The following is an 80,966-nucleotide window of genomic DNA, read 5'->3' on the forward strand; positions in this document are numbered from 1 at the left end:
ATCAAGATCAAGATCAAGATCCACAGCAACAGCGGTGACGACGATGACAACTATGTTGGAAGTAGTTTGTAAGCGTGTCCATATCGAATAACTAAGAATTGAATATCGCCCCTAGGTACCCTTATCCCCCATGTGGGAGCGGTTTCGTGCCGCGATGGGCCGCACAGCGGCCCCTGGCGTTATCGGATCGATCTCAGAAAAGACCAATTTGCAGCGACCCCCCTGAGAAGACGCTCCCACCCCCACGCCCACTCAGCCAGCAAACACCATGCTCGCTTGAACTTCCCTCTCCCATCCCACCTCGAAATATTCAGACATAACTACAGCGAGGCGGCCATGTCGCTCATCCACCCTCAAGCGCGATACAAGCCCTATAAAGATGCAGCAGGCGGTTGGGGGTCGGCGCGCTCTGTCATGACCATACTCTGGCGGGAACAGGCCATTACAACAGCACCCATGGCGCTGGTCAGGCAAAACAAACCCAAAGGCTTCGCCTGCGTCAGCTGTGCTTGGGCCAAGCCAGGCAACCCACACGCGCTGGAGTTCTGCGAGAACGGCGCCAAGGCCACCGCCTGGGAACTTACCCGCCACCGCACCGGCCCGGATTTTTTTGCCACCCATACCCTCTCAGCGCTGCGCACATGGACCGATTACGCCTTGGAGCAGCAAGGCCGGCTGACCCACCCCATGCGCTACGACCCGGCTAGCGACCGTTACCAAGTTACCACCTGGGCAGAGGCGTACCAGCAGATCGGCCAACAGTTGCAAGCCCTGAGCCCGGACGAAACGGTGTTCTATGCCTCGGGCAGGGCATCGCTGGAAGCCTCGTTCATGTACCAGCTGTTCGCCCGCGCCTACGGCACGAACAACCTCCCGGACAGCTCGAACATGTGTCATGAGAGCACGTCGGTCGGACTGCAGGAGAGTATTGGTGTACCCGTCGGCACCGTCACGCTGGAAGATTTTGAACACACCGACTGCATTTTCTTCTTCGGCCAGAACGTAGGCAGCAACAGCCCGCGAATGCTTCACCCGCTGCAGGAAGCGCGCAAGCGCAATGTGCCCATCATCACCTTCAATCCACTGCGCGAGCGAGGGCTTGAGCGCTTCGTCAACCCTCAATCCCCCAGTGAAATGCTGGGGCCTGAATCGACTGTGATCAGTACCCAGTATCATCAGGTCAAGGTAGGGGGCGACCTGGCAGCAGTGATGGGGATCATCAAGGCCCTGCTTGCGATGGAACAACAGGCAAGTGACGAGGGCAAGCCGGCTGTGCTCGACCATGCGTTCATCCAGGCACACACCGATGGGTTGAACGCGCTGCGAGAAGAAGTTCAGCGCCATGAGTGGGCGACCCTGGAGCGTCAGTCCGGCCTCGGGCGTGCTGCGATGGAAGCTGCAGCTACCGTCTATGCCCGTAGCAGCAAGGTCATGATCATCTACGGGATGGGCATGACCCAGCACCGACGCGGTGTCGACAACGTGCAGATGCTGGTCAACCTGCTGCTATTGCGCGGCAACATCGGCAAGCCCGGCGCAGGCATCTGTCCCGTGCGCGGGCACTCCAATGTGCAAGGCCAGCGCACGGTCGGTATCACGGAGGACCCGGCCAAGGTTCCGGGTGAAAAACTGCAAGCACTGTTTGGCGTGCAGGTTCCACCGAACAAGGGCATGGCCACGGTGGACTGCTGCCAAGCGCTCGTCGAGGGCAAGGTCAAGGCTTTCATCGGCCTGGGTGGCAACTTCCTGCGGGCGATTCCCGACACCCAGTGCATGGAGGCGGCCTGGCAGACGCTTACGCTGAACGTCCAGGTGGCGACCAAGCTTAATCGCACGCATCTGTTCCCGGGGCGACATGGCTGGTTGTTGCCCTGTCTTGGGCACATAGAAGCTGATCGTCAGGAGGGTGTAGAGCAGGTTTATACCACCGAGGACAGTACCGGCTGCATCCGCGCCTGGCAGGGCCGCAATGAGCCAGCCAGTGAACACCTGCGCTCCGAAGTGGCGATTATTGCCGGGTTGGCCGAAGCGACCCTGGATCAGCGAACGACTGTCGACTGGGATGCTTGGCGCCACGACTATGCATTGATCCGCGAAGCGATCAGCCAGGTCTACCCCGAGATATTTCACAACATGGAAACACGCATGTGGGAGCACGGCGGTTTCCATAGGCCCCTGCCGGCGGCTAAACGGGAGTGGCAGACCCCGTCTGGCAAAGCCCAGTTCGTGGCGCCCCAGCGGCTTGATGAGGACGACGACTTGCAGCCCGCTGTCTCGGCGCATGATGTGCTGCATTTGATGACGCTGCGCAGCAATGACCAGTTCAACACCACTGTCTATGGCTACGACGACCGTTTTCGTGGGGTAAAAGGCACCCGTAGCGTCGTGTTCCTCAATCGCAGCGATGTGGTTCGGTTGGGTTTGGCTGCAGGCGACTGGGTGCTGCTACGCACTGCTGTCGAGCCCCAGGTCGTGCGAGAAGTCGGTCCTTTGCAGATCATCGCCTATGACATTCCCGAAGGCTGTGCGGGCGCCTATTACCCTGAGTGCAATCCGCTAATCCCGCTGTGGCACCACGCTGAACGCAGCAAGGTGCCTGCCGCCAAGTGCGTGCCGGTGACGCTGCACAAGGTCGATCCCCGTGCAAGCGACCTCAGCAAGGCAGTGCCTGCGCACGATCAGATCAATTGAGCGTGAGGGGTGCTGGACCATGCAGAATCGTGAAGGCTGTGTGCTGGTAACCATCCCATTGTTCGTCTCGAGACGACAGGAGCGTAGTAATGAATAAGCTGCCCGATGCCCCCGCCTTGGTAGTGCCATTACCTTTTGAGCCTGGGTTTGAACAGATTCCCGAAGATGAAGCACAGACCAGCCAGGCGTTGCAGGATACGCTGCGCGAAATCATGGAGACCACCTTCAGGGACAATGGCCATGCCAACCGCAGCGTTCATGCAAAAGCACATGGATTGTTGCGCGGCACACTGAAAGTGGCGCCAGGGTTGCCGGCGCAGCTCGCTCAGGGGGCGTTCGCCACACCGGGTGAGTTCGATGCTTACCTGCGGTTTTCCACCAACCCGGGTGACATCCTCGATGACAAGGTTTCCACCCCACGGGGGCTGGCGCTCAAGATCGTTGGCGTACAAGGCCCGCGGTTGCCAGGCAGTGAGGGGCAAGTCACGCAGGACTTTGTCATGCAAAATGCCAAAGCCTTCACCGCGCCAGACCCCAAGGCGTTTCTCAAGACGTTGAAGTTGCTTGCCAAAACCACTGACAAAGCGCCGGGTACGAAAAAGGTAGTGTCGGCCGTGCTGCGCGGTGCAGAAAAAGTGGTCGAAGCGCTTGGCGGTGAGAGCGGCACGCTCAAAAGCCTTGGTGGGCACCCTCAAACCCACATTCTTGGCGAAAGCTTCAGCACCGTCGTACCTGTACTCTATGGCCCTTACTACGCAAAGCTTGCGGTAGTGCCCGTGTCGGCGGCCTTGACTGCGCTGACCGATCAGGTTGTTGACCTCAAAGACGATCCAGACGGGCTACGTCACGCCATGGAAGCGTTTTTTGCAAGCGAGGGCGGCGTCTGGGAGCTTCAGGTCCAGTTGGCCACCGACCTTGATCAAATGCCGATCGAAGATGCATCCAGTCAGTGGCCCGAGACGCTCAGCCCCTATGTGACCGTGGCCACGTTGGAGGTCAAGCCTCAAGCGGCATGGAGTGAAGAGAATGTGCGCCGTATCGACGACGGCATGGCGTTCAGCCCCTGGCACGGTCTGGCGGCGCACAGGCCCTTGGGTGGCGTGATGCGGGTGCGCAAGCCGGCCTATGAAATGTCGGCCAATTTTCGTGGGCAGCACAATGGGTGCCCAATCCATGAGCCCGGTCCTAAAGGGCCGAGCCTGTAAGTCGAGGAGAGTACGCCATGCAACCAGAAACCGCGGGCACTGAAGAGAAAGGCCCAAGCGATGTGCCTTATATCAACGATCCGTTAAAACCGACTTCCCCTGCGCTCAATGACGCGGATGCCACGGAGGCGGCGGAGGCTGAGATGGACATCGAGGACGACGGCGAATCGCTCTAGGTTCGCTGGCGCCGTCGCCCGAGCAGCGGCGGCGCCAGGTATGAAGTCTGAGGCTACCGGTCGTTTGAATAAACCTTCGACGTGGAAAAGCCATCACCGCCTGATTTTTAGTGTTGTGGTTTGACTTGGCGCCGGCTTCGCCGGCTCCATGGCACGCTTGTGAGCCATGGACGCCAACCGAGCGCCAAGCGGATTCTACTTGGCAGCCAGCGTTCCTGCGGCCTGCGCCTGTTCAAGCTGGCGCTTGCGGCCAATGACCAGCACCATGACCCCAGCCAGCGTGCACAACGCCGCCAGTGGCATCAGTGCCAGTGCGTAGCTGCCGGTGGCGTCATGGATGGCGCCGTACACGTTGACCATCAAGCCACCCCCGATCAGGTTGGCCATGGCGCCAACCGCAGCCAGCCCAGCTGCTGCAGTGGAGGAGGACAACCAGCCCGACACCAATGCCCAGAACGGGCCTTTCATGGAGTAGGCCCCCACCAGCACCATGGTCAGCATCACTACCGTGGCCGGCAGTGACGAGGTGAACAGGGTCATCAGCAGGCCGGCCGCAATCAGCAACATGGTCATTGCGGTGTGCCAGCGACGTTCACCGGTGCGGTCGGAACTGCGGCCCCAGATGACCATCAGGATCGAGGCAACGCCATAAGGAATCGCGTTCACCAGCCCGATCTCCATGGAGCTCAGGCCGAAGGTCTTGAGCAGTTGTGGCGCCCAGACGCTCATGGTGCTGCCAGCCGCCGAGGCGCCCGAGTAAATCAGCGCGAGCACCCAGATGTCCTTGTGGCGCAGCAGTTTCCACAGCGAGATATGACCGATGGTGGTTTTCTGTGCTCGTTCCTCGGCCAACCGCCCGGTGAGCCAGCCGCGTTGATCGTCATTCAGCCATTTGGCCTGCTCAGGCCGATCGGTCAGTACGAACAGACAGGCGATCCCCAGCAGCACCGCCGGGATGCCTTCGAGGATGAACAGCCAATGCCACCCACGCATGCCCAACCAGCCGTCCAGGCTCAACAGCAGCCCTGAAATCGGCGAGCCGATGAAGTTGGCGGCGGGAATGGCGACCATGAATAGCGCCACCATGCGCGCGCGATACGCCGACGGCAGCCAGTAGGTGAGGTACAGCAACACCCCTGGGAAGAACCCGGCCTCGGCAGCGCCCAGCAGAAAGCGCATTACATACAGTGAGTTGGCCCCTTGCACGAAGGCGGTACCGGCGGAGATCAGCCCCCAGGTGATCATGATGCGCGCGATCCAGATGCGCGCACCGTAACGCTGCATGGCGAGGTTGCTGGGGACTTCCACCAGGAAGTAGGCGAAGAAGAACAAGCTGCTGGCGAAACCGAAGACCTTGGCTGACAACTCCAGGTCCTGGTTCATCTGCAACGATGCCATGCCGATGTTGCCGCGATCGATGATCGCGATCAGGTAGCAGATGATCAGAAAGGGCAGTAGACGCCAGGCAACACGGCGCATGGTGGCGCGTTCGAGCTCGCTGGGCGGGGTTGAGGCTGCTTTCATGGTGCTCTCCAATTGTTTTTTTTCTGGAGTTACGCAGGGGTCTGTGCGGCCGGACAAGCCGGCGCAAGGGCAATCAGTTATCGATCAGGTGACGGTTCACCACACAGCGCGGGTCCAGCGCCTTGCCGTCCCAGGCATCGAGGATTTGCTGCAGGGCAACCAGGCCTACGCGGTCCCGGGCTTCGCTGGTGTTGGCCCCGATGTGAGGTGTGGCGACCAGGGTTGGCAGGCCCCACAGCGGGCTGTCGGCCGGAGGCGGTTCGGGGTGGAAAGTGTCCAGGCCGGCACCCCCGATGCGCCGCTCGCTCAACGCAAGCACCAAGGCATCGGTATCGACCAGCTCGCCACGTGCGGTGTTGATCAAGATGGCACCTGAACGCATGCGCTCAAGCTGCTGGGCGCCGATGAGGTTGCGATTGGTGTCTGTGAGGGGGCAATGCAGGCTGATGATATCGCTATCGGCCAGCAAGCGATCGAAATCCTCTTCGCGCTCGAGGTGATCACGCACGGGTAACTGCTGCAAGTAAGGGTCGTAAACCTTGACCTTCATGCGCAGCGGTGCCACCAGGTCCATCAGGATCGCGCCGATCGAGCCAAGGCCGACCAGGCCCAGTGTCTTGCCCGCCAACTCCATGCCGTTGGCAGTGGCCTTGTCCCAGTGGCCTTCGCGCATGCGCGCATCGAGCAAGGCGGTTTGGCGCGCAACGCTGAACATCAACGCAAAGGCGTGCTCGGCCACTGACTGGGCGTTGGCCCCAACGGCGACGGAGACAGGAATACCCCGGTCGGCGGCGGCCTGGATGTCGATGGTGTTGTAGCCGACCCCATGCTTGGCGACCACCTTCAACGCGTTGGATGCATCGATCATGGCGCGGGTCAGGCTGCCTTGTCGCACGATGATGGCATCGGGTTGCTCTGCGCGGATGATCGCTTCGAGCTCATGCTCGGGCAGATAGGGCGTGGTGGGGATGACGCGGATGGCGTGTTGATCGGCCAGGCGCATCGCGTCGTCGGCCAGCGCCGGACCTGTCAGCAGAAGGGTACGGGACATCGTCGATACCTTGTTTTTGTTGAAGACGGTAGGACTGCACTGAGTGCTTTCACCAATAACCTAGCATAATGAAATGGCGTTGCAACAATAGATTTTAAGTCAGCCACATTGCCGAATAACTGAGATTTCAAACCCTTGAAATCTGTTTAATGAAATGCCATTCTGAAATGGCGTTCTGCTTCGACGTTGAGCGCGCCCAATAAATCCAAGAAGAGGTAGGTCACATGAGCATTGGTTTCCAGGTGCTTGAGCGCACGCGAAAAATCGGTGATGAGTGGGTATCGCGCTACCGCGAGGTGCCGGTCGCCAACGTCAGCGACTCGATGAATCGCATGACGGCGGGTGGTGCGCGTTTGCGCCCCATGCACCGGGAAGGTGTGCTGTGCGGCGCGGCTCTGACGGTCAAGGCCCGTCCTGGTGACAACCTGATGCTGCACTACGCCATCGACAGCGCCGAGCCAGGTGATGTGATCGTGGTCGATGCCGGCGGCGACCTGACCAATGCTCTGATCGGCGAGATGATGGTGGCGTACGCCGTGAAGCGCGGTGTAGCGGGCATCGTCATCCATGGTGCAATCCGCGATGCTGGCAGCATCAAGGCCGGTGACTTCCCCCTGTTCGCTGCCGGTGTTTCCCATCGCGGCCCTTACAAGGACGGGCCGGGCGAGATCAACGTGCCCATCGCCATCGATGGCATGGTGATCGAACCCGGGGACCTGATCATCGGTGACGATGACGGCTTGCTGTGCGTACCCTATGCCCATGTCGCAGAGGTCTACCAACGCGCCACGGCCAAGCACGCTGCCGAAACGGCGCAAATGCAACATATCGCTCAAGGTACCAATGACCGCACCTGGGTCCTGGAGTCCTTGAAAAAGAAAGGCTGCCTGCTGCCTGACTGAGGATCGACCCGCACGTGGTCCGAGCAAGATCCTTCAATGGCGGCTGCTTCTCACCTGAGGACTCGCTCACTTGTCTGACCTGACGCCGCCCCCTCGTACCCGTTGGCCTTCTGCTGTACGCGCATTGGGCCACCATCATTTCCAGGTTTATTTTGCCGGCCAAGGCGTTTCGACCTTGGGCAAGTGGGTTCAGCAAGTCGCGCTGTCCTGGTTGGCCTATCACCTGACCGGGTCAGCTGTATTGCTGGGCCTGATCACCTTTCTTTCTCTCGCCCCGCAGTTGATCGTCGGTCCGTTCGCAGGCGCCTGGATCGATCGCCACGACAAGCGTCGACTGCTGATCGTGGTCCAGTCGATGCTGGTGGCGCAATCGGCCGCGCTTGCGCTAGTGACCTGGGCTGGTTGGGTAGATGGCCCCTTCATTGCCGCAATGGCACTGCTGCTGGGCTTGCTCAATGCCGTCGAAACACCCCTGCGTCAGGCCCTGATCGGCTCTTTCGTGGAAGATCCAGCTGACCTGCCCAACGCGCTGGTCCTCAACGCGATGCTTATCAACGCCGCCCGCTTCGTGGGCCCGCCACTGGCCGGCGGGCTGATAGCCGTGGCGGGGGAGGCGGCTTGCTTCGCCTTGACCGCCGTCGCCTTCACCGCGCTGCTGGCAGGGTTGCTGAAGGTGCAAGCCACAGCCAGCCCTCGGGCGACAGGTTCCACTGCCCAGGTATTTCGTGAGGGCCTCGCTTATCTATGGCGGGAACAGGGCGTCAGGCAACTGCTGTTCAATGTCATCATGGTCAACCTCCTGGCGTCCTGCTATGCAGCGCTTCTGCCGATCCTGGCCAAGCGCGTGTACGCCGGTGACGCACGGGTGCTGGGCTGGCTCTGGGGCGCGGCAGGCGCTGGCGCGTTCGTGGCCACGTTAGTGCTGGCGGTGGGCGGAGCCTTGCCTCGCCTTCGGCAGTTCATCGAAGTGGGCGCAGGACTTTGCGCCCTGGCACTGCTGGGTGTGTGCTGGGCAGGGCAGTGGCAGCTGGCATTGCTGGCGCTTCTGGTGCTGGGGTTCGGCATCACGCTGAGCAACGTGAGCACCAACATGCAGTTGCAGAGCCAAGCGCCGGGCCATCTGCGCGGACGTGTCATTGCGTTCTACATCGCCATGCGCTTCGGTTTCGAGGCGTTGGGTGGCATGGCCGCCGGGCTGCTGGCTGCTCGTGTGGGCGCCCCGGCCACCTTGGGTGCAGCCGGGGCAGTGTTGCTGTTGGGTGTCGCGGGGACTTGTGCATGGCGCAACCGTCGGGCTGCATGAGCGCGCCGGTCCGGCCTGCTGGTGGCAGGCCAGCCCGGATGGGAAGACAGTCATAACCCGAGCATGTTGTAGTGCACGTAGTACATGATCCACAGCGACAACCCCACCAACAGCGTGATGATCACCACCGTGAACACCAGCGCGATCAAGTTCCAACGCTGCTCTCGCGCTGTGGTCAGGTGCAGGAAAAACACCATGTGCACCACGATCTGGACCAGGGCGCACACCAGCACGGTCATGAAGGTCAGGTGACGCGGCAGGCTGGGGTACATGGCCAGCCCGAAGGGCAGCAGGGTGAGCAGGGCTGCCAGCACGAACCCTGTGTTATACGAACGGTGGCTGCTCTGGCTAGCGCCGGCACTGCTAGGTACATGGCTTTGACGACTCATCAGATCACCCCGAACAGATAAACGACGGTAAACACACAGACCCACACGATGTCCAGGAAATGCCAGAACAGGCTCAGGCAGCTCAAGCGCGTAGCATTGACACAGGTCAGGCCGCGCTGGTGAACCTGCATCATCAACAGGGCCATCCAGATCAGCCCCACCAGCACGTGCAGGCCGTGAGTGCCCACCAACGTGAAGAACGCCGTCAGAAACGCACTGCGTTGGGGGCCTGCGCCCTCGCTGATCAGATGATGGAATTCATTGATCTCCATGGCGATGAAGCCCAGGCCGAGCAGGAACGTGACGCCCAGCCAGCGCAGCACCCAGCGCTTGTCCTGGCGGTGGTTGGCGAGCATCGCATAGCCGTAGGTGATGCTGCTCAAGAGCAACAGGAACGTCTCCACCAGCACATAAGGCAGTTCGAAGATGTCCGCCGCGCTGGGCCCACCTGCCACAGACTGTCCCAGCACCGCATAGGTAGCAAACAGGGTGGCGAACAGAATGCAGTCGGTCATCAGGTAGACCCAGAAGCCGAACAGGCTCAGGGAGCCTGCGTCTTCGTGGCCATGCTCTTGCTCGCGGGCCGTTTCGTTGTGCACGACATGGGACATGATTCAGGCCTCCGCCAACCGTTGGCGACGCTCGGTTTCCATCCGTTCGACCGCTTCGGCCGGGATGCAGTAGTCGGTATTGGGGTCGTAACTGCGCACGATCAGGGTGGCGATGACTGCCAGTGAACTGGCGATGACCAACCACCAGATGTGCCAGATCAACGCAAAGCCCAGCACCGTGGACAGAACGCCTAGCACCAGGCCCAGGCTGGTGTTGTGAGGCATGTGGATCTTGCGGAAATCCATCTCGGCCAGGGTTTTCACGCCTTTCTCCTTCATGCCCCAGTACGCGTCGATGCCGCCCACGACAGGTTGCTCGGCGAAGTTGTAGAACGGGGGCGGCGAAGCGGTCGCCCATTCCAGCGTGCGCCCGTCCCAGGGGTCGCCCGTCGTGTCGCGGTTCTCATGACGTTTGCGGATACTCACCACCAGTTGCATGACCTGACAGGCCACGCCACACAGGATGATCAATACACCGACCATTTCCAGCAGCAGGAAGGGCCGCCACTCGGGTACGTCGAAGTGATTCAGGCGCCGGGTCATGCCCATGAACCCCAGGAAATAGGACGGCATGAAGGCAAAGTAAAATCCAGCCAACCAGCACCAGAAGGCAGCACGCCCCAGTGGGTCATGGAGTTTGAAGCCGAAGGCCTTGGGGAACCAGTACGTCAGGCCGCAGAGGTAGCCGAAGACCGCGCCGCCGATGATCACGTTGTGGAAATGGGCAATCAGGAACAGGCTGTTATGCAACAGGAAGTCCGCACCGGGCACCGCCAGCAGGACCCCGGTCATGCCCCCGATGCTGAAGGTGACGATGAAGCCAACCGTCCACAGCATCGGCGTCTCGAAACGCACCCGACCCCGGTACATGGTGAACAGCCAGGTGAAGATCTTCACCCCGGTGGGGACGGCGATGATCATGGTCATGATGCCGAAGAACGCGTTCACGTTGGGTCCTGCGCCCATGGTGAAGAAATGGTGCACCCAGACGATGAAGGACAGCACCGTAATGACGATGGTCGCCCACACCAGGGAGTAGTAGCCGAACAGCTTCTTGCGCGAGAACGTCGAGGCCACCTCCGAGAAGATACCGAACGCTGGGAGTATGAGGATGTACACCTCGGGGTGGCCCCAAGCCCAGATGAGGTTCACGTACATCATGGGGTTGCCGCCCAGTTCATTGGTGAAGAAGTGCATGCCCAAATAGCGGTCCAGCGTGAGCATGAACAAGGTGGCGGTGAGGATGGGAAAGGCAGCCAGGATCAGGATCGAGGTGCACAACACTGTCCAGGTGAACACCGGCATGCGAAACAGCGTCATGCCGGTGGTACGCATCTTCAGAATGGTGACGAAGAAGTTCAGCCCGGTGAGCAGGGTGCCTACCCCGGAAATCTGCAACGCCCAGATGTAGTAGTCCACTCCCACCCCGGGGCTGTATCCGATACCGGACAACGGGGGGTAGGCCACCCAGCCGGTGCGTGCGAACTCGCCAATGCCCAGGGAAAGGTTCACCAGCACGGCGCCGGAAACAAACAGCCAGAAGCTGACGGCATTCAAAAATGGATAGGCCACGTCGCGGGCGCCGATCTGCAAAGGTACCACCACGTTCATCAGCCCGACCACGAACGGCATGGCCATGAAGAAGATCATGATCACCCCATGGGCGGTGAAGATCTGGTCGTAGTGCTCAGGCGGCAGGTAGCCAGGCGAGCCGTCCGAGGCCATGGCCTGCTGGGTGCGCATCATCAACGCGTCGGCGAACCCGCGCAGCAGCATCACCAGGGCGACGACGATGTACATCACGCCGATGCGCTTGTGGTCCACGCTAGTGAACCACTCCTGCCACAGGTATTTCCATTTGCCCATGTAGGTGATGGCCCCTACGACCGCCAGGCCCAGCAGCCCGACGACGGCCAGCGTGTACATGATGATCGGCTCGTGGAGGGGGATGGCGTCCCAGGTCAGTTTTCCGAACATGCGCTTACTCCTTGCTGCCTTGGGGGCTCTGGCCCTGGGAATCGCTGAGGCGGCGTTCGACCTCCCGGGAGCGGTTGACGCCCTGGTACTTGTCGATCAACGACTGGAACAGGTGCGGGTCGACCTTGCCGTAATGTTCTACCGGGTGGGCAATACTGGGCTTGGCCAGCTGCGTGTAGGCAGCCCCATCGAGCTGGCGCCCGGCGGCGCGGGTGCGTTCGACCCAGTCATCGAAGCCCGGCGGGTCGAGGGCCAGCGCCTTGAAGTGCATGTCGGAGAACCCCGGGCCGTTGTAGTTGGCGGCGATCCCGGTGTAGTCGCCTGCGTGGTTGGCGATCAGGTGCAGCCGTGTCTGCATCCCGGCCATGGCGTAGATCTGGCCGCCCAGGGCCGGAATGAAGAACGAAGTGATGGCGCCGTCGGAAGTCACCCTAAAGTCAACGGGCGTGTCTACAGGCATCGCCATTTCGTTGACCGAAGCAATGCCGAGTTCGGGATAGACGAACAGCCACTTCCAGTCCATGGCGATGACCTGGACCTTGAGCGCAGGGGTGTCGGATGCCAGCGGCCGGTACGGGTCCAGCGCATGGGTCGAACGCCAGGTGACAACCCCTAGCACGATGATGATGGCCAGCGGCACGCCCCATACCACCGCTTCGATCAGCCGCGAGTGGCTCCAGTCGGGGGTATAGCGGGCCTTTTCGTTCGAGGCCCGATAGCGCACCGAAAACACCAGCGCCATGATCATCACCGGTACCACTACGATCAGCATGAGCAAGGTGGCGAGGATGATCAGGTTGCGCTGCTCGAGCCCCACCTGCCCCTTGGGGTTGAATAACACCATATCGCAGCCCGAGAGCTGGAGTGCTACGGTGCCCAGCGCCATCATCCAGAGCAGTCGCCTTGCCGTTTTCGGTTCCCTGGCCATGTGAGCATCCCGTATGTGTTGTCAGATGTTTCGGCTATCACATCTGAGAGGAACCCAATGCTCCCAAGGTTGTTTGCAATGCGCGATTGGTCGACGAATGGCAGCCCAGGTCAGGGAACTTATGCCCATGGGTGGCTGGCAGTTGGCGCGCCACCTGGGCAGGGCACTGAACCTTGCGCGCAGGGGGGCAGTCACAGCGCCATTGACCAGACGATTGGAGCGCCATAATGGCCAGCGACGCAACCGCCTCACTCAAACGCGTGATCACCCTGCCGTTGTTGGTGTTCTTCATCCTCGGGGACGTATTGGGCGCCGGGGTATACGCACTGGCAGGCGCCATCGCCGACCGGGCCGGTGGCGCCATCTGGGCGCCTCTGGCCCTGGCACTGTTCTTCGCCCTGTTGACTGCGGCGTCCTACGCCGAGCTTGTCAGCAAATACCCCCGGGCTGGCGGTGCGGCGGTGTTCGCACGGCGGGCGTTCGGCTCGCCGTTGCTGGCTTTTTTGGTGGGGTTCGCCATGTTGGCGGCAGGCATCACCAGTGCCGCAGGGTTGGCGCTGGCGTTTGCTGGGGAATATCTGCGCGTGTTTATCGACTGGCCTTCGGCGGTGCTGGCGCCCCTGTTTCTAGTATTGATGGCAATGCTCAACGCCCGGGGTATCAAGGAGTCGCTCAGTGCCAACCTGGTCATGACCCTGATCGAACTCAGCGGCTTGGTGCTGGTGATCGTCGCTGTGGCGGTATTGAGCGGCCAAGGGCAGGCCGAGCCTACCCGTTTGCTGGATTTCGGCGAACAGGGCCCGGCTAGTGCGGTACTGGGCGGCGCTTTGCTGGCATTTTATTCGTACGTGGGGTTCGAGACGTCCGCCAACCTGGCCGAGGAAATCAAGGACGTACGCCGGACGTACCCACGCGCGCTGTTCGGGGCCTTGCTGGTGGCCGGCCTGGTTTACCTGGCAGTCGGCGCCGGCGCCGCGTTGGTCATGCCAGTGCAGGCACTGATCGACGCCAAGACGCCCTTGATGGACATTGTGCACAACGCTGACCTGGGGCTGCCCCACGGTGTATTCGCCATCATCGCTTTGGTGGCGGTGGCCAACGGCGCCATGTTGACCATGATCATGGCCAGCCGCCTTGCCTGGGGCATGGCCCGCGATGGCATGCTGCCGCGCGTTCTGGGCCAAGTGCTACCCAACCGCGGCACACCCGGTTATGCGATAGCCGCGACCACGCTGCTGGCCATCCTGCTGACCTTTACTGGCTCGCTGGAAGTGCTGGCCGAAACCGTCGTGCTGTTGCTGTTGTTCGTATTTTTGAGCACGAACGTAGCGGTGTTGGTGCTCAAGAAGGAAAAGGTCGATGCCGAGCATTTCTCGGTTCATCCGGTGGTCCCTGTGTTGGGTATCCTGTCGTGCCTGCTGGTGCTGAGTCAGCAACCTTTCGAGAATTGGCTGAGGGCAGGGGCATTGCTGGGCTTGGGGGCGGTGTTGCACTGGCTGGCGGGCAAGGGCATTGGTCGGACCATTAGCGAGGGTGATGCGGGATAGTGACGGGGGCAAGCGATCATGTGCGAGCTTTGAATGTCCCATACTTCGCTAGCCAACCGCGCCCCTGCGCAGACTTGCGCTGCTACTCATCAGGAACCGTTCAATGGCCAAAGAGATTGAAAACCCTTGCGTGTCGAGCTGCAAGCTCAAGCATGAAGTGTGCACCGGCTGCGGGCGCAGCAAGGAGGAGATACGCGGCTGGCGAAACATGAAGCGTTCCGAGAAGAAGGCGACGGTCGAGAAAGCGGCTGCGCGCTTGAAGAAGATCAAAAAGAAGGGCAAGGGGTGAGTGGTGTGCAGGGTTTGTTGACAGCCCGGAACGGTTGGTAGGCGCAATTTATCGGCGTGCGGCCTAAGCATGGGCATCAATCACCTTTTCCTTGCCGCATGGCTCCAGGATTCCCAGCTGGCGTTTTACTAGCTGGCGTTCTAACTGACACGAGCGGCCAGCATCCCCTCGACCTGGGGAGCGACATCGAGGTCGAACATGGAAATGAAGCTGTCCATCAACGGTGATTCGTTGTGGGTGCTCCAGCTCATGTACAGGCCGATGGCCGGGTTGGGGGAGGCGGTCACGGGGTGGATACGGCGGAACACGACCCTGTCGCGCATGATCGAGTTGGCAATCGACTCAGGCACCAAAGCAACGCCGAAACCGCAGGCCACCAAGCCTATCAAGGTATGGATCTGCGCGCCCTCCTGCACCACCTTGGGGTAAAAACCGGCGGCTTCACACAAGGCGGTCAGCTGGCTGTGATAGCCGGTGCCCAGCGCTTCGGGGGTGAAGACGAAGTCTTCCCCGGCGAAGTCCCTCAAGTCGATCTGACCTTCCTTTGCCTTCGGGTGATGGGCGGGCAGGGCCATCACGATCTCTTCGTCCAGTAACAGGCGTGACTCGACGTTTTCCGCCGAGATCGGCAATGCCGTTACTGTGAGTTTGCCAGCAATGCCCTCGGACACCTGGCGTGCGTGTTCGATGCCCAGCTCAAGCGCCTTCAACGTGCTGTAGGCCGCACTCAGGAATGCACTGCCGGCGGGGGTCAGTTTGACCCCGCGCTTATTGCGCGTGAACAGACTGAACCCCGTTTGTCTTGCAGCCGATGGATGGCTTGGCTCAACGGGGGCTGGGCCCTGTGCAGGCGAATAGCGGCCTTGTGAAAGTGCAGCTCTTCAGCCACGGCGATGAATTGGCGCAGCAGGCGGGTTTCGATCATTTCTTCTGTTCCTTCATCTGAATTGATCTGAGGACGGGGGTGCGGCAAGGTTACCGGTTAACAGGCCCCCGACTAAATACTAAACAAAAAGTAGAGCTAAGTTAATCATTGGATCCAATACCCGCAAGCGGTCTCGAACAGGTCCGAGTTCGGTGGCGTGGCTTACGAAAGGGCCTCAGAAGAGTAATCATCAAGAAATTATTCGGATTTATCAGCAACTTGATAGGCACCAGGTATCAACCTGCGCTGCCGTTAGTATTAAACAACGTGAACATTCATTGTTAAGGTAGGGCGGTACTCAAGCGGAAACAGACCATGAACTTTACAGGAAAGACCGCCCTTGTAACGGGTGCTGGCCGAGGACTCGGTTTCAGTTATGCGCACGCTTTGGCGACACTGGGCGCCAATGTGGTAATTAGTGATATCGGCGCAGATAAGCTGGGCGCCGGGGGCGATGGCTCCATTGCCATGGAGGCTGCGAAAGCGCTCCGGGGCAAAGGTTTCAACGTGTTGGGGCATCATGGGGACTTGTCCGGTGAGCAGGGTTGCGAGCAACTGGTGGCAATGGCCATCGAGGCATTTGGTCAACTCGATATCGTGATTCATAACGCCGGTTGGGTCGGTTATCAAGCGATTGAAGACGCTGATGCGACATTCATTGGCCGCGCCGTGGATATCAATATCTATACTCCCGTGTGGTTATGCAAACATGCATGGAAACACCTCAAACAGTCTGCTGCCGCACGGGTCGTGCTGACCTCATCCGACCGCGCGATGTACCAGCAATATGCCCAACCGGGCCTGGTGGCGTATGCCGCCGGCAAGATGGCACAACTGGGCATCATGAATGCGCTAAGCATGGAAGGCACCGAAGCCGGCATTCTCGTCAATGCTGTATCTCCAGTGGCCAAGACCCGTATGTGGGGCGTGACGGGTGAACCGGAGAATCTCAAGCCTGAATGGGTGACGCCCGGCGTGGTGTTCCTGGCGGCGCCGAAGTGCCAGGACACAGGTTATGTCCTGCGTGCCAGCAATGGCCAATTTACGGCCATGCGGTTTGTGGAAAACCCAAATGTCGATTACCCGGTCGATCTGGCCCGCGTGAAGGCCACTAGCGCCGAACAAGTTGCCCAGCGGTGGGACCACATTAAGGAGCGATGAATAGGCCTCCTCAGGAAAACCTCAAACGCTTCTTACCGTGCCAGGCCGATCTGGAGGAAAGCCCGGTCTGGGATGAAGCTCATCAGTGCCTGCGCTTCGTCGACATCAGTGGCGGCCAGATCAATGCGCTGGACCTGCATGGGCAACTGACGCGACTGTATGAATCGCCTGCGCGCATTGGCGCCCTGGCTTTGACTGAAAAGGGCAACCTGATTGTCTCCCAGCATGCTGGCGTTGCCATCCTAGGCTTTGTGTGAAAAGTCTTGAGACAAAGGTCAGGCAAAGCGAAAACAGCCGAAGGACGGCCGAAGTCGCGCTCGACTTTACGGGTTGCAAATGAGCCTTCCGACCGTGCGGCCGCTCCAGACTGTTTTCAACGTAGCCTCACCGAGTATCAAGGCGCTTGATACAAAGCCTAGTGTCCACAATCAGAGCCACCGCCGGTGTCGGGTTGAGCAGATGGGCCGCCTATGTGCGTCGCCATTCAGGTTAGGCGTAATCAAATACTACCTGAACGTACCCATTATTGGATTTCTGCTCAAAGATGTCGAAGTACTCGATACGTGCGAAGTACCTGTACGTTCCTTTGTAATCGTTCTCCCTGAGCAGCAGGTCATTGGTGATAGCCTTGCGGCCACTGGGTCCGTTGATTTCATGGAGATAGACGTCCTGTCCGTATACTTCATCACGTGAAATGGAGAGCAAGGTCCTGATGGGAGGAGGCGAACTGTCTTTGATGGTCCACGCCCATTCAATTGTTTGCGCACGCACATGGTAGGTCACGGTGAATGACTCAATGATCGGCGGCGTGATGGTGGTGGGCCGGTTTTGCTGCGCTGGCCTCAATGTGATTTCTTGATCTCGTTCGGGCGTTTGCCCAACTTGGACTTTGACGTCTTGTCCGGAGTGACCATTGACCAAGGAGGCTCGCCATGGTGCTTTGCCGGCCCCGACGGTGTATTTGTGGGGTGACTGCCACTCGCCACCCTCGACCATGATGAAGTAGTTGCCAAAATGCCCGTAGTAGTGCTGTGCATTGCCTCCATAGCGCTCTACGAAGCCAGCGGGATTACCCTCAAGCATCAGCGCGCGCCCTGCAATCCGTGCAGACATCCAATGCGTCCATGTCTTGGCCGTGAACGAATACATGAACATCGACGTGTAGGTGTACTTGTCATCACCTTTGCGTGTCCAGCGGCGTATGACCATGGCATAGCGCTCACCGGGTTTCCATGCATTCTGATTACTGGTGTGCAAACCAGTTCCTTCATTGCCGAAGTGATCCCAGTATATACCAGGTCTACCGCTGATAAGTGTTGCCTCGGGTAAGGTGTCCTCGGGCAAATCATCGGAATCCCAGATGGAGCAGATGTTGTTTCCGTAAACATCGTTACCCGGCACTAGGCTCATCTGTATTCCAGCATAACTGGGGTTCTTTCCATAGTTTGGATTCATCAGGCTCCAGTAGATATAGCGCTGGGCCCCGGCCTGCGGCACATGTATCTCGGCATAGAACAGTTCAACCCCTTTGCGCGGGTTGAAGTGGGCGGTGATGTAAGGTCCCCACGCTGGTACGTCGTTGGCAGGCTCAGGCAGGTCAGCGTGTTCATCTCGCAATATTGCGGTCATGGACTGTGCTTGACGGGTATCCATTGAGTGTTCCTCGTTATGTAAACGTCGCGATAGTGCGATGAAAGTCATGCTATTCGGATCCCTTGTGCCCACAACTGGCAGTTTTGACAGGTCTTCATCTTGCAACACGGTACAACCGCGACCTCCTGAGCTAGGTCGACCGGGGCCAGCAGGGCAGTAAGCAGAAGCCGCTGTTATGAGGGGCGCGACGTCTGTGCTGCATAACCTAATGCATCAGGGAAGTCTCCGGTCTATTGGTGGTACTCAATGCCGGTTGGTGCCCAGTCCTTAGGCCCTATGTGAAAAGCCTTGATACTCGGTGATGCTGCGTCGAAAACAGCCTAGTGCGCCAGCCCGGTCGGATTGCTCATTTACAACCCGTTAAGTCGAGCCCGACTCCAACCGTTCCTCGGCTGTTTCGCCTTGCCTGAGCTTCGTCTCAAGACTGTTCACACGGAGCCTAGGCTCTCTGCGAAATCACGAAAAACCTAATCGTTGCCCCTTCAGCGCTGAGATTTTGTAGAGTCACACGCCATCAACGGAAGGGAACCCTGTGCTGGCAAGGCGCTACGAACTCGCGGACGAGGCCTGGGATGTGGTCTCCGATCTCTTCATCGAAACCCATGGCCGGGGCCGGCCGCGATTGAGCGACCCACTGATGCTCGATGGCGTCCTCTGGGTACTCTGCTCTGGGGCTGCATGGCGAGATATGCCTGAGCGCTTCGGTCCATGGTCAATGGTGTATCAACGGTTTCGGGACTGGCGAAACCAAGGGACTTTCGAGCAGATGCTCAAACGTCTGCACCTGGGATTGAATGAGCTGGGCTTGATCGATCTGCAAACCTGGAGGATCGAGTCAACCGCAGTACGCGCAACCGAGCCTCATCTGGCGCCGGGAAATAAGGGGGCTGACGAACCTGCCGATCACGCTCTAGGCCGCAGTCGTGGCGGCCTGACAACCACAATCCACATGCTATGCGACGCCAACCGGATACCGTTGCGCCTCCTTCTCTCTGGTGGTCAAGCCAGTGACTTCAGCTCCGCACAACCACTGTTGGACAAGGTCAGCATTCCGTCGAGCAAACGTGGCCGCCCGCGCAAGCGCTGCAAATGTCTGCTTACCGAAAAAGGTCACGACGCCCAAGCGCTATGCCGCTACTGCGACCCGCAGGGTCGCTTCATTACCGGTTTGATGGATGGAGGTCACAGCGGCAATACGGCCAGGCGCTGTCGATACGACGCCGGCCTGACGCCTCGGCGATACTGGACAGCATCAGCCTACTAACGGGCTCGCGTGGGCAAGTGCGGGCGACGAGTTGTTCTTCGTCGGCTCGGTGGCCCGCACGCTTCATCGCGCGCCGTATCCGGCGGATGGCAACCATCTGCAACAGGTGTCGGTGTTCGCCCGGTTACCGGAGCAACTGGGCCGACCGGACGGCCTGGCGTTGGATATCGAGCAGCGGGGCGGATTTGTATCGTATTTTTTTCAACAGGCGTGTAAGACGCCTACCGTATTAATCGCGTGCAGGGCAGCGTGTATTTCAGACCGATCAAGGAGGGTCAAGAGTGGGCTATAACTGCAAATGGCCGTGTGCATTCTTGCGGGTCCTAGTGGGGTACGACTTTTTGGGCGTTGGTTTGTCACCCGAGCTCCCACCCAGCCTTAAGGCCGAGTACTTAGAGCGTAAGGGCGCCGGCGCGAACTACCAGCTATCTAGCCACAGCGTGACGCTCGCCATCGAACTGAAGTACGAAAATATCTTTGAAGGCAAAACAGCAATCCTGAGAGGCCTTTACGTGTACTACGGTCAGGTCAGGACCATTGGGACGCGAATTCAATAGTTACAGCCTGTCCAGGATGACCGGCTTGGGGGTGAAATGGACGGTAATACGCATAAGCCCCATCGTACACCAATTGAATCGTCGGCAGGGCGGCAGTGTTGGATCGTTGGTCAGGGATCCCCCGTTTTGAGTTCAATCCAGAATCAGATAAGCGTTGCCCAACCCAGGCTGAGCGAACATCAGCGCATGTATGCTGAACAGGTAATCCTATAATGACTGCGTCTTGCGCGGCCCGCCGACTAGAAACCCTAGGGCGGTCACATTACCGAAAGCGCTGAGCATCTTCGGTTGGGGCATCCTTTGCAAACCATCCAAACCATGCCCTCAAATATGCCCCAGATGTAGCGATTAGCTGGAAGTACATTGCCCTTCGAGGCTATGACAAGGCAAAAATAATAAGCTAGCAAGCATGCGTGAAGTCCCTAGAGACTATGAGGGTTGCCAAAAAACATTTGGACATTCATTCAAATCAAATTGTTATGAATGGGAAATCGAATTTGTATCCGCAGATGTACCGCTTTCAGCTGCAGCTAACGAGTGGATTCCAGTGGAGACAACGAGGAGGGGGCGGTTCCAAATGTGCAATCTCTCGCTCATTTGCGCAACTTATGCTTTGGGCTCGTCACAGTCGCTACGCGTCGCAGCAGTCAGTGGGAGGGATGCACACGTTTTCCACTGAGGCCTGAACCAGGAAGTCGACATTTCCTGAGAAAGCCGGCTTTCTGGTTTCAGGGAACAACCTGAATGGTCAGACGATGAAGTTCACCAATCGGTTGGGCACCACGATCATCCTTCCTACGCTTTCCAGATATTTGCTCAACACAGGATCGGACAGCGCCTGGTCACGGATTGTGTCATGGTCGGCATCGGCCTGGACCAGAATCTCCCCCCGTAGCTTGCCATTGACCTGTACCATCAACTTCACTTCGTCCTGCCTTAAGGCGTCGCTGTCTGGGGTCGGCCAGACACTGTCGTAGATCGCGCCGGGGAATCCTAATGCCTCCCAGAGAACCTGGGAGATATGTGGCGTCACAGGGTGCAGCACCTGCAAGAGAATGGACATGGTTTCCCGGCAGACCTGGTGACCAGCGCTGCGGGCACTCTCCAGTACCTTGAGCATCTTCATTGCACCCGATACGACGGTATTGTATTGCAGACGCTCATAATCGTTATTGATTTGCTTCAACAAGCCATGGGTCATGAAGCGCACACGGCTGGCTTCTGAGGCGTCTGCCGCCTGGCCGTCACTTTCGCTCCAGCGAGCCTGCTCATCAACGGCAAAGCCCCAGAGACGGCGCAGGAAGCGATAAGCCCCTTCGACACCGGTGTCGCTCCAGATCGTGCTTTGATCAGGAGGGCCGGCGAAGATGGTGAACAACCGGGCGGTGTCCGCACCAAACCGGTCGATGATGTCCTTGGGCTCGACCACGTTGTTCTTCGACTTAGACATTTTCTCCACGCCACCCAGGGTGACAGGCAAACCATCTTCGATCGCTGTCGCGCTGACCGGACGGCCTTTTCCATCGTATTGAACCGATACTTCGCCGGGGTAGAACCATCGTCGGCTACCGTCCTGCGCCTTGCGGTAATAACTTTCCCGCAGCAGCATGCCCTGAGTGAAAAGATTCTTGAATGGTTCACTGAACTCCACCAATCTCTCGTCGCGCATCGCCCTTGACCAGAACCTGGCGTAGAGTAAGTGCAGCACCGCATGCTCGATGCCGCCGATGTACTGGTCGATGGGCATCCAGTATCGGTTGCCAGACCCTACCATCGAAGTGTGGCAGTCCGGATCGCAGTAGCGCATGAAATACCAGCTCGAGTCGACGAAGGTGTCCATTGTGTCCGTTTCCCGTTGCGCGGGTGCTGCACAACGAGGGCACGCGACGAGGCGGAACGATTCATGCTGCAGCAACGGATTGCCGCTTCCGTCGGGAATGCAATCGGTCGGCAATATTACCGGCAGGTCTGCGTAAGGTACTGGTACCTCACCACAGTGTTCGCAATGAATGATCGGAATCGGAGTTCCCCAGTATCGTTGCCGGGAGATTCCCCAGTCACGCAGGCGCCACGTGGTGGCTTGCTCGCCACGCCCACGCTCGGCAAGGGCGTCGACGATTGCCAGGGCAGCTTGCTCCACCGTGAGACCATCATAGGCGCCAGAGTTGATCAGGCGACCTTCCTGGCTGCCGTAGCGATCCGACCAAGCTGCAGGGTCATAAGGAGCCCCGTCGAGCGCGATGACGGGGTGTACGGGCAAGCCATACTGACGGGCAAAATCGAAATCGCGCTCATCATGGGCCGGCACCCCCATCAAGGCGCCCTCCCCATACTCACCAACCACATAATTGGTGATCCACACGGCGACCGATTCGCCGGTTAATGGATGCTCGACGTGCAAGCCGCTCGGGATACCGAGCTTCACCTGCGCGCCGGCGGCGGAACTGGTCTGTGCCGCCTGTCGACATGCCCGCACCTGCGGCTCGAGCCCTGGATCGAGCGCCGTGGCACGCTTGGCCAGCGGATGATCAGGGGAAACGGCACAAAACGTCACACCCATCAGCGTATCGACGCGCGTCGTGAACACCCACAGCTTGCCTGCGTCGATCAACTGCCCGTTTGCGTCTTCGACAGTGTGGACAAAGGCCAGGCGGACTCCACTGGCCTTGCAAATCCAGTTGCGCTGCATGCTGCGGACCATGTCCGGCCAACCCTCCAGGGTATCGATGGCCGACAGCAGTTCCTCTCCATACTGCGTTATGCGCAGGTAGTAGCCGGGAATCTCGCGTTTCTCGACGAACGCTCCGGATCGCCAACCCCGGCCATCCACCACTTGCTCGTTGGCCAGCACGGTTTGGTCGACGGGGTCCCAGTTGACGATTTGGGTCTTCTTATAGGCCACGCCCTTTTCCAACAACTTCAAGAAAAACCACTGGTTCCATTTGTAGTACTCTGGATCGCAGGTGGCGATTTCTCGTGACCAGTCGAAAGCCAGTCCTAGCGGCTGCATCTGCGACTTCATGTCGGCGATGTTCATCCGTGTCCATTGAGCGGGTGATACGCCCGACTGCATCGCGGCGTTTTCTGCCGGTAGGCCGAACGCATCCCATCCCATCGGCATCAGGACGTTGTAGCCCTTCATCCGCATGTGACGGGCCAACATGTCATTGATCGTGTAGTTCCGCACATGCCCCATGTGCAACTTTCCGGAGGGGTAGGGCAGCATGGAACAGGCATAGAACTTTGGCCGGCTTTCGTCCTGGACAGCCTTGAATACTTCATCGCGAAGCCATTTGGCCTGAGCCGTGCTTTCAACCCAGGCAGGATCATACTGCTGTCGCATAGGGGGCCTCGATATTGTTGGAGCTGGAAGACGATAAATCGCCCGGCTGGTATGTTCTTGTAAGATATCGCTCGGCCTGTTGAGCATCGCTTGCCGCAAGTGTAAGCGCTTACAGTAGGTCAGTGGCCGGCGCCCAGTGCGATAAAATATCGCTAAAACCCATTTTTGATGTCAAGCATTTATTTCGGGCAAGTAAGTCGAGCTGACAATAGTCGCGTCAAAGGCAACTATTTTTGAATTATCTAATCCTGGGGCGATGCTGGCGGCTTCAGCGTCTAAGCGTCTCGCCTCGAACCGACATCCGGTTCATAGTTTCGCTCGTTGGAGGCGGTGATCGATCTGTTTAAATTTGGCGAATAATTTGTAGGAAAAATCGTCGGAGTGCATTGGGCTTCGTTACAAAATGTTCCTCAAGTATCCTTTTGCACCGCACCCTTGTATCGCACATTTTCAAGATGTCAAAAGTAGAGGACTCATTATTCCGAGTAGCCATGAAAAAAACTGCCGTCAGCTTCTGCTTATGGCGCAGTAATAGGTGTCATTGGCATGTACCCTAGTCGGAGATGACAAGCCTTGCTGTTGCCGTTATTGCCTTCCGAGCTTCAATCTGGAGCGGCCACCTACGCCGTAATGTTGTCCAGGCGTGTCGCTGGGCATGATTTGTACTGTGTCCCACGACACCGTCACGGCAATGGCTGACAATATGGTGGGAGGGTTGTGGGGAAAGCATGGGCAGAGATGGACATCAGTCCAACCAAGAAGATCCCACTCCATGTGCTGTGGTAGGGCGTGGTGCTGAGTCACGCCCGTTCGCTGTGTTCGCTGTCTCGGCTTATTGCGTCGGCGAGTGCCATGGCAGTTGTCCGGCCGGACTATCGCCTTCATGGCGTTCTGATCAAAGGCTGTCCGGATCCCCAAAAAACATCTGAATCCTAGACCTTAACCACCGCTCCGCCGGGTCATTGTCCTGCGCCCCACGCCAGGCCATGTGCAATTCAAAGCTGCGCACGTCCAGTGGCAGCTCTTCAGCCCGCAACCCACCGGCCGCCGTCAGGGCATCGGCCGTGTAGTCGGGAACGGTGGCGACAATGTCGGTGCCGGCCAGCAGGCTGCCCAGGCCATTGAACTGCGGCACGGCGAGGACCACGTGGCGCTTGCGCCCGAGCGCCTGCAAGGCTTCGTCGATAAACCCCGACAGGTCCCCGGCGAAAGACACCAGGGCATGGGGCCGTGCGCAGAAATCATCGAGGCTGATGCTGCCCGGTACGCTGTCGGCACGCAGCAGCTTTGGCCGGCTGCGGCGCAGCACTTTGCGCTTGGCATTGGCCGGGAGTTCGCTGGTGTAGCTGACGCCAACCGAGATTTCGCCGGAGGCCAGCAGGGTGGGCATCAACAGGTAATTGACGCGTCGTATCACCAGCACGATGCCTGGCGCCTCGGCGCGTACGCGCTTGAGCAACTGCGGCAGCAGGCCGAATTCGGCATCGTCCGACAAGCCGATGCGAAACACGGCGTTGCTGGTGGCCGGGTCGAACTCGGCCGCTCGGCTGACGGCCGTGGAAATCGAATCCAGCGCGGGCGAAAGCAGGGCGAAGATTTCGTTGGCGCGGGCGGACGGCTCCATGCTGCGCCCAGTGCGCACGAAAAGCGGATCATCGAACAGGTTGCGCAGGCGCGAGAGGGCGGCGCTGATGGCGGGCTGGCCGAGGAACAGCTTCTCCGCTGCACGGGTCACGCTTCGCTCATGCATGAGTGTTTCGAACACGATCAGCAGGTTGAGGTCTACGCGACGCAGGTCGTTTCGATTCATCGGGGCGCTTCGCCAGAAAAGGAGCAGGGGTGAATATTAAGGCCAAAGGCTGGTAATCTGCACCCATCCAGGGGGCCAATAGCAGGGAAAATGCGGGGCCCAATCGATGACAGGCATGTCGACTATTAATGACCGCGGCTGGTCTGATGCGTAAAGCCCGGATAGAGTCAGTGGTAATTGATGTTTCACTAGGCGAGGTAGGCGATGTCCCGCATGATTCGGTTCCACAAGTTCGGCGCTGCGGATGTGCTCCGTTGCGAGGAGCAGGCCGAGCCGATGCCTGCCGCCGGTGAGGTACAGATCCGCGTCGAGGCGATCGGTGTCAGCTGGTACGACGTGCTCTGGCGCCAGAACCTGGCGTCCTCCCGTGCCCGGCTGCCAGCCGGTATAGGTCATGAAATGGCCGGCGTGGTGACGGCGGTGGGCGATGCGGTCGACGACATCGTGGTCGGAGACAGGGTCGCGAGCTTCCCAGCCACCAGTGCCAACGATCACCCCGTGTACGGTGACGTTATCGTCTTGCCCCGTTCAGCCATCACCCGCTATCCGGAGGTGCTGACACCGATTGAAGCGAGCGTGCATTACACGCCATTGCTGATCGCCTATTTCGCGTACGTCGATCTGGCCCGTGCAAAAAGTGGGCAGACGGCATTGGTTACCGATGCCAGTCATTGCGCGGGACCGGCGTTCGTGCAGTTGGGCAAGGCGCTTGGCCTGACGGTGTTTGCTGCGACCAAGGATGGCGAGCAACGTGATTATCTGCTCGGCCTGGGCGCTGACAGGGTGATCGTCACCGAGGAGCAAGACCTGGTGATGCAGGTAGGCAAGTACACCGAGGGTCGCGGTGTGGACATGGTGCTCGATGGCCTGGGTGGGCCGCAGATGTCGTTGCTCGGTGATGTGTTGGCCCCGCGTGGCAGCCTTGTGCTGTATGGCCTGCAAGGCGGCAACCAGACCCCATTTCCGGCCTGTGCTGCGTTTCAGAAGAACATTCAGTTCTATGTACATTGCATTGGCAATTTTACGGGCAAGCCTGAACTGGGCATCAGCCAGGACCAAGTGGCTTTGCACAGGGCGTTGCGCGATATCAACCAGTTCACGGCCGACAAGCTGCTCACCCCGCAGATCATCAAGGTGTACCCGTTCGAGCAAGTGGTCGACGCCCATCGCTACATGGATCAGTGCCCTTGCGGTGGGCGCGTGGTGCTGGACCTGATGCCTGCCTGACAGGCTGTGCGCGCAATGATGGCTCGCTTCATTAGGCGGGCGTCCACAGATCGTCGCCGACCGCATCGGGCTTGACCCGCCGATATCTATCCCAACGTTCAGCTGTCGTCGGCGTCCTGGCCGGCGGCGACTGACTGTTCCTGGCCGTTCACTCGGTTCGGCAAGTGGCCGGCGATCCTGTGCATGAATTTTATAAAAGGATAATTCCTACAACGCACCAAGACTGATACTACATAAAGTTTCAGTGTTATGGAGTTTGGGAAATATCTCGCCTCTTATCTTTGATTGAAGTCTTCAAGTTTCAAGGTCAAGCTGTCGTTTCAACAGCTCTGACTACTTTTTTTCCCCTGATCTGTATCTTCAATTCTTCTGTTGCATATCGATAATGGCGCAATGACAGTTTACGCAAGGAGCGTGATATGAGCAGGGCTGAGCTGGCTGGGCAATGGCGTGAAAAGCCGGTGTGCCATGGGTATGCGGTGAGGGCTTCCGGCGTGTGTCGACAGTGAAGATGAACTTCGTTGTGCGTGGACTGTAACGACCATTCGGAATATCCCGGCCAGGGTTGATGCCGAGTGCTTGTGCATCGACTGGCCGCATGAACTGGACGAGGTAATATCGTGACGGCTATTCACGATCAGGCAATGCATCATATTTATCGGCAAGTGCTGGAGCGCTTGTTGAATCATATGTCCCAATCACAACGTGCTTCCTTGCAGTTGTTGATTCAGCGATTGCTGATAGCTGCCGGAGGCGCTGAATATATCGGGACGTTTCGTGTATTGGCTCTGCATGGCAACGACCGCCGTAGTGCCAGATTGCTGGCCATGCTCCGGGCTGCGCAATTGAGCATCGCCACACGCGGGCCGGTCACCTTCCAGTTGCGTGTGTTGGTGATCAGTCAACCCGCTCCTGGTTCTCACACCCTGGTATGTCACGAGCGTGCGTTCAATGCCTTGTTCCTCCAGGATGATCCACGCGTTGAGCTGCTCATGGTCCAGGGTCGGGCGGTCAGACCCTTTTCGCGAGACTGGGTGCCCAGCAGGGACGACGTCCCTATGGCCAGCACTGCCATGCTGCTGTTGGGGCATCTGGCAGGGGCCAGGCCCGAGGGATTGTTGGGCGCTTGGCTTTATCTGGACCTGGCAAACACATTCGGCGAGGCCGTGCAGTTCCAAACACCTGTCGACGTGATGATCACGGCAATACCGGCTCAAGAGCGGCATCGTTTTCTGGCCTGGTTCCGGCGCATCTTGCACCTTGCCGGTGAAAGCGGCTTGCCCGAGGCGCAGCATTGCCTGGCTGCGTTGGCTGACGGGCTCGCTCAACTGGGCCAGCGGCTGGAGGGTGTTGGTGGCCAGGAAATCAGGCCGGCAGGGCGGCAGGAGCAGGTACGTACGCCACTGCGGGTCATGGCGATCGATGAGCTTCTGGCAGACTTGCTTGAAGGACAGAAACTTGAATCGATGCTCGGCAATCCGTGCGCAGTGCCGCAGGATGCCTATCCATTGGGGGCTTTCGTGGATCCTGAGGCGTTGGCGCAGGTGCACCAACTGCAGGCCCGCGCTCAGCAAGCCCAGGGGTGCAGGCCCGCATTGTCGCTCAAGCATCAGGTGGACAAACCGGGCCGGGGCCGCACTGGGCAGGTGGGCGGCGTGTTGGGGTTGAGCCACGATCAGCTGATGTGCTTGCTGTTCACACCCTTTGCTCGCAGGGGTAAGCATTTGGAGCGCTTCCTCAAGTGCCGGCATACCGACATGCTGGTGGCATTGCCCTACCTGCATCACGCCTTGCGCGGCGAGCCATGTCCACAAGCCGTGAAGGCTTGGCTCGTCAATGTCAGTGGCTTGCCTGTTGCACAGCTGCGGGCCCTGTATGAAACCAACTTGCCTGCCTCGGCCATGCGCGTGTTGAGGCACCTGGCCCGGCGTGACATCAACTTGCGTCTGCTGTGCCAGGCGCCCTTGCCGGCGCAAGGCTGCGACGTGGAGCGGCCGTGATGCCGCAGGCCCCGCATCGCGAGTTTGCCTATCGCAAGGTCTACCGGTACATCGAAGCACTCATTGATCAATCGCCGCCCGGGCAACGGCAGCGTTTGCCCTCGCTGCGAGGCCTTGCTTCGAGGCTACGGGTGTCGCTGGGCACTGTCCAGCATGCCTATAACCTGCTGGAGGAGGCCGGTCGTGTTGAGCGTCTGCCCAGGTCGGGCTACTTCGTGCACAGTGCATCAAGCAGCGAGGTGGCCCTCACGCCCCGGCAACCGCCGGTATTCGAGCCATCGCTGTTCGAGCTGAACTTGCACAATCATGAACGCCGGCTGGCGCGTCAGCGGCTGCGAGCCATGGGCTGGGGTCAGGACCCGGGCAGCGTGAGATTGCGTCAGACGCTTGCCGAGCGCTACACCCATTCCAGCAGCCGCTACTGGTGCGCCAAGGATGTGCACGTGGCGCCGGACCTCACTGCGTTGCTCGATACCGTGTGGGCAGCGCTTGAGCTCAAGCATGCGGCAGTGGTGGTTCATTCACCTTGCTGCTGGCAGCTATTGCAGGCGCTCGCTCGCACCGGGGTGCCCGTGCTTGAGGTGCCAGTGGATACTCGGGGTGATCTAAATCTGTATGCGCTGACCTGTCTGTTGGAAAGCGAGCCAGTGGGGCTTGTGGTGCTGCCCTCCTGTCTGAGCACGCCACAAGGCCGGCTGGTGACCTCGGCGGGCCAGCAGCAGTTGGGCCATCTGCTCTCGCGGTATCGGGTATGGGTGCTGGAAAGCGACCTGGACAGCGAGCTCTGTCACGCAGGCCCGCCTGTCATCCGCCAGCGAGACTGGGTGGATGTCAGGCAACTGCTGGTGGTGGGTGGGTTCGAGGCAGTGCTTGGGCCCGAGGCCCCGTATGCCTACGTGTTAGGACCGACCGGTGCCCTGACCAGAGGCTTCTGCGAACGGGCTTTCCGCTTGCCACCCTTACGCATGCAAGCGTTGGCCTGCATGTTGGACAAGGGGGAGGTGGATGCACAATGGGCCCGGCTTCGCCAGGCCCTGCAACGCCGTACCCGAACATTGGCACGCGTGCTCGCGTTACGCTTTGGGCCACAGCTGCAACTGCGCTTGCCCGACGGTGGCGGCTTGCTCTGGGCAAGGTTGCGCCAGCCTGTCCATTGGGATTCCATCAGTAAGGCCCTGGCCGGTACGCCGCTGCATGCCATGCCTGGCAAGCACTTCAGCTTGCACGGCCGCTTTCAGCATCATCTGGCCTTGGGCTGGACGGGTGATGACCCGGTAGAGCTACAGATTGCCGTCGATCGACTGGCTCAGGTCGCCGGGCACCCTTGATGACCGCCCCAGGCCTGCATCGGCCATGCTGCCAGGGCGCGAAGATGCACGGCCCGACCCGCGGCACTTGTCACACGCGCTAGTCTGTATGTATAACCAGTACCCCGTAAAGCTGCCGTCCGACCGATTTCCGTGATTGCCCATTCTGTCGAAGATCCGTTGTATTACCTGCATAACTTCCGCCAGGTCCTGTGCTGGGTGGGTCAGCGCTATGCAGACCTGCTCGATCTGAGCGAGCAGGCGTTCATCGCTACGTTCGCCGAGCTCGACGCACCTGCACAGGCGATCATGGTGCGCATGGTCATGCGCAAGGGTGAGCTGTTTCGCGATGATCGCCTGCAGTATGCCGAGGTTGGTGATATCGGGCAGGCGCTGGCACCTTTGATGGGGCTTGGCTGGGTGTGCGAGCCCGAGCACTTGACCCTGGAGCAGTTGTTCACGCTCTTGCGCAAGGATGAACTGGCGCAGTGTTTCGCAACGCAGCTCAGCCGGCCGCGTGCGGCCAAGCATGAGTTGCTGGCCGAGCTGCAAGCATTGGAGCTGGCGCCCCGTTCTTTGCGCCAATGGTTCGCCCACAGCGAACTGCGTATCGTGCAGTGGTGCCGACAGCCGGTCTGTGACCGGATCCGGCTGCTGTTTTTCGGCAATCTCTATCAAGACTGGTCGGACTTCGTGCTGGCCGACCTGGGTGTATTGCGCTTCGAGCAGGTAGCGTTCAGTGCTGACTCGCGGGCCTTGCACCAGCGCTCGGAGGTTGACCTGGCGCTAGCGCTGCACCAGTGCGCCGAGCGTCTTGAGGAGGGGGCCGATACCGCTTCGGTCCTGGCGACACTGCAAGGCTTGCACAGTGGCAATGCATGGCTGGCCAGGCGCCGGGCGCGGTTACTGTTCGCGCTGGGCCAGCAGTGTGAACGCAGGGGCGAATGGGATCAGGCCATGGCAGTGTACGCCCAGTGCGCCCACCCCCAGGCGCGCATTCGTCAAGTGCGCGTACTGGAACGCACCCAGTCCTGGGAGCAGGCCCATGCCCTGGCCTTGCAACTGGCAGCAGCGCCGGCCAATGCGCTCGAGGTACAGGCGCTGGAGCGCATGTTGCCGCGCTTGGCGCGCAAGCTTGGCGGGCCACCTCAGCGTCGCCAGCGCCTCAAGCCAGTCGAGTTGATCGAGCTGGAACTGCCCAGGGCCCACGCCGAGCTTGGCGTTGAGGAAGCGGTGCGACAGCACCTGGCTGCGTCGGGTGGCGAAGTGCACTATGTGGAAAACACCTTGTTCAACAGCTTGTTCGGCCTGTTGTGCTGGGAGGCTGTGTTCGCCCCGGTTCCAGGGGCCTTCTTCAACCCGTTCCAGTCGGCGCCCCAAGACCTGCACGACAGCGACTTCCAGCATCGGCGCAGCGACGTGTTCGAGCGTTGCCTGAGCCGGCTGGACGACGGTACGCATCGGCAAATCATTCGGGACTGCTATGCCACCAAGCGCGGTCTGCAATCGCCGTTCGTGTTCTGGGGCATGCTTAGTGAAACCCTGCTGGACCAAGCCTTGGGCTGTTTGCCGGGCGCTCATTTGAAACAATGCTTTTTGAGGCTGCTGCAGGACATCCGCAATAACCGCACCGGCATGCCGGACTTGATTCAGTTCTGGCCGGAGCAGGGCAGCTACCGCATGGTGGAGGTCAAGGGGCCGGGTGATCGCCTGCAGGATAACCAGCTGCGTTGGCTGGAATTCTGCCGCCTGCACGGCCTGCCGGTTGCGGTGTGCCATGTGCGCTGGAGCGAGGCGGCGTGAGCTACAGTGTGGCCGTACGGGCGTTGTGTGAGTTCAGCGCCAAGGTGGGTGACCTGGACCTGCGCTTCACGCCGTCGCCCACAGCCCAGGAAGGCATCGAAGGCCATCGGCGCGTGGTCGCACGGCGGGGCGCGGGCTATGAATCGGAAATCGCCTTGGAAGGTCAGTTCGAAACCTTGCGCGTGCGCGGACGCGCCGACGGCTATGACCCGGCCTGCAACCGCCTCGAAGAAATCAAGACCCACCGTGGTGACCTGGCTCGTCAGCCTGACAATCATCGCCAATTGCATTGGGCTCAAGCCAAGGTCTATGGCTGGTTGCTGTGCCAGGCGCGTGGCCTGGCAGCCCTTGATGTCGCCCTTGTATACCTGGACGTCGACAGTGATCGGCAGACGCTGATCACCCAGCACTGCACAGCGACGGATCTGCAGGCCTTCTTCGACGACCAGTGCCAGCGGTTTCTGGCCTGGGCTCACGGTCAGCAACGGCGCCTTGCGCAGCGCGACCAAGGGCTACTGGCGCTGCGTTTTCCCTATCCGCAGTTTCGTCAAGGGCAGCGACAGCTGTCTGAGACCCTGTACAAGGCCGTGAGCACTGGCCGCTGCCTCATGGCCCAGGCCAGCACTGGCATCGGCAAGACCCTGGGGACGCTGTTTCCCCTGCTCAAGGCCATGGTGCCGCAGCAACTGGACAAGCTGTTCTTTCTGACAGCCAAGACACCGGGACGCGCGCTGGCCCTTGATGCACTTCGTCAACTGACCGACACCCAGGCCCAGCCCGGCCTGCGCACGCTGGAGTTGATCGCCCGCGACAAGGCCTGCGAACACCCGGACAAAGCCTGCCATGGGGAGTCATGCCCGTTGGCGGCGGGCTTCTACGACAGGCTCCCCGCTGCACGCGAAGCCGCCGCTGCCCAGCCCTTGCTCGACCGCAGCAGCCTGCGCGCAGTGGCATTGGCCCACCAGGTATGCCCGTATTACCTGGGGCAGGAAATGGCGCGCTGGGTCGATGTGCTCATTGCCGACTACAACTACTATTTCGATGCCCACGCCTTGCTCTTCGGCCTGGCCCAGGCCAACCAGTGGCGTACCGCCGTATTGGTGGACGAGGCTCATAACCTGGTCGATCGAGGCCGCAGCATGTACAGCGCCAGCCTCGATCAGGGCCAGCTGCAGGCGTTACGCCAGCGCAAGCCGGCCGGGCTGACCACGGCGCTGGACCGTTTGAACCGGCAGTGGAATGCGCTGCACAAAGAGCAGCGCGCACCGTACCAGGCCAGTGACGTGTTGCCCCAAGCGCTGCTGCGCGCACTGCAGCAATGCATAAGCCTGATCCAGGAGCAGATGAATCAATCCCCGGCGCATACCGATCCGCAACTGCTGCAGTTTTTTTTCAGTGCGTTGCAGTTCAACCGGGTGGCTGAACTGTTCGACGAGCATTTCATGTTCGACATCAGTGTGCGCAACGGCCCACGCAACAAGCGCTATTCCACACTGTGCCTGCGTAACGTCAACCCGGCGCGGCTGCTCTCGCCCCGCATGCAGGCGGCCCGCAGCGTGACCCTGTTTTCAGCCACCCTGAGCCCCCGACGCTTCTACCACGACCTGCTGGGCATGCCGGCGGACACCGCCTGGCTCGAGGTGGCCGCACCGTTTCGCGCCGAGCAGCTGCAAGTGCGCATCGCAAGCCAGGTTTCCACGCGTTATCAGCAGCGCAGCGCCTCGTTAGCGCCAATCGTCGAGCTGATTGCGCAGCAGTACCAGCGCCTTCCCGGTAACTACCTTGCCTTCTTCAGCAGCTTCGAATATCTGCAGCAGGTGGCCGAGTTGCTGGCGCGCCAGCACGGGCAGATCCCCCTTTGGTCGCAAGCGCCAGGCATGGACGAGGGTGAGCGTCAGGCGTTCCTGGACCGGTTCGTCGAAGGCGGGCGCGGCATAGGGTTTGCGGTATTGGGCGGGGCCTTCGGTGAAGGTGTCGATCTGCCGGGAACGCGCTTGATCGGCGCATTCGTGGCCACCTTGGGCCTGCCCCAGGTCAACCCGATCAACGAGCAATTCAAGCAGCGACTTGGGCGCCAGTTCGGCGCCGGGTTTGACTATGCCTACCTGTATCCAGGTGTGCGCAAGGTCATCCAGGCCGCAGGCAGGGTCATCCGGGGCGACCAGGACCGCGGAGTGCTGGTGCTCATCGACGAGCGCTTTGCCGAACCCCGCGTCCAGCAGATGTTCCCAGGCTGGTGGCCGCCAGCGATTGCCTGACCCTACTGCTTGGGCCCGATTCCTCAACTGATGAAAAGGCGGCTTTGAGGCCCTGCGTTCGTTCTGGTCGAGCCTTTGCGGTAAGATCAGCGACCACACCGATCCGCAATCCGTTGTATTGGAGGGCGGTTGAGCGTGTCAGGTTCGCAGTGGCCTGGCCCGTGCGCTGTCTCAAAAGCCTGAGAATGGGTAGCCTGCACTCATCGCCCGCCTGCGCTGCAACACTGCTACAGGATTTATGTTTTGTCCGAACTTCCGAAAAACCCGCTCTTGCAGTACATGGACCGGCTGGCGCCCTCCAGTCAGCAGACCATGCGCTATATCCTCCAGGACGCTGCCGACCGGCTAGGGTTCGTGGACTGCAACCTGGTCGATGTGCCGTGGCACCAGCTTGAGCCTGGCCATGTGATAGGGCTGGTCGCCGCGCTGCGCAGTGATGGTTTTGCGCCCAACAGCTCGTCACTGTATGTCAATGCCATTCGCGGCGTCATGAACGAGGCCTGGCGACAGGGCCTGATCGACCACGAGCACCTGCTGCGCATGCGCGAAGTCAAACCTGCCACTGGCTCGCGACTACCGCCTGGTCGCAACCTGCGGCGCAGCCTGATTCGTGAACTGATGGATGTGTGCGCCGCTGACCCGCGCCCGCAGGGGGTTCGTGACGCCGCCATCATTGCCTTGTTGTACGGCACTGGCATGCGTAAGTCGGAATCGGTGGACATCGATCTGAACCAGGTGGATTTCGAGGCCCGCAGTTTGCAGGTGGTGGGCAAGGGCAATCACCAGCTGATCAAGTACGCCCCGCCCTGGGCCTTCGAGAAACTGCAGGCCTGGCTTGACCTGCGGCGCGCTGACTTGCCTGCCGGCGCCGAGGACGATCCGTTTCTGTTCAACCGTATCCGGCGGGGCAACCACATCACCCGGGCCCGGATCACCAAGCATGCGATCTACTACATTGCCCGCCAACGCGGCACGCAGGTAGGCGTGAAGATCATGCCGCACGATTTTCGTCGGGCCTTCATCACGCGGGTCATCGAAGAGCACGACCTGTCCATCGCTCAGAAGCTGGCGCACCACGCCAACATCCAGACCACTGCCATCTATGACCGGCGCGATGACAATGAACGTCGGCGTGCTGTGGACCGCTTCGACTACTGAACACGCCCATCCTTTGTCCTGAGGATGGCAGACCCTACGCCCATGGCCACGAGCACCTCAATAGCGCTCGTGGTTGCCCCTGCCTAGTGCACGCGATATCGGGCTGCCCGATGCGGGCGCAGCTGTCTGATATCAGCGTCTGTGACTGATCCACTGAATTGGCCCATTCCCTGCTAAGTCCACTTCGAGAATTTTGATCGAGTGGTCAGGCAGGGGCGGGCAGCCGTTCCCGCCCAATGCCCTCCCAACGGCTACCAGGCCACGCATTACAAGGGCTGCAGGATGATGCTCGCAGAGCCGCTGAATACATTGGATGACCCGAGCGGGTGGAGCGCTCATCTGCAATTGCGTTTCGTCCTACGTGAGGGTGTGACCCGCCTTGGTGCGCGCCGGCATTTCGGACCTCTTTTGGTGCAACGGCCATTCTATCCAGAAGGTGCGCCATGCCATGTCTATGTCCTGCATCCGCCAGGCGGCATCGTTGCCGGTGACCGGTTGGAGTTGGACATCAGCCTGGAACCCGGTAGCCATGCACTGCTCACCATGCCGGGGGCGAGCAAGTTCTACCGCAGCGTGGGGCCGACGGCGCGCCTGACCCAGCGCTTTCGCCTGGCAGCGGACAGCACACTGGAGTGGCTGCCGCAGGACAGCATTTTTTTCAATGGTGCCAAGGCAACGCTCGAGAGCCGCTTCACCCTCGAAGCAGGTGCTCGACTGCTGGCCTGGGAAACCCTGTGCCTGGGCAGGCCGGTCATGCAGGAGCGCTTCGAGCAAGGCGCGCTCGACAGCCTGCTGAGCATTGAGCAGGCAGACGAAATCGGCTTGCACGAACGCTTGCGGGTGCGCGGTGGACGCCTGGAGAAGCTTGGCGGTCATCCGTTGCTGGCAACCTTCTGCGCTGCGCCCGCCAATCAAGACACCCTCGACGCCGTACGCCCGCATCTGGATGGGCTAGGTATCCCGGCAGGCGCGACGTTGCTCGGCTCGCTGCTGGTGATTCGCCTGCTCGATCACGATAACCAACGCCTGCAACACACCCTGCAACGCCTGTGGCAAGTGCTGCGTCCGGCCGTCCTGGGGCTGTCCGCCTGCCCGCCACGCATCTGGGCCACCTGAAGAGAGTACCGATGGAGCTGACCCCTAGAGAGAAAGACAAACTGCTGCTGTTCACCGCCGCATTGCTGGCCGAACGGCGCCTGGCCCGTGGCCTTAAGCTCAATTACCCGGAGGCGGTGGCGCTGATCAGCGCGGCGGTGCTCGAAGGGGCACGCGACGGGCGAACGGTCGCCGAGCTGATGAGCCTCGGCCGTGAGGTGCTGACCCGCGAGCAGGTCATGCCCGGCATCGCCGAGATGCTGCACGACGTGCAGGTAGAAGCAACGTTTCCCGATGGCACCAAGCTTGTGACGGTGCATGACCCCATTGTCTGAAACCCCACCGGAGCCCCTGATGATTCCAGGTGAAATCCAGGTCGCCCTCGGCGACATCGAGCTCAACAGCGGCCGTGCCACCGTCAGCGTTAGCGTTGCCAACCACGGCGACCGCCCCGTGCAGGTCGGGTCGCATTACCATTTCTACGAGGTCAACGCGGCCCTGGTTTTCGAGCGTGGCCCTACCCGCGGGTTTCGCTTGGACATTCCGGCAGGTACCGCCGTGCGTTTCGAACCCGGCCAGGCTCGTACCGTGCAATTGGTCGCCTACGCCGGCAAGCGTGAGGTGTACGGGTTCCAGGGCAAGGTCATGGGGCCTCTGGAGCGTGAAACATGAGCCGACTGTCTCGCCAGGCTTATGCCGACATGTTCGGGCCCACGGTGGGGGACCGGGTACGCCTGGCTGACACCGAGCTGTGGGTGGCCGTCGAAAAGGATTACACCCTGTACGGTGAAGAAGTGAAGTTCGGCGGCGGCAAGGTCATCCGCGACGGCATGGGCCAAGGGCAGATGCTCGCCGCCGAGGCCATGGATCTGGTCCTTACCAATGCGCTGATCATCGACCACTGGGGCATCGTCAAAGCTGACATTGGCATCAAGCAGGGCCGCATTGCAGGCATTGGCAAGGCCGGCAACCCTGACGTGCAGCCAGGCGTCACCTTGCCCATCGGTCCCGGCACCGAGGTGATTGCGGCCGAAGGCAAGATCGTCACCGCCGGCGGCATCGATTCGCACATCCATTTCATCTGCCCACAGCAGGTGGATGAAGCCTTGAACAGCGGCGTCACGACCTTCATTGGCGGCGGTACCGGACCTGCCACCGGCACCAATGCCACCACCTGCACACCAGGCCCCTGGTACCTGGCGCGTATGCTCCAGGCAGCTGACAGCCTGCCCATCAACATCGGGTTGCTGGGCAAAGGCAATGCTTCGCGGCCAGAGGCGCTGCGCGAGCAGATCGCCGCCGGGGCTGTGGGGCTCAAGCTGCACGAGGATTGGGGGTCGACCCCCGCGGCCATCGACTGTTGCCTGGGGGTGGCCGAGGAGATGGACATCCAGGTGGCTATCCATACCGACACCCTCAACGAGTCCGGCTGCATCGAAGACACCCTGGCCGCCATTGGCGAGCGCACCATCCACACCTTTCATACCGAAGGGGCTGGCGGGGGGCATGCGCCCGACATCATCCGGGCAGCGGGGCAGCCCAATGTACTGCCGTCCTCGACCAACCCGACCTTGCCCTACACGGTCAATACCGTGGATGAGCACCTGGACATGCTGATGGTCTGCCACCACTTGGACCCGAGCATTGCCGAAGACGTCGCCTTCGCCGAGTCGCGTATCCGGCGCGAGACCATTGCGGCCGAGGATATCCTGCATGACATGGGCGCCTTCGCCATGACGTCTTCCGATTCCCAGGCCATGGGCCGGGTCGGGGAAGTCGTGCTACGCACCTGGCAGGTGGCACACCAGATGAAAAAGCGTCGCGGACCCCTGGCGCCCGATACGGCCTACAGCGATAACTTCCGGGTCAAGCGCTATATCGCCAAGTACACCATCAACCCTGCAGTCACCCACGGGATCGCCCATGAGGTCGGCTCGGTCGAGGCGGGCAAACTGGCAGACCTGGTGTTGTGGTCACCGGCGTTTTTCGCGATCAAGCCCGCGTTGGTGATCAAGGGCGGCATGATCGTCACTGCGCCCATGGGCGACGTCAACGGCTCGATTCCAACGCCGCAACCGGTGCACTACCGGCCGATGTTCGGCGCCCTGGGCGCGGCCCGCCATGCCACACGCATGACCTTCCTGCCACAGGCCGCAATGGACGACGGCCTGCACCAGGCATTGAACCTGCGCAGCCTGATCGGGGTGGCCCACGGCTGCCGACGGGTGCGCAAGGCCGACATGATCCACAACACCCTGCAACCGGTGATCGAAGTCGACGCCCAGACCTATCAGGTCAGGGCCGACGGTGAACTGCTGGTATGCGAACCGGCCACCGAGCTGCCGCTGGCGCAGCGCTATTTCCTGTTCTGAAGGAGTTCCGATGCTAGTCCTTACCCGTCGTATCACCGACCCCGGTACTCATGCCCAAACCGGCACTGTCACCCTGGATGTGGACAGCCGCATCAAAAGCCGTTTGCGGGTAACCCTGGACGATGGCCGCGAAGCGGGCTTGATGCTGGAACGGGGTCACCTGCTGCGCGGCGGAGAACTGCTGGCAGATGCCACCGGTAGCCAGTTGATCCGAGTACAAGCCGCGCCCGAAGCAGTCTCGACCGTGCGCTGTGCGGACCCGCACCTGCTTGCACGCGCCGCCTATCACCTGGGGAATCGACACGTACCCCTGCAAATCGAGCCTGGCCTGCTGCGCTTTCAGCATGACCATGTGCTCGATGACATGCTGCGTGGCCTGGGCCTGACAGTGAAGGCCGAACAGGCGCCTTTCGAACCGGAGGCCGGCGCCTACCAGAGTGCGCCACATGCCCATGCCCATGCCCATGGCCATCCCTTCGTACGCCTGCCTGCTCATTCCTGACCCTGTTGGAGCTACCTATGAAAAAGATGTTCGCGTTGTTGCTGCTGATGCTGGCATTGCCGGCTTTCGCCCACCCGGGTCACGATACCCACCCGCTACAGGACGGGCTGTTGCACCCACTGACCGGGCTGGATCACCTGTTGATGCTGCTGGGTACAGGCGTGTTAGCGGCGCTCACCGGCCGCACGTTGCTGCTCCCCCTGGCCACATTGGCGGCGATGTTCGCCGGTGCTGTAGGGGGGCACGTGTTCGGCAATGTGCTGGGCATGGAAACCCTGATTGCTGGCTCGCTGGTGGTGGCTGGTGCAGCAATGCTGCTGCCAGCAAGGCAACTGCTGCTGGCCCTGGCCATGCCGGTGTTCGCGCTGTTCCATGGCTGGGCGCATGGGGTGGAGGCGACGCCTAGCGCGTTCTGGCAGTTCAGCGCAGGTTTCGTTGCAGTGAGCGGCCTGTTACTGGCCTGTGGCTACGCCGCAGGCCTGCTGCTGCGTCGTCATGCGCGGCTGCAGAAAGCGTTCGGCGGTGGGCTGTTGGCCGGTGCAGCCCTGGTGCTGGCCGGTTGATGAGCACCGATCTGGCGTTGCTGCGATTGTTGCAGCTGGCAAGCCCCGGCTTGCCAGTCGGGGGCTTCACTTACTCGCAAGGCCTGGAATGGGCAGTTGAAGCAGGGTGGGTCAAGGACACGGCTGGCTTTGCAGCCTGGCAACGCGAACAGGTCCAGGACACCCTCGCGTGCCTGGACTGGCCCGTGCTCGTCCGCCTATACGACGCCTGCCTGGCCAGCGATGCCCAGGCTTACGCCCGCTGGTGCCGGTTCTTGCTGGCCAATCGCGAAACCGCAGAGCTGCGCCTGGAAGAGGGACAGCGCGGGGCCGCGCTGGCGCGCCTGCTCGACGGTTGGCAACTGGCACAGGTCCCGGCCTGGCGTGACAGCCTAGGGCTCACCCAGCTCGGTGCCATGGCCTGGCTGGCTGTGCATTGGGCGATTCCCTTGCGCCAACTGGCCATGGGCTACGGCTTCGCCTGGCTCGAAGGGGCGGTGATGGCCGGCGTCAAGCTGGTGCCGTTCGGCCAACAGGCTGCCCAGACCCTGCTGCATGCGCTCAGCAACGACCTGCCCGACGCATTCGATCATGCACTGACCCTTGGCGACGACCAGCTTGGCGGCGGCTTGCCGCTGCTGGCCATCGCATCGTCGCGTCACGAAACCCAATACACCCGTTTGTTCCGCTCTTGAGGACTGCCTGAATGCAAAGCTATCAACAACCCCTGCGTGTCGGTGTGGGTGGCCCTGTGGGCTCCGGCAAGACCGCATTGCTCGAGGCGCTGTGCAAGGCCATGCGCGATCATTACCAGATCGCGGTGGTGACCAACGACATCTATACCAAGGAAGACCAGCGTATTCTGACCGAAGCCGGCGCACTTGAGCCTGAGCGCATCGTGGGCGTGGAAACCGGCGGCTGCCCGCACACGGCCATTCGTGAAGATGCGTCGATGAACCTCGCAGCCGTCGAGGAGCTGGCGCGCAAGTTTGGCAACCTCGAAGTCATCTTTGTCGAAAGTGGCGGCGATAACCTGAGCGCCACGTTCAGCCCCGAGCTCGCGGACCTGACCATCTACGTGATCGACGTCGCCGAAGGGGAGAAGATTCCGCGCAAGGGCGGACCCGGCATCACCAAGTCGGACTTCCTGGTCATCAACAAGACCGACCTGGCACCGTACGTTGGGGCTTCACTCGAAGTAATGGAGCGTGACACCCAACGGATGCGGCCCGAGCGGCCCTGGACGTTCAGCAACCTGAAAAAAGGGGAGGGGTTGCAGGCGGTGATCGACTTCATCATCGAGCGAGGCATGCTGGGCGTGCGGACCTGACTCCGCTTGATGTGCAACCCCCAGCCTGGGCCGTACGCCAGGCTGGGTAGACAAGACCAGGCAGCGCATCAGCCTGAGTGCGCAACGTGCTCCGGCGTCAGTTCATCCTGAAAATCCGCCTCGCCAGGCAATGCAGTGATGACGCTGAAGTCACTCACCTCGACCTGCCCACCCCCATAACCCAGAAGGTGGAACGAGAAGGCCTTGCGTTCCACTGGGTTGTCGAACCCGAACTCCATCTCCAACGGTTCGTCGGCGGTGACCCTGACTTCCTCCGGCAAGCCTAGCGGCACATCCTGCTCCAGTTGCTTGGCCTTGAGCTGGATGTAAGCGGCGTGCCGGGCGTCCAGCGCACGCACCTTGACCCTGACACGCGTGCGCGAGCCTTCGGGCATCTCCAGGTACTGCGCGCCGATCAGGTTATCGGCCCAGTCGTCATGGATGCGCTTGCTGAGCTGGATGGGTGAGGGCCCGCCAAATTGATAGCGCAGATTGAGGGGGCTTTGCATCAGCGATTGGTCCAGTACGCCGGCCAATGCACCTATTTGCTGCCCCAGCGCATTGTCGCCCTGGTCCAGGTAGCGGGCCCGATCGGCAATGAACCCTTCACTGGCGTAACGGCGACAGCGCTGCTGGAAATCGCACTCGGTAAACACGCCCTTGCCGTCGTGGTAGCGGAGCATGCCATTGGTGAACGAGATCATTTCGCGGCCGGTGTCGTAGTCTCGATACATCGACCGCCCGCCAAGGGCCAGCGGGATGGGCAGCGCGAAATAGTCGAGCAGCGAAGTGGCCAGGTCGACGTGCCCGTAGGTACCGCCCTTGAGGTGAGGCAACTGGGCCTGATCGGGTGCGAGGGTCAGGTTGAAGCCCCAGGAAGAAGCCAAGCGCACCCCATCGATGCCGTGGGATTCATCCGAGGTGACCACCACCAAGGTATCCTTGAGCACGCCCTGGCGCTCCAGGTTGTCCAAGAAAGCGCCCAAGGCGTCGTCCAGATAGGCCACGGCGGCCTGCTTGGGGGTGTCGAAGCGCGCCAGGTAATCGGCAGGGGCGGAGTAGGGCTGATGGGTGCCGACGGTAAGCAGGGTGAGCATCCACGGTTGGTCTTGCTTGCGCAGTTGCCCGACGTAATCCAGCGCGCCTTCGAAAAAGGCTCGGTCATCCTTGCCCCATGGGAAGTCCAGGTAATTGCGGTTGTCGAACCACTCCACGCCATGTACCGAATCAAAACCTACGTGGGGCATGATGCGGTCCTTGGCCATGAAACGCAGCCCAGCGCCTTGCAGGTAATGGGTGGTAAAACCAGCCTGGCGCAACTGCGCCGGCAGGCAGGCCTGGTTGCGCTCGGCCTGGGTCAACAACTCCACGCCTTTGGGCGTGCCGTTGGCCAGTTTGTCGTAGTCGCCGCAGAGCATTGCATACAGCCCGCGTATGGTCTGGTGGCTGTGTAGGACATAGTCCGGGGTATTCATGCCCCGCGTAGCCCACTGGCTCAAGCGCGGCATCAAGTCTTCGTCGAAGCGGCTGTGCAGCGCCTCGCGATTGGGACGCAGGTAGGCACCGGGGATGCCCTCGACCGTGATGACCAGCAGGTTGCGCGCACTGCCTGGGCCATCGAGCAAGCGTTGGCCGTTGAGGTCTGATTGGGTAAGGCCGGCGCTGGGCAGGGGGGTGAACGGCGTCACCTGGCCGCTCCAGCGTTGCACTTGGCGCTGCACATCGCCCACCGCCGCAGAGGCGAGCTGATGGCCCAGGTTGTATTGGCGCCATTGCTCGGCATCGGAGGGTGCCAGGTGTTGACTGGCCCAATGCACGCCGAACAAGGCCAGTACCGCTACCCACGCCTTGCGTGGTAACGGCCGGCCAGGCTGGCGACGGGTCTTCCATGCCCAGGCCAACCAGGCCAGCAGCCCGGCACCCATGGACCAAGCCAGCCAGGCGTGGGCCAGGCCGCCCCCGGTGGAGTTTTCCATAAACTGCGGGTCGACCAGGTAGGCGAGGTCTGCGCTGGTGGGCAACCGTCCCACCGCGCTCACCAGTTCGGCCGAGGCGACCCAAAGCAGGGCCCACGCCAGCAGCACCGGCAGCGCCAGCCACCAGGGCCGACGATGCAAAAGCAGCAACAGCGCGCCGCCCAGGGCCAGGTCGGAGAGATAGCCAAGCGGGTTGGACCAGCCCAACGCGGCACGTGCGCCCAAGGGTAGCACCAGCACCAACACGGCCAAGGCGGCGAGCCGCTTGTGTGAGGGGTCTGAGAGGCTTTTCACAAAAACGTTCCTTTGCCATTAAATCGTCATCAATCTGTGGCTGATGATAACAGGCCAAGGGCGGGCAAAGCGGGCGTGCAAAGCGCTGGCACACAAAAGCCAGGCCCGCGTAAGCGGGCCCGGTGCGTCGATCATCAGAAGTAGTAGGGGAATTTCAGACTGAACGAGAAGTCGGGCGCATCATCGGTCAGCCCGATGGACAGATTGGGCACGATCGTAAGGTTGTTGGTCGCCGCAAACGTCATGCCGACGTTGAAGTTGGCCGCGTTGTAGTCGCTGTTGGAGACCGATTGCCAGTCACCACCGTCGGGCTTGATCTTGCTCTTGCGTCCGAACTGGTCGGAGACCGAGAACGACATGCTCATCTTCTCGTTCAGCGCGAAGGCAATGCCCGCACCGATTTGCCACGAGTCGCCCAGCTTCACGTCACCGGGTACCTTGCTGTTGACCTGCGGGCTGATGTCGCTGAAGGAGTCTTCCAGGTTGTACGTGTAGGACAAGCTGCCGAACAGCACGGCCGGGTCGAACGTCTTGACCAGGGAGATACCCGGCGTGATGGACCAGACCCCGTTGCCGGTCGGCAGGCTCTCAGGCACCGAAAGGTTGTCGTTGCCCGCCACTTCGCGCAGCTTGATCCCGTAGGGGTCCTTGCCGGTCGGCGCCTTGACCCGCAAGGTGGCTACGGCATCTGGCCAGGTCTCGGATTCGTCCAGGAACTTGTAGGCGACACCTACGTTGATATCGCCGATTTCCGGGTCGCGCGTGACCGTGGCGTCCGAGGTGCTCGGCCCGGCCCCTCCAGCGCCGCCAGACGAATAGGTGGACTCGCGGTAGATGACCGGGACGTTGATGTCAAACTGCCAACGCTGGTCCAGGTTGTAGCGTGCCGTCAGGTCCAGGGTCCAGTTGTCGGCCTTGATACGGTCCAGGTTGATATTGCCCAGGAAGATCGAATCCAGCGCCAGGAAGCCGTTGAGGGTCAGGGCGCGGGTGTCGTAGTGGGTATAGGTCAAGCCGGTTTCGAGGCTGAACTTGCCACCCCCGAAGAACCCGCTGGCCTCGTCGTACAAGTTGGAGACGCTCTGCGCAGGCTCGGAGTCCGCGGCCAGCGCCTGCCCATACGAGGCGCCGGTGGTCCCAGGCGCCCCGGCAGCGACGGTCTGGCCCCCCTTGACCCGTTCGCTGGGCGATCGCACCAGGCGTTTGGGCGGGGGGGCTGCCGGGGTTTCTTCGACCTGGCGAACCCGCTGCTCCAGCACCATCAGCGCCTGCTGCTGGGCTTCGTAGCGGCGCTTGAGTTCGGTCAGTTCCTGTTTGAGTGCTTCGACTTGCGGATCTACAGCGGCGTATAGCGATGTGGCGGGTGCCAAGGTTGTCAAACACACAACCGCTTTGAGTGCTAACGATCGTTGCATGAAGATGCCGTCCCTTCCGACTGCTGTGATGAGACTGAGCGTAGATCAGTATCCGACAGAGCGAAGCCCTTTGAGCTGGTCCAGGCTGCCATTTAGCGAAGCGGCGGTTGGCAGGTTCTGGCGCATGACCACGTTCAGAGAGGTGACGTTGTTCACCAGGTTGCCATTGCCGAGCACGGTGGTGTTCTGCATCAACCCGCCTTGGGCCAGACGCTGCACGCTGTTGCCCTGATTGCCATGGGCATCTATGTTCATTTGCACGCCTACGCCTGTGGACGACACGCTCAGCGCGCCGGCGCCGTTCTCGGCCATCAGCGTCTGTCCGGCGGCCAATACCTGCCCATGGGGCTGCACCGTGGGAGCCTGGTCGGCTTTGGTCACATTGACGTTCACATTGTTGTAGGCACTGTTGTCGTCGCCGGCCGCGCGGACCACTTGGGTCACCCCCTGCGTAGTACCAAGCCCGGCACCGCCGCTCACCGCACCGCTGCCCTGGGCAACCGGCTGGGCACTTCCCTGGGCCGTCGGCGCGCCGCGCTCATCGATCAACGAGACGTAGAATTGCGGCTTGATCGTGGCCTGCTGCACCTGCAAGGTGCTGCTGGCGCCTATCACTTCACCGCGCGCGTTCTGCCAGGTGCTGCTCATGACGATGCCGAAACTCACGATTCGACCCGGCATCACGTAGCGTCCGCGCAAGCTCGCCAGTTCCTGGTCCTTGAGCTCGATAGGGTGCAGCACTTCGGCGTGGATAGGCAGGCTGGCCGTCATGCAGGCCAGAACCAACCAGATAGGGGTCTTCATGCAATGCTCCCCGGCGCATCGTGCACCTTGTTCTTGGAAGAGGCGTTAGAAGAAATCGCTTCGAATGAAGCCGTAGTCCAGCAGATCGGCATCCTTGACCGGCGTGAAGCCGTTCAGGCGGCCTTTGGCCGTCAGCGGCAGCGGAGGGTCGAGCAGGGCGTTTTGCTTGTCGTAGCCCTGGCCGATCACCGCGAAGATGATGCCGTTCCAGCCCTTTAGGAAGTCCTCGGTTCTGTAGCGCTTGTGCCCCAGCACCGGATCGCCGATGTAGACCCAGCCCCGGTCGACCTTCTGCATGACCACAAAGTGCTTGTAGCCGCGGATGTCCATCAGCACCACCACTGGGATTCGAACGCTGTTCAGTGTCTCGGGCGCCACTCGGTAACCCCGGGCGCGCATGCCCAGGCTTTCCACATAGCGCTTCATGTCGAGCATCGAAAACCCCTGGGTGCGGACCAGGTTCTGGTCGGCATGGGTGAGCATGCCCTCGATGATCTGGTGTTCGTCCACGTCCAGCCAGTAGGCCTGACGCAGGATGGTTGCCAGCGCGGCGGCGCCGCAGCTGAAATCGGTCTTCTGTTGCACCAAGTCGGCGAACTTGCGTTCGCGCATGCTCTGGATGGGCTTGAACACCACCGCGCCGCCAGGCAGGACGGACAGCGGCATCTGGGCTGCTTGACCCATGCTGGCCAGGCACAGCAGGAACGCCAGGGCGAATACGCGCATGATCGACGCCTTTGGGTGCGTTGGAGATAGGCCCCCAAAAAGGGGGCCTTGGGGTCTGGCATCAGAACGAGGTGTTGGAGATGGCCAGCGAGTTGCTCTGCTGGTTGCCCACACCGGCCGCCACGTTCACGCCCAGGTTGCCGCTGCCGCCATTGACCGAACCGCTAAGGGTTGCAGTGTTGGTCACAGGGTTGGCCCAGCCGGTCGGGGTCAGCACTTGGAAGGACACGGTATTGCTCAAGTCGTAAGCGCTGCTTTCGCTGTAGCTCTTGGCGACGTCGTTGGAGGACTGACTGGAGGTTTCGCCAGACTTTTCATACGCCGAAGCCGAAGCGTTCTCGTAGGAAGAGTCATGCGACTTGGTGTACGACGAGTCCCGCGAATGGTTATAGGACGACTCGCGCGACTTGTCGTAGTTGGAGTCGAAGGCTTTTTCGAACGAAGAGTCGTATGCACTTTGCTGCGAGGTATTCACCGAAGCATCCAGGGATGCATTGAGCGAACCGTCTACGCTGCTGGTGCGGGTGCGCTCGCGATCGCCGTTGGTCAGGGTCAGGGTACGCGTGGCATCGGCAGCCGCTGCCAGGCTGGCACTCAGGCTGGCGCTGCTCGAGGCGCTGGCGCTGCCGCTTGCCGAACCGTTCATCCCCCAGCTGTTGGAACCACTGGCACTGGCACTGTTGGAGCCGCTGGCGTTATTGGCACTCGAACCACTTGAATTCCAACCGCTGGAGCCGCTGGAGCTGGCACTTTGCGAACCCGCCAGGTTGAAGCTGGACGAGGCACTGCGGTCATCGGTGGAGTTCAGCGTACCTTCACGCGAGCTGGAACCGGTGGCCGAGGTGGTGAAGGTCAGGGTATCGACGCGGTACGTGCGATCGGCCCCGTTGTTGACCACAAGCCCTGGGCCGTTCTGATCGGCCTTGGCCGTAGCCGTGGCATTGCCGATACCGGCGTTGGTATTGGCGATGGCCATGCTGTTTTTCTGCTGGTTCAGGTCGCCGCCGGCAATGTTGATGCCCACGTTACCCGAGCTGCCTTCGCCAGAGCCGCTCATCACTGCCGAAGACTGGGTCGACCAGTTGTCGACACGGTTGTTGTTGCTGTACTGGCTGACGTCAGCGTTGGCTTCGGCGGTGCCGAAGACGAAACTGTTGTCCAGGGTAGAGTCGGCAGCGGCATTGGCGATGGCCGACGCGTTGCCCTGCTGGTTGCCGTTACCAGACGCCACGTTGACACCCACGTTGCCACTGGCACCGGTTGCCGAGCTGCTCATTTCAGCTTCGTTGACGGTGCCCTGGTTGGTGATGGTGTTGCCGGTGCTACGCTGGGTGTCCAGCGCATCGGCCTTGGCCGAGATGGGCAGCCAGGTGGTGCTGTTGCCGTTGTAGCTGCGACGGTTCTGATCGGCTTGTACAGCAACGGCCATGACCGCAGCAATTGCGAAAACCAGAGGCTTGAGTGCCATCGAAGGTTTCATGGTGATTCTCCGTACTCTAAAGGTTAAGTGTCGTTCATGACTCAAACGGTCAGTCGGCGACCCGTATGCTCAAGGTGTTGGCCATGCGGTTTCCCACCCCGGCACTCTGATTCAGCTGAACCACGCCACGGCCACCGGTGAACGCTTGGTCACTGGTGGTGACCTGGCGATGACCCGTCGAGGTAGCAGCTGAGTCAAAGGTGTTGAGCAGCGTCACGTTCTGTTGCAGGAGGACGCTGTCGTCGATGCTTTGCGGTTGTATACCCACGCTGATGCGCAGGGCGTTGGCCTGCTGGGTGCCTGCACCGGCGCTCTGGTTGACACCAAGCGCGCCATTGCCGTGGCTGAACGAGGCGCCGCCAATATTGGCCTGGGTATCCATGGCAGCGTCCGGAGGTGTATTGAGCCGCTGCCGGATCTGTGTCGTGGCACTGGCGCCGTGGCCCAGGGCGAACGCCCGGGCGTTGGCCTGCTGCTGCAGGTCTCCGGCAGCCTGGTTGACCGTCATGTTGCCCTGATAGGCACGGCCGGCGTCGTCGATGGTGGCGTTGTTGCTGACGGCAGCCGGTGGCTGGGCGATGGCGGACGCGCTGCACAGCAGGGTGATTACGAGCAGGGCAGGCTTCATGTCATTTGCCCCCCGTCAGGATCTGCAGGGGCGCTAGGCCTTTCTGCACGCTCGAATTGACCATGTTGGAGATCCCGTTGCCCGAGCCTGATCCACGTCCGCCTGCCAGGTTGGGCAATTGGGTCTGGTGGCCGAGGTTGCCGCCCAGGTGGTCGGTCTGCTGGGTGATCATGGCGTTGATGCCTGAGCCGCTGCTGATGCTGGCGAAGTCGCCGTCACTCAACTCGTTGGTCTGGCGCAGCACATGATTGACCGGGTTGGCATTGACGGTGGTAGGTGTGGGGTCCGGGCGCAGTGGGGGAATCACGGCATTGCGTGTCTGCACGTCGCGGGTAATGACGATGGTGCCATTGTCGGCTTGGGTGGTTGCGCTGAGCGAGCTGACCACGCACCCCAGCAGCAACAGGTAACCCAGGCGTTTGTCGATGTTCCTCACGACGGCGGTTCCTTCTTCAGCCGCTGGCCTTGTTCAGCGTTGCGCTAGCAAGAGCAGGAGCCGTGCCGCTTTTGAGAAGTCGCGGTATTTCAGGGGGTTAGCGTAATAAAGGCCGTCGTGCAGGCCTGCGTTGTGTCAGGGCTGATACAACGAGCAGATACCGGTGACCGAGCGGTCACCTCTGGGAGAGGGTTTGATCACAGTGGCAGGCAGTGTTTCGGTGGCGTGACACTTACCGCAATTCACGGCGTAAGCCGCATGCTTGCAGGGTTGGCTGCGGCGGGGGTGTGTCAGGGGCTTTACACCGGGGCCGAGCGACGCAGCATTGAAGCGACCAGCGCCAGCGCCAGGGCCTGCCGTGTTGCCCAGTCGCCTTCGATGATGCGGTAAGGCTGATCGTGGTCTTGCAACCAGTGCAGGCTCGCCTCGAAAAACTGCTGGCGCTCTCGCACATCCGGCTGGGTGCGCTGACCATCGGCAACCCAGGGCACGCCCTCAGGGCTAAGCAGCAAGTGCAGGTCGTAGTGACGATCGAGAAGAGCCTGCTCCAGCCAAGGGGGGCAATCGCCGAACAAGGTCTGGCTCCAGAGCATATTGCTGAGCAGATGAGTGTCCAGAATCAGCAGCGACGGCGAGCTTGCGCGTGCAGCGTCTTCCCAGGCCAATTGCCCACGGGCGATGCTGGGGATGTCGGCGTAGCACGTGTCGCGGCAGTGCTGGTCGATGAAGTGACGCACGTACTCACCCACTACCAGCCCACCGAAACGCGCCTGGATCTGGCCGCTCAACCAGCTCTTGCCACTGGATTCGGGGCCGCACAGCACCACCACCTGAGTGCTCGTCACAGCGCTCATGCCTTCACCAACGCTGGGTCCCGGTACCACTCCAGCCATCCGCGCAGGGCGATGAGGGTAAGCACCGCAAACAGCGCTGCGGTGAAGTACAAGTGCTGGTGCAGGTACTGCCCGACATAGATGATGTCCACCACGGCCCACAGGGGCCAGCATTGCAAGCGCTTTTGCGCCATCCACCACTGCGCCACCAGGCTGAAGCCGGTCAGGCTGGCGTCCAGCCAGGGCAGGGCGGCATCGGTCCAGGTGGCCATGGCAGCACCTAATGCTGCGCTGAGCAGCACGCCCAGGCACAGGTGGGTGAGCAGCGCGCCGGGTCGCAAGCTCGATACCTGGCGTGCCGCATCTTGGCGTTCAGGGCGCTTCCACTGCCACCAGCCATACACTTGCAATAGCGCATAGGCAACTTGAAGCAGCATGCCCGAATAGAGCTTGACCTCGTAAAAGAGCCAGGCATAGATCAGCACCATGATCAGGCCAATGGGCCAGCACCAGGCGTTCTGCTTGACCGTGAGCCACACAGCGATGACGCCGAGGACGGCGGCGATGAGTTCAAGGCCGGACATCGGCGATCCTTGGAGAATTGAGCGGGGGGGCGCGATTGTAGCGGTTAGCTCAAGGAAGGTGTAGGGCGTTGCCGGCATCAGGGCCGTCTTGCAGCCCTGAGCCGGTGTCGGCTTCAGACCTTGAACTGGCGCAGCAGTTGTTCCAGGTCCTGGCTGAGCCGGCCCAGCGCCACGCCGGCTTCACTGGACTGACGCGCCGCATCGGCCGCCTGCTGGGAAAGGCCTGCCGTGTCCAGCACGTTGCGGTTGATGTCTTCCACTACGTGGGATTGCTGCAGGGTGGCGCTGGCAATGGAAGCATTCAACGCTGTCAGGGTGTGCAGGGCCTGGTTGATCGCATTGAGGCTGGCGCCTGCTTCACGGGCTTGCGTGACAGTTTGCCGTGAGGCCTCGCTGCTGGTGTCGATCGCCTTGACGGCGGCATCGGACTGGCTCTGCAAGTGTTCGATCATGGTGTGGATCTCGGCGGTGGACTGGGCCGTGCGCTGCGCCAGCAGGCGCACTTCATCGGCTACCACGGCAAAACCCCGGCCTTGCTCGCCTGCGCGAGCCGCTTCGATCGCCGCATTGAGGGCCAGCAGGTTGGTCTGTTCTGCAATCGAGCGGATCACGTCCAGTACGCCGCCAATGCGGGTACTGTGCCCGGCCAGATCGCGGATCACCTGCACTGCCTGTTCGATGGTCATGGACAACCGGTCGATCTGAGCCAGGCTGCCATGGATCGCCTGCTGCCCCTGCGCGACCTGTTGCTGAGCGGTGTGCATCTCCCCGGCGGCCTGCTCGGCGGTCTTGGCAACATCCTGCACGGCGTAGGTCACCTCGTTCACGGCCGTTGCCACCTGGTCCATCTGCAGTGATTGCTGCGCGCTTTGCTGTTGCGCCGCACCGGCGTTGTCGCCTACATGGTCGGCCGATCTGGCCAGCGCATGCGCCGCCCCTTGCAGTTGTCCGATCACCCCTTGCAGCTTGCCGTTGAAGCGGTTGAAGTGCTCGCCCAGCTGGCTGAGTTCATCACGCCCGTGGGTATCCAGCCGCCGGGTCAGGTCGCTTTCGCCGCTGGCGATATTGCCCATGGCCTGCACGGCTTCCTGCAGCGGGCGGGCAATGCTGCGTGCGATGACCCAGACCATCAGGCCCATCAGCAGCGCGATCACCACGCCCAGCAGCGAAGCGTCACGCAGCTGTCGAGCGAACTCGGCCTGTACGTCGTCCACGTAGACGCCAGAGCCGATGATCCAGCCCCAGGGCTTGAACAGCTGGATGAAGGACGTCTTGGCAACAGGTTCGCTAGCCCCGGGCTTGGGCCAGCGGTAATTCACAGGCCCTGCCCCCTGCTGGCGCCCCAGCGCGGCCATTTCGTTGAATACCGCAAAACCATCCGGATCGCGGATGCCCGACAGGTCCTGGCCATCGAGCTTGGGATTGGCCGGATGCATGATCATGCGCGGGGTCAGGTCGTTGATCCAGAAGTAGTCGTCATGGTCATAGCGCAGCGCCCTCACCACCTGCAGGGCTTGTTGCTGGGCCGCGTCGCGGCTCAACGTGCCGGCGGCCTCCAGCTGTTGGAAATGCACCAATACACCTGTGGCCGTTTCCACCACATGCCGGGTTTTCTCAGCCTTGGCCTGGTACAAGTCGCCGTGGATCTGGCGCAGCATCAGCAGACCAAGCGCCAACAGCATGGCTATCGCCACTACCAGGATCAGCCACAAGCGGCTGCTGATCGACATCGATCTAAGCGTCTTCATTGCGCATGCTCCATTTGTTCTTGTTTTCACCTGCATCCAAGCACGCCTGTGGCCATGGACCCACTCGACCAATGGCTAAGTGCCATGTGTCGTGGAGTCTGTTGCCTGCAACGTCATGACAGTGCAAAGGGGTTCTGCCAGCATTTCGGCGGCGCAACATGAAACCTTTAGTAACCGTGAACTTTTCCACTGGCTTTGCGACCAACAGACGCTGTAAAACAGCCGGGCCGCGTGCGGCAATATTCAGGCAAATCAAGAACAAGGAGCTTGCCACGAGCAGGCTCCATCGGGGGGATGATGGATTTTTGGACGGCCTTTCAGGCAATCATACTGGGCGTGGTGGAAGGGCTGACGGAGTTCCTGCCGATTTCCAGTACCGGCCACCAGATCATCGTCGCCGACCTCATCGGGTTCACAGGTGAGCGGGCGATGGCCTTCAACATCATCATTCAGCTGGCCGCCATCCTGGCGGTGATGTGGGAGTTTCGCGGCAAGATAGTCGACGTGGTCCGCGGGTTGCCCAACCAGCCCAGGGCCCAGCGCTTCACCGGTAACTTGCTATTGGCTTTCCTGCCAGCGCTGGTATTGGGTGTATTGTTCGCCGACCTGATTCATGAGTACCTGTTCAACGCGGTCACCGTGGCGGCTGCGCTGGTGCTGGGTGGGGTGGTCATGCTCTGGGCCGAGCGACGGCAACATACGGTTGAGGTGACGCATGTCGATGAGATGCGCTGGAGCCATGCGCTGAAAATCGGTTTTGTGCAGTGCCTGGCCATGATTCCTGGTACTTCGCGCTCCGGCTCGACCATCATCGGTGGCCTGCTGTTTGGCCTGTCGCGTACTGCTGCGACGGAGTTTTCCTTCTTTCTGGCGATGCCGACGATGGTGGGGGCTGCCGTGTACTCGGGCTACAAGTACCGTCATCTGTTCCAGCCCGATGATCTACCGATCTTTACGCTGGGCTTCGTGACCTCGTTCATCTTCGCGATGATCGCCGTACGCGGCCTGTTGAAGTTCATCGCCAACCACAGTTATGCAGCCTTTGCCTGGTATCGGATCGTCTTCGGCATGCTGATTCTGGCCAGCTGGCTGTTCGGCTGGGTCGACTGGACCGTTGCCCATGGTTGAGCAGCCAGATCGCCGGCGCCCCGCGCAGATACGCAACGCCCGGTTCAAGGGGGTGCTGCTGGGGCTGCTGTGTGTGCTGCCGGTGCTGGGTGTAGCGTGCCTGGCCTACGACGCGCAGGCGTGGTGGCCGCTGGTGGTGTACCCGGGGATGAGCCTGGTCAGCGTGTTGCTCTACTGGCACGACAAGGCCCAGGCCCGCACCCAGGCGCGGCGCATCCCGGAGAAGCTGTTGCACGGTACAGAACTATTCGGTGGCTGGCCTGGCGCTCTGCTGGCGCAGCAGTTGTTCAGGCACAAGACACGCAAGGTGCCTTACCAGGTTACCTTCTGGGCCATCGTGGTCGTGCACCAGGCCGCCTGGGCGTATTGGCTGTTCTTCCAGGGGCGAGCTGCGGCATTGGCGTGAAACCGCTTTATCACACACGGGAGCGAGCGCGCTTATACATTTCCCGGCCACTCCTGTATTGGCTCAGTGACCTGTCAGACATAGCGTTCCCCGCACGTTTCGAATGAGGCGGCCAAATGGTCGATCCATACGCGCACTGCAGGCGTGACACCGCGTCTGTGAGGGTATACCGCTTGGAGGTAGCCGCCTGGCAAGGACCAGTCCGGGAGCAGCCTGACAAGTTCTCCACGCTGCAGCTGCTCTTCACAAAACAGGCTGGGCAGGGCGGTGAAGCCCAGGCCCGCGCGTACAGCTGCATTACGTACCACGAAATCGTCCACTGACAGCCTGGGTTCGAGCGCCAAGGCGCGCAGCTGGCCCCCAGGCCCTTGCAGCCTCAGGTGTACCAGGCGGTCGGCTTCGGGTGCGCCGAGCACCGGCAGGTCGGCTAGCTGCTCAGGCTCGCGTACCTGTGGGGCAAAACCAGGCGCGGCAACCAGTTGCATCTGTGCCTGACAAAGTCGCCGGGTCACCAGCGTAGGGTCCTCATCGCCCAGGTCACGCACACGCAGCGCTACATCTATACCTTCGGAGATCAGGTCCACCCGACGGTTGAGCAAGACCAGGTCCAGTTGTACGAGCGGATATTGCCGCAAAAACTGGGTCACCACGTCCGGCAAGAACGCATGACCCAAGGCCACCGGGCAGGATACGCGTAGCCTGCCGCGCGGTTCACTGCTCATGCTGGCTACCGCTTCCTCGGCAGCCTCGGCTTCGAGAAGCATGGCCTGGCAGTGATGCAGGTAGCGCTCGCCCACGGCGGTCAGTTTCACCTGGCGTGTAGTGCGCTGTAGCAGGCGCATCCCTAAGCGTTCTTCCAGTTCGGCGATTCGACGGGACAACCTTGATTTCGGAATGCCCAGTTGGCGTCCGGCGGCGGCGAAGCCGCCTGCTTCGACGACGCGGGCAAAGTAGAACAGATCGTTCAAATCCTGCATGGGCAATGCTCATTGTTCCAGGGATAGGACAAACTAACGCGATTGGGGGCACTTATCATCCATTACTCGCTTAGGTAACATCGTTCCCATCAAACATCTCCCGCTTCAACCCCTTTCGCAGGAGCACCTCATGAAACTGCTGCACATCGATTCGAGCATCCTGGGTGACAACTCGGCCTCGCGCCAACTGAGCCGTGAGGTCGTAGCCGCTTGGCAGGCCGCTGAGCCAAACGTCGAAGTGGTCTATCGCGACCTGGCAGCCGATGCCATCGCTCATTTCTCGGCCGCTACCCTGATGGCTGCCGGCACGGGTGAAGAGCTGCGCGATGCAGCCCAGGCCTTCGAGGCCAAGCTCAGTGCCGAGACCCTCGAAGAGTTCCTGGCCGCCGATGCGGTGGTCATTGGCGCACCGATGTACAACTTCAGCGTGCCGACCCAACTCAAGGCGTGGATCGACCGCATCGCCGTCGCCGGCAAGACCTTCCGTTACACCGAAGCTGGCCCGGAAGGCTTGTGCGGTGACAAGAAAGTGGTGCTGGTTTCCACGGCAGGTGGTGTGCACGCCGATCAACCTACCGGGGTAGGCCATGAAGACTTCCTCAAGGTGTTCCTGGGCTTCATCGGCATTACCGACCTGCAGGTGGTTCGGGCTCACGGCCTGGCTTACGGTCCGGAGCAGCGTATCCAAGCGATTACCGCTGCACAGGCGCACATCGAGAACGATCTGTTCGCCGTTGCGTGACGGCGGGGGTTCGCCTTAGCGCAAGTTGAGGGTCGCCTAGGCGGCCCTTTTTCATGCGCGGCCACCGCATTCCGCTAACGGCGACATAGCCTACTGTTGCGCAACGCTAGGGCTCAACTGTAATGGTGGGTCATCGAGGAATAGCCTTATGCTGTAACGAAATATGTATAAGCGCTGAAGAAGGAAGCCGCAATGCCGCTCAAGGACCTGCTCATCGCTCTGGTGGTAATCATCGCCTGGGGCGTCAACTTCGTCGTGATCAAGGTCGGGCTCGATGGGTTGCCGCCCATGTTGCTGGGGGCGCTGCGTTTTCTCCTTGTGGCATTCCCCGCGGTGTTCTTCATCAAGCGGCCAAACCTGCCCTGGCGTTGGCTGATCGCGTACGGTGCGACCATCTCCCTGGGGCAGTTCGCATTTCTGTTCCAGGCCATGGCCAGCGGCATGCCACCGGGGCTGGCTTCATTGGTCCTGCAGTCCCAGGCCTTCTTCACCCTGGGCTTCGCCGCGCTGTCTCTGGGCGAGCGCTTGCGCGTGGCCAGTGTGCTCGGGCTGCTGGTGGCCGCTGGTGGACTGGCGCTGATCGGCAGTGAAGACGGCAGCCATGTTCCCACGCTCGCGCTGATATTGACCTTGTGTGGCGGGGCGATGTGGGGCTTGGGCAACATCATTACCCGCCGCTTCGGATCGATTGACCTGGTGGCATTGGTCATCTGGGGCGGCTTGATCCCTCCGCTGCCCTTTCTGCTGCTCTCTGGCTGGCTGGAGGGGCCTGAACGCATCAGCCAGGCGCTCACGCACATCGGCTGGCACTCGATTGCCGCGCTGGCATACCTGGCATTTGTCGCCACCATCCTGGGCTACAGCCTCTGGAGCACGCTGTTGTCGCGCCATCCGGCTGGCAAGGTCGCGCCTTTTTCGCTATTGGTGCCTGTGATAGGCCTGAGTTCGTCGGCACTGCTGCTGGGTGAGCGCCTGACCGAAACCCAGGGTTGGGGTGCCTTGCTGGTCATGTGTGGTTTGCTGGTGAACGTGTTTGGTGCCCGACTCGGCCAGCGGCTCAGGGCCGCGAGGGCCTGAGTAACTGCGGGCGCTACCCGTTTTTTTCGAGTTTTGATTGACCAGGCTCATGTTGTTGGTCGGTTACAGTCGCCCAGCAGGCACGGATATGCTTCCCTGGCTACGTTTTGGTAGGGAGGACCGCAAACGATGCGAGTCAGGGACGAAATCTATTGGCAGTGGGCCGATGCACAACTGCACAGCCGCTGCCACGACGAGGCGCTCAGCGACGGCACGACCCTCGATGTGCAGGTGCGCCTGTCCAGGCAAGGCGCAACTCAACTGTTTCTTGGCCTTTACGCTCGCGACGGGCAGGCTCTGGTGGAGGAGTATTATCCCGCCCGCTGCGGCGAAACCATGACCCGCGCGCTGGTGTGGGGTGTGGAGCGCGCTCGGGCATTGGCCACGGGCGCCACGCCGTTACCCCATAAGGCAAAAAGGCGCGCATGAAAAAGCCCGGCGCGGTGGCCGGGCTTGAGACCGCGTGAGGGTCAGTACTGCGCTTCGATCACCTTCACGGCATGTTGCGTACGCGCCTCTGGCCATTGCTGTTGCAGGGTTTGCAAGACACGGCCGACGAACTCGGTATCGGCAGCCGCCTTCTTGCCTACATAGCCCTGGCCTCGGCGGTAGGCCTTGAAGCGCGCACGCATGCTTGGCAGGTGCTCCTGGAATTCATCTTCAATCGTGTTGGGTGGCAAGCGGTCCAGGCGCACTTCGCCGCTTTGGCTCACCCACAGCAGATGGTCATCAAGGCTGTCCTTGCGCGTGGCGAACAGCTTGGCCAATTGATCGATGGTCGGATTGTCGTTCAAGTTCATCATAAAGCCCCCATTACCCAGTTTCAGGTGATATTCACAGTTGGCGCTATCGCGATGTAGCGCGTTTCCAAGGCTGCTACTGCAGCTTTGCAACAGGGGCTTTCTCACGCTGCCTTTTGGACAGTTCCCTCTCCACGGGCCGCCTGCGTTACCGCGCAGGCGGCCTGGAACACCCTTGCCACGACTCCCGATCAGGGAGACGGCCTCATCATGCACAAGCGCGATGAACGGCGTCAACCGTTTTGTAGTGATTATTTTTGCTCACTACATTTTCGTAGAGTTGTCCGACAATCCTTGGTTTCAGAGCCCTGAAAGAATCTCGAATGCCGCGCGGACCCGGGCTTCGTTGGGGTAGTTGCGGTTGGCCAGAAGCACGATGGCCAACCCTTCTGATGGGACGAACGCTGCATATGAACCGAAACCGTTGGTGGAGCCGGTCTTGTTGTACCACGCTGCCGCCAACGGAGCGGCTGGCGGCTGCAGCCGTTGTGCCGGCTGGGGGCCTCGTATCATCTGCGGACCATTGCCGGTGAGGAGGGTGCGCAATGTGACGGGGTACGCATAACGCTCCCAGCCCAGGCCTTGTGTCATCTCACCGATCTGGGCGTAGCCATTGCGGGTGATGAGGACGGCGCGGGCCAAGGGCGCGGGCAGATCGTCGGGCTGCATGTTCAAGCGCACGTAGCGCAGCAGGTCGCTGGCACTGGTCTTGATGCCGTAGGCTTGTTGCGCGTAAGGGCCAGGGTTCACGCGCACAGGCTTGTCGCTGGCATCGTAGCCTTGGGCATACAGGCTACGTGCATCACTGGGCACATTCAGGTAAGTACTGTGCAGGCCCATGGGCTTGAGCACGTTTTGCTCAAGCAAGGTGGCAAACAGTTGATGCTGGGCACGGGCGGCCAGGTCGCCGAACAGGCCCAGGCTCGGGTTGGAGTAACACCGTTGGGCACCTGGCGTGCCTTTGGGCTGCCATTGCCGCAAGAACGTCACGATTTGCTGGGGGGAGTTCACGGTGTCGGGGAACTGCAAGGGCAAGCAGTCAGCGCTGTAGGTGCCCAGGTCCTGCACGGTGGCGTCCCCCATGGGAGTACCCCCCAGGGCCGGGTGATAGCGTTTGGCAGGGGCGTCGAGGGCGAGCTGGCCTTCGGCATTGGCCACGGCTACCAACGTGGCGGTGAATGTCTTGCTCAGCGAGCCGATTTCGAACAGGGTGTCGCGGCTAACGGGCACGCCGCCGTCGCGGCTGGCGACGCCGTAGCTGAAGTAATGAGCGTGGCCATGGGCATACAGCGCGACGGCCATGCCGCTGATGCCCTCGGCCTGCATCAGGGGGCCGATGACGGTGTCGACTTTACTTCGCAGCGGATCATTGGCGTAGGCGGATGACCAGGGTGCGCCGAGCATGAGGGCGACCGCAATATAGACGGAGCGGGAGCAGATCATTGAAGTTCCTTGGCTGAGTGTCCGTTGCGCGATACCGGCAGGGGTTCCGGCGTTAGCGCCTGGGGGCGCAAAACCTTATCCTCCGTGCTTGCCCAAAGACAAGACGGAACGGAACTGTGATGAAGTATCTGCGCATGCTGTTCGACAACTTCACCCTGGCGTTGCTGGCCGTGGTGGCGATTGCCACCGTGCTGCCTTGCTCAGGTCAGGGGGCTGTGTATTTCGGCTGGCTCACCAACCTGGCGATCGGTTTGTTGTTCTTCCTGCACGGGGCCAAGCTCTCGCGGGAGGCAATCATCGCTGGGGCGGGGCATTGGCGCCTCCATCTGCTGGTGTTTTCCTGCACGTTTGTGCTGTTTCCACTGCTGGGCATGGCGTTCAAGCCGCTGTTCCTGCCACTGGTGGGAGATGAGCTTTACTTGGGGGTGCTGTACCTCTGCGCGTTGCCTGCCACCGTCCAGTCGGCCATTGCGTTCACCTCGCTGGCGCGGGGTAACGTGCCGGCGGCCATCTGCAGCGCAGCCGCCTCCAGCCTGCTGGGCATATTCCTGACCCCAGTGCTGGTGATGTTGTTGCTGGGCGCCAGCGGGGACACCGGCTCAGGTCTGGACGCAGTGCTCAAGATCACCTTGCAGTTGCTGGTGCCGTTCGTGGCCGGGCAGCTCGCCCGCCGCTGGATTGGTGCCTGGGTCAAGCGCAATGCGCGCTGGCTGAAGATCGTCGACCAGGGCTCGATTCTGCTGGTGGTCTACACCGCCTTCAGCGAAGCGGTGGTCACAGGCTTATGGCACACCGTTTCGCCGCAGCACCTGGCAGGCCTGTTCGCCGTCTGCGGCATCCTGCTGACCGTGGTGTTGGTGGGGACGAGCTTGCTGGGCAAAGTGTTTGGCTTCAACCTGGAAGACCGAATCACCATCCTGTTCGCAGGCTCGAAGAAGAGCCTGGCAACCGGGGTGCCGATGGCGCAGGTGCTGTTCGTCGGGAGCGGCATTGGCGCAATGATCCTGCCACTGATGCTGTTCCACCAGATCCAGCTGATGGTCTGCGCCGTGCTGGCGCAACATTACGCGAGCCGCGAGCAGGATGATATCGAGGTGCCAACGGTCCGATGAACCGGTGATGGTTGCAGCCGACCTGGGCTGCAACCATCACGGCGCCTGAATCAGAAGTTCGCGGGGGTATTGGCGCTGATGATCTCCGCTTCGTCCTGGCCAATATTCTTGAAACTGTGGGGCAGCGTGGTTGGGATGTAGTAGCCGTCACCGGCATTGAGCACGCTGACTTGGCCATCGACCCACAGCTCGACGGTGCCTCGGGTGACGAGCCCGCACTCTTCACCCTCGGCGTGCACGATGGGCTCGCCCGAGTCGGCTCCTGGGGCATAAAGCTCGCGCAGCATACGCATTTGCCGGCCCTCGACGCTGGCACCCACCAGCAGCATGCGCAACCCGTTGCGACCCAAGTCGGGCTGCTCGCCTGCCCGGAACACAAATCGCTCCTCACGCACGGGTTCATCGAAGCTGAAAAACTCTGCCAGGCTCATCGGAATGCCCTCCAGCAGCTTTTTCAAGGAGCTGACTGAAGGACTGACGCGATTCTGCTCGATCTGCGAAATGGTCGAGTTGGTGAGCCCGCTGCGGCGCGCCAGCTCTCGCTGCGAGAGGTTGTTGCGTTCACGCACTAGTTTGAGTCGCGTCCCCGTGTCCATAGCCGCCTTGTGATAAGAGGTGTCAAGAATAATGAGCGAGGCGCATTAAAACATACTCTCAAGCCTTGCGCGCTGCGGTTTGCCAGTGCAGGCCGTTGGCGATGCCGGATGGGTCATCGCCAGGCGAGATACGGCGCCCTTATTCCGCTCTCGGGCCTGGCCACATGCTGCGCAGCACCCCGTCACGGCGAACCCAGGCGTGCATCAGCGCAGCGCCCACGTGTACCAGTACCGTGGCAAACAACAGGTAACCCGCCCAGCCATGCGCCTGGCGCAGCACGGCATACAGCTGCACGTCATGAGGCGCGATCGCCGGCAGGTCGAGCGGGCGAGGGTACCCGCCGGCCGAGAGCATGGCCCACCCCAGCAAGGGCATGGCAAGCATGAGGCCGTACAGAAGCAGATGCGAAGCGCCCGCAGCCAGGCGCTGGACAGCTGGCAGGTCCTGGGGCAGGGGCGGATGGGGAATACTCAGGCGCACGATGATGCGCGCTATCACCAGTACCAGCAGCGCCAGCCCTGTGCCCTTGTGCAAACTGACCAGCACTGGATGACGGACCGACAGGTCCGTGACCATGCTTACCCCGATGAAGAGCATGGCCAGGATCAGAATCGCCATCGACCAGTGCAGCACGCGGGCGACGGGATGAAAGACGGTGGGTTTCATGGTCGGGCTCCAGTGCTCAAGGACTCGCGGCTACGACGGTTGAACGATTCGGAATAGGCCGCTGAGCGGGCCGCGAGTATAGGGTCGGCGGTAGGTTCGATGCCGCGGGGCAGGATCAAGGGATCGAAGTTGAGGTCGCGGCAGGCACCCTGTTCCGGTGCGTCGACCTGTTCAAGCACCAACGTGCCTGCGTTGACGCTGCGCCGGTTCGCAGGCCAGGGTTTGGCGGGGTCGTCGATGGCGTCATCCGGCTCGGCAAGTACCAAACGCAGGGTCCAGCGCAAGGGCCCCTGCGCCAGCCGTCGCTGCAGGTCATGTTGCAGGAACAGGGGGTCGTCTACCTGCGCCGGCAACGCGGTGTAGGGCGTGAGCGGTTCAAGCTGCCAGCGCACCGGGTGGGCATTGCCGTCGGCATCGATCAACTTGAATGCATTGATGCTGTGGTACTGGGTGTTGGCGAAACTGTCGCTGGGCTTGTAGCTGGCGGCCCATTGCCGAAACGCGGCGCTTTCGGGGTGGGTTGCAAAGAAGGCCTGTACCTTGGCAGGGTCCGGCTTGCGCGTCGCCGGGTCCGGGGTGTTGGCAAGCACCTGCTCGTAGAACGCCTCGGCCGTACTCACTGCCAGTACGGGCGGATTGTTCATGCCGGTCCTCCAGACTTGCCCGTCATCGGTGGAGAGCTCGATTGCCAGGCTGCGCACGGGGATGCCGGTGTCAGGCGCGAACGGGTTGGCACCGCCAATGGCCAGGCGGCCTATCACCGGCACGCGCGCCTGGGTGAACGCCCGTGCCGTCGACAAGCTTGCCGCGTGCCCGCTGGCCTGGAAATAGCCGCTCACGCACAGGCCTTTGGAGTGGTTCTTGCGATAACCCGGGTAATGCCCAGCCTGGGCCTCGAACGTATCGATGATGCGCTGTGGTGTGAGCGCGGAGGGGCCAAGCCAGCCGGCGCTGTAGGCAAAGCCCGCACCGGCAGCCAGCATTAACGCGCCGATTGCCGCAAGACGCCAGGCCTTGCCCTGGCCCTGCAAAGGTTGGTTCATGGTCAGTCCCGTTGATTTCACGAAAGGTGCCAGTACGACGCTGCACTGAAAAAGTTATTCCTCGGGTGGGAATAACTTTTTCTTCAGCGCGTCTGTTCCCTACACTGCCCCATCATTGCCCGGATACTTTCCATGCAGGACTTGGACGACCAACAATGGCGAGCGCTGCTGGCCCGACTGCGCCGCTTCGCCATCTGGCTGACTCGCGAGGCGGGGAGTGCCGATGACCTTGTGCAGGCCACGGTCGAGCGTGCCTTGAGCCGGCGTCAGCAGCATCAGGATCCCGATGCCCTGCGCGCCTGGCTGTTCACCATCCTTTATCGCCTGTTTCTGGATGGCAAACGGCGAGAACGCCTGCACGCCCGCTGGCTCTCCTGGTTCGCCAGCAGCAGCGCGGCCGAAGAAGTGGCTGGCGACAATCTTGAGGACATCGTGCTGGCCCAGGCGGATTTGCAGGCATTCGGCCGACTCAAGACCGAGCAACGTGCCTTGCTGTTGCTGGTGAGCGTTGAAGGCCTGAGTTACAAGGAGGCTGCCCAGACGTTGGGCATTCCCATCGGGACTGTCATGTCACGCCTGTCGCGTGCGCGCGATGCCCTGCGCGCATTGACCGAGGACAGCCCTCGACCACCGGCCTTGCGGAGATTGAAATGACACGTCTTATGCCTAGTGAAGAAGAGCTTCATGCCTACGTCGATGACCGCCTGGACCCGGTGCGCCGCGCCGAAGTCCAGGCCTGGCTGGCCAGCCATCCCCAGGCTGCGCAACGCGTTGAAGGCTGGCTCGCCGATGCGCGCCAGTTGCGTACGGGCCTGGCGGGCCTTGCGCAGCCGCGGGCGAGCACGCTGGTTGATCGGGATCAGCTGCGGCGACAGGTGCGACACCGCCTGCAGCGTCGCTGGGCAAGTGCTGCCGCGATCGTAGTGGCCTTGGGCGTAGGCGGGCTCGGTGGGTGGCAGGCGCGCGATGCCAGCCTTGCTGACGTAAAACCCATGGCTGATGCCGTGCAGGCTCACCGCTTGTTCGCCGACAGCCAGGCGCTGGACATCCAGGCGCGTAATCCCGATCAATTGCGCACTTGGCTGCAAGCGCACTTTGATCAGGTGGGGCAACTGCCTGACCTGGCAGGCTACGGGTTCACCCCCGTGGGCGCCCGACTGCTCAGTAACGAGCAAGGGCCGGCGGCGCTGGTGGTGTTCGAAGATGGGGTGGGGCGCAGGATCAGCCTGTTCCTGCGCTCACCCGGCAAGCACTTCCGGCGCATGCCGCAAGGGCAGCGAATCGATGGTCAGCTTCAGGCCCGGTACTGGTCCCACGGTGCGTACAATTTCGCCCTGGTCAGCGCCGCCGATGATGGCCGGGGTGTCGGCATCGGGGAGGCCTTGCGCACGACGTTGTGAGCCGGACGAGACCCCGTGCGCGCCCAGGCTGGCTTAGCTGAGCTCTAGCCAGATGGGCGCATGGTCCGACGGTTTCTCCATCGCGCGCAGTTCGTAATCCACTCCCGCAGCCTTGATCCTCGGGACCAGGCTTGCCGAGGCCATGATCAGGTCGATGCGCAGGCCGCGCTTGGGCGCGTCTTCGAAGCCACGGCTGCGGTAGTCGAACCAGCTGAAGCGGTCGTCGACACCCGGGTGCAGATGCCGGAAGCTGTCTACCAGGCCCCAGCCTTTCAAGCGCTCCATCCACTCACGCTCCTCTGGCAGGAAGCTGCATTTGCCGGTCCTGAGCCAGCGCTTGGCATTGTCTGGGCCGATACCGATGTCGCAGTCTTCTGGCGATATGTTCATGTCGCCCATCACCAGCACGGGTTGGTCATTGCGAAACTGGCCTTCGAGCAGTGCTTGCAGGTCGGCGTAGAAACGCTGCTTGGCCGGAAACTTGGTGGGGTGGTCACGGCTTTCGCCCTGCGGGAAATAGCCGTTCATGACGGTAATGGGGTTGCCTTGGTGGTCGGCGAAGGTGCCCCAGATGAAACGGCGCTGAGCGTCTTCTTCGTCCGTTGCGAACCCCTTGTGAAGGCTCAAGGGTGCCTGGCGCGACAGCAGGGCGACACCGTAGTGGCCCTTTTGCCCGTGGTAATGCACGTGATAGCCCAGGGCCTGGACCTCGGCTAGCGGAAACTGATCGTCGCTGACCTTGGTTTCCTGCAGGCCGATGATGTCCGGCTGGTGCTTTTCGACCAGGGCGGCCAACTGGTGTGGGCGCGCCCGCAGGCCGTTGATGTTGAAACAGACGATCTTCATGCAGAGACGATCCCGGTAAAAAGGCGCGATGCTAGCCGACATCGGCGTTGATCACCAGCATGGTGGCGCGTAGGCGCTACTGGTGCAGCGCCAAGGTGAACGATGGGCGGCATTGTGCCTCCAAGGCCTATCAGCCAGCCCAGAAGGTTCCCCTCCATGTCTCAAGCCCTTGCCGCCGAGGCCCGCGTTTGCCTGCTCGATTCCGGTTACCGCCGCGAAACCCGGGCACTGCTGTACACCGTCTACCGGAACGACCCAACCTTCGCTTATCTGCTCGAAGCGCATCGCCCCGGTTATGAGCGGCGCCTGCGCACACTGCTGCGCGAGTGGGTCCGCCAGCATTTTTACCTGCAGCTGCCCGCCGTCGGCCTGCTACTCGACGATCGTCTGATCGGCGTCGCGCTGATCGTCCCGCCCCTGCGGCGTCTGGGTGTGGCAGACAGTTGGGCCTGGCGTTTGCGCATGATGGTTGGCGCAGGGGTGCGTGCCACCCGGCGCTTCATGGCTTACCAGGCGGCCGTCTCGACGTGCCGGCCTACCGATCAGGTGCACGTGTTACCGCTGCTGGGTGTGTTGCCAGTGCTACAAGGCCAGGTGTATCCGACCCAGTTGTTACATGCGGTACAACACTGGTGCAGAAATGATGGAGATGCCCAAGGCATCGTCGTCGACACGGGCAATGATGAACACGTGGCGTTTTATCACACCCAAGGCTTTGTCGAGACCGGTGAGGTCGCCATTGGGACAGTACGCCAACGCGTCTTGATGTATGACAACGCTCAGGCCGGTGAGCCATTGGCGTGAATGGCGTTTGGGTTGGCTTCTTTTACACTGTTGGTCTGGTAGCATGCGCGGGATGACATATTCAGGAAGAGTTCGCTGGGGCCTGGTGATCTGGGCCGTTAGCTTTGCTGCATGGGGCCAGAGCGAATTGGTGGTGACGGTCAAACCGGCCAACAAGGCGCTCAAGGCCAATGTCGAGGGCTATATCGGTAGTTTGGGTGACCGCGACGAGCAAGCGCTGCTGCGTTTCAGTCGCGGGGCCGAGGAGCAGGCGCGCAAAGCGGCCCAGGCGCTGGGCTACTACCAGGCCCAGATAAGCACCGACGTCAAGCCGCCTAGCGGTGATGACGGTTCACCGCGATTGGTGGTGAACATCGTGCCTGGCGAGCCGATTCGCCTGCGCAACGTAACCGTGCGCGTCGAGGGGCCGGCCAGTGACATGACCGCCTTCAGGGTGCCTTCCGGCGGCGCCCTTCGCGCTGGCCAGCCACTGAACCACGGCGTCTATGAAGATGCCAAGCGTGTCATTCAGAACCAGGCCTCACGTTATGGCTTCTTCGCAGGCCGCTTCAGCCAGCAGCGCCTGGCCGTCGATCCACGTGCTGGCGTGGCCGATATCGATCTGGTCTACCAAAGTGGGCCGCGGTACCGCTTGGGCGCGGTCACTTTCAGTGGCGATACGCCGTTGGACGACGATCTGCTGCAGCGCATGGTCTCGTTCAAGCCCGGTACACCCTATGATTCGGAGCTGATTGCCGAACTCAACAACGATTTGCAATCAAGCGGCTACTTCGAGGGCGTGCGCGTAGACGCCGCGCCCACGGCCGCTGTCGCCCAGAACATTCCGGTCGATGTGCGCCTGGAAACCCGCAAACCCCGCACATTAGGCCTGGGCCTTGGCTACTCCACCGACGTCGGTCCGCGCGGCAAGGCCAACTGGACTCGCCATTGGGTCAACCCTCAGGGGCACAGCTATGGCTGGGAAGCGGAGCTGTCGGCGCCGCGGCAAAACGTGGGGTTGTGGTACGACATCCCGTTGGACCCACCATTGACGGACAAACTGCGTTTTGCCGGGGGGTACCAGAACGAGGAACTGGCGGGTACCGACACCCTCAGCAAGCTGTTGACGGTAGGCCCTGAATGGCACAGCAAGCTGCCCAATGGCTGGCAGCGAGTCATATCGCTCAAGTACCAACGCGAAGAGTACCGGCTGGGGGACGATGCGGGCCTGAGCAACCTGCTGATGCCCGGTATCAGCTATTCGTTTCTGCGCAGCGACAACCGCATAGACCCCCACAATGGCTATCGCGTGCAGTTCGAAGCGCAAGTGGCCAAGGAAGGTGTCGGCTCCGATACGAACCTGCTGCGCGGCAACGTGTTGCTCAAAGGGCTTACGACGGTAGGCCAGAATCACCGTCTGCTGGGCCGCGTGCAGTTTGGCGGTAGTGCCACCAACGGTTTCCAGAACAGCGTTCCGCCTTCGCTGCGGTTTTTCGCCGGTGGCGACCAGAGCGTGCGCGGCTATGACTACCAGACGCTGTCGCCAAAAAACAGCGATGGGGATCGCATCGGTGGTCGCTACCTGGTGGCGGGCAGCGTCGAGTACCAGTATTCCCTGACGGACAAATGGCGCCTGGCAACCTTCGTCGACCAGGGCAATGCGTTTAATGACTTCGAATTGCCCAACCTGAAGACGGGCGTCGGCTTCGGCGTGCGCTGGGTGTCACCGGTAGGGCCGCTACGCCTGGACCTGGCCAAGGCCCTGGACGACGACGGCGGCATCCGCCTGCACTTTTCCATGGGGCCTGAGCTTTGAAACCTGTAATCAAATACATGCTGCTGGGCCTGTTGGGGCTCGTGAGCATCCTGACCCTGACCATCGCGTTGCTGATCGGCACAGAGGGCGGCAGCCGGTGGGCGCTGGGCAAGGTTCCCGGGCTGAGCGTAGAGGGCTTCGCAGGACGGCTGGCGGGCACTTGGCAAGCGACTCGTCTTTCCTACGTCGATGGGCAAACCCAGGTTCTGGTGCAGGCGCCCTTGCTGAACTGGTCCCCGGCGTGCCTGCTGCGTGGGGCTTTGTGCATCGATCAGCTGCACGCAGAACGTATCGACATGGCGTTTGCCCCTTCGACCGACGTCAGTGACGACGGCCCGCTGCAATTGCCCACAGTGGACTTGCCGCTTGCCATCGAACTGGGCGAGGTGCAGATCGGGCAATTGCGTCTGGATGGCAGCGACCTGCTTGGTGATCTGCAACTGGCTGCGCACTGGACCGGTGAGGGCATGCGCATCGACAGCCTGCATCTGACCCGCGACGATTTGAAGCTGGACCTGCAAGGTGACGTGAAGCCCCAAGGCGATTGGCCTGTGCAGCTACAGGCCCAGGTGCAGCTCCCTGCCATGGGTGACCAGCCATGGCAACTGGCATTGCAGGCCACGGGTCAATTGCAACGCTCGCTTGACCTGACCGGCACTAGCAGTGGGTACCTGGATGCCACTCTTGCAGGCAAGGTCCAGGCGTTGGCCGAACACCTGCCCGCCAGCTTGAGCATTCAGTCCAAAGCGTTCAAACCGTCGGAAGCACTGCCCGACACCCTGCAGCTCGATGACCTGGTGCTGCTGGCCGATGGGAACCTGGAGACGGGTTATGCATTGACCGGTTCTGCCAACTTGCCAGCCGAGCAGTCGCCCATCGCTCTGGCCTTGTCCGGCGTGGTCGACAGCAAGGGCGCCGTGGTCAAGGGCCTTGATCTCAACGCAAGCGATAGCCAGCAGGTGAAGCTGCAAGCCAAGGTCGACTGGCAGGAGGGCCTGGCAGCGGACGCGCAATTGGTTTGGCAGGACTTCCCCTGGCTGCGCCTGTACCCATTGGATACACCACCCGAGGTGACGCTCAAGCGCCTGAATGCAGAGGTCCGCTACCGCGACGGTCGCTATGAAGGCAGCTTCGATGGCGATCTGGACGGGCCTGCCGGCGCTTTCAAGGTGGCAAGCCCCTTCGAAGGTGACCTTGAGCAGGTCACCTTGCCAACGCTGGCGCTCACTGCGGGGCAAGGCAAGGCAACTGGCCGTGTGGCCGTACGCTTCGCCCAAGCACTCGCCTGGGACGTCGACCTGCAACTGTCGGCGTTGAACCCGGCCTATTGGGTGGCGGAACTCCCTGGAACATTGGCCGGGCCGTTGCGCAGCAAAGGCCAGGTGCAGGGCGATGACCTGTCGCTCGACGCACAGCTTGACCTCAAGGGCCGCCTGCGTGGTCAACCCGCTGTACTCAACGTTCAGGCGGACGGGGCCGGGCAGCGCTGGACCCTGGCAGCCTTGCGCGTACAACTGGGCGACAACCGCATAAACGGCAGTGGCAGCCTGCAACAGCGCCTGGCCGGCAAGGTGGACATCGACCTGCCACGCCTTGTGCAGCTGTGGCCCGAGCTGCAGGGCCAGGTCAAGGGGCAGCTGGACGTGGCCGGCACCCTGCAGGCGCCGCAAGGCACACTGGCTCTGCGCGGTACCGGGTTGGCCCAGGCCGAGAATCGCTTGCAGCAACTGAACCTGTCGGCCCGTCTGGACGACAGGCAACGGGCCAATATCGACTTGAAGGTCACGGGCATTCAGGCGGGTGATACCGACCTCGGTACGCTGCAAGCGGTCGGCAATGGCGACATGCGACGACAAGCATTGACGCTGGCGTTGAACGGCCCGCAGCTGAAGTTGGACGTGGGGCTGGACGGGCAACTGGACGATGGTGACTGGCGCGGCCGCCTGGCCACTGGGCGGGTACAGGCTGGCGGACAAGACTGGCAATTGCAGGCGCCTGCCAAATTGCAGCGCCTGGCCAGCGGTCAGCTGGATTTCGGTGCCCATTGCTGGCGATCCGGGCAGGCCAGTCTGTGTGGTGACGATCAACGGTTGGCGCCTGAGCCACGCCTGCGGTACCACCTCAAGCGCTTCCCGCTGGACAGCCTGACGCAGTGGATGCCCAAGGATTTCGCATGGCAGGGTCTGCTCAATGCCGACATCAACCTGGACCTGCCCGTCAGCGGCCCGAAGGGTACGGTGGTAGTGGACGCCAGTGGCGGCACATTGCGCGTCAATGACGGTAATCGCTGGGTCGATTTCCCCTACCAGACCCTGCGACTGGATAGCACCTTGGCACCGCGGCGTATCGATACGCGTCTTGCATTCCGTGGGGAGCGCCTGGGACAGCTGAATCTCACAACGCGCATTGACCCACTGGGCAAGGACAAGCCGTTGTCCGGTGATTTCAACCTGGCTGGTCTCGACCTTTCGGTCGCCCGTCCCTTCGTGCCGATGGTGGAGCACCTGGCTGGGGAGCTCAAGGGTAGCGGGCAGCTGTCCGGCACATTGTTGGCGCCGCAAGTCAACGGTAGTGTGAATTTGAGCGGTGGCCAGATCACCGGCGCCGAACTGCCGACCCAGTTCCAGGACCTCAGCCTCCAGGCCCGGATCGCGGGTGAACAGGTGCAGCTTGCCGGCACCTGGCGCAGCGGCAGCACCGGGCGCGGCCAGGTCGATGGTAGCCTGACCTGGGGCCAGGCGCTGGGGATGAACATCCGCGTGCAAGGGCAGCAGTTGCCCGTCACGGTCGAACCCTATGCCACCCTGGAGGTGGCGCCGGACCTTACCTTGCAACTGATCGACGACAAGTTGGCAGTCACAGGCAAGGTGCAGGTGCCCAACGGCAAGATCACGGTGCGCGAGCTGCCCCCCTCGACGGTCAAGGTTTCCGACGACACGGTCATCGTGGGCAACCAGACCAAGGAGGGCAAGCCGCCCATGGCCATGGCCATGGATATCGATGTAGAGGTAGGACGAGGCAAGCTGTCGTTCAGTGGTTTCGGCCTGACTGCCAACCTGCTGGGGCACGTGCATATCGGTGACAATCTCGATACGCGCGGCGAGTTGAGCCTGGCCGATGGTCGCTACCGCGCCTACGGCCAGCGGCTGACCATCCGCCGCGCCAGGCTGCTGTTTGCCGGTCCGATCGACCAGCCCTACCTGGACATCGAAGCGATCCGCCAGGTTGATGACGTGATTGCCGGCATCCGCTTGAGCGGCAACGCCGAGCAACCGACCAGTACGGTGTTCTCCGAGCCTGCCATGAGCCAGGAGCAAGCGTTGTCATACCTGGTGCTTGGCCGTCCGTTGGGAGCATCGGGTGAAGACAACAACATGCTGGCCGAGGCCGCATTGGGCCTGGGACTAGCTGGCAGCGCAGGGATCACGGGGAATGTGGCATCGCGTCTGGGCATCGACGACTTCCAGCTCGATACCGAGGGCTCAGGCAACACTACCAGTGTGGTGGCCAGCGGCAACCTGACCGAGAAACTCAGCCTGCGCTATGGGGTAGGGGTATTCGAGCCGGCGAACACCATCGCCCTGCGCTACAAGCTCAGCAAGAAGGTGTATGTCGAGGCTGCCAGTGGAGTGGCAAGCTCGCTGGACGTCTTCTACAAACGGGACTTCTAGTCGCCACCCAAGGTTGACGGCCTGACCTGGCCGAGGGTCGGGCTGAGCAGATGGTGTCGGAATCAACGGATCGTCGCCGCCTCGATGAACTCGTTGGTGGGCGAGGGGGGTGTCGCTGAAGCCGGGGCGCGAACTGGGGTGATCAAGTTCGTGTACTCCTCGATCAGCCGGTTCAAAGCCTCGGGCGGTTCGCTTGCCTGGAACTGCATGCGGATCTGCACTTCGTCGGGATCGCGGTTATCCCCTTGGCGGCCATGGCCGCCAATGGTGACCTTGAAACTCGCCGAGCGGTTTCCATCGGCTGGGGTGAGAGCTCGGCGTGCTTCGGTATTCTGCACGCGAACCGACAGGTCGACCTGCATCCGTTCGAGCGCCAACCCTTTGGGCGAAACCAGCGCAAAAAGGGGCACGCGCATCAAGTGTTGCCCATCCATGGCCACCTCGACCATCTTCGCGGTCATCGGTGCGCCCAGCTCTTGGTGATTGCAGTCGAAAAAACGATCGAACAGTTCAATGTACTGTTGCGCGATCATGCTGTTGGCGGCGCTCGCAGCTTCCTGCAGGCCGCGAGTGATTTCGCGCAGGTCAATGGAGGTCATGGGGGCGGGGCTCTTGTCCATGGGGTCGACTCATTGGGCCAAGTGGGTCCCCTGAAGAACCTTCAGGGGGACAGGTCGCGTCACGCCGTGAGTGCGTCGACGGTGGTCATGCCGTTGGGCGATTGCGCTCTTCCTGAGCCTCAGATGGCGGATTCGAAGGGCGCTCTTGCTGCGTGGCATCCTTTGCAAGAACGGGCTTGGTGGCGGCCTCCGTGAGGAAGTCGATCACCCTCATCATTGCCTCCGGTGGATCCTGGCGCTTGAGGGTCGTGTTGAATGCGTACCGCGCCCGGGTGTCGGTCTTGCGAGTTTGCGAGGACTTGTGGCTTACGCTGCCCTTGACGTTGAGTTTGAAGGGTCCCCAACCCAAGGAGGCGGCGGCTTCTGCGTTCACATCCCTGGCCGACGTGTCTTCGGACATCTGGTTGATGACCAGCTCGAATTCGACAGTACCGTTTTCGATGGCGATGTTGGGGTGGGTGATCGCCGCCATCAGCGGCACTTGCAGCGTCTTCTTGACCACGCCCTTTGATTGGCCCTGCTCGTCGACGATGGTCTCGTCGTAATCGAACTGAATGGCGACCGCCTTGCCGTCCTGTACGCAGACTTGCATGAGGAAGTCTGCGTAGGATTTGCTGGCGGTGACCTGGGCTTGGACCATGGCCTGCAATGGGCCTGCGATCATGCGGTCCATGGGCAGGGCGTTGATGACAGACCCGATTAAGCTGTTATCTATAGACATACTGGGTTCTCTTCTTAGGTTTCAGGTTGAGGGGGGGTATGAGTTGATAAAGCGTCGCTTATCGCAATGGCAAATCCTGACGGCGGATGTTGCCGATCTGGCGCAGGCTCAGCCCGTACTTATTGGCCAACAAGCTGCGCGAGAATCCGCTGGCGCTTTCTTTCTGAATCTGTTGATTGCGCAGTTGGCGGACGAAATGATCAGCCTTGGGAATCTCGAGCGCGACACCTGCAAAGCGCTTGATCAGGGCGTCGAGTGCCTCAGCCGGTAACACATCAGCAAGCTTGGTACGATCGCGGTGCTTTGGAATGTACTTAGGCCTACCGCCAAACGCGCAGGTCAGCTGGTACGCGTTTTCTATGCCTATGCACTCAATCAATGCCTGTAACGATTGCGGCAATTGGCTGACGTCGATGTGGCTCAAGTCTGGCGTTTCCATATGACGCTCCTTCGAAAATGGTAGGGATCACCAGCGGCATAACGTCGAGGTGTGGCTGGATTTTCAGTGATAGCCGGCGGGGCCCGCTAGGCGCCATTAGGGCTGAGGGTTGTAGCTTCGGTTACTAGCTTATGCAGGCAGCGCAGTCTCACCGTGTAGGAAAACAGCATGTAAGCGCTTGAGAATCGACTGTTGTCAGGGGGTGAGCGCAACGTATGGCATTTTGGGTACTAGCACCTCAGTCGCAGGGATAGGCACTGAGTAAACTGGCGCTGCTCACGCGCGCCTTTTCAACGTTTCGCAGCTCCGATGGCACGGACCTCCAGTCCACTTGCACGCAGAGCGCGTGAAGGGGCTGCCCTTTACGGGATCCGATAATCCGGTCATCGAAGGTCCGGCGGTAGATCGCCTGGGTCTGGGACACAGGCCGTATATGGTCGGCCCCGGCCAGGGTCTGCTGCGCAAGTGCTGGCAATACAGCGGAGGGCACCTCGAAGCGCAACGAGGTGTTGTCAGGACTCAGGTAGCCAGCCTTTCGGACCCGTTGCCACAACTGTTGCCACTGGCTGCTCCCTGCTTGCTGGCTCAGCGTGTGCCCAAGCTCGAGCAGTGTTGCGCAAGGGACTTCAGTTGTAGTGAAAGCGTGCAGTGGCGTGGCGACCAGGCACAGCAAGAGGGTTGTCAGGCGCTTGTTCATGGGGCTCCCCACAGGTGTGATGAAGCCGTATGTTTTCAGCTGGCGATGCTACCAGGCAGCAGGAAATGCAGCGCCGGGGCGGGCGAACGTTGTATCATCTGCGCGGCTTGAGCAAAGCCATCTGTCCCGGATGTAGCAAGGAACCCTGATGACACACGTGCAGCGCCTGAAATATTCTCTCCTGATCATTCTGGTAGTCCTCGGGCTGATGATCGGTCTTTCCCACTTGCAAAAAGCCGGTACGATCAGCGAGCAGACCTTCCAGATGCTGGCTATCGCCATTGCCGTGGTCGTGGTCGTGATCAACGGCATACTACGACGCAAAGTCAGGCGCTGATGCTTGCCGGGCCAGTGGGCCGGCCCAGCTGCTCAGGGCGAAATAGTCCGCTCCAACAGGGCGCGTGCATGCGGATCAAGGCTGTAGCATTTGTCGGCCCCTAGCTGAATCACGCCTTCGGCGCATAACCGCTTGAGCACTTCTCGTACGCTGAGAAATGACAGCGGTATGTCCAATTGCTCCAGTTGCGCATGCACACCTCGCACCCCAATGCTTCGTCCATTTCGCTGCGCCGCGTGCAGGGTGTCTATCACTTTCAGCCGTATCAGGCTGGTACGCAGGCCGAAGCTGCGCAGCAACTCGCGTATCTGCTCGTTGCCGGTTCGTTCGTCGATCTGCGCGTCCTGCCCCGTCGTGGCATGTATCGGAGTTGGCGGGTTGTACATGTGAATGCTCCTTTTCTTGGACGAATCCGAACGATGGGTGCCTCTTTGAATAAGACGAATGAGCGCATGTAATCTGCAATGCAAAAGCAGAAAAAACTTGATCATTCGTTGGGTTTCCAGATCAAGCGGCCTCTTCTCCAGTCATGTCTTGGGCTCTGCGCGCTGGTGCCAGGCCTGAGCGCGGAGGCCGCCTAAACTCTACCCACGTTCGTTCGTTTCACCGGCATGAACCGTATTCGAGGAGTGCCCGTGTCCCCACTTATCCGCTCAAGTCGTTGTGCCGGTTTAGCCGCAGCGCTCATGGTTGCGGCCTTGACCGCACAGGCCGAAACCGTAGCGCAAGACGCCAGCGCCCAGATCCGTCGCACTACCTATGGCGTGCCGCATATCGTGGCCAAAGACGAAAGAGGGCTCGGTTATGGCATTGGCTATGCCTATGCCCAGGACAACCTTTGTTTGCTGGCTGACCAGGTGCTGACGGTCAGTGGTGAGCGCTCGCGCTATTTTGGTAGCCAAGGCCAGACCGTGGACCAGCGCGAGAACCTGGCCAGCGATGTGTTCTTCACGTGGCTCAACGCGCCGGCTCAGGTGCAGGCCTTTCTGGAGGCACAGCCCGCTGCCATCCAGGCCCTCCTGGCGGGTTATGCCAGTGGTTTCAATCGAGCACTGGCCGAGCGGCGTCAGCAGGGCTTGCCTGCGGAATGTGGAGATGGCGCGTGGGTGCGCGCCATCACCAGCCAAGACCTGGTCAAGCTTACCCGGCGGTTACTTGCAGAAGGTGGGGTCGGGCAGTTCGTCGAGGCCCTGGCCGGGGCGCACCCGCCCCAGAACGATGCCCAGCGACCCGCCGTCGCTTATGGGCAAGCGTTGGAGCAGCAGCAACGCTTTGCCACCCAGCGCGGCAGCAACGCCATTGCAGTGGGTGCCCAGCGTTCGCTCAATGGCCGAGGTTTGCTGTTGGCCAACCCGCATTTCCCTTGGGTGGGAGGCATGCGGTTCTACCAGATGCAATTGACCATCCCCGGTGAGCTCGATGTGATGGGCGCAGCGCTGCCAGGCCTGCCGATGGTCAATATTGGCTTCAATCGCCACCTTGCGTGGACCCACACCGTCGACACGTCCAGGCATTTCACCCTGTTTCGCCTGCAACTCGATCCAAAGGACCCAACCCGATACATGCTCGACGGCAAGTCGCTGCCGCTGACCCGTCAAAGCATCAGCATCATGGTCAAGGCCGCCGATGGCCGATTGCAGAAAGTTGAGCGTGTTCTGTACAGCTCGTCATTTGGCCCGATCGTCCAGTGGCCAGGGCGGTTGGATTGGGACAGACATACGGCTTACAGCCTGCGCGATGCCAACAGCGACAACACCCGCGTCTTGCAGCAGTGGTACCAGATCAATCGCGCTGACAGCGTGGCGGCGCTGACGCGTTCCGTCGAGCAGCTGCATGGCATTCCATGGGTCAACACCGTCGCTGTGGATGAAGGTGGCAAGACGACCTACCTGAACCAGTCGGTGGTGCCCTATGTCGACCAGGCATTGCTCGATGCCTGCGGGGGCGAACACGCAGGCCCGTTGGTCGTGCTCGACGGTTCCCGCAGCCTGTGTAACTGGAAGGTTGACGGCCGCGCCGCCCAACCCGGTACGGTTCCGGCTGAACTCATGCCGCGCCTGGAACGCGATGACTTCGTCCAGAATTCCAATGATCCAGCCTGGATGACCAACCCTGCGCAGCCGCTGACAGGCTACTCCCCGTTGGTCAGCCGCAGTGATCAGCCTCTGGGCATGCGCGGGCGTTTCGCATTGGAACGTTTGCAAGGCAAAGCGCTACTTGGTGTGGACGACCTGCAGCGCATGGTGACCGATGATGAAGTCTACCTTGCGCGTTTGCTGCTGCCGGATCTGTTGAACTGGTGCAAGCGTGCCCCCACAGATGTCGAGCCAGTGTGCCGTAGCCTGGCCAGCTGGAACGGCAAGGCCAACCAGCAGAGCAACATGGGGCTGGTGCACTTTCAAAACATCTACGATGCACTTGAGCAACAACCGCAGGTATGGCGAGTAGCGTTCGATCGCAACGATCCCGTGCATACCCCGCGTGGTTTAGCGGTGGAGCAGGCATCGGTGAGCAAGGTGGTTCATCAGGCGGCCCTTGCCTCGCTCCGTCAAGTGGCCGAGGAGGGGATCGACCCGATGGCGCGGTGGGGGCAGGTGCAACAGGCCCATGATGGCACGCCAGTGCCGGGCGGCCCCCAGGCGCTTGGCGTGTACAACGCCATGTACAGTGTGCCGATGGGGCAGGGCAAGCGTCTGGTTGTCAGCGGCACCAGCTACCTACAGCTGGTCAGCTTCACCGACGATGGCCCCAAGGCACGCGGTCTGCTGGCGTTCTCCCAATCGAGCGAGGCGGCCTCGCCGCATGCCAGCGATCAGACCAAGGCGTTCGCCGCTGGTCAGCTGCATGATATGCCGTTTACAGAGAAGCAGATTAAGGCCGATCCGGCGTACCGGGCGATGATTATCCGTGAGCGAGATGAGCGGCCAGGCGTTCAGTGATTGTCGGTAAGGGAGACGAGCCTTGCTGGTCTCCCGCATGCCTTGACTGTGAGCGTCGCGCGTTGCGTATGAGCATCAGGCCGACGCCTGATGCTGCGCTCAGGCGGGCTATCCCGTTGTCGAGCAGGTAGAGCTCAAGCGCTCAGGGAAACTCGAACGGCGCCAGCTGAAACCCTTGCGCGTCCACTTGCAAGGCCCAGGCCCGCTTGTCCCAGTCGCCCAGCACGATGCGCCGGGCCGGCTCCCCGTCCACCATCAGCTTGTGAATCGCCGGACGATGGGTGTGGCCGTGCACCAGCGTTCGCACGTGGTGCGCTGCCATGACCTTGGGCACTTCCTCGGGCGTGACGTCAACGATCTCCGTGGACTTCATTTGCGTCTGTGCGCGGCTTTCGCTGCGCAGCTTGCGTGCCAATTTCATCCGAACTGACAGCGGCAGGTGCCGAAGCAACCAGAGGCTTACAGGGTTGCGCAGTAACCGGCGCATTTTCATGTAGCCCAGGTCGCGGGTGCACAAGGTATCGCCGTGCATCAGCAGCACCCGTTCTGCTCCCAACTCCACCACGCAGGGGTCGCTCAGCAGGGTGCAATCTGCGGCCTCGCAAAAGGCCTGGCCAATCAGAAAGTCGCGGTTGCCGTGCATCAGGTACACCGCTGTACCGCTGTCACTGAGTCGGCGCATGGCCTGGCAGATCGACTGCTGGAAAGCGGTCATGGCATCGTCGCCGATCCACGCTTCGAAAAAGTCGCCCAGTATGTACAGTGCCTGGGCCTGGCGAGCACGACCTTCGAGCAGATCAAGAAACGCCCGGGTAATGTCCGGGCGTTCTTCTTGCAAGTGCAGATCAGAGATCAGCAGTATCACTCAATGATCTCGGCTTTCTCGATGATCACGTCGTCTTTGGGTACGTCCTGGTGGCCAGCACTCGAGCCCGTGGCAACCTTCTCGATGGCGTCGACGACTTCACGGCCTTCGATCACTTCGCCGAACACGGCGTAGCCCCAGCCCTGAGTGTTCTTGCCACTGTGGTTGAGGAAATCGTTGTCCGAGGCGTTGATGAAGAACTGCGCCGAGGCGGAGTGCGGGTCCATGGTGCGCGCCATGGCGATGCTGTACTTCTTGTTCTTCAGGCCGTTGTCGGCTTCGTTCTGGATGCTGGCGCGGGTTTTCTTCTGGGACATGCCGGCTTCGAAGCCGCCGCCCTGAATCATGAAGCCTTTGATGACACGGTGGAAAACGGTGCCGTCGTAGTGGCCTTCCTTGACGTACTGCACGAAGTTCGCGGTCGTCTGCGGCGCTTTCTCGGCGTCCAGTTGCAGGACGATGTCGCCGTGGTTGGTGCTCAGTTTGACTTTGGACATGCTGAAACTCGCTTTTTCAAGGCAATCGGAAATTGGGATGCGCTGGGCGCTGATTACTAACCAGACGCGGCATCAGGTGTTGGGGACACATGGCGCGCTTGCGCCATTTTGCCAAGGCTGCGGCAAAAAGGCGTGATAAAACACGCCAGTTTGGCGGAGCCCGACTGTCGGCAGCTTGACTGCTTCGGCTATGATAGGCCCTTTGATTCATTCGGCCTACCCAGGCCGGCTACGTGCATTCAAGGATCCTATGAGCAAGCCCACTGCCGACAACGCGCCCAACGCCGCTGCCAAAGGCGCCCCCGCTGTCCCTGCGAACTTCCTGCGGCCGATCATCCAGGCCGACCTGGACTCGGGCAAGCACGCCAGCATCGTCACCCGCTTCCCGCCAGAGCCAAACGGCTACCTGCACATCGGACATGCCAAGTCGATTTGCGTCAATTTCGGCCTGGCCAAGGAGTTCGGGGGTGTCTGTCACCTGCGTTTTGACGACACCAATCCTGCCAAGGAAGACCAGGAATACATCGATGCCATCCAACGCGATGTAAAGTGGCTGGGCTTTGACTGGGCCGGTGACGTTCGCTATGCCTCCAGCTACTTCGACCAACTGCACGCCTGGGCCGTCGAGCTGATCAAGCAGGGCAAAGCCTACGTGTGCGACCTCACCCCGGAGCAGGCCAAGGAATACCGCGGCAGCCTCAAGGAGCCAGGCAAGAACAGCCCGTTCCGCGAGCGCAGCGTGGAGGAAAACCTCGACCTGTTCGCGCGCATGAAGGCCGGCGAGTTCAAGGACGGCGAGCGCGTGCTGCGCGCCAAGATCGACATGGCGTCGCCCAACATGAACCTGCGGGACCCGATCCTCTACCGGATCCGCCATGCGCACCATCACCAGACAGGTGATACCTGGTGCATCTACCCCAACTACGACTTCACGCACGGCCAGTCGGATGCCATCGAAGGCATCACCCACTCCATTTGCACCCTGGAGTTCGAAGGTCATCGGCCGCTGTACGAGTGGTTCCTGGACAACCTGCCGGTGCCGGCGCATCCGCGCCAGTACGAGTTCAGCCGTCTTAACCTCAACTACACGATCACCTCCAAGCGCAAGCTCAAGCAACTGGTGGACGAGCAACACGTCGAGGGCTGGGACGACCCGCGCATGTCCACGCTGTCGGGCTTCCGCCGCCGTGGCTACACACCAGCATCGATCCGCAACTTCTGCGAAATGATCGGTACCAACCGCTCGGACGGCGTGGTCGACATGTCCATGCTGGAGTTCTGCATCCGCGACGATCTGGACCGCACTGCACCCCGCGCCATGTGCGTGTTACGCCCTTTGAAGGTGGTGATCACCAACTATCCCGAAGGCCAGACCGAGCAGCTCGAGCTGCCGCGCCACCCCAAGGAAGACATGGGGGTGCGCGTGCTGCCGTTCGCACGCGAGTTGTACATCGACCGTGACGACTTCATGGAAGAGCCGCCCAAGGGCTACAAACGTCTTGAGCCCAACGGCGAAGTGCGCCTGCGCGGTAGCTACGTCATCCGCGCCGACGAGGCGATCAAGGACGCCGATGGCAACATCGTCGAACTGCGCTGCTCGTACGATCCCGACACCCTGGGCAAGAACCCCGAAGGCCGCAAGGTCAAGGGCGTGATCCACTGGGTGCCGGTCGAAGGCAGCGTGGAGTGCGAAGTCCGCTTGTACGATCGGTTGTTCCGTTCGGCGAACCCTGAGAAGACCGAGGAGGGTGGCACTTTCCTCGACAACATCAACCCCGATTCGCTGCAAGTGCTCAGCGGCTGCCGTGCTGAGCCCTCGCTGGCCCAGGCGCAGCCAGAAGATCGCTTCCAGTTCGAACGCGAAGGCTATTTCTGTGCTGACCTCAAGGACAGCCAGCCGGGCCGCCCGGTATTCAACCGCACCGTCACATTGCGTGACTCCTGGGGCAGCTGAGGAACCATCGTGCTCACGATCTACAACACACTGACCAAGACCAAGGAGCCGTTCAAACCGTTGGACGGCAACAACGTGCGCATGTACGTCTGCGGCATGACCGTCTACGACTACTGCCACCTGGGCCATGGTCGCAGCATGGTGGCCTTCGACCTGGCCACCCGGTGGTTGCGCAAGAGCGGCTACAACCTGACGTACGTGCGCAACATCACCGACATCGATGACAAGATCATCAACCGGGCCAACGAGAACGGAGAAACCTTCGACGCACTCACCGCCCGTATGATCGACGCGATGCATGAGGACGAACGCCGCCTCAACATCCTACCTCCGGACCAGGAACCGCGCGCCACCGATCACATTGCCGGCATGCATGCCATGATCCAGACCTTGATCGACAAAGGGTATGCGTATGCACCTGGCAACGGCGACGTGTACTACCGCGTCGGCAAGTTCGTGGGTTACGGCAAGCTCTCGCGCAAGAAGATCGAAGACCTGCGCATTGGTGCGCGGATCGAGGTCGGCGAGGCCAAGCAGGACCCGTTGGACTTCGTGCTGTGGAAAGGCGTCAAGCCAGGCGAACCCAGCTGGGAGTCACCCTGGGGGCCTGGCCGGCCTGGTTGGCACATCGAGTGCTCGGTGATGTCCACGTGCTGCCTGGGTGAGAGTTTCGACATCCATGGCGGCGGCAGCGACCTTGAGTTCCCGCACCACGAGAACGAAATTGCCCAGAGCGAAGCTGCAACCGGCAAGCCGTACGCCAACGCCTGGATGCACTGCGGCATGATTCGCATCAACGGCGAGAAGATGTCCAAGTCGCTGAACAACTTCTTCACCATTCGTGACGTGCTGGAAAAGTATCACCCTGAAGTGGTGCGCTATCTGCTGGTGGCGAGCCACTACCGCAGCGCGATCAACTATTCGGAGGACAGCCTGCGTGATGCCAAGGGCGCACTGGAGCGGTTCTACCACGCCTTGCGTGGCCTGCCCCGTGTTCCGGCCAGCGGTGGGGATGCTTTCGTCGAGCGTTTCACTGCTGCGATGAACGACGATTTCGGTACGCCGGAAGCCTGCGCCGTGTTGTTCGATCTGGTCCGCGAGATCAACCGCCTGCGCGAGAGCGATGTGTCTGCAGCGGCAGGCTTGGCGGGGCGTTTGCGTGAGCTGGGTGACGTGCTGGGTGTGTTGCAGCTGGAGGCCGATGACTTCCTGCGTGCGGGCGCTGAAGGCAAGGTGGACGCAGCTCAGGTCGAGGGTTTGATCCAGGCGCGGTTGCAGGCGCGGGCCGACAAGAACTGGGGTGAGTCTGATCGCATCCGTGACCAGTTGACGGCCATGGGTGTGGTGCTTGAAGACAGCAAAGGCGGGACGACCTGGCGGTTGGCGGACTGATCTGGGGGGCGAGCTGATTGGGTTGCTCGCAACCCATGTCTAGCGCGCCTCGACTCCAAGGTTGCCAAGCTAGTCGCCCTTGTCCTTGTCCTTGTCCTTGTCCTTACCGCTACGTGCTTCTGTTTCTGCTTCTGCTTCTAAGCGCGCGGTAGTCCAGGCGCCGCAGATCGCGAC

72 protein-coding genes and 3 pseudogenes are annotated in these 80,966 nt (G+C 61.2%); 40 read left to right on the plus strand and 35 right to left on the minus strand.

Features of this window, described 5'->3' with window-relative positions; translation table 11 throughout:
- Positions 1 to 336: 336 nt before the first annotated feature.
- From B2S33_RS11390 to B2S33_RS11400, 3 genes are all read left to right on the plus strand, one after another.
- On the plus strand, positions 337 to 2,691 hold the full coding sequence (locus B2S33_RS11390; RefSeq protein ID WP_145281147.1) for an FdhF/YdeP family oxidoreductase: 2,355 nt from the start codon (positions 337 to 339) through the stop codon (positions 2,689 to 2,691).
- An 89-nt stretch (positions 2,692 to 2,780) separates the two neighbouring features.
- Positions 2,781 to 3,896, plus strand: a complete 1,116-nt coding sequence (locus tag B2S33_RS11395) for a catalase family protein (RefSeq protein WP_110607471.1) — start codon at positions 2,781 to 2,783, stop codon at positions 3,894 to 3,896.
- 17 nt (positions 3,897 to 3,913) lie between these two features.
- Complete coding sequence (locus B2S33_RS11400) at positions 3,914 to 4,072, plus strand: hypothetical protein (protein WP_165919269.1); 159 nt, start codon at positions 3,914 to 3,916, stop codon at positions 4,070 to 4,072.
- Between the two features lie 195 nt (positions 4,073 to 4,267).
- Here the strand turns inward: B2S33_RS11400 and B2S33_RS11405 are convergent, their stop codons facing one another.
- Together B2S33_RS11405 and B2S33_RS11410 are read right to left on the minus strand one after the other, a co-directional pair.
- Positions 4,268 to 5,596 carry an MFS transporter gene (locus tag B2S33_RS11405; protein ID WP_023533529.1) on the minus strand — a complete coding sequence of 443 codons (1,329 nt, stop codon included), beginning with the start codon at positions 5,594 to 5,596 and terminating at the stop codon, positions 4,268 to 4,270.
- Between the two features lie 73 nt (positions 5,597 to 5,669).
- Positions 5,670 to 6,647: a hydroxyacid dehydrogenase gene (locus B2S33_RS11410; RefSeq protein ID WP_110607472.1), complete on the minus strand. Its 978-nt coding sequence runs from the start codon at positions 6,645 to 6,647 to the stop codon at positions 5,670 to 5,672.
- A 224-nt stretch (positions 6,648 to 6,871) separates the two neighbouring features.
- Between B2S33_RS11410 and B2S33_RS11415 the strand changes: the two genes are divergently transcribed.
- Together B2S33_RS11415 and B2S33_RS11420 are read left to right on the plus strand one after the other, a co-directional pair.
- Positions 6,872 to 7,549 (plus strand): RraA family protein, encoded by a 678-nt coding sequence (locus B2S33_RS11415; RefSeq protein ID WP_059184090.1) that lies wholly within the window; start codon positions 6,872 to 6,874, stop codon positions 7,547 to 7,549.
- A 70-nt stretch (positions 7,550 to 7,619) separates the two neighbouring features.
- Entirely contained in the window at positions 7,620 to 8,852 is a 1,233-nt protein-coding gene (locus B2S33_RS11420; RefSeq protein ID WP_049696106.1) for an MFS transporter, read from the plus strand.
- 50 nt (positions 8,853 to 8,902) lie between these two features.
- Here B2S33_RS11420 and cyoD read toward each other — a convergent pair whose 3' ends face one another.
- The 4 genes from cyoD to cyoA are packed head-to-tail and all read right to left on the minus strand — an operon-like array spanning position 8,903 to position 12,757.
- Entirely contained in the window at positions 8,903 to 9,241 is a 339-nt protein-coding gene (gene cyoD / locus B2S33_RS11425) for a cytochrome o ubiquinol oxidase subunit IV (RefSeq protein ID WP_027915510.1), read from the minus strand.
- The gene (gene cyoC, locus B2S33_RS11430) at positions 9,241 to 9,852 is read right to left on the minus strand and encodes a cytochrome o ubiquinol oxidase subunit III (protein ID WP_027915511.1); all 612 of its coding nucleotides are present in this window, start codon (positions 9,850 to 9,852) and stop codon (positions 9,241 to 9,243) included. Before cyoC ends, cyoD begins: the two co-directional genes overlap by 1 nt.
- 3 nt (positions 9,853 to 9,855) lie before the next feature.
- Positions 9,856 to 11,829 (minus strand): cytochrome o ubiquinol oxidase subunit I, encoded by a 1,974-nt coding sequence (gene cyoB / locus B2S33_RS11435; protein ID WP_104926106.1) that lies wholly within the window; start codon positions 11,827 to 11,829, stop codon positions 9,856 to 9,858.
- 4 nt (positions 11,830 to 11,833) lie between these two features.
- Entirely contained in the window at positions 11,834 to 12,757 is a 924-nt protein-coding gene (cyoA, locus tag B2S33_RS11440) for a ubiquinol oxidase subunit II (RefSeq protein ID WP_400553346.1), read from the minus strand.
- Positions 12,758 to 12,984: 227 nt separating this feature from the next.
- Here cyoA and B2S33_RS11445 point away from each other — a divergent pair, with 227 nt between their 5' ends.
- Both B2S33_RS11445 and B2S33_RS11450 read left to right on the plus strand, forming a co-directional pair.
- Positions 12,985 to 14,304, plus strand: a complete 1,320-nt coding sequence (locus tag B2S33_RS11445) for an APC family permease (RefSeq protein ID WP_145281143.1) — start codon at positions 12,985 to 12,987, stop codon at positions 14,302 to 14,304.
- A 103-nt stretch (positions 14,305 to 14,407) separates the two neighbouring features.
- Entirely contained in the window at positions 14,408 to 14,593 is a 186-nt protein-coding gene (locus B2S33_RS11450) for a DUF1289 domain-containing protein (protein ID WP_023533540.1), read from the plus strand.
- 140 nt (positions 14,594 to 14,733) lie between these two features.
- Here the strand turns inward: B2S33_RS11450 and B2S33_RS11455 are convergent.
- Positions 14,734 to 15,518: pseudogene (locus tag B2S33_RS11455) on the minus strand (LysR family transcriptional regulator).
- Positions 15,519 to 15,833: 315 nt separating this feature from the next.
- Here B2S33_RS11455 and B2S33_RS11460 point away from each other — a divergent pair.
- Positions 15,834 to 16,679 (plus strand): SDR family NAD(P)-dependent oxidoreductase, encoded by an 846-nt coding sequence (locus B2S33_RS11460; protein ID WP_288650308.1) that lies wholly within the window; start codon positions 15,834 to 15,836, stop codon positions 16,677 to 16,679.
- Entirely contained in the window at positions 16,676 to 16,936 is a 261-nt protein-coding gene (locus B2S33_RS11465) for an SMP-30/gluconolactonase/LRE family protein (RefSeq protein WP_027915516.1), read from the plus strand. The genes B2S33_RS11460 and B2S33_RS11465 overlap by 4 nt, the downstream gene beginning before the upstream one ends.
- Before the next feature lie 232 nt (positions 16,937 to 17,168).
- Here the strand turns inward: B2S33_RS11465 and B2S33_RS11470 are convergent, their stop codons facing one another.
- Positions 17,169 to 18,332, minus strand: a complete 1,164-nt coding sequence (locus B2S33_RS11470; protein ID WP_027915517.1) for a DUF3472 domain-containing protein — start codon at positions 18,330 to 18,332, stop codon at positions 17,169 to 17,171.
- 535 nt (positions 18,333 to 18,867) lie between these two features.
- Here B2S33_RS11470 and B2S33_RS11475 point away from each other — a divergent pair.
- Both B2S33_RS11475 and B2S33_RS11480 read left to right on the plus strand, forming a co-directional pair.
- Positions 18,868 to 19,476 (plus strand): annotated as a pseudogene (locus B2S33_RS11475) (IS5 family transposase); the annotation flags it as partial.
- Between the two features lie 169 nt (positions 19,477 to 19,645).
- Positions 19,646 to 19,888 carry a hypothetical protein gene (locus B2S33_RS11480; protein WP_280076738.1) on the plus strand — a complete coding sequence of 81 codons (243 nt, stop codon included), beginning with the start codon at positions 19,646 to 19,648 and terminating at the stop codon, positions 19,886 to 19,888.
- 1,013 nt (positions 19,889 to 20,901) lie between these two features.
- On the opposite strand, the gene leuS is transcribed toward B2S33_RS11480, so the two are convergent.
- Complete coding sequence (gene leuS, locus B2S33_RS11485) at positions 20,902 to 23,496, minus strand: leucine--tRNA ligase (protein WP_288650311.1); 2,595 nt, start codon at positions 23,494 to 23,496, stop codon at positions 20,902 to 20,904.
- Positions 23,497 to 24,391: 895 nt separating this feature from the next.
- Positions 24,392 to 25,306, minus strand: coding sequence for a LysR family transcriptional regulator (locus B2S33_RS11490; RefSeq protein WP_104926110.1), 915 nt, complete (start codon positions 25,304 to 25,306; stop codon positions 24,392 to 24,394).
- A gap of 204 nt (positions 25,307 to 25,510) precedes the next feature.
- On the opposite strand from B2S33_RS11490, the gene B2S33_RS11495 reads away from it, so the two are divergent.
- The 14 genes from B2S33_RS11495 to ureG all read left to right on the plus strand — a co-directional run bounded on the left by B2S33_RS11495 (position 25,511) and on the right by ureG (position 40,900).
- Entirely contained in the window at positions 25,511 to 26,533 is a 1,023-nt protein-coding gene (locus B2S33_RS11495; protein ID WP_288650314.1) for a zinc-dependent alcohol dehydrogenase family protein, read from the plus strand.
- 620 nt (positions 26,534 to 27,153) lie between these two features.
- The gene (locus B2S33_RS11500) at positions 27,154 to 28,533 is read left to right on the plus strand and encodes a hypothetical protein (RefSeq protein ID WP_288650315.1); all 1,380 of its coding nucleotides are present in this window, start codon (positions 27,154 to 27,156) and stop codon (positions 28,531 to 28,533) included.
- Entirely contained in the window at positions 28,533 to 29,861 is a 1,329-nt protein-coding gene (locus B2S33_RS11505) for a GntR family transcriptional regulator (RefSeq protein WP_288650316.1), read from the plus strand. Before B2S33_RS11500 ends, B2S33_RS11505 begins: the two co-directional genes overlap by 1 nt.
- A 132-nt stretch (positions 29,862 to 29,993) precedes the next feature.
- Positions 29,994 to 31,643 carry a VRR-NUC domain-containing protein gene (locus tag B2S33_RS11510; protein WP_145281133.1) on the plus strand — a complete coding sequence of 550 codons (1,650 nt, stop codon included), beginning with the start codon at positions 29,994 to 29,996 and terminating at the stop codon, positions 31,641 to 31,643.
- Complete coding sequence (locus tag B2S33_RS11515; protein WP_145281131.1) at positions 31,640 to 33,901, plus strand: ATP-dependent DNA helicase; 2,262 nt, start codon at positions 31,640 to 31,642, stop codon at positions 33,899 to 33,901. The genes B2S33_RS11510 and B2S33_RS11515 overlap by 4 nt, the downstream gene beginning before the upstream one ends.
- Before the next feature lie 243 nt (positions 33,902 to 34,144).
- Positions 34,145 to 35,059, plus strand: a complete 915-nt coding sequence (locus B2S33_RS11520; RefSeq protein WP_027915530.1) for a site-specific integrase — start codon at positions 34,145 to 34,147, stop codon at positions 35,057 to 35,059.
- Between the two features lie 282 nt (positions 35,060 to 35,341).
- Entirely contained in the window at positions 35,342 to 36,175 is an 834-nt protein-coding gene (locus B2S33_RS11525) for an urease accessory protein UreD (RefSeq protein WP_049696099.1), read from the plus strand.
- An 11-nt stretch (positions 36,176 to 36,186) separates the two neighbouring features.
- Positions 36,187 to 36,489, plus strand: a complete 303-nt coding sequence (locus tag B2S33_RS11530; protein WP_003253929.1) for an urease subunit gamma — start codon at positions 36,187 to 36,189, stop codon at positions 36,487 to 36,489.
- A gap of 19 nt (positions 36,490 to 36,508) precedes the next feature.
- Positions 36,509 to 36,826 carry an urease subunit beta gene (locus B2S33_RS11535; RefSeq protein WP_242810538.1) on the plus strand — a complete coding sequence of 106 codons (318 nt, stop codon included), beginning with the start codon at positions 36,509 to 36,511 and terminating at the stop codon, positions 36,824 to 36,826.
- Positions 36,823 to 38,526: an urease subunit alpha gene (gene ureC, locus B2S33_RS11540; protein WP_028687723.1), complete on the plus strand. Its 1,704-nt coding sequence runs from the start codon at positions 36,823 to 36,825 to the stop codon at positions 38,524 to 38,526. The genes B2S33_RS11535 and ureC overlap by 4 nt, the downstream gene beginning before the upstream one ends.
- 10 nt (positions 38,527 to 38,536) lie before the next feature.
- Positions 38,537 to 39,028 (plus strand): urease accessory protein UreE, encoded by a 492-nt coding sequence (gene ureE / locus B2S33_RS11545; protein ID WP_288650318.1) that lies wholly within the window; start codon positions 38,537 to 38,539, stop codon positions 39,026 to 39,028.
- A 17-nt stretch (positions 39,029 to 39,045) separates the two neighbouring features.
- Positions 39,046 to 39,591 carry a HupE/UreJ family protein gene (locus B2S33_RS11550; RefSeq protein ID WP_027915535.1) on the plus strand — a complete coding sequence of 182 codons (546 nt, stop codon included), beginning with the start codon at positions 39,046 to 39,048 and terminating at the stop codon, positions 39,589 to 39,591.
- Positions 39,591 to 40,265 (plus strand): urease accessory protein UreF, encoded by a 675-nt coding sequence (locus B2S33_RS11555; RefSeq protein WP_027915536.1) that lies wholly within the window; start codon positions 39,591 to 39,593, stop codon positions 40,263 to 40,265. The genes B2S33_RS11550 and B2S33_RS11555 overlap by 1 nt, the downstream gene beginning before the upstream one ends.
- An 11-nt stretch (positions 40,266 to 40,276) precedes the next feature.
- Complete coding sequence (gene ureG / locus B2S33_RS11560) at positions 40,277 to 40,900, plus strand: urease accessory protein UreG (protein ID WP_027915537.1); 624 nt, start codon at positions 40,277 to 40,279, stop codon at positions 40,898 to 40,900.
- A gap of 68 nt (positions 40,901 to 40,968) precedes the next feature.
- On the opposite strand, the gene B2S33_RS11565 is transcribed toward ureG, so the two are convergent.
- The 11 genes and pseudogenes from B2S33_RS11565 to B2S33_RS21590 all read right to left on the minus strand — a co-directional run.
- Positions 40,969 to 43,170: an LTA synthase family protein gene (locus tag B2S33_RS11565; protein ID WP_280076731.1), complete on the minus strand. Its 2,202-nt coding sequence runs from the start codon at positions 43,168 to 43,170 to the stop codon at positions 40,969 to 40,971.
- A gap of 134 nt (positions 43,171 to 43,304) precedes the next feature.
- Positions 43,305 to 44,585, minus strand: coding sequence for a hypothetical protein (locus tag B2S33_RS11570; RefSeq protein ID WP_027915539.1), 1,281 nt, complete (start codon positions 44,583 to 44,585; stop codon positions 43,305 to 43,307).
- Between the two features lie 45 nt (positions 44,586 to 44,630).
- Positions 44,631 to 45,389, minus strand: coding sequence for a hypothetical protein (locus B2S33_RS11575; RefSeq protein ID WP_288650321.1), 759 nt, complete (start codon positions 45,387 to 45,389; stop codon positions 44,631 to 44,633).
- A gap of 45 nt (positions 45,390 to 45,434) precedes the next feature.
- The gene (locus B2S33_RS11580) at positions 45,435 to 46,115 is read right to left on the minus strand and encodes a C39 family peptidase (RefSeq protein ID WP_288650323.1); all 681 of its coding nucleotides are present in this window, start codon (positions 46,113 to 46,115) and stop codon (positions 45,435 to 45,437) included.
- A gap of 61 nt (positions 46,116 to 46,176) precedes the next feature.
- A complete protein-coding gene (locus B2S33_RS11585; protein WP_027915542.1) occupies positions 46,177 to 47,595 on the minus strand; it encodes a hypothetical protein in 1,419 nt (472 codons plus the stop codon).
- Between the two features lie 49 nt (positions 47,596 to 47,644).
- Complete coding sequence (locus B2S33_RS11590; RefSeq protein WP_288650324.1) at positions 47,645 to 48,223, minus strand: adhesin; 579 nt, start codon at positions 48,221 to 48,223, stop codon at positions 47,645 to 47,647.
- 1 nt (position 48,224) lies between these two features.
- Complete coding sequence (locus tag B2S33_RS11595; protein ID WP_027915544.1) at positions 48,225 to 48,659, minus strand: hypothetical protein; 435 nt, start codon at positions 48,657 to 48,659, stop codon at positions 48,225 to 48,227.
- A 299-nt stretch (positions 48,660 to 48,958) separates the two neighbouring features.
- Positions 48,959 to 49,513 (minus strand): AAA family ATPase, encoded by a 555-nt coding sequence (locus tag B2S33_RS11600; RefSeq protein ID WP_088523713.1) that lies wholly within the window; start codon positions 49,511 to 49,513, stop codon positions 48,959 to 48,961.
- On the minus strand, positions 49,510 to 50,076 hold the full coding sequence (gene pnuC, locus B2S33_RS11605; protein WP_027915546.1) for a nicotinamide riboside transporter PnuC: 567 nt from the start codon (positions 50,074 to 50,076) through the stop codon (positions 49,510 to 49,512). Before pnuC ends, B2S33_RS11600 begins: the two co-directional genes overlap by 4 nt.
- A 113-nt stretch (positions 50,077 to 50,189) precedes the next feature.
- On the minus strand, positions 50,190 to 50,924 hold the full coding sequence (locus tag B2S33_RS21585; protein WP_373456138.1) for a methyl-accepting chemotaxis protein: 735 nt from the start codon (positions 50,922 to 50,924) through the stop codon (positions 50,190 to 50,192).
- A gap of 138 nt (positions 50,925 to 51,062) precedes the next feature.
- A pseudogene (locus tag B2S33_RS21590) lies at positions 51,063 to 51,860 on the minus strand (cache domain-containing protein); the annotation flags it as partial.
- Between the two features lie 261 nt (positions 51,861 to 52,121).
- Here B2S33_RS21590 and B2S33_RS11615 point away from each other — a divergent pair.
- Both B2S33_RS11615 and B2S33_RS11620 read left to right on the plus strand, forming a co-directional pair.
- Entirely contained in the window at positions 52,122 to 52,952 is an 831-nt protein-coding gene (locus B2S33_RS11615; protein ID WP_110607499.1) for an undecaprenyl-diphosphate phosphatase, read from the plus strand.
- A complete protein-coding gene (locus B2S33_RS11620) occupies positions 52,945 to 53,358 on the plus strand; it encodes a DUF1294 domain-containing protein (RefSeq protein WP_288650327.1) in 414 nt (137 codons plus the stop codon). The genes B2S33_RS11615 and B2S33_RS11620 overlap by 8 nt, the downstream gene beginning before the upstream one ends.
- A 74-nt stretch (positions 53,359 to 53,432) precedes the next feature.
- Here the strand turns inward: B2S33_RS11620 and B2S33_RS11625 are convergent, their stop codons facing one another.
- Entirely contained in the window at positions 53,433 to 54,335 is a 903-nt protein-coding gene (locus tag B2S33_RS11625) for a LysR substrate-binding domain-containing protein (RefSeq protein ID WP_027915550.1), read from the minus strand.
- Positions 54,336 to 54,465: 130 nt separating this feature from the next.
- Here B2S33_RS11625 and B2S33_RS11630 point away from each other — a divergent pair, with 130 nt between their 5' ends.
- The 3 genes from B2S33_RS11630 (at position 54,466) to B2S33_RS11640 (ending at position 56,583) form a co-directional block, all read left to right on the plus strand.
- Positions 54,466 to 55,077: an FMN-dependent NADH-azoreductase gene (locus B2S33_RS11630; RefSeq protein WP_028687732.1), complete on the plus strand. Its 612-nt coding sequence runs from the start codon at positions 54,466 to 54,468 to the stop codon at positions 55,075 to 55,077.
- A gap of 192 nt (positions 55,078 to 55,269) precedes the next feature.
- Positions 55,270 to 56,154 (plus strand): EamA family transporter, encoded by an 885-nt coding sequence (locus B2S33_RS11635; protein ID WP_288650329.1) that lies wholly within the window; start codon positions 55,270 to 55,272, stop codon positions 56,152 to 56,154.
- A 129-nt stretch (positions 56,155 to 56,283) separates the two neighbouring features.
- Positions 56,284 to 56,583 (plus strand): hypothetical protein, encoded by a 300-nt coding sequence (locus tag B2S33_RS11640; RefSeq protein ID WP_027915553.1) that lies wholly within the window; start codon positions 56,284 to 56,286, stop codon positions 56,581 to 56,583.
- Between the two features lie 41 nt (positions 56,584 to 56,624).
- On the opposite strand, the gene B2S33_RS11645 is transcribed toward B2S33_RS11640, so the two are convergent.
- Both B2S33_RS11645 and ampC read right to left on the minus strand, forming a co-directional pair.
- The gene (locus tag B2S33_RS11645) at positions 56,625 to 56,957 is read right to left on the minus strand and encodes a hypothetical protein (protein ID WP_023533476.1); all 333 of its coding nucleotides are present in this window, start codon (positions 56,955 to 56,957) and stop codon (positions 56,625 to 56,627) included.
- Between the two features lie 297 nt (positions 56,958 to 57,254).
- Positions 57,255 to 58,397 carry a class C beta-lactamase gene (gene ampC, locus B2S33_RS11650; protein WP_288650331.1) on the minus strand — a complete coding sequence of 381 codons (1,143 nt, stop codon included), beginning with the start codon at positions 58,395 to 58,397 and terminating at the stop codon, positions 57,255 to 57,257.
- Positions 58,398 to 58,516: 119 nt separating this feature from the next.
- Here ampC and B2S33_RS11655 point away from each other — a divergent pair, with 119 nt between their 5' ends.
- The gene (locus tag B2S33_RS11655; RefSeq protein WP_027915555.1) at positions 58,517 to 59,509 is read left to right on the plus strand and encodes a bile acid:sodium symporter family protein; all 993 of its coding nucleotides are present in this window, start codon (positions 58,517 to 58,519) and stop codon (positions 59,507 to 59,509) included.
- Between the two features lie 50 nt (positions 59,510 to 59,559).
- Here the strand turns inward: B2S33_RS11655 and B2S33_RS11660 are convergent, their stop codons facing one another.
- The 3 genes from B2S33_RS11660 to B2S33_RS11670 form a co-directional block, all read right to left on the minus strand.
- Positions 59,560 to 60,105, minus strand: a complete 546-nt coding sequence (locus B2S33_RS11660; RefSeq protein WP_027915556.1) for a cupin domain-containing protein — start codon at positions 60,103 to 60,105, stop codon at positions 59,560 to 59,562.
- A gap of 139 nt (positions 60,106 to 60,244) precedes the next feature.
- Positions 60,245 to 60,772, minus strand: a complete 528-nt coding sequence (locus tag B2S33_RS11665) for a cytochrome b (protein WP_027915557.1) — start codon at positions 60,770 to 60,772, stop codon at positions 60,245 to 60,247.
- A complete protein-coding gene (locus tag B2S33_RS11670) occupies positions 60,769 to 61,821 on the minus strand; it encodes a catalase family peroxidase (protein ID WP_288650344.1) in 1,053 nt (350 codons plus the stop codon). Before B2S33_RS11670 ends, B2S33_RS11665 begins: the two co-directional genes overlap by 4 nt.
- Positions 61,822 to 61,947: 126 nt before the next feature.
- On the opposite strand from B2S33_RS11670, the gene B2S33_RS11675 reads away from it, so the two are divergent.
- Positions 61,948 to 62,469 carry a sigma-70 family RNA polymerase sigma factor gene (locus B2S33_RS11675; protein ID WP_027915559.1) on the plus strand — a complete coding sequence of 174 codons (522 nt, stop codon included), beginning with the start codon at positions 61,948 to 61,950 and terminating at the stop codon, positions 62,467 to 62,469.
- On the plus strand, positions 62,466 to 63,215 hold the full coding sequence (locus tag B2S33_RS11680; RefSeq protein WP_288650333.1) for an anti-sigma factor family protein: 750 nt from the start codon (positions 62,466 to 62,468) through the stop codon (positions 63,213 to 63,215). The genes B2S33_RS11675 and B2S33_RS11680 overlap by 4 nt, the downstream gene beginning before the upstream one ends.
- Positions 63,216 to 63,248: 33 nt before the next feature.
- Here B2S33_RS11680 and xthA read toward each other — a convergent pair whose 3' ends face one another.
- The gene (gene xthA / locus B2S33_RS11685) at positions 63,249 to 64,061 is read right to left on the minus strand and encodes an exodeoxyribonuclease III (protein WP_023533543.1); all 813 of its coding nucleotides are present in this window, start codon (positions 64,059 to 64,061) and stop codon (positions 63,249 to 63,251) included.
- A 156-nt stretch (positions 64,062 to 64,217) separates the two neighbouring features.
- Between xthA and B2S33_RS11690 the strand changes: the two genes are divergently transcribed.
- From B2S33_RS11690 to B2S33_RS11700, 3 genes are read left to right on the plus strand one after another with little or no spacing between them, the layout of a single operon-like run.
- Positions 64,218 to 64,865 (plus strand): GNAT family N-acetyltransferase, encoded by a 648-nt coding sequence (locus tag B2S33_RS11690; protein WP_288650334.1) that lies wholly within the window; start codon positions 64,218 to 64,220, stop codon positions 64,863 to 64,865.
- Positions 64,866 to 64,917: 52 nt separating this feature from the next.
- Positions 64,918 to 66,660, plus strand: coding sequence for an autotransporter assembly complex protein TamA (locus B2S33_RS11695; protein WP_027915562.1), 1,743 nt, complete (start codon positions 64,918 to 64,920; stop codon positions 66,658 to 66,660).
- Positions 66,657 to 70,331 (plus strand): translocation/assembly module TamB domain-containing protein, encoded by a 3,675-nt coding sequence (locus B2S33_RS11700; RefSeq protein WP_288650336.1) that lies wholly within the window; start codon positions 66,657 to 66,659, stop codon positions 70,329 to 70,331. The genes B2S33_RS11695 and B2S33_RS11700 overlap by 4 nt, the downstream gene beginning before the upstream one ends.
- Positions 70,332 to 70,393: 62 nt before the next feature.
- Here B2S33_RS11700 and B2S33_RS11705 read toward each other — a convergent pair whose 3' ends face one another.
- The 4 genes from B2S33_RS11705 to B2S33_RS11720 all read right to left on the minus strand — a co-directional run bounded on the left by B2S33_RS11705 (position 70,394) and on the right by B2S33_RS11720 (position 72,808).
- Positions 70,394 to 70,951, minus strand: coding sequence for a DUF2589 domain-containing protein (locus tag B2S33_RS11705; RefSeq protein ID WP_028687738.1), 558 nt, complete (start codon positions 70,949 to 70,951; stop codon positions 70,394 to 70,396).
- 85 nt (positions 70,952 to 71,036) lie between these two features.
- A complete protein-coding gene (locus B2S33_RS11710; protein WP_027915565.1) occupies positions 71,037 to 71,672 on the minus strand; it encodes a DUF2589 domain-containing protein in 636 nt (211 codons plus the stop codon).
- A 58-nt stretch (positions 71,673 to 71,730) separates the two neighbouring features.
- A complete protein-coding gene (locus B2S33_RS11715) occupies positions 71,731 to 72,111 on the minus strand; it encodes a Mor transcription activator family protein (RefSeq protein WP_027915566.1) in 381 nt (126 codons plus the stop codon).
- Between the two features lie 238 nt (positions 72,112 to 72,349).
- Complete coding sequence (locus B2S33_RS11720; RefSeq protein ID WP_288650339.1) at positions 72,350 to 72,808, minus strand: hypothetical protein; 459 nt, start codon at positions 72,806 to 72,808, stop codon at positions 72,350 to 72,352.
- Positions 72,809 to 72,956: 148 nt separating this feature from the next.
- Between B2S33_RS11720 and B2S33_RS11725 the strand changes: the two genes are divergently transcribed.
- Positions 72,957 to 73,145, plus strand: coding sequence for a hypothetical protein (locus tag B2S33_RS11725; protein ID WP_023533551.1), 189 nt, complete (start codon positions 72,957 to 72,959; stop codon positions 73,143 to 73,145).
- Between the two features lie 32 nt (positions 73,146 to 73,177).
- Here B2S33_RS11725 and B2S33_RS11730 read toward each other — a convergent pair whose 3' ends face one another.
- Positions 73,178 to 73,531: a fe2+ zn2+ uptake regulation protein gene (locus B2S33_RS11730; RefSeq protein WP_288650341.1), complete on the minus strand. Its 354-nt coding sequence runs from the start codon at positions 73,529 to 73,531 to the stop codon at positions 73,178 to 73,180.
- A gap of 225 nt (positions 73,532 to 73,756) precedes the next feature.
- Between B2S33_RS11730 and B2S33_RS11735 the strand changes: the two genes are divergently transcribed.
- On the plus strand, positions 73,757 to 76,084 hold the full coding sequence (locus tag B2S33_RS11735; protein ID WP_414707715.1) for an acylase: 2,328 nt from the start codon (positions 73,757 to 73,759) through the stop codon (positions 76,082 to 76,084).
- Between the two features lie 142 nt (positions 76,085 to 76,226).
- Here the strand turns inward: B2S33_RS11735 and B2S33_RS11740 are convergent, their stop codons facing one another.
- Both B2S33_RS11740 and B2S33_RS11745 read right to left on the minus strand, forming a co-directional pair.
- Positions 76,227 to 76,949, minus strand: a complete 723-nt coding sequence (locus tag B2S33_RS11740) for a UDP-2,3-diacylglucosamine diphosphatase (protein ID WP_145281110.1) — start codon at positions 76,947 to 76,949, stop codon at positions 76,227 to 76,229.
- Positions 76,946 to 77,446: a peptidylprolyl isomerase gene (locus B2S33_RS11745; RefSeq protein ID WP_059184067.1), complete on the minus strand. Its 501-nt coding sequence runs from the start codon at positions 77,444 to 77,446 to the stop codon at positions 76,946 to 76,948. Before B2S33_RS11745 ends, B2S33_RS11740 begins: the two co-directional genes overlap by 4 nt.
- Before the next feature lie 250 nt (positions 77,447 to 77,696).
- Between B2S33_RS11745 and B2S33_RS11750 the strand changes: the two genes are divergently transcribed.
- Both B2S33_RS11750 and cysS read left to right on the plus strand, forming a co-directional pair.
- Positions 77,697 to 79,400, plus strand: a complete 1,704-nt coding sequence (locus tag B2S33_RS11750) for a glutamine--tRNA ligase/YqeY domain fusion protein (RefSeq protein WP_027915572.1) — start codon at positions 77,697 to 77,699, stop codon at positions 79,398 to 79,400.
- A gap of 9 nt (positions 79,401 to 79,409) precedes the next feature.
- A complete protein-coding gene (cysS, locus tag B2S33_RS11755; RefSeq protein WP_049696079.1) occupies positions 79,410 to 80,792 on the plus strand; it encodes a cysteine--tRNA ligase in 1,383 nt (460 codons plus the stop codon).
- The last annotated feature ends 174 nt before the right edge of the window (positions 80,793 to 80,966 follow it).

Origin of the sequence: Pseudomonas sp. UBA5568, assembly GCF_002425525.1 — a bacterium.
Classification (GTDB): Bacteria; Pseudomonadota; Gammaproteobacteria; order Pseudomonadales; family Pseudomonadaceae; genus Aquipseudomonas; species Aquipseudomonas fulva.

Bases quoted from the DNA above. Each gene is read 5' to 3' on its own strand.
- B2S33_RS11390 (WP_145281147.1), top strand. From the start codon at position 337: ATGTCGCTCATCCACCCTCAAGCGCGATACAAGCCCTATAAAGATGCA.
- B2S33_RS11395 (WP_110607471.1), top strand. From the start codon at position 2,781: ATGAATAAGCTGCCCGATGCCCCCGCCTTGGTAGTGCCATTACCTTTT.
- B2S33_RS11400 (WP_165919269.1), top strand. From the start codon at position 3,914: ATGCAACCAGAAACCGCGGGCACTGAAGAGAAAGGCCCAAGCGATGTG.
- B2S33_RS11405 (WP_023533529.1), bottom strand. From the start codon at position 5,596: ATGAAAGCAGCCTCAACCCCGCCCAGCGAGCTCGAACGCGCCACCATG.
- B2S33_RS11410 (WP_110607472.1), bottom strand. From the start codon at position 6,647: ATGTCCCGTACCCTTCTGCTGACAGGTCCGGCGCTGGCCGACGACGCG.
- B2S33_RS11415 (WP_059184090.1), top strand. From the start codon at position 6,872: ATGAGCATTGGTTTCCAGGTGCTTGAGCGCACGCGAAAAATCGGTGAT.
- cyoD (WP_027915510.1), bottom strand. From the start codon at position 9,241: ATGAGTCGTCAAAGCCATGTACCTAGCAGTGCCGGCGCTAGCCAGAGC.
- cyoC (WP_027915511.1), bottom strand. From the start codon at position 9,852: ATGTCCCATGTCGTGCACAACGAAACGGCCCGCGAGCAAGAGCATGGC.
- cyoB (WP_104926106.1), bottom strand. From the start codon at position 11,829: ATGTTCGGAAAACTGACCTGGGACGCCATCCCCCTCCACGAGCCGATC.
- cyoA (WP_400553346.1), bottom strand. From the start codon at position 12,757: ATGGCCAGGGAACCGAAAACGGCAAGGCGACTGCTCTGGATGATGGCG.
- B2S33_RS11445 (WP_145281143.1), top strand. From the start codon at position 12,985: ATGGCCAGCGACGCAACCGCCTCACTCAAACGCGTGATCACCCTGCCG.
- B2S33_RS11450 (WP_023533540.1), top strand. From the start codon at position 14,408: ATGGCCAAAGAGATTGAAAACCCTTGCGTGTCGAGCTGCAAGCTCAAG.
- B2S33_RS11460 (WP_288650308.1), top strand. From the start codon at position 15,834: ATGAACTTTACAGGAAAGACCGCCCTTGTAACGGGTGCTGGCCGAGGA.
- B2S33_RS11465 (WP_027915516.1), top strand. From the start codon at position 16,676: ATGAATAGGCCTCCTCAGGAAAACCTCAAACGCTTCTTACCGTGCCAG.
- B2S33_RS11470 (WP_027915517.1), bottom strand. From the start codon at position 18,332: ATGGATACCCGTCAAGCACAGTCCATGACCGCAATATTGCGAGATGAA.
- leuS (WP_288650311.1), bottom strand. From the start codon at position 23,496: ATGCGACAGCAGTATGATCCTGCCTGGGTTGAAAGCACGGCTCAGGCC.
- B2S33_RS11490 (WP_104926110.1), bottom strand. From the start codon at position 25,306: ATGAATCGAAACGACCTGCGTCGCGTAGACCTCAACCTGCTGATCGTG.
- B2S33_RS11495 (WP_288650314.1), top strand. From the start codon at position 25,511: ATGTCCCGCATGATTCGGTTCCACAAGTTCGGCGCTGCGGATGTGCTC.
- B2S33_RS11505 (WP_288650316.1), top strand. From the start codon at position 28,533: ATGCCGCAGGCCCCGCATCGCGAGTTTGCCTATCGCAAGGTCTACCGG.
- B2S33_RS11525 (WP_049696099.1), top strand. From the start codon at position 35,342: ATGATGCTCGCAGAGCCGCTGAATACATTGGATGACCCGAGCGGGTGG.
- B2S33_RS11530 (WP_003253929.1), top strand. From the start codon at position 36,187: ATGGAGCTGACCCCTAGAGAGAAAGACAAACTGCTGCTGTTCACCGCC.
- B2S33_RS11535 (WP_242810538.1), top strand. From the start codon at position 36,509: ATGATTCCAGGTGAAATCCAGGTCGCCCTCGGCGACATCGAGCTCAAC.
- ureC (WP_028687723.1), top strand. From the start codon at position 36,823: ATGAGCCGACTGTCTCGCCAGGCTTATGCCGACATGTTCGGGCCCACG.
- ureE (WP_288650318.1), top strand. From the start codon at position 38,537: ATGCTAGTCCTTACCCGTCGTATCACCGACCCCGGTACTCATGCCCAA.
- B2S33_RS11550 (WP_027915535.1), top strand. From the start codon at position 39,046: ATGAAAAAGATGTTCGCGTTGTTGCTGCTGATGCTGGCATTGCCGGCT.
- B2S33_RS11555 (WP_027915536.1), top strand. From the start codon at position 39,591: ATGAGCACCGATCTGGCGTTGCTGCGATTGTTGCAGCTGGCAAGCCCC.
- ureG (WP_027915537.1), top strand. From the start codon at position 40,277: ATGCAAAGCTATCAACAACCCCTGCGTGTCGGTGTGGGTGGCCCTGTG.
- B2S33_RS11570 (WP_027915539.1), bottom strand. From the start codon at position 44,585: ATGCAACGATCGTTAGCACTCAAAGCGGTTGTGTGTTTGACAACCTTG.
- B2S33_RS11575 (WP_288650321.1), bottom strand. From the start codon at position 45,389: ATGAAGACCCCTATCTGGTTGGTTCTGGCCTGCATGACGGCCAGCCTG.
- B2S33_RS11580 (WP_288650323.1), bottom strand. From the start codon at position 46,115: ATGCGCGTATTCGCCCTGGCGTTCCTGCTGTGCCTGGCCAGCATGGGT.
- B2S33_RS11585 (WP_027915542.1), bottom strand. From the start codon at position 47,595: ATGAAACCTTCGATGGCACTCAAGCCTCTGGTTTTCGCAATTGCTGCG.
- B2S33_RS11590 (WP_288650324.1), bottom strand. From the start codon at position 48,223: ATGAAGCCTGCCCTGCTCGTAATCACCCTGCTGTGCAGCGCGTCCGCC.
- B2S33_RS11600 (WP_088523713.1), bottom strand. From the start codon at position 49,513: ATGAGCGCTGTGACGAGCACTCAGGTGGTGGTGCTGTGCGGCCCCGAA.
- pnuC (WP_027915546.1), bottom strand. From the start codon at position 50,076: ATGTCCGGCCTTGAACTCATCGCCGCCGTCCTCGGCGTCATCGCTGTG.
- B2S33_RS21585 (WP_373456138.1), bottom strand. From the start codon at position 50,924: ATGGACCAGGTGGCAACGGCCGTGAACGAGGTGACCTACGCCGTGCAG.
- B2S33_RS11615 (WP_110607499.1), top strand. From the start codon at position 52,122: ATGGATTTTTGGACGGCCTTTCAGGCAATCATACTGGGCGTGGTGGAA.
- B2S33_RS11620 (WP_288650327.1), top strand. From the start codon at position 52,945: ATGGTTGAGCAGCCAGATCGCCGGCGCCCCGCGCAGATACGCAACGCC.
- B2S33_RS11625 (WP_027915550.1), bottom strand. From the start codon at position 54,335: ATGCAGGATTTGAACGATCTGTTCTACTTTGCCCGCGTCGTCGAAGCA.
- B2S33_RS11630 (WP_028687732.1), top strand. From the start codon at position 54,466: ATGAAACTGCTGCACATCGATTCGAGCATCCTGGGTGACAACTCGGCC.
- B2S33_RS11635 (WP_288650329.1), top strand. From the start codon at position 55,270: ATGCCGCTCAAGGACCTGCTCATCGCTCTGGTGGTAATCATCGCCTGG.
- B2S33_RS11640 (WP_027915553.1), top strand. From the start codon at position 56,284: ATGCGAGTCAGGGACGAAATCTATTGGCAGTGGGCCGATGCACAACTG.
- B2S33_RS11645 (WP_023533476.1), bottom strand. From the start codon at position 56,957: ATGATGAACTTGAACGACAATCCGACCATCGATCAATTGGCCAAGCTG.
- ampC (WP_288650331.1), bottom strand. From the start codon at position 58,397: ATGATCTGCTCCCGCTCCGTCTATATTGCGGTCGCCCTCATGCTCGGC.
- B2S33_RS11655 (WP_027915555.1), top strand. From the start codon at position 58,517: ATGAAGTATCTGCGCATGCTGTTCGACAACTTCACCCTGGCGTTGCTG.
- B2S33_RS11660 (WP_027915556.1), bottom strand. From the start codon at position 60,105: ATGGACACGGGGACGCGACTCAAACTAGTGCGTGAACGCAACAACCTC.
- B2S33_RS11665 (WP_027915557.1), bottom strand. From the start codon at position 60,772: ATGAAACCCACCGTCTTTCATCCCGTCGCCCGCGTGCTGCACTGGTCG.
- B2S33_RS11675 (WP_027915559.1), top strand. From the start codon at position 61,948: ATGCAGGACTTGGACGACCAACAATGGCGAGCGCTGCTGGCCCGACTG.
- B2S33_RS11680 (WP_288650333.1), top strand. From the start codon at position 62,466: ATGACACGTCTTATGCCTAGTGAAGAAGAGCTTCATGCCTACGTCGAT.
- xthA (WP_023533543.1), bottom strand. From the start codon at position 64,061: ATGAAGATCGTCTGTTTCAACATCAACGGCCTGCGGGCGCGCCCACAC.
- B2S33_RS11690 (WP_288650334.1), top strand. From the start codon at position 64,218: ATGTCTCAAGCCCTTGCCGCCGAGGCCCGCGTTTGCCTGCTCGATTCC.
- B2S33_RS11695 (WP_027915562.1), top strand. From the start codon at position 64,918: ATGACATATTCAGGAAGAGTTCGCTGGGGCCTGGTGATCTGGGCCGTT.
- B2S33_RS11705 (WP_028687738.1), bottom strand. From the start codon at position 70,951: ATGGACAAGAGCCCCGCCCCCATGACCTCCATTGACCTGCGCGAAATC.
- B2S33_RS11710 (WP_027915565.1), bottom strand. From the start codon at position 71,672: ATGTCTATAGATAACAGCTTAATCGGGTCTGTCATCAACGCCCTGCCC.
- B2S33_RS11715 (WP_027915566.1), bottom strand. From the start codon at position 72,111: ATGGAAACGCCAGACTTGAGCCACATCGACGTCAGCCAATTGCCGCAA.
- B2S33_RS11720 (WP_288650339.1), bottom strand. From the start codon at position 72,808: ATGAACAAGCGCCTGACAACCCTCTTGCTGTGCCTGGTCGCCACGCCA.
- B2S33_RS11725 (WP_023533551.1), top strand. From the start codon at position 72,957: ATGACACACGTGCAGCGCCTGAAATATTCTCTCCTGATCATTCTGGTA.
- B2S33_RS11730 (WP_288650341.1), bottom strand. From the start codon at position 73,531: ATGTACAACCCGCCAACTCCGATACATGCCACGACGGGGCAGGACGCG.
- B2S33_RS11735 (WP_414707715.1), top strand. From the start codon at position 73,757: ATGAACCGTATTCGAGGAGTGCCCGTGTCCCCACTTATCCGCTCAAGT.
- B2S33_RS11745 (WP_059184067.1), bottom strand. From the start codon at position 77,446: ATGTCCAAAGTCAAACTGAGCACCAACCACGGCGACATCGTCCTGCAA.
- B2S33_RS11750 (WP_027915572.1), top strand. From the start codon at position 77,697: ATGAGCAAGCCCACTGCCGACAACGCGCCCAACGCCGCTGCCAAAGGC.